Annotated in this window: 94 protein-coding genes, 2 tRNA genes and 2 pseudogenes (2 of these 98 only partly in view); 54 read left to right on the top strand and 44 right to left on the bottom strand. The window is 71.6% G+C overall.

Annotation, left to right across the window (positions count from 1 at the left end):
• A protein-coding gene (locus ACIBK6_RS01525; RefSeq protein ID WP_399047785.1) for a valine--tRNA ligase crosses the window boundary here: on the top strand, positions 1–425 show its 3' portion. 2,200 nt of this gene lie to the left of the window's left edge; only the last 425 of its 2,625 coding nucleotides appear in the window; the start codon falls outside the window, past its left edge; the stop codon is at positions 423–425.
• A gap of 60 nt (positions 426–485) precedes the next feature.
• On the opposite strand, the gene ACIBK6_RS01520 is transcribed toward ACIBK6_RS01525, so the two are convergent.
• Positions 486–623 (bottom strand): hypothetical protein, encoded by a 138-nt coding sequence (locus ACIBK6_RS01520; RefSeq protein ID WP_399047783.1) that lies wholly within the window; start codon positions 621–623, stop codon positions 486–488.
• A 63-nt stretch (positions 624–686) separates the two neighbouring features.
• Here ACIBK6_RS01520 and ACIBK6_RS01515 point away from each other — a divergent pair, with 63 nt between their 5' ends.
• Positions 687–1,862: a sensor histidine kinase gene (locus ACIBK6_RS01515; RefSeq protein ID WP_399047782.1), complete on the top strand. Its 1,176-nt coding sequence runs from the start codon at positions 687–689 to the stop codon at positions 1,860–1,862.
• A 32-nt stretch (positions 1,863–1,894) separates the two neighbouring features.
• Here the strand turns inward: ACIBK6_RS01515 and ACIBK6_RS01510 are convergent, their stop codons facing one another.
• The gene (locus tag ACIBK6_RS01510; protein ID WP_399047781.1) at positions 1,895–2,902 is read right to left on the bottom strand and encodes a rod shape-determining protein; all 1,008 of its coding nucleotides are present in this window, start codon (positions 2,900–2,902) and stop codon (positions 1,895–1,897) included.
• A 101-nt stretch (positions 2,903–3,003) separates the two neighbouring features.
• On the opposite strand from ACIBK6_RS01510, the gene ACIBK6_RS01505 reads away from it, so the two are divergent.
• The 18 genes from ACIBK6_RS01505 to galE all read left to right on the top strand — a co-directional run bounded on the left by ACIBK6_RS01505 (position 3,004) and on the right by galE (position 27,216).
• Positions 3,004–4,548 (top strand): bifunctional folylpolyglutamate synthase/dihydrofolate synthase, encoded by a 1,545-nt coding sequence (locus ACIBK6_RS01505; RefSeq protein WP_399047779.1) that lies wholly within the window; start codon positions 3,004–3,006, stop codon positions 4,546–4,548.
• A 5-nt stretch (positions 4,549–4,553) separates the two neighbouring features.
• Positions 4,554–4,904, top strand: coding sequence for a DUF4233 domain-containing protein (locus ACIBK6_RS01500; RefSeq protein ID WP_399047777.1), 351 nt, complete (start codon positions 4,554–4,556; stop codon positions 4,902–4,904).
• A gap of 112 nt (positions 4,905–5,016) precedes the next feature.
• Positions 5,017–5,430, top strand: coding sequence for a nucleoside-diphosphate kinase (ndk, locus tag ACIBK6_RS01495; RefSeq protein WP_399047775.1), 414 nt, complete (start codon positions 5,017–5,019; stop codon positions 5,428–5,430).
• A gap of 267 nt (positions 5,431–5,697) precedes the next feature.
• Positions 5,698–6,717 carry a rod shape-determining protein gene (locus ACIBK6_RS01490; RefSeq protein WP_399047774.1) on the top strand — a complete coding sequence of 340 codons (1,020 nt, stop codon included), beginning with the start codon at positions 5,698–5,700 and terminating at the stop codon, positions 6,715–6,717.
• Positions 6,718–6,837: 120 nt separating this feature from the next.
• Positions 6,838–7,911, top strand: a complete 1,074-nt coding sequence (mreC, locus tag ACIBK6_RS01485) for a rod shape-determining protein MreC (protein WP_399047773.1) — start codon at positions 6,838–6,840, stop codon at positions 7,909–7,911.
• A gap of 12 nt (positions 7,912–7,923) precedes the next feature.
• Positions 7,924–8,598, top strand: coding sequence for a rod shape-determining protein MreD (gene mreD, locus ACIBK6_RS01480; protein WP_399047772.1), 675 nt, complete (start codon positions 7,924–7,926; stop codon positions 8,596–8,598).
• 19 nt (positions 8,599–8,617) lie between these two features.
• On the top strand, positions 8,618–10,864 hold the full coding sequence (gene mrdA, locus ACIBK6_RS01475; RefSeq protein ID WP_399047770.1) for a penicillin-binding protein 2: 2,247 nt from the start codon (positions 8,618–8,620) through the stop codon (positions 10,862–10,864).
• Between the two features lie 4 nt (positions 10,865–10,868).
• A complete protein-coding gene (gene rodA / locus ACIBK6_RS01470; protein WP_399047768.1) occupies positions 10,869–12,059 on the top strand; it encodes a rod shape-determining protein RodA in 1,191 nt (396 codons plus the stop codon).
• A gap of 81 nt (positions 12,060–12,140) precedes the next feature.
• Positions 12,141–13,685, top strand: a complete 1,545-nt coding sequence (locus ACIBK6_RS01465; protein ID WP_399047766.1) for a CHAD domain-containing protein — start codon at positions 12,141–12,143, stop codon at positions 13,683–13,685.
• An 85-nt stretch (positions 13,686–13,770) separates the two neighbouring features.
• The gene (locus tag ACIBK6_RS01460; RefSeq protein WP_399047765.1) at positions 13,771–15,696 is read left to right on the top strand and encodes a TIGR03960 family B12-binding radical SAM protein; all 1,926 of its coding nucleotides are present in this window, start codon (positions 13,771–13,773) and stop codon (positions 15,694–15,696) included.
• A 347-nt stretch (positions 15,697–16,043) separates the two neighbouring features.
• A complete protein-coding gene (locus ACIBK6_RS01455) occupies positions 16,044–16,856 on the top strand; it encodes a TIGR03936 family radical SAM-associated protein (protein ID WP_399047764.1) in 813 nt (270 codons plus the stop codon).
• A gap of 238 nt (positions 16,857–17,094) precedes the next feature.
• Complete coding sequence (locus tag ACIBK6_RS01450; protein WP_399047762.1) at positions 17,095–21,186, top strand: ribonuclease E/G; 4,092 nt, start codon at positions 17,095–17,097, stop codon at positions 21,184–21,186.
• A gap of 120 nt (positions 21,187–21,306) precedes the next feature.
• A complete protein-coding gene (galU, locus tag ACIBK6_RS01445) occupies positions 21,307–22,179 on the top strand; it encodes a UTP--glucose-1-phosphate uridylyltransferase GalU (RefSeq protein ID WP_399047761.1) in 873 nt (290 codons plus the stop codon).
• 170 nt (positions 22,180–22,349) lie between these two features.
• Positions 22,350–22,670, top strand: a complete 321-nt coding sequence (gene rplU, locus ACIBK6_RS01440; RefSeq protein WP_399047760.1) for a 50S ribosomal protein L21 — start codon at positions 22,350–22,352, stop codon at positions 22,668–22,670.
• 14 nt (positions 22,671–22,684) lie between these two features.
• Entirely contained in the window at positions 22,685–22,939 is a 255-nt protein-coding gene (rpmA, locus tag ACIBK6_RS01435) for a 50S ribosomal protein L27 (RefSeq protein WP_399047759.1), read from the top strand.
• A gap of 143 nt (positions 22,940–23,082) precedes the next feature.
• Positions 23,083–24,522: a GTPase ObgE gene (gene obgE, locus ACIBK6_RS01430; protein WP_399047758.1), complete on the top strand. Its 1,440-nt coding sequence runs from the start codon at positions 23,083–23,085 to the stop codon at positions 24,520–24,522.
• A gap of 62 nt (positions 24,523–24,584) precedes the next feature.
• Positions 24,585–26,219 (top strand): glycosyltransferase family 2 protein, encoded by a 1,635-nt coding sequence (locus ACIBK6_RS01425; RefSeq protein WP_399047757.1) that lies wholly within the window; start codon positions 24,585–24,587, stop codon positions 26,217–26,219.
• Positions 26,220–26,235: 16 nt separating this feature from the next.
• Positions 26,236–27,216, top strand: coding sequence for a UDP-glucose 4-epimerase GalE (gene galE / locus ACIBK6_RS01420; RefSeq protein WP_399048443.1), 981 nt, complete (start codon positions 26,236–26,238; stop codon positions 27,214–27,216).
• A 72-nt stretch (positions 27,217–27,288) separates the two neighbouring features.
• Here the strand turns inward: galE and ACIBK6_RS01415 are convergent, their stop codons facing one another.
• From ACIBK6_RS01415 to ACIBK6_RS01405, 3 genes are all read right to left on the bottom strand, one after another.
• A complete protein-coding gene (locus ACIBK6_RS01415) occupies positions 27,289–29,163 on the bottom strand; it encodes a glycosyltransferase family 2 protein (RefSeq protein ID WP_399047755.1) in 1,875 nt (624 codons plus the stop codon).
• A gap of 254 nt (positions 29,164–29,417) precedes the next feature.
• Positions 29,418–30,584, bottom strand: coding sequence for a glycosyltransferase (locus ACIBK6_RS01410; RefSeq protein ID WP_399047753.1), 1,167 nt, complete (start codon positions 30,582–30,584; stop codon positions 29,418–29,420).
• Positions 30,581–33,451 carry a CDP-glycerol glycerophosphotransferase family protein gene (locus tag ACIBK6_RS01405; RefSeq protein WP_399047751.1) on the bottom strand — a complete coding sequence of 957 codons (2,871 nt, stop codon included), beginning with the start codon at positions 33,449–33,451 and terminating at the stop codon, positions 30,581–30,583. Before ACIBK6_RS01405 ends, ACIBK6_RS01410 begins: the two co-directional genes overlap by 4 nt.
• A 310-nt stretch (positions 33,452–33,761) precedes the next feature.
• Here ACIBK6_RS01405 and ACIBK6_RS01400 point away from each other — a divergent pair, with 310 nt between their 5' ends.
• The 3 genes from ACIBK6_RS01400 to ACIBK6_RS01390 are packed head-to-tail and all read left to right on the top strand — an operon-like array spanning position 33,762 to position 37,773.
• The gene (locus ACIBK6_RS01400; RefSeq protein ID WP_399047750.1) at positions 33,762–36,350 is read left to right on the top strand and encodes a YfhO family protein; all 2,589 of its coding nucleotides are present in this window, start codon (positions 33,762–33,764) and stop codon (positions 36,348–36,350) included.
• 2 nt (positions 36,351–36,352) lie between these two features.
• Positions 36,353–37,345, top strand: a complete 993-nt coding sequence (locus ACIBK6_RS01395) for a glycosyltransferase family 2 protein (protein ID WP_399048442.1) — start codon at positions 36,353–36,355, stop codon at positions 37,343–37,345.
• Positions 37,345–37,773, top strand: coding sequence for a GtrA family protein (locus ACIBK6_RS01390; protein ID WP_399047748.1), 429 nt, complete (start codon positions 37,345–37,347; stop codon positions 37,771–37,773). The genes ACIBK6_RS01395 and ACIBK6_RS01390 overlap by 1 nt, the downstream gene beginning before the upstream one ends.
• A gap of 74 nt (positions 37,774–37,847) precedes the next feature.
• Here the strand turns inward: ACIBK6_RS01390 and ACIBK6_RS01385 are convergent, their stop codons facing one another.
• A complete protein-coding gene (locus tag ACIBK6_RS01385; protein ID WP_399047747.1) occupies positions 37,848–40,019 on the bottom strand; it encodes a PIG-L family deacetylase in 2,172 nt (723 codons plus the stop codon).
• 332 nt (positions 40,020–40,351) lie between these two features.
• Between ACIBK6_RS01385 and proB the strand changes: the two genes are divergently transcribed.
• The 5 genes and pseudogenes from proB to ACIBK6_RS01360 all read left to right on the top strand — a co-directional run bounded on the left by proB (position 40,352) and on the right by ACIBK6_RS01360 (position 45,642).
• Entirely contained in the window at positions 40,352–41,479 is a 1,128-nt protein-coding gene (gene proB, locus ACIBK6_RS01380; RefSeq protein WP_399047746.1) for a glutamate 5-kinase, read from the top strand.
• A gap of 151 nt (positions 41,480–41,630) precedes the next feature.
• Positions 41,631–42,089 carry a hypothetical protein gene (locus ACIBK6_RS01375; RefSeq protein ID WP_399047745.1) on the top strand — a complete coding sequence of 153 codons (459 nt, stop codon included), beginning with the start codon at positions 41,631–41,633 and terminating at the stop codon, positions 42,087–42,089.
• 78 nt (positions 42,090–42,167) lie between these two features.
• Positions 42,168–43,484, top strand: coding sequence for a glutamate-5-semialdehyde dehydrogenase (locus ACIBK6_RS01370; protein WP_399047743.1), 1,317 nt, complete (start codon positions 42,168–42,170; stop codon positions 43,482–43,484).
• 169 nt (positions 43,485–43,653) lie between these two features.
• Positions 43,654–44,232, top strand: a pseudogene (locus tag ACIBK6_RS01365) (hypothetical protein); the annotation flags it as partial.
• A 330-nt stretch (positions 44,233–44,562) separates the two neighbouring features.
• The gene (locus ACIBK6_RS01360) at positions 44,563–45,642 is read left to right on the top strand and encodes a hypothetical protein (RefSeq protein ID WP_399047742.1); all 1,080 of its coding nucleotides are present in this window, start codon (positions 44,563–44,565) and stop codon (positions 45,640–45,642) included.
• 183 nt (positions 45,643–45,825) lie between these two features.
• On the opposite strand, the gene ACIBK6_RS01355 is transcribed toward ACIBK6_RS01360, so the two are convergent.
• Complete coding sequence (locus ACIBK6_RS01355) at positions 45,826–46,977, bottom strand: M48 family metallopeptidase (protein ID WP_399047740.1); 1,152 nt, start codon at positions 46,975–46,977, stop codon at positions 45,826–45,828.
• A 111-nt stretch (positions 46,978–47,088) separates the two neighbouring features.
• Between ACIBK6_RS01355 and ACIBK6_RS01350 the strand changes: the two genes are divergently transcribed.
• The 9 genes from ACIBK6_RS01350 (at position 47,089) to ACIBK6_RS01310 (ending at position 51,936) form a co-directional block, all read left to right on the top strand.
• Positions 47,089–47,253: a hypothetical protein gene (locus tag ACIBK6_RS01350; protein WP_399047738.1), complete on the top strand. Its 165-nt coding sequence runs from the start codon at positions 47,089–47,091 to the stop codon at positions 47,251–47,253.
• An 81-nt stretch (positions 47,254–47,334) separates the two neighbouring features.
• A complete protein-coding gene (locus ACIBK6_RS01345; RefSeq protein ID WP_399047736.1) occupies positions 47,335–47,499 on the top strand; it encodes a hypothetical protein in 165 nt (54 codons plus the stop codon).
• A 37-nt stretch (positions 47,500–47,536) separates the two neighbouring features.
• The gene (gene nadD / locus ACIBK6_RS01340; protein WP_399047735.1) at positions 47,537–48,154 is read left to right on the top strand and encodes a nicotinate-nucleotide adenylyltransferase; all 618 of its coding nucleotides are present in this window, start codon (positions 47,537–47,539) and stop codon (positions 48,152–48,154) included.
• A 46-nt stretch (positions 48,155–48,200) separates the two neighbouring features.
• Positions 48,201–49,865: an LCP family protein gene (locus tag ACIBK6_RS01335; protein WP_399047732.1), complete on the top strand. Its 1,665-nt coding sequence runs from the start codon at positions 48,201–48,203 to the stop codon at positions 49,863–49,865.
• Between the two features lie 151 nt (positions 49,866–50,016).
• A complete protein-coding gene (gene rsfS, locus ACIBK6_RS01330; RefSeq protein ID WP_100578254.1) occupies positions 50,017–50,454 on the top strand; it encodes a ribosome silencing factor in 438 nt (145 codons plus the stop codon).
• The gene (locus ACIBK6_RS01325; RefSeq protein ID WP_399048440.1) at positions 50,451–51,107 is read left to right on the top strand and encodes a histidine phosphatase family protein; all 657 of its coding nucleotides are present in this window, start codon (positions 50,451–50,453) and stop codon (positions 51,105–51,107) included. Before rsfS ends, ACIBK6_RS01325 begins: the two co-directional genes overlap by 4 nt.
• 104 nt (positions 51,108–51,211) lie before the next feature.
• Positions 51,212–51,284: transfer RNA gene (locus tag ACIBK6_RS01320), tRNA-Ala, on the top strand.
• Positions 51,285–51,529: 245 nt separating this feature from the next.
• Positions 51,530–51,700: a hypothetical protein gene (locus ACIBK6_RS01315; protein WP_399047729.1), complete on the top strand. Its 171-nt coding sequence runs from the start codon at positions 51,530–51,532 to the stop codon at positions 51,698–51,700.
• 2 nt (positions 51,701–51,702) lie between these two features.
• Entirely contained in the window at positions 51,703–51,936 is a 234-nt protein-coding gene (locus tag ACIBK6_RS01310; RefSeq protein ID WP_053726163.1) for a hypothetical protein, read from the top strand.
• On the opposite strand, the pseudogene ACIBK6_RS01305 reads toward ACIBK6_RS01310, so the two are convergent.
• Positions 51,830–53,104: pseudogene (locus ACIBK6_RS01305) on the bottom strand (glycosyltransferase 87 family protein); the annotation flags it as partial. The gene ACIBK6_RS01310 and the pseudogene ACIBK6_RS01305 sit on opposite strands and share 107 nt — an antisense overlap.
• Positions 53,105–53,220: 116 nt before the next feature.
• On the opposite strand from ACIBK6_RS01305, the gene ACIBK6_RS01300 reads away from it, so the two are divergent.
• A tRNA-Ala gene (locus tag ACIBK6_RS01300) sits at positions 53,221–53,293 on the top strand.
• Between the two features lie 96 nt (positions 53,294–53,389).
• On the opposite strand, the gene ACIBK6_RS01295 is transcribed toward ACIBK6_RS01300, so the two are convergent.
• Positions 53,390–54,949 carry an NADH-ubiquinone oxidoreductase-F iron-sulfur binding region domain-containing protein gene (locus ACIBK6_RS01295; RefSeq protein ID WP_399047727.1) on the bottom strand — a complete coding sequence of 520 codons (1,560 nt, stop codon included), beginning with the start codon at positions 54,947–54,949 and terminating at the stop codon, positions 53,390–53,392.
• 28 nt (positions 54,950–54,977) lie between these two features.
• A complete protein-coding gene (locus ACIBK6_RS01290) occupies positions 54,978–56,165 on the bottom strand; it encodes a hypothetical protein (protein WP_399047725.1) in 1,188 nt (395 codons plus the stop codon).
• Between the two features lie 372 nt (positions 56,166–56,537).
• On the opposite strand from ACIBK6_RS01290, the gene leuS reads away from it, so the two are divergent.
• From leuS to ACIBK6_RS01260, 6 genes are all read left to right on the top strand, one after another.
• Complete coding sequence (gene leuS / locus ACIBK6_RS01285; protein WP_399047724.1) at positions 56,538–59,411, top strand: leucine--tRNA ligase; 2,874 nt, start codon at positions 56,538–56,540, stop codon at positions 59,409–59,411.
• Positions 59,412–59,531: 120 nt separating this feature from the next.
• Positions 59,532–60,275: a hypothetical protein gene (locus tag ACIBK6_RS01280; protein ID WP_399047723.1), complete on the top strand. Its 744-nt coding sequence runs from the start codon at positions 59,532–59,534 to the stop codon at positions 60,273–60,275.
• Positions 60,276–60,413: 138 nt separating this feature from the next.
• Positions 60,414–61,259: a DegV family protein gene (locus ACIBK6_RS01275; RefSeq protein WP_399047721.1), complete on the top strand. Its 846-nt coding sequence runs from the start codon at positions 60,414–60,416 to the stop codon at positions 61,257–61,259.
• Between the two features lie 465 nt (positions 61,260–61,724).
• Positions 61,725–62,480, top strand: coding sequence for a helix-hairpin-helix domain-containing protein (locus ACIBK6_RS01270; protein WP_399047720.1), 756 nt, complete (start codon positions 61,725–61,727; stop codon positions 62,478–62,480).
• A gap of 431 nt (positions 62,481–62,911) precedes the next feature.
• On the top strand, positions 62,912–65,380 hold the full coding sequence (locus tag ACIBK6_RS01265; RefSeq protein ID WP_399048439.1) for a ComEC/Rec2 family competence protein: 2,469 nt from the start codon (positions 62,912–62,914) through the stop codon (positions 65,378–65,380).
• A 444-nt stretch (positions 65,381–65,824) separates the two neighbouring features.
• Positions 65,825–66,709, top strand: a complete 885-nt coding sequence (locus ACIBK6_RS01260) for a YceI family protein (protein ID WP_399047719.1) — start codon at positions 65,825–65,827, stop codon at positions 66,707–66,709.
• A gap of 70 nt (positions 66,710–66,779) precedes the next feature.
• Here the strand turns inward: ACIBK6_RS01260 and ACIBK6_RS01255 are convergent, their stop codons facing one another.
• Positions 66,780–67,028, bottom strand: coding sequence for a hypothetical protein (locus ACIBK6_RS01255; protein ID WP_399047717.1), 249 nt, complete (start codon positions 67,026–67,028; stop codon positions 66,780–66,782).
• 79 nt (positions 67,029–67,107) lie between these two features.
• Here ACIBK6_RS01255 and holA point away from each other — a divergent pair, with 79 nt between their 5' ends.
• Positions 67,108–68,094, top strand: a complete 987-nt coding sequence (gene holA, locus ACIBK6_RS01250; RefSeq protein WP_399047715.1) for a DNA polymerase III subunit delta — start codon at positions 67,108–67,110, stop codon at positions 68,092–68,094.
• Positions 68,095–68,472: 378 nt separating this feature from the next.
• On the opposite strand, the gene ACIBK6_RS01245 is transcribed toward holA, so the two are convergent.
• From ACIBK6_RS01245 to ACIBK6_RS01220, 6 genes are read right to left on the bottom strand one after another with little or no spacing between them, the layout of a single operon-like run.
• The gene (locus ACIBK6_RS01245) at positions 68,473–68,658 is read right to left on the bottom strand and encodes an acyl-CoA carboxylase subunit epsilon (RefSeq protein WP_399047714.1); all 186 of its coding nucleotides are present in this window, start codon (positions 68,656–68,658) and stop codon (positions 68,473–68,475) included.
• Positions 68,659–68,667: 9 nt separating this feature from the next.
• Complete coding sequence (locus tag ACIBK6_RS01240) at positions 68,668–70,242, bottom strand: acyl-CoA carboxylase subunit beta (protein WP_399048437.1); 1,575 nt, start codon at positions 70,240–70,242, stop codon at positions 68,668–68,670.
• Complete coding sequence (locus tag ACIBK6_RS01235; protein ID WP_399047712.1) at positions 70,235–71,341, bottom strand: Gfo/Idh/MocA family protein; 1,107 nt, start codon at positions 71,339–71,341, stop codon at positions 70,235–70,237. Before ACIBK6_RS01235 ends, ACIBK6_RS01240 begins: the two co-directional genes overlap by 8 nt.
• Complete coding sequence (locus ACIBK6_RS01230) at positions 71,334–72,791, bottom strand: NDP-hexose 2,3-dehydratase family protein (protein ID WP_399047710.1); 1,458 nt, start codon at positions 72,789–72,791, stop codon at positions 71,334–71,336. Before ACIBK6_RS01230 ends, ACIBK6_RS01235 begins: the two co-directional genes overlap by 8 nt.
• Before the next feature lie 52 nt (positions 72,792–72,843).
• Positions 72,844–74,145, bottom strand: coding sequence for a lipopolysaccharide biosynthesis protein RfbH (gene rfbH / locus ACIBK6_RS01225; RefSeq protein WP_399047709.1), 1,302 nt, complete (start codon positions 74,143–74,145; stop codon positions 72,844–72,846).
• A 39-nt stretch (positions 74,146–74,184) separates the two neighbouring features.
• Entirely contained in the window at positions 74,185–75,216 is a 1,032-nt protein-coding gene (locus tag ACIBK6_RS01220) for an NAD-dependent epimerase/dehydratase family protein (protein WP_399047707.1), read from the bottom strand.
• Positions 75,217–75,338: 122 nt separating this feature from the next.
• On the opposite strand from ACIBK6_RS01220, the gene ACIBK6_RS01215 reads away from it, so the two are divergent.
• Positions 75,339–75,956, top strand: a complete 618-nt coding sequence (locus ACIBK6_RS01215; RefSeq protein ID WP_399047705.1) for a dTDP-4-dehydrorhamnose 3,5-epimerase family protein — start codon at positions 75,339–75,341, stop codon at positions 75,954–75,956.
• 103 nt (positions 75,957–76,059) lie between these two features.
• Here the strand turns inward: ACIBK6_RS01215 and ACIBK6_RS01210 are convergent, their stop codons facing one another.
• From ACIBK6_RS01210 to ACIBK6_RS01190, 5 genes are all read right to left on the bottom strand, one after another.
• Complete coding sequence (locus ACIBK6_RS01210; RefSeq protein ID WP_399047703.1) at positions 76,060–77,667, bottom strand: FAD-dependent oxidoreductase; 1,608 nt, start codon at positions 77,665–77,667, stop codon at positions 76,060–76,062.
• Positions 77,664–78,692 carry a dTDP-glucose 4,6-dehydratase gene (rfbB, locus tag ACIBK6_RS01205; RefSeq protein WP_399047702.1) on the bottom strand — a complete coding sequence of 343 codons (1,029 nt, stop codon included), beginning with the start codon at positions 78,690–78,692 and terminating at the stop codon, positions 77,664–77,666. The genes ACIBK6_RS01210 and rfbB overlap by 4 nt, the downstream gene beginning before the upstream one ends.
• Positions 78,689–79,756, bottom strand: coding sequence for a glucose-1-phosphate thymidylyltransferase (locus ACIBK6_RS01200; RefSeq protein ID WP_399047701.1), 1,068 nt, complete (start codon positions 79,754–79,756; stop codon positions 78,689–78,691). Before ACIBK6_RS01200 ends, rfbB begins: the two co-directional genes overlap by 4 nt.
• A gap of 135 nt (positions 79,757–79,891) precedes the next feature.
• Complete coding sequence (gene ssuE / locus ACIBK6_RS01195) at positions 79,892–80,467, bottom strand: NADPH-dependent FMN reductase (RefSeq protein ID WP_399047699.1); 576 nt, start codon at positions 80,465–80,467, stop codon at positions 79,892–79,894.
• Between the two features lie 73 nt (positions 80,468–80,540).
• A complete protein-coding gene (locus tag ACIBK6_RS01190; protein WP_399047697.1) occupies positions 80,541–81,683 on the bottom strand; it encodes a MupA/Atu3671 family FMN-dependent luciferase-like monooxygenase in 1,143 nt (380 codons plus the stop codon).
• A 395-nt stretch (positions 81,684–82,078) separates the two neighbouring features.
• Here ACIBK6_RS01190 and ACIBK6_RS01185 point away from each other — a divergent pair, with 395 nt between their 5' ends.
• Together ACIBK6_RS01185 and ACIBK6_RS01180 are read left to right on the top strand one after the other, a co-directional pair.
• Positions 82,079–83,599, top strand: a complete 1,521-nt coding sequence (locus tag ACIBK6_RS01185; protein ID WP_399047695.1) for a class I adenylate-forming enzyme family protein — start codon at positions 82,079–82,081, stop codon at positions 83,597–83,599.
• Between the two features lie 56 nt (positions 83,600–83,655).
• Positions 83,656–83,925 carry a phosphopantetheine-binding protein gene (locus ACIBK6_RS01180; RefSeq protein WP_399047694.1) on the top strand — a complete coding sequence of 90 codons (270 nt, stop codon included), beginning with the start codon at positions 83,656–83,658 and terminating at the stop codon, positions 83,923–83,925.
• A gap of 297 nt (positions 83,926–84,222) precedes the next feature.
• Here ACIBK6_RS01180 and ACIBK6_RS01175 read toward each other — a convergent pair whose 3' ends face one another.
• From ACIBK6_RS01175 to ACIBK6_RS01130, 10 genes are all read right to left on the bottom strand, one after another.
• Entirely contained in the window at positions 84,223–85,389 is a 1,167-nt protein-coding gene (locus ACIBK6_RS01175) for a nucleotide disphospho-sugar-binding domain-containing protein (protein ID WP_399047693.1), read from the bottom strand.
• Positions 85,277–86,977 carry an MFS transporter gene (locus ACIBK6_RS01170; protein WP_399047690.1) on the bottom strand — a complete coding sequence of 567 codons (1,701 nt, stop codon included), beginning with the start codon at positions 86,975–86,977 and terminating at the stop codon, positions 85,277–85,279. The genes ACIBK6_RS01175 and ACIBK6_RS01170 overlap by 113 nt, the downstream gene beginning before the upstream one ends.
• A complete protein-coding gene (locus tag ACIBK6_RS01165; protein WP_399047688.1) occupies positions 86,974–88,146 on the bottom strand; it encodes a nucleotide disphospho-sugar-binding domain-containing protein in 1,173 nt (390 codons plus the stop codon). Before ACIBK6_RS01165 ends, ACIBK6_RS01170 begins: the two co-directional genes overlap by 4 nt.
• Positions 88,134–89,300: a nucleotide disphospho-sugar-binding domain-containing protein gene (locus tag ACIBK6_RS01160; RefSeq protein WP_399047686.1), complete on the bottom strand. Its 1,167-nt coding sequence runs from the start codon at positions 89,298–89,300 to the stop codon at positions 88,134–88,136. The genes ACIBK6_RS01165 and ACIBK6_RS01160 overlap by 13 nt, the downstream gene beginning before the upstream one ends.
• On the bottom strand, positions 89,288–92,440 hold the full coding sequence (locus ACIBK6_RS01155) for an AMP-binding protein (protein ID WP_399047684.1): 3,153 nt from the start codon (positions 92,438–92,440) through the stop codon (positions 89,288–89,290). Before ACIBK6_RS01155 ends, ACIBK6_RS01160 begins: the two co-directional genes overlap by 13 nt.
• Positions 92,437–93,639, bottom strand: coding sequence for a nucleotide disphospho-sugar-binding domain-containing protein (locus ACIBK6_RS01150; RefSeq protein ID WP_399047683.1), 1,203 nt, complete (start codon positions 93,637–93,639; stop codon positions 92,437–92,439). Before ACIBK6_RS01150 ends, ACIBK6_RS01155 begins: the two co-directional genes overlap by 4 nt.
• A 151-nt stretch (positions 93,640–93,790) precedes the next feature.
• Positions 93,791–94,504: an ABC transporter permease gene (locus ACIBK6_RS01145; RefSeq protein ID WP_399047682.1), complete on the bottom strand. Its 714-nt coding sequence runs from the start codon at positions 94,502–94,504 to the stop codon at positions 93,791–93,793.
• Positions 94,504–95,436, bottom strand: a complete 933-nt coding sequence (locus ACIBK6_RS01140) for an ABC transporter ATP-binding protein (protein WP_399047681.1) — start codon at positions 95,434–95,436, stop codon at positions 94,504–94,506. The genes ACIBK6_RS01145 and ACIBK6_RS01140 overlap by 1 nt, the downstream gene beginning before the upstream one ends.
• Positions 95,437–95,479: 43 nt before the next feature.
• Complete coding sequence (locus tag ACIBK6_RS01135; protein WP_399047680.1) at positions 95,480–96,646, bottom strand: nucleotide disphospho-sugar-binding domain-containing protein; 1,167 nt, start codon at positions 96,644–96,646, stop codon at positions 95,480–95,482.
• Positions 96,631–97,890: a glycosyltransferase gene (locus ACIBK6_RS01130; RefSeq protein WP_399047679.1), complete on the bottom strand. Its 1,260-nt coding sequence runs from the start codon at positions 97,888–97,890 to the stop codon at positions 96,631–96,633. The genes ACIBK6_RS01135 and ACIBK6_RS01130 overlap by 16 nt, the downstream gene beginning before the upstream one ends.
• 160 nt (positions 97,891–98,050) lie before the next feature.
• Between ACIBK6_RS01130 and ACIBK6_RS01125 the strand changes: the two genes are divergently transcribed.
• Genes ACIBK6_RS01125 through ACIBK6_RS01115 form a run of 3 tightly spaced genes read left to right on the top strand, consistent with a single transcriptional unit; the run spans position 98,051 to position 100,619 of the window.
• Positions 98,051–99,118 (top strand): ketoacyl-ACP synthase III family protein, encoded by a 1,068-nt coding sequence (locus ACIBK6_RS01125; RefSeq protein ID WP_399047678.1) that lies wholly within the window; start codon positions 98,051–98,053, stop codon positions 99,116–99,118.
• A 34-nt stretch (positions 99,119–99,152) separates the two neighbouring features.
• Positions 99,153–99,914 carry an NAD-dependent epimerase/dehydratase family protein gene (locus tag ACIBK6_RS01120; protein ID WP_399047676.1) on the top strand — a complete coding sequence of 254 codons (762 nt, stop codon included), beginning with the start codon at positions 99,153–99,155 and terminating at the stop codon, positions 99,912–99,914.
• A 33-nt stretch (positions 99,915–99,947) separates the two neighbouring features.
• Positions 99,948–100,619: an antibiotic biosynthesis monooxygenase gene (locus ACIBK6_RS01115; protein WP_399047674.1), complete on the top strand. Its 672-nt coding sequence runs from the start codon at positions 99,948–99,950 to the stop codon at positions 100,617–100,619.
• 73 nt (positions 100,620–100,692) lie between these two features.
• On the opposite strand, the gene ACIBK6_RS01110 is transcribed toward ACIBK6_RS01115, so the two are convergent.
• The 6 genes from ACIBK6_RS01110 to ACIBK6_RS01085 all read right to left on the bottom strand — a co-directional run bounded on the left by ACIBK6_RS01110 (position 100,693) and on the right by ACIBK6_RS01085 (position 107,185).
• Positions 100,693–101,952 (bottom strand): FAD-dependent monooxygenase, encoded by a 1,260-nt coding sequence (locus ACIBK6_RS01110; protein ID WP_399047671.1) that lies wholly within the window; start codon positions 101,950–101,952, stop codon positions 100,693–100,695.
• Positions 101,949–102,785, bottom strand: a complete 837-nt coding sequence (locus ACIBK6_RS01105; protein ID WP_399047670.1) for an aromatase/cyclase — start codon at positions 102,783–102,785, stop codon at positions 101,949–101,951. The genes ACIBK6_RS01110 and ACIBK6_RS01105 overlap by 4 nt, the downstream gene beginning before the upstream one ends.
• A gap of 10 nt (positions 102,786–102,795) precedes the next feature.
• Positions 102,796–103,818 (bottom strand): aldo/keto reductase, encoded by a 1,023-nt coding sequence (locus ACIBK6_RS01100; RefSeq protein ID WP_399047668.1) that lies wholly within the window; start codon positions 103,816–103,818, stop codon positions 102,796–102,798.
• A 40-nt stretch (positions 103,819–103,858) separates the two neighbouring features.
• The gene (locus ACIBK6_RS01095) at positions 103,859–105,382 is read right to left on the bottom strand and encodes a class I adenylate-forming enzyme family protein (RefSeq protein WP_399047667.1); all 1,524 of its coding nucleotides are present in this window, start codon (positions 105,380–105,382) and stop codon (positions 103,859–103,861) included.
• On the bottom strand, positions 105,375–106,325 hold the full coding sequence (locus tag ACIBK6_RS01090; protein ID WP_399047665.1) for an aromatase/cyclase: 951 nt from the start codon (positions 106,323–106,325) through the stop codon (positions 105,375–105,377). The genes ACIBK6_RS01095 and ACIBK6_RS01090 overlap by 8 nt, the downstream gene beginning before the upstream one ends.
• 62 nt (positions 106,326–106,387) lie before the next feature.
• Complete coding sequence (locus ACIBK6_RS01085; protein WP_399047664.1) at positions 106,388–107,185, bottom strand: SDR family NAD(P)-dependent oxidoreductase; 798 nt, start codon at positions 107,183–107,185, stop codon at positions 106,388–106,390.
• Positions 107,186–107,350: 165 nt separating this feature from the next.
• On the opposite strand from ACIBK6_RS01085, the gene ACIBK6_RS01080 reads away from it, so the two are divergent.
• Positions 107,351–107,794 carry a nuclear transport factor 2 family protein gene (locus ACIBK6_RS01080; RefSeq protein ID WP_399047662.1) on the top strand — a complete coding sequence of 148 codons (444 nt, stop codon included), beginning with the start codon at positions 107,351–107,353 and terminating at the stop codon, positions 107,792–107,794.
• A gap of 241 nt (positions 107,795–108,035) precedes the next feature.
• On the opposite strand, the gene ACIBK6_RS01075 is transcribed toward ACIBK6_RS01080, so the two are convergent.
• From ACIBK6_RS01075 to ACIBK6_RS01050, 6 genes are all read right to left on the bottom strand, one after another.
• Positions 108,036–108,290 (bottom strand): acyl carrier protein, encoded by a 255-nt coding sequence (locus ACIBK6_RS01075; protein WP_388435542.1) that lies wholly within the window; start codon positions 108,288–108,290, stop codon positions 108,036–108,038.
• 31 nt (positions 108,291–108,321) lie between these two features.
• Positions 108,322–109,569, bottom strand: coding sequence for a ketosynthase chain-length factor (locus tag ACIBK6_RS01070; RefSeq protein WP_399047659.1), 1,248 nt, complete (start codon positions 109,567–109,569; stop codon positions 108,322–108,324).
• Complete coding sequence (locus ACIBK6_RS01065) at positions 109,566–110,837, bottom strand: beta-ketoacyl-[acyl-carrier-protein] synthase family protein (protein WP_399047658.1); 1,272 nt, start codon at positions 110,835–110,837, stop codon at positions 109,566–109,568. The genes ACIBK6_RS01070 and ACIBK6_RS01065 overlap by 4 nt, the downstream gene beginning before the upstream one ends.
• Before the next feature lie 60 nt (positions 110,838–110,897).
• The gene (locus ACIBK6_RS01060; protein ID WP_399047657.1) at positions 110,898–111,725 is read right to left on the bottom strand and encodes a thioesterase II family protein; all 828 of its coding nucleotides are present in this window, start codon (positions 111,723–111,725) and stop codon (positions 110,898–110,900) included.
• Positions 111,722–112,492: a cyclase family protein gene (locus ACIBK6_RS01055; RefSeq protein WP_399047655.1), complete on the bottom strand. Its 771-nt coding sequence runs from the start codon at positions 112,490–112,492 to the stop codon at positions 111,722–111,724. Before ACIBK6_RS01055 ends, ACIBK6_RS01060 begins: the two co-directional genes overlap by 4 nt.
• 156 nt (positions 112,493–112,648) lie before the next feature.
• The gene (locus ACIBK6_RS01050; RefSeq protein WP_399047653.1) at positions 112,649–113,467 is read right to left on the bottom strand and encodes a BTAD domain-containing putative transcriptional regulator; all 819 of its coding nucleotides are present in this window, start codon (positions 113,465–113,467) and stop codon (positions 112,649–112,651) included.
• 286 nt (positions 113,468–113,753) lie between these two features.
• Between ACIBK6_RS01050 and ACIBK6_RS01045 the strand changes: the two genes are divergently transcribed.
• Both ACIBK6_RS01045 and ACIBK6_RS01040 read left to right on the top strand, forming a co-directional pair.
• A complete protein-coding gene (locus ACIBK6_RS01045; protein WP_399047652.1) occupies positions 113,754–113,915 on the top strand; it encodes a hypothetical protein in 162 nt (53 codons plus the stop codon).
• Positions 113,915–115,343, top strand: partial view of a TOMM precursor leader peptide-binding protein gene (locus ACIBK6_RS01040; protein ID WP_399047651.1) — the 5' portion only. The gene runs 866 nt beyond the window's last position; 1,429 of the gene's 2,295 nt are visible here — the first part of the coding sequence; its start codon is at positions 113,915–113,917; its stop codon lies off the right edge, out of view. The genes ACIBK6_RS01045 and ACIBK6_RS01040 overlap by 1 nt, the downstream gene beginning before the upstream one ends.

The following is a 115,343-nucleotide window of genomic DNA, read 5'->3' as shown; positions in this document are numbered from 1 at the left end:
AGGTCGTCACCGAGGTCCGCCGGTTCCGTTCCGACCAGGGTCTCCAGCCCGGCCAGAAGGTCCCGGCCGAGCTCACCCTGACCGGCACCGCGCTGGCCCCGCACGAGGCGGCCATCCGCCAGCTGCTGCGGCTCCAGCCGGCCGGCGAGGGCTTCCACGCCACCGCCTCGCTGCCGGTCGCGGGCGCCACGGTCGCCCTCGACCTGTCCGGCACCATCGACGTCGAGGCCGAGCGCAAGCGCCTGACCAAGGATCTCGGCGCGGCCGAGAAGGAGAAGGCGGACGCGAACAAGAAGCTCGGCAACGAGGCCTTCCTCGCGAAGGCCCCGGACAACGTGGTCGACAAGATCCGTACGCGGCTCGCCAAGGCGGAGGCCGACATCGAGCGGATCACCCACCAGATCGCCGCCCTGCCGCAGGGCTGAGTCGGCCGGCACGAAGACGAAGGCCCCCGGGAACCCCGGGGGCCTTCGTCGTGTGTACGTTCACAGCAGCCGGTCGCCGGACTCCGCCCACACCAGCGCCGCCACCACCGCGTACATCCCGAGCGGCACCAGCCAGTGCGGCACCCGGCGGACCCGGGAGCCGGGGAGGGCCGAACGGTCCCGGGCCGCGTGCGACATATCACTAAATGTGGGCCGTTCGGCCGGGGTGTTCGGGCCGAAAGACCTTGGATGATGGAGGGCATGCACCTCACGTCCGCCACCTCCGCGCCGCGCCGCGCGCTGGCGGCGGTCCGCGCCCTCAGCGCGCGCTGGGTGGGCGAGGAACGCGCCCTGGACGTGCTGATCGCGCTGAGCTGCTTCGGCCTGATGATCCTGGACGTGCCCGGCCTCGCCAAGGCCGACAACTCCCTCAACAGCTACACCGCGCCCCCGGTCCTCGCGCTGGGAGCCGCCACCCTGCTCTTCCGGCGCCGCTGGCCGTGGCTGCCGTTCCTGGTCGCGCTGGGCTACCTGGGCTGGCTGCACCAGCTGAACCTGGTGCAGTTCGCGCTGTACTCGCTCGGCCGCTTCCGGGGCCGGCGAACGGCGGTGCTCGCCACCGCCGGGTACATCGCGCTCGCGTACGTCCTGTTCAACCTGCCGGGCTGGCCCGACAGCCGGGGCGAGACGCTCAGTTCGTTCCTGGCGATCGTGGTGCCGGTGGGTGTGCTCGCCTCCGGGGTCGGCATCTCGGCCTACCGGCACGACCTCGTACGCGAACTGGAGGCCCAGCGGGCCGAGACCGCGGCTCTCCAGGCGGTGCAGGCCGAGCGGGTCTCGGTGGCCAGGGACGTGCACGACATGGTGGGCCGGGAGCTGACGATGCTCGCGGTGCGTTCCGAGGTGCTCGCCCTGCGGGCCAGGAACGAGCCGCACCACAAGGACTTCGAGGAGCTCGCCGACACCGCGCGCCGGGCCCACCTGATGCTGAACGAGATCATCGTCCGCCGGGCCGACCGGCGCACCGCCACGCCCGGCCTGGACGGTCTGGACGCGCTGGCCGAGGAGAGCCGCGGCGCGGGCACCCCGGTCGGTCTCGACATCGCCGAGGCCGCGTACCGGCTGTCCCCGCTGCGCCAGGCCGCGGTCTACCGGGTGGTCCAGGAGTGCCTGACCAACGCGGTCAAGCACGCCCAGGGCGAGCCGGTCGCGGTGACGATCCGGCTCGCGGACGGGAACCTCGTCGTCACGGCGGAGAATCCGCTGCCCCGCTCGGCGCCCGTGAAGGACCCGGTGTCCACGGGGACCGGGACCTTCTCGATGCGGGAGCGGGTGGAGTCCATGGGCGGCACCCTCACGACGACCCGTACCGACACCACGTACGAGGTGAGGGCCACCCTTCCGGCGGGGACGACCGGCGCGGGGGACACCCCCTAGGGGTGTCCGGTCGGGCCTGGCCGGAATCGCCTTTATGCGCTGGCCAGCAGCCGCTGCAACTGGTCGAAGTCCTCCACGCACTTGCCCGAGCCGAGCGCCACGCAGTCCAGCGGGTTCTCCGCGACGAACACCGGGATGCCCGTCGCCGAGGCCATCCGCAGGTCGAGGCCCGGCAGCAGGGCGCCGCCGCCGGTCAGCACGATGCCGTGCTCCATCACATCGCCGGACAGCTCGGGCGGGCACTCCTCAAGGGTCACCCGGACCGCCGCGATGATCGCCTCGACCGGCTCGTCGAGCGCGGCCCGCACCTCGCGCGCGGTGACGGAGAGCGTCTTGGGCAGGCCGCCCACCTTCTCGCGGCCCCGGACGGTGAAGGTCCGCTCCTCCAACTCCGCGTTGCCCGGCACCGGCCACGCCGACCCGATCGCGCACTTGACGTCCTCGGCGGTGCGCTCGCCTATGAGCAGCGAGTGCTCCTTGCGTACGTAATCGGTGATCGCGGTGTCCAGGCGGTCGCCGCCCACCCGCAGGGACTGCGAGGTCACGATGCCGCCCAGCGAGATCACCGCGACCTCGGAGGTGCCGCCGCCGATGTCCACCACCATCGAACCGCGCGGCTCCGACACCGGGAGCCCGGCGCCGATCGCCGCCGCCATCGGCTCCTCGATGAGGTGCACGGCCTTCGCGCCGGCCCGCTGCGCGGCGTGCACGATCGCGCGCCGCTCCACCGGGGTCACCCCGCTCGGCACGCACACCACCATGCGGGTACGGGGGCGGCGTCCCGGCACCGCCTTCTTCACGAAGTGGCGGATCATTTCCTCCGCCGCCTCGTAGTCGCTGATCACGCCGTCCCGCAGCGGGCGGATCGCGGTGATCGAGCCGGGTGTGCGGCCGATGGTCTCCTTGGCCTCCGTGCCGACGGCGAGGGCCGTGCGACCGCCCTCCTTCATCGCCACCACGGACGGCTCGTTGAGCACGATGCCCTGCCCCCTGGCGTACAGAAGCGTGTTGGCGGTCCCGAGGTCGATCCCTATGTCCATGATCGCCAAGTTTGCCGGGAGAGTCGGTGTACGCCGGGGGCCGAACGTCCCGATAGGGGCGGGTCCAAGGTCCTGTCGGTGCCCCTCCGTAGACTGGCCTTGTGACCGAGCAGCCCGACCGCAGTGAAGCCGATGCATTCGACGGAATCGTCGAAGCCGAGACCGACCTTCCCCAAGATCTCGAATCCGCTCGATCAGGGGAGACCCCAACCCCCGACCTGGCGGTGATCGAGGCGGGCAGCCGCACCCTGCGTGCCCATGGCGGCCTGCCCCAGGGTGAAGCCGTGCCCGCCCGGCCCGCCGACCCCGAGGTGGACGCGGCGCTGCGCGCGGTGGAGACGGAGCTGGCGGGCCGCTGGGGCGAGACCAAGCTGGAGCCGTCGGTCACCCGGATCGCCGCGCTGATGGACGTCCTCGGCGAGCCGCAGCGCGCCTACCCGACGATTCACATCACCGGCACCAACGGCAAGACGTCCACCGCCCGCATGATCGAGGCCCTGCTCGGCGCCTTCGAGCTCCGCACCGGCCGCTACACCTCGCCGCACGTCCAGTCGATCACCGAGCGGATCACCCTGGACGGCCTGCCGATCCCCGCCGAGCGCTTCATCGAGACGTACGAGGACATCAAGCCGTACGTCGAGATGGTGGACGCGAAGGAGGAGTTCCGGCTCTCCTTCTTCGAGGTCCTCACCGGCATGGCGTACGCGGCCTTCGCGGACGCCCCGGTCGACGTGGCCGTCGTGGAGGTGGGCATGGGCGGCTCCTGGGACGCGACGAACGTCATCGACGCGGGCGTCGCCGTCGTCACCCCCATCGACCTCGACCACACCGACCGGCTCGGCAACACGCCCGCCGAGATCGCCGTCGAGAAGTCCGGGATCATCAAGCAGGGCGCGACCGTGATCCTCGCCCAGCAGCCCGTCGGCGCGGCCCAGGTCATGCTGAAGAAGGCCGTCGAGGCCGATGCGACCGTGGCCCGCGAGGGCATGGAGTTCGGCATCGTCGGCCGCGAAGTCGCCGTCGGCGGCCAGCTCCTGACGCTGCGCGGGCTCGGCGGCGAGTACGAGGAGGTCTTCCTCCCGCTGTACGGGGCCCACCAGGCGCACAACGCGGCGGTGGCGCTGGCCGCGGTCGAGGCCTTCTTCGGCGTCGGCTCGCAGCACGCCCGGCCGCTGGACATCGACACCGTCCGCAAGGCGTTCGCCTCCGTGGTCTCGCCCGGCCGCCTGGAGGTCGTGCGCCGCTCGCCGACCGTCGTCCTGGACGCGGCGCACAACCCGGCGGGCGCGCGGGCCACCGCGGACGGTCTTACCGAGGCCTTCGGCTTCTCGCGCCTGATCGGTGTGGTCGCGGCCAGCGCCGACAAGGACGTGAAGGGCCTGCTCGAAGCCTTCGAGCCGGTCTTCGCGGAAGTCGTGGTGACCGCCAACACCTCCATGCGCTCCATGGACGTGGACGAGCTGGCCGCGCTCGCCGTCGAGGTGTTCGGCGACGAGCGGGTCGTGGTCGAGCCGCGCCTGGACGACGCCATCGAAGCGGCGATCACCCTGGCCGAGGAGGAGGACGAGTACGCGGGCGCGGGCGTCCTGGTCACCGGCTCCGTGTTCACGGTCGGCGACGCCCGGCTGCTGCTGAAGAGGGGCTGAAGCCGATGCGTACGCTCTGCGCGTCCACCCTGATCGGTGAATTCTTCGTCATCGCCTTCGCGGGGCTCGTCGCCATGAAGGACCCGGACCTCACGTCCGCCACGGTGTGGACGGTGTGCGGTATCGGCATGCTGCTCTCGGTGCTGCTGTGCGGGATGCTGGGCCGGCGCGGCGGCGTCGAGCTGGGCTGGGCGCTCCAGATCGCCCTGATCGCGAGCGGCTTCGTCGTCCCGCTGATGTTCTTCATGGGCCTGATGTTCGCGGTGCTGTGGTGGGCCTCGGTGCACTTCGGCCGCAAGATCGACGAGGCGAAGGCGAGATTCGCGGCGGCAGAGCCGGAGGCTCAGCCGCAGTAGGGGTGCTGTCGGTGCCGGGTGCTCGACCCGGGCCCGGCACCCAGGTGCCGTCCGTTCAACTACACCCGGTAATCTCGGCGGACCGCACACGTTTGCCAAGGAGCCGCACACCATGACGCAGCGCACCCTCGTCCTCCTCAAGCCGGACGCCGTCCGCCGCTCGCTGGTCGGCGAGATCATCGGCCGCATCGAGCGCAAGGCCGAATGGCGGATCACCGAGCTGGAGATGCGCACGCTGGACCGTGCCACCCTGGAGACGCACTACGCCGAGCACGTGGGCCGCCCCTTCTACGAGCCGCTGGTCGCCTTCATGTCGTCCGGTCCGGTCGTCGCCCTGGTGGTCGAGGGTGAGCGCGTCATCGAGGGCGTACGCCAGTTGGCGGGTCCCACCGACCCGATCGCGGCGGCCCCCGGTTCGATCCGCGGCGACTTCGGCACCATCGTCCGGGAGAACCTCATCCACGCCTCGGACTCCGAGGAGTCCGCGGAGCGAGAACTGAAGATCTTCTTCCCGGGCCGCGGCTGAGCATTTCCTGACGCAGTGTCAGCCATATAGCGCTCATGACCTGGGGCGACCGAAGGAATTTCGGTCGCCCTGCGGCATATGCGGGCCGACTTCGGGAACGCATCGCCCCGACACGACGTCACCATTACTGAGGTGGACCAACGCGCCGTGTCCGTGCAGGCCGGACTACGATGGGGCCTCACGCTCACAGCACCCACCTCGCCGACCTGAGAAGCCGTCAACGCTCGATTAGGGAAGGCCGGACGCATCCTCATGGGGAGCAACAAAATGTCGTTCATCGGCCGTGACATGGCTGTCGACCTCGGGACCGCCAACACGCTGGTGTACGTCAGGGGCCGCGGAATCGTCCTGAACGAGCCGTCCGTGGTCGCCATCAACACCAACACCGGCGGCATCCTGGCGGTCGGCGCCGAAGCCAAGAAGATGATCGGCCGTACGCCGGGCAACATCGTTGCCGTACGGCCGCTGAAGGATGGCGTGATCGCCGACTTCGAGATCACCGAGCGGATGCTCCGCTACTTCATCCTGAAGATCCACAAGCGCCGCTACCTGGCCCGCCCGCGCGTCGTGGTCTGTGTGCCCTCCGGCATCACCGGAGTCGAGCGCCGCGCCGTCATCGAGGCCTCGACGCAGGCCGGTGCCCGTCAGGTGCACATCATCGAGGAGCCCATGGCCGCGGCCATCGGCTCGGGCCTGCCGGTCCACGAGGCCACCGGCAACATGGTGGTCGACATCGGCGGCGGCACCACCGAGGTCGCCGTGATCTCGCTCGGCGGAATCGTCACCGCGCAGTCGATCCGGGTGGCCGGCGACGAGCTCGACAACGCGATCATCCAGCACATCAAGAAGGAGTACTCGCTCCTCCTCGGTGAGCGGACCGCGGAGCAGATCAAGATCACGATCGGTTCGGCGTACGACTTCGACAAGGACGAGCACACCGAGATCCGCGGCCGCGACCTCGTCTCCGGACTGCCGAAGACGGTCGTGATCTCCGCCGCCGAGGTGCGCAAGGCGATCGAGGAGCCCGTCAACGCCATCGTCGACGCCGTGAAGACCACCCTGGACAAGTGCCCGCCGGAGCTCTCCGGCGACATCATGGACCGCGGCATCGTCCTCACCGGCGGCGGCGCCCTGCTGCGCGGCCTCGACGAGCGGCTGCGCCGCGAGACCGGCATGCCGATCCACATCGCCGAGGACCCGCTGGACTCCGTGGCCCTCGGATCGGGCAAGTGCGTCGAGGAGTTCGAGGCCCTCCAGCAGGTCCTCGACGCCCAGCCGCGCAGATAGTTCCGGGCCCACGTCCGCCGTACGGGTCACTGCCAACCCGTACGGCGGATCGTTGATATACAGATCGAAGAGATCTTGTAGATCACCCACATTCCTACGAGGAAGGCACGGCCGCCGCACGTGAGGGACACACGAGAGAGCCGGCTGCTCCTGGTGCTGCTGATCGCCGTCGCATTCGCGCTGATCACGGTCGATATCAGAGGCGGGGAGAACTCACCGGTAGCCGGCGTCCGGCAGGCCGCCGCCACTGTCTTCGGGCCGGTGGAGAACGGTGTCGCGGGCGCCGTCGACCCGATCGGCAACGCGATCGGCGCGGTACGCGACTCGGACAAGCGGCACAACAAGATCTCCGCCCTCCAGGCCGAGAACGAGATGCTCCGGCAGAAGCTCGGCAGCGACGCCCGCAACAAGAGCCGCCTGAACCAGCTCGACTCGATGCTGAAGACCGCGGGCGAGGGCCAGTACGGCATCAAGGCCGCCCAGGTCGTCGCCATAGGAGCGGCCCAGGGCTTCTCCTGGACCATCACCATCGACGCCGGTTCCAACGACGGCATCAAGCGCGACATGACCGTGCTCAACGGCGAGGGCCTGGTCGGCCGGGTCACCACCGTCGGCCCCTCCACCTCGACCGTCCTGCTCGCCAACGACCCCGACTTCACCGTCGGCACCCGTATGGAGAACAGCGACGAACTCGGCTTCGCCACCGGCCACGGCGACCGGCCGCTGTCGGTGCAACTGCTCAACGGCAAGGCCAAGGTCAACCCGGGCGACCGCCTGGTGACCTTCGGATCGCAGGCCGACAAGCCGTTCGTGCCGGGTGTCCCGGTCGGCGAGGTCGTCAAGGTCGACCCCTCGGGCGGCGCCCTGACCCGCACCATCTACGTACGCCCGTTCGTCGGCTTCACCAAGCTCGACATCGTCGGCATCGTCATCCAGGCCCCGCGCACCGACCCCCGCGACCAGGTGCTGCCCGCCAAGCCGCAGCCGACCCCGACGCCCACGGTCACCGTCACGGCCAGCCCGCCCGTGAGCCCCAACGCGAGCGCGAACCCCAATCAGAACGCCAACGCCAACGCGAACCCCAACGCCAACGCGAACCCCAATCAGAACGCGAACGCGAACGGGAACGCCAATCCGCCTCCGAACCCCAACGGTGATCCGAACGGCAACGCCAACGCCAACGGCGAGCAGTAGGAGCTGATCCAGATGCGTCTCAACAGGGTCATCCTCTCCGCCGCCCTGATCGTCATCGCCCTCGTCATCCAGGTGAGCGTCCTCGCCCGCCTCCAACTCCCCGGCGCCGTACCGGACTTGATGCTCCTCACCGTCCTCGGTCTGGCCCTCGTGTACGGCCATGTCGGGGGCGCCTTCGTCGGATTCGGCGCGGGGCTGCTCGCCGACCTCGCGCCGCCCGCCGACCACGCCGCCGGGCGCTACGCCCTCGTCCTGTGCGTGATCGGCTACCTCGCCGGGCTCGCCAAGCCCGACCACGGCCGGCTGCGCTCGGCCACCGGGCCGATGCTGGTGGTGGTCGGCGCGGCCATCGGCTCGACGCTGCTGTACGCCCTGGTCGGCGGGCTCGTCGGGGACACCGCGGCCCGCCATGTCGGGCTGCCCAGCCTGCTGTTCACGGCCGCCGTGTACGACCTGCTGCTCGCGCCGTTCACCGTGCCGCTGATCATGGCGATCGCCCGGCGGGCCGAGAACGACCCGCTCGGCGACACCAACGCCAACGGCAACCCCAAGAACAACATCACCTCCGGCTGGCTCTCCGGCGGGACCGGACTGCGCATCGGCGGCCAGCGCGGCGGACTGCGCATCAAGGCCGCCAAGAACCGGGCCGCCCGAGCCGGCCGCATCAAGGGCGTCAAGCGACTGTGAACCAGGGGGTCGTCAAGGCATGAGCAACATTCCCGAGACCGGCCGCACCCCCCGGGTGCAGATCCGGCTCGTCATCATCCAGGTCCTGGTCTTCTCGCTCCTGTTCACGCTGGGCGGACGCCTGTGGTACCTGCAGATCCGCAACGGCAAGGAATACACGGACGAGGCCAAGAACAACCACGTCCAGCAGGTCGTCCAGCCCGCCGTGCGCGGCTCGATCCTGGACGCCCGCGGGGTGGCGCTCGCCGACAACGAGACCCGCCTGGTGGTCTCCGCCTCGCGCACCGACCTGATGAAGATGCACGACAAGGGCAGGGCCGTCCTCACCCGGCTCGCCGCGGTACTCGGTTTGAAGCCGCAGGACGTCATCGACAAGGTCAGGCTCTGCGACGCCAAGACCCCCAAGCCCTGCTGGAACGGCTCCCCCTACCAGCCGATCCCCGTCACCGACCAGGCCACCACCCAGCAGGCCCTGCAGATCCGCGAACGCTCCGAGGACTTCCCCGGCATCACCGCGGACCCCACCGCCGTACGCCGCTACCCCGCGCCCGGCAAGTCCAACACCGCCCAGGTGCTCGGCTACCTCTCGCCCGTCACCGACGACGAGATCACCAAGGCGAGGAACAGCGACTCGCCCTACCTGCGCTCCGACCAGGTCGGCCGCTCCGGCCTGGAGCGCACCTACGACAAGCAGCTGCGCGGCAAGGCCGGTATCACCCGGTACGAGGTGGACAACCTCGGGCGGGTCATCGGGCAGGCGGAGAGCGACAAGGCGCAGCCCGGCTCCAACGTCGTCACATCGATAGACGCACGCGTGCAGGCGGTCGCCGAGTACGAGCTGGACAACGCGATGAAGGCCGCCCGCCAGCAGTACGACAAGATCACCAACGAGAACTACAAGGCGGACTCCGGCGCGGTCATCGTGATGGAGGCCAAGACCGGCCGGATCGTCGCCATGGCATCGGCACCGACGTACGACCCGAACGTCTGGGTCGGCGGCATCTCCGCCAAGGACTACCAGCAGCTCACCGGCAAGGACAGCGACTACCCGCTGCTGAACCGGGCCATACAGGGTCAGGCCGCGCCCGGCTCGACCTTCAAGGTGGTCTCCACGGCCGCCGCGGTCGAGGCCGGCTACCAGTGGGACGGGGGCTACCCGTGCACCAGCTCCTACTCCGTGGGCTCGCAGGTCTTCAAGAACTTCGAGGGGGAGAGCTTCGGCCCCATCTCCCTCGGCCGCGCCCTGGAGGTCTCCTGCGACACCGTCTTCTACGGACTCGCCGACAACGAGTGGAAGAAGGACGGCGGGATCAACCCGAAGAAGGGTGAGCCCAAGGACTACTTCTACAAGGCCGCCCACCAGTTCGGCCTCGGCAAGGTCACCGGCGTGGACCTGCCCAACGAGGTCACCGGCCGCGTCCCGGACCGCCAGTGGAAGGAGGGCTTCTTCAACGCCAACAAGGACTCCTGGTGCAAGACCGGTAAGAAGGACGGCAGTTACGTCGAGAAGATCGCGTACGAGAACTGCCTCGAAGGCAACAAGATGCGCGAGGGCGACTCGATCAACTACGCCATCGGCCAGGGCGACACCCTCGTCACCCCGATCCAGGAAGCCATGATCTACGGGGCGCTCGCCAACGGCGGCACCGTGCACACGCCGACCATCGGCAAGGCCATCGTCAGCGCCGACGGCAAGACCGTCCAGGAGATCAAGCCGAAGGTCAGCGGCAGGCTGCCGATCAACCAGGCCACGGTCGAAGGCATCGACAAGGCCCTCGCGGGCGTCGTCACCAGCGGTACCGCCGCCTGGAAGTTCCAGGGCTGGCCGCAGGACAAGATCGAGCTGCACGCCAAGACCGGTACCGCCGAGGTCTACGGCAAGCAGACCACGTCCTGGCTCGCCACGTACTCCAAGGACTACACGGTCGTCATGACGATCGCCCAGGCCGGTACGGGTTCCGGCGCCTCCGGTGAGGCCGTGCGCAACATCTACTCGGCGATGTACGGCATCGACTCCGCCGGACACCAGGACCTCAAGCGCGCCATGCTGCCGCAGCCCGAGCAGTCCCTGCCCAAGGTCCAGGCCGACGGCTCCATCGAGGCGCCGACGGTCACCGCGTACGACCCGAACGCCTACAAGGCGAAGCAGCCCGACGGCACCCCGCAGCAGCCCGGCGGTCAGCCGCAGCAGCCGGCCGGCCAGCCCCAGGACAACACGGCGGCCACCAACACCAGCACCGACAACCGCAACCCACGGAGGGACTAGCGCCATGGCCGGCTTCTCCGTCCAGCGGTACGCCCCCGAGCGCGGCGCGCTCGCCAAGCTCACCGCACGCGACTCGGTGCTGCGCAGACTCGACTGGCCGCTGCTGCTCTCGGCCCTCGCGCTCTGCCTCATCGGCTCGCTCCTGGTGTGGTCCGCCACCCGCAACCGCACCAACATCAACCAGGGCGACCCGTACTTCTTCCTGATCCGGCACATCGTGAACGCCGGCATCGGGCTCTGCCTGATGGTCGGCACGATCTGGCTCGGCCACCGCACCCTGCGCGGCGCCGTGCCCGTCCTGTACGGGCTCGCCATCCTGCTGCTGCTCGCCGTGCTCTCGCCGCTCGGCGCCACCGTCAACGGCGCGCACTCCTGGATCGTGCTCGGCGGCGGATTCTCCCTCCAGCCCTCCGAGTTCGCCAAGATCGCGATCATCCTGTGCATGGCGATGCTGCTCGCGGCCCGGGTGGACGCCGGCGACCAACTCCACCCGGACCACCGCACGGTGGTCAAGGCGCTCGTCCTCGCGATGATCCCGATCGGCTGCATCCTGCTGATGCCCGACCTCGGCTCGACCATGGTCATCGTGGTGATAATCCTCGGCGTGCTGCTCGCCTCCGGCGCCTCCAACCGCTGGATCTTCGGACTGCTCGTCTCCGGAGTGATCGGGGCGGTCCTGGTCGCGACCCTCGGGATACTCGACAAGTACCAGATCAACCGCTTCGCCGCGTTCGCCAACCCCAACCTCGACCCGGCCGGTGTCGGCTACAACACCAGCCAGGCGAGGATCGCCATCGGCTCCGGCGGGCTGACCGGCACCGGGCTCTTCAAGGGCTCCCAGACCACCGGCCAGTTCGTCCCCGAACAGCAGACGGACTTCGTCTTCACGGTCGCCGGGGAAGAACTCGGCTTCGTCGGCGCGGGCCTGATCATCGTCCTGATCGGCATCGTCCTGTGGCGCGCCTGCCGCATCGCCCGCGAGACGACCGAGCTGTACGGCACCATCGTGGCGGCCGGCATCATCGCCTGGTTCGCCTTCCAGTCCTTCGAGAACATCGGCATGACGCTCGGCATCATGCCGGTGGCGGGCATCCCGCTGCCCTTCGTCTCGTACGGAGGCTCCTCCATGTTCGCGGTGTGGGTGGCCATAGGGCTGCTCCAGTCGATCCGGGTGCAGCGCCCGATAACGGCATAGGCGACAGCACGCCGGACCCGCCGGGGAATTGGCTGGTCCGGCGTGCTGCCGCCGACCGCCGATCGCGTCTAGATTCTGGCCATGGCGGACACACAGCGCGAGATCGAGCGGAAATTCGAGTTCACAGAAGCCGACGGGGACAAGACCCGGCTTCCCGATCTGACCCGGGTACCGGGCATCGACGCGGTGGTCGACCAGGGCGTGGTCGACCTCGACGCCGTCTACTACGACACCGAAGACCTGCGCCTGGACGCCGACTCCGTCACCCTGCGCCGCAGAACCGGCGGATCCGACGCCGGCTGGCACCTGAAGTTCCCCGTCGCCCTCGGCATCCGCGACGAGATCCGCGCCCCCCTCTCCGACCGTCTCCCGCGCACCCTGTCCGCCCTGCTGCGCTCCCGCGTCCGCGCCGGCCAACTCGTCCCCGTGGTACGGCTGTTGTCCTCCCGCGACGTACGCCACCTGCTGGCCGAGGACGGCTCACTGCTCGCCGAAGTCAGCATCGACACCGTCCGCGCCGAAGGACTGCGCGCGGGCTCCTCCTCGACCGCCTGGACCGAGATCGAGGTCGAACTGGCCGACGGCGTCGAGGACGAGAGCATCCTGGACCGGGTGGAGAAACGGCTCCGCAAGGCGGGCATCCGCCCCGCGACCAGCCCCTCCAAGGTCGCCCGCGCCCTGCACGAGACGGCCCCGCCGAAGCCGGACGAGCCGCCCGCGCGGAAAACCGAACCCGCCGACGGCACCGCGGGCGCCCATGTACTCGGCTTCCTGCGCACCCAGCGCGACGCACTCGTCGCGCTCGACCCCGCCGTCCGCCGCGAACTGCCCGACTCCGTGCACCAGATGCGCGTCGCCACCCGCCGGCTGCGCAGCGCGTTCAAGACGTACGCCAGAGTCCTCGACCGGGCCGCCACCGACCCCGTCGGCGACGAGCTCCAATGGCTCGCCGCCGAACTCGGCGTGGACCGCGACCAGGAAGTCCTCACCGAACGCCTCAAGGCCCGCATCGCCGCGCTGCCCCGCACCCTGCTGCTCGGCCCGGTCCGCGGCCGGCTGCGCATCTGGAGCACGGCGCGCCGCAGCGGCTCCCGGCGCACGACCATCGCCGTCCTCGACAGCAAGCGCTACCTCGCCCTCCTCGACGCACTCGACGCGCTGCTCGCGGCCCCGCCGCTGCTCCCCGACGCCGGCCGGCCCGTCGGCGACGTACTCGTCAAGGCCGTCCTCAAGGACTACGACCGGCTCGCGGGGCGCGTCCGCACCGCGCTCGGCCTCGCCCCCGGGCACGAGCGGGACCTCGCCCTGCACCAGGCCCGCAAGGCCGCCAAGCGCGCCCGGTACGCCGCCGAGGCCGCCGCCCCCGCACTCGGCAAGCCCGCGGAGAAGTTCGCCAAAAGGATGAAGGGCGTGCAGAACGTGCTCGGCGACCACCAGGACAGCGTGGTCGCCCGCGACGCCCTGCGGACCCTGGCCGCCCAGGCCCACGCGGCCGGCGAGTCCGCGTTCACCTGGGGACTGCTGTACGGACGGGAGGAGGCGGCGGCGGCCGACCGCGAGCGCGAGCTCCCCGAGGTCTGGGCCCGGGCCGCCGAGGCGAGGCTCAAGCGGCGGCCGGGGGCCTGACCGGGGCCGTTCGGCGGGCAGGGGGCGGCTCCCGCTCGGGTTACGCTTGAGAGTCGCCCCCCTGCCCAGCCACGAAGGTCCGGAGATGTCTGCCGAATCGGTCTTCCCACAGCTCGAAGCTCTGCTCCCGCATGTGCAGAAGCCCATCCAGTACGTCGGCGGTGAGCTGAACTCCACCGTCAAGGACTGGGACAGCACGGACGTCCGCTGGGCGCTCATGTACCCGGACGCGTACGAGGTGGGGCTGCCCAACCAGGGCGTCATGATCCTCTACGAGGTACTGAACGAGCGCGAGGGCGTCCTCGCCGAGCGCACGTACAGCGTGTGGCCGGACATGGAAGCGCTCATGCGCGAGCACCGGGTGCCCCAGTTCACGGTGGACTCGCACCGCCCGCTGAAGGCGTTCGACGTCTTCGGGCTCAGCTTCTCCACCGAGCTCGGCTACACCAACATGCTCACGGCGCTCGACCTCGCGGGCATCCCGCTGGAGTCGAAGGACCGCAGCGTCGAGGACCCGATCGTCCTCGCGGGCGGCCACGCGGCCTTCAACCCCGAGCCGATCGCGGACTTCATCGACTGCGCCGTCATCGGCGACGGCGAGCAGGCCGTCCTCGACATGACCCAGATCATCCGCGGCTGGAAGGCCGAGGGGTGCCCCGGTGGCCGCGAGGAGGTGCTGTTCCGCCTCGCCAGGACGGGCAGCGTCTACGTCCCCGGCTTCTACGACGTCGAGTACCTGCCGGACGGCCGCATCGCCCGGGTCGTACCGAACAAGTCGGGCGTGCCGTGGCGGGTGTCCAAGCACACCGTCATGGACCTGGACGAGTGGCCCTACCCCAAGCAGCCCCTGGTCCCGCTCGCCGAGACCGTCCACGAGCGGATGTCCGTGGAGATCTTCCGCGGCTGCACCCGCGGCTGCCGCTTCTGCCAGGCCGGCATGATCACGCGCCCCGTGCGGGAGCGAAGCATCACCGGCATCGGCGAGATGGTGGAGAAGGGCCTGAAGGCGACCGGCTTCGAAGAGGTGGGCCTGCTCTCCCTCTCCTCCGCCGACCACTCCGAGATCGGCGACATCGCCAAGGGGCTCGCGGACCGCTACACCGAGGACAAGATCGGTCTGTCCCTGCCCTCCACCCGCGTGGACGCCTTCAACGTCGACCTCGCCAACGAGCTGACCAGGAACGGCCGTCGCTCGGGTCTCACCTTCGCCCCCGAGGGCGGCTCCGAGCGCATGCGCAAGGTCATCAACAAGATGGTCTCGGAAGAGGACCTGATCCGTACCGTCGCGACCGCGTACGGCAACGGCTGGCGCCAGGTGAAGCTGTACTTCATGTGCGGCCTGCCCACCGAGACCGACGACGACGTCCTCCAGATCGCCGACATGGCGATGAACGTGATCCAGAAGGGCCGCGAGGTCTCCGGCCAGAACGACATCCGCTGCACGGTCTCGATCGGCGGATTCGTCCCGAAGCCGCACACCCCGTTCCAGTGGGCCCCGCAGCTGAGCGCCGAGGACACCGACGCCCGCCTCACCAAGCTGCGCGACAAGATCCGCGGCGACAAGAAGTACGGCCGCTCGATCGGCTTCCGCTACCACGACGGCAAGCCCGGCATCGTGGAGGGCCTGCTCTCGCGCGGTGACCGCCGCATCGGCTCCGTCATCCGCGCCGTCTACGAGGACGGCGGCCGCTTCGACGGCTGGCGCGAGCACTTCTCGTACGACCGCTGGATGGCCTGCGCCGAGAAGACACTGCCCGCCTTCGGCGTGGACGTCGACTGGTACACCACCCGCGAGCGCACCTACGAGGAGGTCCTGCCCTGGGACCACCTCGACTCGGGCCTCGACAAGGACTGGCTGTGGGAGGACTGGCAGGACTCGCTCGACGAGACCGAGGTCGAGGACTGCCGGTGGACGCCCTGCTTCGACTGCGGGGTGTGTCCCCAGATGGACACCCACATCCAGATCGGCCCGACCGGCAAGAAGTTGCTGCCGCTGACGGTCGTCAAGTAGCCGCTTGATCGCGAAGGGCCCCTGCCGACGGCGGGGGCCCTTCGCGCGTACGCCCCCCGGCCGGGTGGTTTCGATCTTGGCTGACGCCGCTGGTGGGGGCCCGTGGGGCGGGCCGGGAACCGGGGTGGCGGTGGGCGCGTACTCTGGGTAGTACAACTACTGCCTCCGGCGCGGTGCCCGCCCCCGAGATCTCCTTGCGTACGACGGAGGGATGAGCCGGGTGGTGGACGGGCCGCGACCGGAGGGGCCCCACAGGACGGTGGGCGGCGCCGACCGCGCCCGCCCCGCACCGAGGAGAAGAACCACTGGGCAAGCGACAGCCCGAAGGCCCGCCGCCCGCACCTGCGGTGCAGCGCATCCGACTGCGCTATACCAAGCGCGGCCGCCTCCGGTTCACCAGCCACCGTGACTTCCAGCGCGCCTTCGAGCGGGCCCTGCGCCGCGCCGAGGTGCCCATGGCGTACTCGGCCGGCTTCACCCCGCACCCCAAGGTGTCGTACGCGAACGCCGCACCCACCGGCGTCGGCTCCGAGGCCGAATACCTGGAGATCGCGCTCACCGCGCAGCGCGACCCCGAGAAACTGCGGGCGCTGCTCGACGAGTCGCTGCCCACCGGGCTCGACATCGTGGACGCCGTCGAGGTCCGCACCTCCGGGCTCGCCGACCGGCTGACCGCCTCCGTGTGGGAGCTGCGGCTGGACGGGGTGAGCGTCGAGACCGCCGAGAAGGCCGTCGCGACGTTCCTCGCCGCCGAGACGGTCGAGGTCCAGCGCAAGACCAAGAACGGCATGCGCACCTTCGACACCCGGGGCGCCGTCGCCGAACTCCAGGCGCTTGCTCCCCGGGCCGCCGAAGCCGCCGACCCCGCCGCGACGCCGGTCGATAGGCCGGTGGGCGACGCCTGTGCGATACTGCGGCTGGTAGTGCGGCACCTGACACCTGCCGTGCGACCCGACGACGTCCTGTCCGGTCTCCAAGCTGTGGCCGACCTGGCGCCGCCGGTCCCCGCAGCGGTGACCAGGCTGGCGCAGGGGCTCTTCGACGAGGAGTCCGGCACGGTGACCGACCCGCTCGCGCCCGACCGCGAGGCAGCCCCGGCCGCTCCACAAACGGCCGCCGGGACCGTCTCTGCGACGGCGCCGGAAGGTCCCGCCGCGTAAGGGCGGTCGTTGTAGCGCAGCCCTGGCACTCGGGAGCCACCTGGGTCGGGCCGCGCACTGACCTAAAAGACTTTCGCCAGGCCGTGCGCACCTCGTGCAGGGAACCGGCGAGCCAGACATAACAGCTCCCGTGCGGCGCCCGCGCCCCGGACGGCGGCACCCGCGCACATCACGCGGTACGTGCCGCCGGACCGGAAACAGGCGCGGCGCCCGGGAGCGTGACGGGAGCTACGCCCGCATGCTTGAGCAGAACGAACCCGGTACGGCCGGGGACAACACCGACAACGATCAGAACAGCCCCAGCGACACGCTGCCGCCGCGCCGCAGGCGCCGTGCGGCCTCGCGTCCCGCGGGCCCGCCGGTGGGCGCGCAGAACGCGGAGTCCACCGAGCAGAGCGCGGCGCAGACCGCCGAAACGGCCGCGCCGGTGGCCGTCGAGTCCGCCGCTGCGGACGAGGCTCCGGCGCCGCGTACCCGTCGCCGTGCGACGCGTAAGGCGACCGCTCCGGCCGGTGCGCCGCAGGGCGTGGAAGCCGCCGAGGGCGCGAAGGCCGCAGAGGCTGTTGAGGCGCCTGCTTCCGTCTCCGTCGAGTCCGCCGCTGCGGACGAGGCTCCGGCGCCGCGTACCCGCCGTCGTGCGACGCGTAAGGCGACCGCTCCGGCCGGTGCGCCGCAGGCCGTCGAATCGGCTGAGGCCGTCGAGACGCCCGCCCCGGTCGAATCCGCTGCCGCGGCCTCCGAGGACAGCGACGAGGCCGCTCCGGCCCCGCGCGTCCGGCGCCGTGCCACCCGCAAGGTGACCGCTCCGGCCGGTGCGCCCAAGGCTGCCGAAGCCGCCGAAGACGTGGTCGAGGCCGCCCCGGCCCCGGTCGTCGCCGCGGCGCCCGAGAGCGCCGAGGAAGCCGCAGCCGAGGAGTCCGCCGCCCCCGCGCCGCGTACCCGCCGCCGTGCGACCCGTAAGGCGACCGCCCCGCAGACCACGGTCGCGGCCCCGGCCGTCGCCGAGGTGACCGAACCCGAAGAGGCCGAAGAGGTCGAAGAGGCAGAGGAAGCCGAAGAGATCGCCGCCGTCGAGGCCCCGGCCGTCGCCGAGGACGAGGCGCCGGCGCCGCGTACCCGCCGTCGTGCCACCCGTCAGGTGACCGCCCCCGCCGGTGCGCCGCGGGCCGCCGCCGAGGAGCCGGCCGAGGCCGCGAGCCCGGCCGCCGAGGACGAGGCGCCGCGCGGCGGCCGGACCCGCCGCCGGGCCGCCCGGCCCGCTTCTACCCCGCAGTTCACCCCGGTCGAGCCGACGCCGCAGGCCGCGCCCGAGGCAGAGGCCGAGGAGCCCACCGGCGGGCGGTCCCGCCGTCGCGCCGAGCGCCCCGCCGTGGCCGTGTTCCAGGCGCCGGTCTTCACCGAGCCGATGTTCCAGACCCCGGAGACGGCCGCGGCCGCCGCTGCCGCCGCCCGTGTCGAGGAGCCCGCCGAGGCCGAGGAGGCCGCCGTCGAGGCCGCCGAGCCGGTTGCCGCCGAGCCGCAGGGCCGCTCGCGCCGTCGCCGCCGCCGTGGCGAGCCCGCCGAGCCGGTGCTCGACAAGGCCGCGGAGGAGCCGGTCGAGGAGCACGTGGCGGAGGCCGCCGAGGCCGAGGCCGAAGCGGAGTCCGAGGACGCCGACGACGACCGCCCCTCGCGCCGCCGTCGCCGTGGCGGCCGTCGCCGTCGCCGCGGCGAGTCCGCCGAGGCGGAGGACGCCGCGGAGGAGCAGGCCTACGAGCCGGCCGAGCAGACGGAGCTCGGGGGAGCCGAGTCCGACGAAGAGGACGAGGAGCACGAGGACGAGGACGGCACCCCGTCCGCGGCCGGCACCAGCAGCAGCCGCCGCCGGCGCCGCCGCCGTCGCCGCACCGGCGACGCGGGCCCCGAGGGCGAGCCGGGCTCCGACGACCCGGAGCGTACGGTCGTCAAGGTCCGTGAACCGCGCCCGGCCCGCGAGCGCGCGGAGTCCACCTCCTCCGACGAGGTCCAGTCCATCAAGGGCTCGACCCGCCTGGAGGCGAAGAAGCAGCGCCGCCGCGAGGGCCGCGAGCAGGGCCGCCGCCGCGTCCCGATCATCACCGAGGCGGAGTTCCTGGCCCGCCGCGAGGCCGTCGAGCGCGTCATGGTCGTCCGCCAGCACGGCGAGCGCACCCAGATCGGCGTCCTGGAAGACAACGTGCTGGTCGAGCACTACGTCAACAAGGAGCAGGCCACCTCGTACGTCGGCAACGTCTACCTGGGCAAGGTCCAGAACGTACTGCCGTCCATGGAGGCCGCGTTCGTCGACATCGGCAAGGGCCGCAACGCCGTCCTGTACGCCGGTGAGGTCAACTTCGAGTCGCTCGGCATGGGCAACGGCCCGCGCCGCATCGAGGCCGCCCTCAAGTCCGGCCAGTCGGTGCTCGTCCAGGTGACGAAGGACCCGATCGGCCACAAGGGCGCCCGCCTGACCAGCCAGGTCTCGCTGCCCGGCCGCTACCTGGTGTACGTGCCCGAGGGCTCGATGACCGGCATCAGCCGCAAGCTCCCCGACACCGAGCGCGCGCGTCTGAAGACCATCCTCAAGAAGATCGTCCCCGAGGACGCGGGCGTCATCGTGCGCACCGCCGCCGAAGGCGCGAGCGAGGACGAGCTGCGCCGTGACGTCGAGCGGCTGCAGGCGCAGTGGGCCGACATCCAGCAGAAGGCCGGCCAGATCTCGACCTCCTCGCCGTCGCTGCTCTACGGCGAGCCGGACATGACCGTCCGGGTCGTCCGCGACATCTTCAACGAGGACTTCACGAAGGTCATCGTCAGCGGTGACGAGGCCTGGGAGACCATCCACGGGTACGTCTCGCACGTCGCGCCCGACCTGGCCGACCGGCTGTCCCGGTGGACCAGCGAGGTCGACGTCTTCGCGACGTACCGGATCGACGAGCAGCTGGCGAAGGCTCTGGACCGCAAGGTCTGGCTGCCGTCCGGCGGCTCGCTGGTGATCGACAAGACCGAGGCGATGATCGTCGTCGACGTCAACACCGGCAAGTTCACCGGGCAGGGCGGCAACCTCGAAGAGACCGTGACGAGGAACAACCTCGAAGCGGCCGAGGAGATCGTGCGCCAGCTGCGGCTGCGCGACCTGGGCGGCATCGTCGTCATCGACTTCATCGACATGGTCCTGGAGTCCAACCGCGACCTGGTCCTGCGCCGTCTGCTCGAATGCCTGGGCCGCGACCGCACCAAGCACCAGGTGGCCGAGGTCACGTCGCTGGGTCTGGTCCAGATGACCCGCAAGCGGGTCGGCCAGGGCCTGCTTGAGTCGTTCTCCGAGACCTGCGTCCACTGCAACGGGCGCGGTGTGATCGTGCACATGGAGCAGCCGACCAGTGCCGGTGGCGGCGCGGGCAAGCGTCCGAAGAAGCGCGGCCGCGGCGGCGCCGAGCACGACCAGCACATCCACGAGCACGAGGCCGTCGACATCGCGGCCGACGTCGACCACGAAGCCGTCGAGTCCGAGGCCGAGGTCGCCGCGGAGATCGCGGCCCCGGTGGCTCTCGCCGAGCCGGAGTTCGTGCCCGACGAGGAGCTGTACAGCAGCGTCGCCGAGGCGGAGGCCGCGGCTCGTGGCGGAAGGTCGCGCCGCCGGGCCACCCGCAGGGCCTCGGCCCCGGCCGGTGCGCCCCGCGCGGCGGCTGCCGAGACCCCGGCCGCTCCGGCCGAGGAGCCGGAGGCCCCGCAGGCGGTGACGGTCGCGTCGTTCATCGAGGACGAGGCGCCGCGTGGCCTCTCCCGAGGCTTTAAGGGCCAGGGAGGTGCCCCCGTCCGCCGCCGCGCCACCCGCAAGGTGTCGGCCCCGGCGGGCGCGCCGAAGCCGGCCGCCGCCGAGCCGGTGGTGGTCGTGACGGAGCCCGAGCCGAAGGCCGAAGCGCCCCAGGCGGAGGAGCCGGTGGCCGCGCAGGCCGAGCCCGTCGTCGAGGAGGCGCCTGTCGCCGCCCCGCCGCGGGCCCGCCGCCGGGCGACCCGCAAGGCGACGGCCCCGGCCGGTTCGCCGTCGGGCGCCGAGGACGCGGCGATCGTCGTGGTGGCCGCCGCCCCGGCAGCCGAGCCGGAGACCCCGGCCGCGGAGTCGGCGGAGTCCGCCGAGGCGGCCGCTCCGGCGAAGAAGGCGGCCCGCAAGACCGCCAAGAAGGCCACCGCGAAGAAGGCCGCCACCAAGAAGACGGCGGCCAAGAAGACCGTGGCGAAGAAGACGACCGCCAAGAAGGCCGCGGCCAAGAAGACGACGGCGGCGGCCGAGCAGCAGCAGTCCGGGGTGTCGGCGTCGACCGACAGCTGACGGACAGCCCCCGCTCAGCCGGCGTACACCAAGCGGTAGTTGGCTGATGCAAGGCCCCAAGAGCCCGTCCCCGGAACGCCGGGGGCGGGCTCTGTCGTACGAAGGAGAGTCCGCCCCCGCATGAGTGCGATCAGCAAAGCCGTCATCCCCGCCGCCGGGCTCGGCACCCGGTTCCTTCCGGCCACCAAGGCCACGCCGAAGGAGATGCTGCCGGTGGTTGACAAGCCGGCCATCCAGTACGTGGTGGAGGAGGCAGTGGCGGCGGGCCTGTCGGACGTGTTGATGGTGACCGGACGCAACAAGCGCGCCTTGGAGGACCACTTCGACCGCAATCACGAGCTGGAGTCGGCGCTGACCCGCAAGGGCGACGCCGACCGGCTCGCGAAGGTCCGGGAGTCCAGCGATCTGGCGTCCGTCCACTACGTGCGCCAGGGCGATCCGAAGGGGCTGGGCCACGCCGTGCTGTGTGCGGCTCCGCACGTCGGCGACGAGCCCTTCGCGGTGCTCCTCGGCGACGACCTGATCGACGCGCGGGACGACTTGCTGTCGCGGATGGTGGAGGTCCAGGAACGCCAGGGTGGCAGTGTGATCGCGTTGATGGAGGTCGATCCGGAGCAGATCCACCTCTATGGCTGCGCGGCCGTCGAAACCACCGCCGAGAGTGATGTCGTACGCGTCACCGGACTCGTCGAGAAGCCCGAGGCGTCCGAGGCGCCCTCCAACCTCGCCATCATCGGCCGCTACGTCCTGGACCCGGCCGTCTTCGACGTACTGCGCACCACCGCACCCGGCCGGGGCGGCGAGATCCAGCTCACCGACGCCCTCAACCGGCTCGACACCGTGCACGGCGTGGTGTTCAAGGGGCGCCGGTACGACACCGGGGACCGGGCGGACTATCTGCGGTCCATCGTGCGCCTGGCCAGCGAGCGCGCGGACCTGGGCCCGGACTTCCGGGCGTGGCTGCGTGGTTTCGTCGCCGAGGAGTGCGGGTAATGGCGCTGGTTTGACCCACCACGCCCGGCCCCGTAGCCTTGACCTTCGGCGTGTTTATATACGCGCCTGCCCCTGAGCACCTCACCTCCCGGTCCGCCGGGGGAGGCCCCCTGCTTTCCTGCGGGAGGGCTGGCTTCAAGGGTTCCGTATCGAGCGAGAGAGAGATCCGCGTGTACGCCATCGTGCGCAGCGGTGGTCGCCAGCACAAGGTTGCTGTCGGCGACATCGTTGAGGTTGACAAGATTTCCACTGCCAAGGTTGGCGACACGGTCGAGCTCTCGACCCTGCTCGTTGTCGACGGCGACGCTGTGACCAGCGACCCGTGGGTGCTGGCCGGTATCAAGGTCACCGCCGAGGTCGTGGACCACCACAAGGGTGTCAAGATCGACATCCTTCGGTACAAGAACAAGACCGGCTACCGCCGTCGCCAGGGCCACCGCCAGCAGTACACGGCGATCAAGGTCACCGGCATCCCCACGGCTGCGAAGTAAGGGACTGAGGAGACATGGCACACAAGAAGGGCGCATCGTCCACTCGGAACGGTCGCGACTCCAACGCTCAGCGGCTCGGCGTGAAGCGCTTCGGCGGTCAGGTCGTGCTCGCCGGTGAGATCCTGGTCCGCCAGCGCGGCACCCACTTCCACCCGGGTGCGGGCGTCGGTCGCGGTGGCGACGACACCCTGTTCGCGCTGCAGGCCGGTGCGGTGCAGTTCGGCACCCACCGTGGCCGCAAGGTCGTGAACATCGTTCCGGCTGCCTGATCACTTAGGCACCCGTAGAGCGGTTTCAGCGGAGGCGGACCTCACTTCCCCCACGGGAAGCGGGTCCGCCTTTCGCGTGTTACTAGATAGACATTCCCGTACACTCCCGACTCCGGTCGGGGGGACCCTCAGGAGGCACACCCATGACCACCTTCGTGGACCGCGTCGAGCTGCACGTCGCCGCGGGTAACGGAGGCCACGGCTGCGCCTCCGTTCACCGTGAGAAGTTCAAGCCGCTCGGCGGCCCGGACGGCGGCAACGGCGGCCGTGGCGGCGACGTCATCCTGGTCGTGGACCAGTCCGTGACGACACTCCTCGAATACCACCACTCGCCGCACCGCAAGGCCACCAACGGCAAGCCCGGCGAGGGCGGCAACCGGTCCGGCAAGGACGGCCAGGACCTCGTCCTGCCCGTGCCGGACGGCACCGTCGTGCTCGACAAGAACGGCAACGTGCTGGCCGACATGGTCGGCGAGGGCACCACCTACATCGCCGCCGAGGGCGGCCGCGGCGGCCTCGGCAACGCGGCGCTCGCCTCCGCCCGCCGCAAGGCCCCCGGCTTCGCGCTGCTCGGCGTGCCGGGCACGGACGGCGACATCGTCCTGGAGCTCAAGACCGTCGCCGACGTCGCCCTGGTGGGCTACCCGAGCGCCGGAAAGTCCTCGCTGATCTCCGTCCTCTCGGCGGCCAAGCCGAAGATCGCGGACTACCCGTTCACCACGCTGGTCCCGAACCTGGGCGTGGTCACGGCCGGTTCGACCGTCTACACCATCGCGGACGTCCCCGGCCTCATCCCCGGCGCCAGCCAGGGCAAGGGCCTGGGCCTTGAGTTCCTGCGGCACGTCGAGCGCTGCTCGGTCCTCGTGCACGTACTGGACACCGCGACGCTGGAGTCGGAGCGCGACCCGGTCTCCGACCTCGACACCATCGAGGAGGAGCTGAAGCAGTACGGCGGCCTGGACGACCGCCCGCGCATCGTCGTCCTCAACAAGATCGACATCCCGGACGGCAAGGACCTGGCGGACATGATCCGCCCGGAGCTGGAGGAGCGCGGCTACCAGGTCTTCGAGGCCTCCGCCGTCGCCCGTACGGGCCTGAAGGAGCTGTCCTTCGCGCTCGCCGGGATCGTCGCCGAGGCGCGCGCGGCCAAGCCGAAGGAGGAGGCGACCCGCATCGTCATCCGCCCGAAGGCCGTTGACGACGCGGGCTTCACCGTCGCCTTCGACGAGGCGAACGAGGTCTACCGGGTGCGCGGCGAGAAGCCGGAGCGCTGGGTGCGCCAGACCGACTTCAACATCGACGAGGCCGTCGGCTACCTCGCCGACCGCCTCAGCCGCCTCGGTGTCGAGGAGGCCCTGCTGAAGGCCGGTGCCCACGCGGGTGACGGCGTGGCGATCGGCCCCGAGGACAACGCGGTCGTCTTCGACTGGGAGCCGACGATGATGGCCGGCGCCGAGATGCTGGGCCGCCGGGGCGAGGACCACCGCTTCGAGGCGCCGCGTCCCGCCGCCCAGCGCCGCCGGGACCGCGACGCGGAGCAGGACGAGGCGGACAAGGAGTTCAAGGAGTTCGGGCCGTTCTAGCCCGTCTCCGGCCCGCCGAGTGTGCGGGGTGGGTGGTTTCGGGGCTCCCGTAGGATTCCCGGGTGAGCCAGAGTCCCACCACCCCGCACGGCCCGGCCGGTGTCAGTGTCGTCGTCATCGCCTACAACGACGCCGAGCTGGTCGGCGACGCCGTCCGGTCGGCCCTCGCGCAGGGGCCGGCCGTCGCCGAGGTCGTAGCGGTCGACGACTGCTCCAGCGACGAAACCGCGGCCGTCCTGGACCGGATGGCCGCCACCGAGCCCCGGCTGCGGGTGGTGCGCCGCGCGGACAACAGCGGCGGCTGCGGAACGCCCCGCAACGACGGCATCGCCGCCGCCACCGCCCCGTACGTCATGTTCCTGGACAGCGACGACGTGCTGCCACCCGGAGCCGTCCCGGCGCTCCTGTCCGCCGCCGAGAAGCACGGCACCGAGGTGACCGTGGGCCGGGCCGTGCGCCGCGAGCTGCCCGGCGGCCGCGAGGTGCGCTGGCAGCCCGGCCTGTACCGGGAGGCGGCCGTGTACGAGTCGCCCGAGGCCGAGCCGAAGCTGCTCCACGACACCCTCTGCGTCAACAAGCTCTACCGGCGCGACTTCCTGAATGACCGTCAACTGCGGTTCCCCGACGGCAAGTTCGTGTACGAGGACTTCGTCTTCACGGCCCGCGTGTACGCCGCGGCGCCGCGCGTCGCCGTGGTGCCCGAGCTCGTCTACGTATGGCACGTGCGCCGCGCCGCCGCCCAGGTTTCCATCTCGCTGGCCCGCAAGGACGTCGCCAACTGGCAGGCGCGGATCGCCGCCCACACCCAGGCCGTCAAGGCGTTCCGGGCGGCCGGTCGGAGGGAGCTCGCGGCCGCCTGCCGCACCAAGTTCATCGACTACGACCTGTGCCTGTACGTACGCGAGCTGCGGGTGCGCGACGCCGGGTACCAGGCGGACTGGTGGCGGCTGACCCGGGCCCACCTCGCCGCCTTCGAGGCCGGGGAGCGGGGAGCGGCCGCCGCGCCGGCCCGCTGGATCGCCCAGGTGGTGCTCGCCGCCGAGACGCCCCGCGACCTGGACCGGCTCTCCGAGCTCGCCGCCGACCCGGCCCGGCTGACCCCGCCGTACGCGAGTGCCGGGCCCGGCCCGGTGTGGGCCGACGATCTGGCGGACGTAGCGCTCGACGGACTCGACGAGCTGCCCGCGGGCCTGCTGCCGGTCACCGTCGACGCCACCTTGCTGGCCGGCCGGCGCGGCATCCTCAAGCTGCGCGTGCACGAGCTGTACGGGCGGGTCGCGGCGACCGGCGCCCCGGCGAGCGCCGACATCGAGTTCGTGCCGAGGGACGGCGGCGAACCCGCCCTGACCCTCACCGCGCCGCTGCGCGCGACGGAGGGAGGCTGGAGCGGGCAGGTGCCCGTGGCGCTCGCGCGGCTGGCCGGGGCGGGCGGCCGCGGCACCCAGATCTGGGACCTGAAGGTCCGGCTGAACACCCCGGCGGGCCCGGGCCCGCGCACCACGCTCCGGGCGCAGCCGTCCGGACTGCGGCGCACGGCGGTCCCCGGCAGCCGGTACGGTGTTCTGCTGGTGCAGCCTTACCGGACGGCGAGCGGTTCGCTCGCGGTGCGGCTCGCACCCGGAGTGCAGGGGGCCTTCGGGGTGGTCGGCGGGAAGCTGCGCCGGCTGACCCGGACGGCCCGGTCAAGGCGACGATGAGGACGTGGACACGCAAATGACTTTTCTGATCACTGGCGGCGCCGGATACATCGGCTCCCATGTCGTGCGGGCCATGACGTCGGCGGGGGAGCAGGTCGTCGTTCTGGACGACCTGTCCACGGGCGATGCGGCCCGCCTGCCGCAGGGTGTGCCTCTGGTGGTCGGCTCCGTCCTGGACCGCGAGCTGCTCGACCGCACCTTCGCCGAGCACGCGATCACCGGAGTGGTGCACCTCGCGGGCAAGAAGCAGGTCGGCGAGTCCGTCGAGATCCCGCTGCACTACTACCGGGAGAACGTGTTCGGCCTGACCGTGCTCCTGGAAGCGGTCGCCGACGCGGGCGTGCGCACCTTCCTGTTCTCCTCGTCCGCATCCGTGTACGGCATGCCCGACGTCGACCTGGTCACCGAGGACACCCCGTGCCTGCCGATGAGCCCGTACGGCGAGACCAAGCTGGCCGGTGAGTGGCTGGTCCGCGCGGCGGGCAAGGCGCACGGCATCTCCACGGGCTGCCTGCGCTACTTCAACGTGGCGGGCGCCGCCGTCCCCGAGCTCGCCGACACCGGCATCTTCAACCTGGTGCCGATGGTCTTCGAGAAGCTGGAGGACGGCGAGCCGCCGCGCATCTTCGGCGACGACTACGAGACCCCCGACGGCACCTGCGTGCGCGACTACATCCACGTCGAGGACCTCGCCGACGCCCACCTGGTCGCGGCCCGCAAGCTCGCCGAGTCGGCCCAGGCCGGTGACTACCGGGACCTGACCGTCAACATCGGCCGCGGCGAAGGCGTTTCGGTCCGCGAGATGGTCGACCTGATCAACGAGATCACCGGCCGGGGCATCGCCCCCGAGGTCCACCCGCGGCGCGCGGGCGACCCGGCGCGCGTGGTCGCCTCGGCCGACCGCATCGCCGAGGAGCTGGGCTGGAAGGCCCACCATGACGTACGTTCCATGATCAGCTCGGCGTGGTCCGGCTGGCGCCGGCACCGGGACGGCTGAGCCCGTCCCGTACGCACGCGAGTGCCCCGCCACCCGGGAAGGGCGGCGGGGCACTCGTGCGAGGCCGGGTGCTCAGCGTCCGCGCAGCACCTGGCCCGCCTTGCGGCGCACCTGGCGGGCCAGCGGCACCGGAACCGTCAGGCGCAGCGGGGCGCCGGACGCGTCGGTCACCGGCATGTCCCGGCTGAACCCGCCTGCCACGAGCCGGAGTTGGAGCTCCCAGGTGCCCGGGGCGACCCCGTTGGCGGTGGCCCGCGCCGAGACGCGGCCGTGAGCGTCGACCTCGGCGGTGGTGGGCGCGGTCAGCGCCTGCCCGCCGGATACCAGGAGCAGCCGGACCTCGCCCCGGTCGGGAAGCCAGCCCGGCACGGTGACGCGGGCGGTGGCCTCGACCCGGCCGAAACGGGTGCGCGTCGCGGTGCCCCTGGCCGAGGTCGCGAGCAGCCTGCGGGTGTCGCCGATGTCGAGGTTCAGGTGCTGGTGGGCTGCCGAGTGGAAGAGCGCGGCGGCGCCGGGCCCGGCCTCGCCCCGGTCGACGATGCGGGGCTCCGGCGAGACGTCGTAGCGGCTGCCCGCCGGGCGCGCCAGCCAGGCCTCCTTGCTCAGCTCGCCCGAGGTGACGGCGATGCGCATGGTCCACACGCCGTCGGGCAGCGGCCCGCCGTCGGCGGCCCGGCCGATGTCGACGCACAGCGTGTACGTGCCGTCGTCGGCGGCCTCGGCGGGCACCCAGTACGTGTATCCCTGGCGCCGCAGCAGCGCGCCGACCTGCCGGTTCGCCGGGTCGAGCTCGCTGAGCCGGGCCGAGCCCGCGAGCCGCAGCACCGGCCCGTCCCACTCGTACGAATCGACCTGCTGGACCAGCCGGATCCGGGAGGTGATGTCGTAACAGGAGTCGGGGATCGCCCGCTCCTCGTCACGGAAGTAGGGGTACGCCGCGTACGCGCGGTCGCCGTCCAGGTGCGCGGGGCCCAGGGCGTTCTCGGTGTCGGCGCGGACGATCTCGGTGAGCTCGTCCACCAGGCCCTGGCGCAGGCAGTGCACCCGAAGGCGCAGCCGGGGCGGCAGCGCCTCCATGATCCGGTCGGTGGTCCACTCGTCGAGCAGGACCCGGGCGGCCGCCGCCATCTCCTTACGGCCGGTCTCGTCGCGGGCCAGGTACGGCTCGGCGAACATGCCGAGGATCTCGCCGTGGAAGTGACGTTCCATCAGCTTGTCGCGCTCGCGGCCGGCCGGCACCAGCTCGCCGACGGTGCGCAGGATGCCGCCCACATAGGCGAGTTGGTCGACCCAGTCGACGTCCTGGCGGCTGGCGTTGGTGCCGTCGCCGCGGCCCTCCAGGAAGTAGCAGTCGTGGTCGGCGACCACCGAGATCTTCTTGGCGCGCAGCAGCGCGGGGACGGCGAACGGCACGTCCTCGCCGAGCAGCCGGTGCTCCACGAACCGCAGCCCGTGGTCCTCGATCAGCGAGCGGCGCCACAGCTTGTACGCGGCGAGCGTCCAGTACACCGGCGAGTCGAAGAGGGAGACCTCGGGGCTGGTGGTGCGGAAGTCGACCGGGGCGGCCCGGTCGATGCCGACGATCCGGCCGTACACCACGTCCGACTGCTCCTGGTCGGCCATCCTGACCAGCCGCTTCAGGGCGTCCGGGCCGAGGTAGTCGTCGGAGTCCAGGAAGAAGAGGTAGGTGCCGCGGGCCCGCTCGATGCCCACGTTGCGGGGCTTTCCGGCGCCGCCCGAGGCCTCCTGGTGGACCACCTGGACGTTGTCGCGGCCGCGCGCCCACGCATCCAGCCAGTCGCCGCTGGCGTCCGTGGAGCCGTCGTTGACCGCGATCACTTCGAGCTTGCGCTGCCCGATGGTCTGGGCGTCGACGGACCCGAAGCAGCGCTCCAGGTATCTCAGAGTGTTGTGCACCGGGACGATCACGGTAACAACGGGGTCCATCGGCACACATCCTCGAATGGGGTCACGGCTGCGGTGTCGTCGGAGCCTCGGCTCACGCGCCTGCGGACGCTAGCACAGCTTTTACTACTTATTGGAGGCCGTTGGCGGAGCAGTGTCAAAGGGTGTTGGTATGCGAAGTCTGTGCGGTTCCTGTGCTGGTCGGACGGGGTCCAAAGGCCCCGGCACACGCTCCGTGCCAGGGCCTTCCACCCGTACTTCCCGCCCTGCGACCGCACCGCGGGAAGCGGCGCGGGTCAGCGCTCCAGGAACGCGAAGAGCTCCTCCCAGCGGCGGACGATCTCCTCGGTCCGGTACCGCTGGATGTTCGTGCGGGCCGCGTCGCCGAGCCGGTCGCGCAGCTCCTGGTCGGCCAGCAGGCTGTCCAGGCGGCGCGCGAAGGCGAGCGTGTTGCCGGGCGGCGCGAGCAGACCGTCCTCGCCGTCCCGGATGATCTCGCGGATGCCCGGGGCGACATCGAAGGCGACACACGGCACCGCCGTCGCCATGGCTTCGAGCAGCGACAGCGGGAAGCCCTCGCCGCGCGAGGCCAGCGTGAAGACCGAGCCGTCGCGCAGCGCGCCCGCCGGGTCGTCGGTGCGGCCCATCCACTCCACCGAGCCGTCCAGACCGAGCTCGGTGCACTGGCGGCGCAGCGCCTCCTCGTCGGAGCCGGAACCGTATATCCGCAGCGTCCAGCCGGGGTGCAGCGGAGCCACCTCGGACCAGGCGTCCAGGAGCAGGTCGGTGCCCTTCTCCTCGTGCAGCCGACCGATGCTCACCACGTGCTTCCCGGTGCGCTGCGACGGCGTCTCGGGCAGGAACGGCAGCGGGTTGGGCATGAAGTCGACGTTGTCGAGCTTCTGCTGGGCCCACAGGTCGGCGTCCTCGCGGGTCAGCGCGAGCAGCCGGTCGACGTTCTTGTAGTAGCGCTTGACGCGCCCGAACCGGGAGGACTTGCGGCAGGTCTCGAACGACTCGTGGGTCATGCCGATGACCGTCAGACCGGACGTGTCGGCGAGCGCCACCCACTCCATCGCCCACACCTGGGTGACGATGACGACAGAGCCGGGACGGGCCCGCCGAAACAGCCGGGTCAGCTTGGCCGCCTGCTCGTGCATGCCCGCGGTGCGGGCGGCGCGGCGGCGGTGGTCGGCCAGGTTCAGCTTGCCCTTGATGCCGTGCGGGCCGGGGACCGACGGCGGGTGGACGCCGTACAGCGTGGTCGTCTCGTACGGGAGGTCGTCGCCCAGCTCGAAGGGGTGGCTGGGCGGAGTGATGCCGACGACGTGCACCCGGTTGCCGCGGGCCGCGAACAGCCGGGCCATCTGGTGCGACCAGGTGGCGACGCCGCCCAGCTCGTTGACGGCGTTGGAGACGAAGAAGATGTCACGGCCGCCGGCACTGGCGGACTGCTCGGTCACTTACCGCTCCCGGAGGTGAAGAACTTGGCAACGATCTGCTGGGCCGCGGTGCCCTTGTCGTACTCGCCGAACTCGGCCGCGAAACGCTCCCGCGCCCCGGCGTACTCGGTGTCCGCCGACTTGAGCCCCTCCACCGCCGCGAACAGCTCGGCCTCGGTGGCGACCAGCGGACCGGGCGCCTTCTGGCGCAGGTCGAAGTAGGTGCCGCGGGTCTCGTCCGCGTACTCCTCGTAGTCGTACGTGAAGAAGACCATCGGGCGGTCCAGGAGCGTGTAGTCGAACATCAGCGACGAATAGTCGGTGATCAGACCGTCGGCGAGGACGAGCAGCGGGGAGATGTCGTAGCCGCTGGAGACGTCGATCACCTTGCCGCGCACCGACGGCGGCAGCACGACCTGGTTGAGGTAGTGCGAGCGGATCAGCAGCGTGTACTCGTCACCGAAGCGCTCCGCGAACGCCTCGACGTCGAAGGGCAGCTCGAAGCGGCGGACCGAGCCCTGCGGCGTGGCCCGGAACGTCGGCGCGTACAGCAGGACCTTCTTCGCCGGGTCGATCTTCAGGGCGGCGGCGATCGGACCGCGCTCGCGCGAACCGGACTCGGCCTCCTTCTCGCGGGCCCTGACCAGCTCGTCGTTGCGCGGGTAGCCGGTGCGAAGCAGCCGCTCCTCACGCAGCCGGAAGCCCTTGGCGAGGGTGCGCACATCGTGCTCGGAGCGGACCAGGAAGTGGTCGAAGCGGTCCAGGCCCTTCTGGTGCCGATCCCGCTCCGGGCGGCCGAGCACCTTCATCTGCGGCAGGTCGAAACCCATCCGTTTGAGCGCGCTGCCGTGCCAGGTCTGGATGTACGTGGTGCCGGACCTCTTGCTCAGGGACGCCGGGAAGCCCTGGTTGTCGATCCAGAACTCGGCCTGCGCCAGCGCCCGCAGATAGGCGTAGCTCCACCGCCTGACCAGCGTCGCGTCCTTCGGGAAGCCGGTCGGCTTGGCGCCCTCGTAGGACCAGACGGCCTCGAAGTCCACGCCCTGGCGGCGCATCTCGTCGTAGATCGCCTTCGGGCTGTCGCTGAACTGCTTGCCCATGTGGCTCTCGAAGACCACCAGGCCCTTGCGGACGGGCAGCTTGCAGAGCACGTCGTGGTAGATCCGGACCTTGGTCTCGCCCGAGTTGAGGTCCTTCTTCGCCCGGCGGGCCTTGCGCAGGCCCTTCTTGGCGATGCCGGCGGCCTTGCTCTGCAGGGCCTCCTCGATCAGCCCCTGGGTGCGCACGGTCGCCGCGCCCGCCGCCGTCAGGACGTAGGACAGATTGCCCTTCTTGGAGACCGACGGCTCGATGCGGTCGGAGACCAGCCGGGTCAGCCGGGGGCGGATACGCAGCGGATGCCCGGAGTTCACGTCGATGCTGCCGGCCGAGACCCGCGTGGAGACCGCGTCGCCGTCGACGTCCAGGTTGAGCCAGACGTCCCAGACCACGTCGATGATGCCCAGCGGGCGCAGCTTGCGGGCGATGTCCGCCTCGGCCTTCCAGTCCAGCGTGCGCCCCGCGTGGGTCAGCGAGGTGAGGGGGAAGCGGAAGGACTGCAGGCTGGTGCGGCGGGCCCGGAACTCCAGGGTGCCGCTCAGCTCGGCACCGGGCTTGATCCGGCCCAGCGGGTTCACCACCGAGCCGCCGAGCCGCACCTTGCCGCGCCCGTCGTCGGCGTACGAGGTGAGGCGGTTGCCCAGGGAGAGCTTGGTCAGCGGGCGGGTGTGGTAGCCGGCCTCGGTGACGTCGAGGATGCGGGCGCCGTCGGGGTCGTCCAGGTGCTCCGCACACCAGTAGATCCGGCCGTCCTTCTCCACCAGCGGCGCGGCGAGCTTGCCCGGGCTGATGAGGGCGTCGGCCGCCGGCATCAGGTTCTGCCAGTCCTCCTGGCCGAGCAGATAGGCGCAGATCGCCTGGATGGGCTGGACCTCGGCGTACGCCTGCGGGGAGATGGTCGCCAGGTAGCTGTTGGCGAGCTCGGCGAAGTCGTGGCGGTACTCGTTGTCGAGCAGCGGCAGGTCCCGCAGATGGAGGACGAGGTCGTGCTTGAGGAACTTGACGTCCTTGCGGAACTTGAGGTCGTCGTAGCCCTTCGATTCGAGCAGCTCGTCGACGCGCCGGTGGATCTCCATGCGGTGGACGAAGTTGGCGATCTCGTGGCGCCGGTTGCTGATCGACTTCGCCGAGGAGTTCTCGGCCACGTTCCAGAAGTAGACCTGGTTGGGGATCAGGGCGATCCGGCGCGCGGCGACGTACGCCTGCGCGGAGAACAGCAGGTCCTCGTAGTGGATGCCGACCGGGAAGGTCAGGCCCTGCTCAAGGAGGAAGTCACGCCGGTAGCACTTGTTGGTGGAGAGGGTGTCGAAGACCAGCAGGTCCGGCATCTCGGTGATCGACTCAAGGGTCCGGCTCGCCGAGTAGATCCACGGGTACCACTCGACGGTCTTGCCGTGCCGGCTGTCGACGTGGACCCGGACGCACATGCCGGAGACGAGGTCGGCGCCGGTCCGCTCGGCCGCGGCGACCATGTTCCGGCAGGCGTTCGCCTCCAGGACGTCGTCGCTGTCGAGGAATATCACGTACGTGCCGAGCGCCTCGGAGATGCCGTGGTTGCGAGGTGCGCCGCAGCCGCCGCTGTTCTGCGGCAGCTGGAATGCCCGCACCCGTCCCGGGTTGGCGGCCTGGAGCTCCTGCGCGACCGCGAAGGAGCGGTCCTTGCTGCAGTCGTCGACGATCAGGACCTCGACGCTCTTGTGGGTCTGGTCCAAGACAGACTGGACGGCCGTCGGCAGTCGATCGGCATCGTTGTAGACGATGACGATCACGGAGACGTCAGGCACTGGCACCTCAATCCATTTGTGCTAATGGCATGCGCTTCAACGCTACCTGGTATTCACCCGCCCCTCGGCAGCCGCCCGGGGCGCCCCATCACCCGTCCGGGGCCGGGCGCCACGGCACGTCCGGGCCGTTCGTTACGCAACCGTGAGAAACGACCGGACAACCAACGGCCCGCCCCGGCCATCTCCCGATGAGGCGATGCCACGGGCGGTCGCCCGTCGGGAACGTCATACTTCTCCTCGAACCATGTCCATCGCCACCACCACGGCAGGACGCTGCGGACGAAGCAGACACAGAGCGAGTGAACGAGAAGGCACGGTGCTGAAAACCTCCCCTCCGGGACCGGCGACGACCGAAGAGGCCGGCAGCCGCCCCGGCCGGAAGATCCTCGGGGCGCAGACGCTTGCCGCGACCCTGTCGGCCGTGATCTCCATGGGCGCCTACTGCCTGGCGATGGCCGTGCACGGTACGTATCCCTTCGGATCCCGTTCGCGGGCCGTCAACGACCTCGGCAACCAGTTCGTGCCGTTCCACGCACACCTGTGGGACCTCATGCACGGGACCAGCTCCGGAGACCTGGTCTTCAACTGGGGCAGCGGCTTCGGCGTCCCCTTCCTCGGTGACTTCTTCACCTACCTCATGAACCCCTTCTCCTGGCTCGTCGGGCTCTTCCCGCGCGACCAGGTGGAGATACCGGTCTTCCTGGTCACCCTGTTCAGCGTCGGCCTCGCCGCGTTCCTCATGACCGTCCTGCTCGGCCGGCTGCGCCCCGGCTCGCCGTGGCTGCGCGGACTGCTCTCGGTCGGCTACGCGGTCAGCGCCTGGATGATCTCCGACGGCTTCTCCGACCCCATGTGGATGTGGGGACTGGTCGCGTTCCCGATGCTCGGCATCGCCTCCGACTGGTGCCTGCGCGGCCGCCACTGGATCCCCGGCACCCTCCTCGTCTTCGCCTCCTGGGCCGGTAACTTCTACATCGCCGCCATGGCCACCATCGGCATGGGCCTGGTCCTCGCCGTCCGGCTGATCCTTGAGGACACCCCCGTCAGGCAGCGCCTGAACGTCCTGGTCCGGGCCGGCACGATGACCGTCACCGGTGTGCTGCTCGCCGCGCCCGTCCTGACCGTCAGCCTCAAGGCCAGCAAGCTCTCGCAGCCCGCCCCCGACGCCACGTACAAGGGCGCGCCCAGCCCCGGCGACTACCTGGCGCACCTGCTGCCCGGCGGACTGCTCACCTCCGCGCCGCAGATCTCGGTGGGCCTGCTCCCGCTGCTCCTCGTCTTCTCCTTCCCGTTCATCCGGCGGGTGCCCGGCAAGGAGCGGATCGCCTGGTGCGTGCTGCTCGTGCTGGTCGCCCTCTCCTACATCTGGACGCCGACGATCCTGCTCTGGCACGGCCTGGCCATGCCCAACGGCAGCCCGTACCGCGCCTCCATCGCGCTGACCGCGATGCTCGTGATCGTCGCCTGGCTGGCGCTGGCCCGCCGCCCGCGCCCCAAGGAGCTCCTGTACGGGGCCGGGGTGACCGCCGTCGTGCTGGCCCTCGCCGCCCGCAGCCCCTACGTCTCGCGCGGCACCTGGATCCTCACCGTCGGCGGCGGACTGCTCGTCCTGGCGCTGCTGGTCCTGCTGTACCGGTTCCGCGGCGACCGCAGGCTGCGGATCGCGGTGCTCGGCGGGCTCGCCTGCACCGTGTTCCTGTCCACCGCGTACACCGTGTTCTCGGTCACCGCGATCCGCGACAGCACCGCGTGGTGGCAGCCCAAGCGGACCCTCGACTCGAAGTCGCTCGCCGCGTACGACGCCGTCCGCGCCCACGACGACTGGCCCGCCACCCGCAGCGACCCCGGCCCGCACGAGTTCGCCAACAACGACCCGCTGCTGCTCGGCGGCGAAGGCGGCTCGTACTACAGCAGCTACGTCCCGGCGAAGACCGCCGAGGCCCTCCACGCCCTCGGCGCCGGCTGGTACATACAGGGCCGCCACACCCTGAGCTTCACCGATCCCGTCGGCCGCGCGATCATGGGCATCGGCGGCTACCTGGACTGGGCCAAGAACCCCAACGGGTTCGCGCAGAAATCCGCCGCGGCCCCGCCCGTGGTCACCCTGCGGCCCGGCACCGCCACCGACGCCAAGACCCATGACGCCTCGGTCTTCGCCCGCCAGGAGCGGGTGCTCGGCGCCTCCGTCTACGACGTGCCCGCCCTCGCCCCGGGCGCCGGGCCGACGCCCACCACCAAGCCCAACGGCGACTGGCACCTGCCCGGCAACGCCAAGGGCGGCAAGTGGACGTCGTTCACCGCCAGCTGCACCCCCGGCACCGAGGCCTTCTGGTACGCGCCCTGGTACACGGGCAACATCCAGGCGCTCGGCGGGAAATCCGCGCAGGAGGGCCGCTACAACATGACCAGCAACACCCTGCTGTCGCTCGGCACCGTCCCGGCCGGCGGCAAGTTCACCGTCGCGCTGGGCACCCGCAAGGCCCAGGACATCCCGAAGTTCCCGGTCGGGTGCCTGGACCGTGCCAAGCTCGGCGCCGCGGTCGGGCAGCTCAAGACCACCGCACCCCTGGAGGTCACGGCCGGCGGTCACTCCATCGCCGCCACCTTCCGCAAGGGCACCAAGGGAACCGCCGTGATCTCCACGCCCGCCGTCACCGGCTGGCAGTGCTCGGTCGACGGCGGCGCGTCCCGCACCCCCGGTACTCTGGGCGGGCTGATTGCCGTGAGTCTCGGCGACGGCGGATCGCGGGTCTCCTGCTCGTACCAGACCCCGGGGCTCAAGCCCGGACTCCTGGCGAGCGGCCTGGCCCTGGTGGCCCTGCTCGCCGTCGGGGCCTTCGGTGTGGTCCGTACCCGGTCGTCCCGTTTCTCCTCCTCCACTTCTTCTTCCAACGGAAAGCACTGATGATGAAGCTGTCGGTCGTCGTCCCCTGTTACAACGAAGAAGCGGTCATCGACCAATTCGACGCCAAGACCCGCAGCGTGCTCGACACCCTCGCGATCGAGTACGAGATCTGCTACGTGGACGACGGCAGCCGCGACAAGACGCTCATGCACCTGCGGGACCTGGCCGAAAAGCACCCCGACGCCACCCGCTACGTCTCCTTCAGCCGCAACTTCGGCAAGGAGGCCGGCATGCTCGCCGGGCTGCGCGAGGCCACCGGCGACGCCGTGGTCATCATGGACGCCGACCTCCAGCACCCGCCGGAGCTCATCGAGCGGATGCTCGACCTCTACCAGCTCGGCCACGACCAGATCATCGCCCGCCGCACCCGCGAAGGCGACAAGAAGGTCCGCTCCGCCCTGAGCCGCCTCTACTACCACGCGGTCAACAAGTGGGTCGACGTCGAACTCACCGACGGCGTCGGCGACTTCCGCATGCTGTCGCGGCCCGCCGTGGACGCACTGCTGTCGCTCGGCGAGTACAACCGCTTCTCCAAGGGCCTGTTCTCCTGGATCGGCTTCGACACCATCACCTTCGACTACCAGAACGCCCAGCGCGAGGCCGGCGAGACCAAGTGGAAGTTCGGCTCCCTGCTGAACTACGGCATGGACGGCCTGATCTCCTTCAACAACCGGCCGCTGCGCATCGCGATCTGGCTCGGCATCCTGCTCGCCGGAGTCGGCGCGGCCTACGCCCTGTGGATCACCGTCGCCGCCATCGCCTACGGCGTCAGCACCCCCGGTTACGTCACCCTCGTCGCCATCATCGTCGGCCTCGGCGGCGTGCAGATGGTGATGCTGGGCCTGATCGGCGAGTACATCGGCCGCATCTACTACGAGACCAAGCGCCGCCCCCACTTCCTGGTCAAGGAGTCCCACGGCTTCCCCGGCGAGCCCGAGGGCATCCAGCGGCGCGAAGTGCGGCGCGGCAACGACCAGCAGCACAAGGTGATCTGATGCCCAGTCAGCTCGGGCAGGTGATCCGGTTCGGCTTCGTCGGCGGAGTCAACACCTGCACCTTCTACGCCTTCTACTGGCCGCTGCTCCACCTGGCGAAACTGCCGTACTTCGTCGCGTACACCATCGCCTTCCTGCTCAGCATGGTCGGCTCGTTCTTCCTGAACACCTACTTCACCTACCGCACCAGGCCGACCTGGAAGAAGTTCCTGCTCTTCCCGCTCACCAACGTCACCAACTTCGTGGTGCAGAGCGCCGGCCTGTTCGCGCTGGTGCACTGGGTCGGGATGAACAAGACGATCGCGCCGCTGGTCGCCGCCGTGGTGGCGATCCCGTTCACCTATGTGCTGTCCCGCCGGATCCTGGTGCCGAAGCACCACGAGACGAGCGAGCCGGAAACGGTCGAGCCCAAGATCCCGGTGAAGTAATCCCGGTGACGTGAGACGACGACGGCGGAAGGGGCGGACACCCTGAGGTGTCCGCCCCTTCCGCCGTACCACGGCTAGACCCGGCTGCCGCCGCTCTCCTTCTCCGCCTGCGCCCACCCGCCGAACCGGGCGCCCGGCCCGGTCTGGCGCGCCGCGTACAGCTGGCCGTCCGTGCCGATCACCGCGAGCACGGCCCGGCCGGAGGAGTCCTGCGCCGCACCCGGTATGCCCGTGAACTGCACACCCGGACTCTCCCAGGCGGCCGACTCGTCCGAGGACGGCACCACCCGGCCCTGATCGTCCCTGGCCGCCAGAACCAGGGCCGTGCTCTTGCCGGTCAGCCGGTACGAGGACACCCGCCCATAGCCGCCCATCGGGGTGCGCTTGGCCACCGACCACGGCGCACCGGAAGCGGCCGGGGAGCCCACGATCACCTGCGCGGTGCCCGCCCCCCGGTAGACGACCGACGCGCCGCCCTTGCCGTCCGCGACCAGGCTCACCGCGCTGCCCGACGCCGCCAGACCGGTCGGCGCCGACAGCTTCGGCAGCGCACCGGGCGACGGCGACACCCAGTACAGGACGCTCTTGGCGATCGGAGCCGCCACATGGATCCGCCCGGTCGCATCCACCAGGGCGTCCATCCCCTCCACCACCAGCGGGTGCGGAGGCTGCTTGCCCGGCGGGCTGTCCAGGAGCTGCCAGGGCCCCCAGTCCTTGCCGTCCTTGCCGCTGCGCATGTTGATCTCGCCCGCCCAGTTCCGCACCAGCACGTGCACCGTGCCGTCCGGGGCGACCGCCATCGCCGGATACCCCGTCTCCAGCGACTTCTCCGGAGCCGCGTCAGGCGTGCCGAGCGACGTCCACGCACCGAACTTCGGCACCCCATCGGCGCCGACCCCGGTCTGCAGGACGCACACCAGCTCCTTGTGGTGCTTCTGCCCCTTGAACGGCAGCACCGTACGCGTCCCGAACAACTGGAGCGTGCCGTCCGGCAGCCGCACGACCTCCACCTGGGGGTCGAGCGGGCCGCCCGCGCTCCCCACCGCGTCGAACGGGCCCACCCACGGGCCCTTGCCCGCCGCCCGCTCCACCCAGCAGCGCACCGCGCCGTTCAGCACCGAGAACGCCGCCAGCCGCCCGTCCTTCAGCGGCGCGATCCAGCGCGGGGTGCCCGGCGCGCGGGTGCGGGTGCCGCGCGCCCAGCCGGCCCCGCCCCCCTTCAGCCCGTTCGGCCCCACCTTGAGGTCACCGCAGCCCGAAGAGTCCCCGCAGTCCCGGTGGTCCGCCCAGCCGTACGCGTTGAGCAGCTGCGAGGTCCGCTTGGTCGTCGCCGCGTCCAGGGACGGCGGGGTGTAGTTCGTCGGATAGCCGAAATAGCTGGTCACCGACGCCGGACGGCCCTTGCCCGCACCCCAGTAGCGCTCCATCGCGGCCTGCATGAAATGGGCCGACGCGGTGTGGTCCTGGTGGTCCAGATAGCTCAGGCCGCGCAGTATCGTCGGCGCGCTCATCATCGCCACCGTCTCCCGCGGCGCATGCAGGGGAGTGGGGTCCAGAGTCCGTATCACCGTCGGATTGACCCGCGCGATCGCCGCCACCAGCGCGTCGGTCAGCTGGTCACGCGTATAGGCGCGCGGCATCCGCACCGTGCTGCCCGTACCCGGCAGCGTCGGCAGCTGCGGGATGGCGCCCAGCCACAGCCCGCGCATGCTCACCGGACGCGGCACGCTCACATAGCGCGCCTCGCACAGCCCCATGTAGATCAGCTGGACGTTCGGGGCCGCCTCCAAGTAGTGCAGCTCGGAGCGGAACCCGGGCAGCAGCTCCACCGGCTCCACCGTCCACGGGCTGTTGTCGTCGCCCGTCGCCATCAGCGCGTGGGCGGCCCGCAGCCCGTTGATCCTGGCCCGGGCGAAACCCGGCCGGTCCGTCGGCATCGTCTTGAACTCCGGCGTCTTGGCCGGCGCGTTGCGCCCGTCCGACTCGCCGCTGGTCATGCACACCGTCACCGAGAGGGCGCCACTGCGGATCGACTGCTCCTGATCCGGGTTCATGAAGTAGATGCCGTCGTCGGCATGCGCGAGCACATGCAGATACGCCTGATTGGCCGCGTCCGAAGCGGGCTTCCCCGTCGTCGTGCCCGAGGAGGAGCCCTGCATCCCGGACCCGCCCTGCGGGGCCAGCCACTGCCATCCCCCGTAGGCGAGAGGCGCTGCCACAAGGCCGCCGCCGGCGACCTGCAACACACGTCTACGAGATGGTGACGAAGGCATCCGGCACGCTCCTTGTTGCATCCATGCGCCCCGAGTCCCCCGGGCGGCCGTCATGGAGTTGTTCGACCAGTCATCAGGAGGGAGGGCCAAGCGGCTCCGGAGGTTTCACTTCTGCCGCTAAATTTGCCCGGCTGGTATGAAACCGCACGGTACGGCCGTGTGGCCTTCAGCACTCTCCCAGGACGCCACCTCCTTACTTTTCGTACATTTTCGAACTTTACGGCTCTCTGTGCGGTCCCTGTGAGGTTGTCCGCCGATTGGAACTTCCAAGCACCCACCACCGGTCCTGACATAGATTTCACCGTGTGACAGTGGCAAGGCAGCAGGTGGCACAGGCCCGCAGAATCGTCGTCAAGATCGGTTCCTCCTCACTCACCACCGCCTCCGGCGGCCTCGACGCGGACCGGGTCGACGCCCTCGTCGACGTGCTCGCCAAGGCGCGCAGCGGCGGAGAGAAGGAAATCGTCCTCGTATCCTCCGGCGCCATCGCCGCCGGACTCGCCCCCCTGGGCCTGCGCCGCCGCCCCACGGACCTCGCCCGCCAACAAGCCGCCGCCAGCGTCGGCCAAGGCCTCCTCGTCGCCCGCTACACCGCCTCCTTCGCCCGCTACGGCGTACGCGTCGGACAAGTCCTGCTCACCACCGACGACACCAGCCGCCGCGCCCACTACCGCAACGCCTACCGCACCCTGGACCAGCTCCTCGCCATGGGCGCCCTCCCCGTCGTCAACGAGAACGACACCGTCGCCACCGACGAGATCCGCTTCGGCGACAACGACCGCCTCGCAGCCCTCGTCGCCCACCTCGTCCGCGCCGACCTGCTCGTCCTCCTCTCCGACGTCGACGGCCTCTACGACGGCGACCCGGCCAAACCCGGCACCACCCGCATAGACGAAGTGCGCGGCCAGGACGACATCGCCCACGTCCAGATCGGCAGCGCCGGCAAGGCCGGAGTCGGCACCGGAGGCATGGTCACCAAGGTCGAGGCCGCCCGCATCGCCGCCGCCGCCGGCATCCCCGTCGTCCTCACCTCCGCCAGCCACGCCGCCGACGCCCTCGCCGGCCGCGCCACCGGCACCCACTTCCACCGCACCGGCCGCCGCTCCGCCGACCGGCTCCTGTGGCTCGCCCACGCCTCCACCCCCCAAGGCGCCCTCATCCTCGACGACGGAGCCGTACGCGCCATCGTCGAAGGCCACAAATCCCTGCTGCCCGCCGGAATCGCCGCCGTCGAGGGCGACTTCGCCGCCGGCGACCCCGTCGAACTCCGCGACCCCCAGGGCCGAGCCGTGGCCCGCGGCCTCGTCAACTTCGACGCCAAGGAAATCCCCCAGCTCCTCGGCCGCTCCACCCGCGACCTTGCCAAGGAACTCGGCCCCGGCTACGAGCGCGAAGTCGTACACAGGGACGATCTGGTCGTCCTGCACCCCTGAAACGGCTGAAAGTCCAGCCATAAGACAGACACCTTCAGGAAAACCGCCCCGCGCCCCGCCTCGGGCTGGTCAACTTTGAAGTGGGGTACACGCGGACGGCAAGCCGCGCGGAACCGCACCGCATCGCACACAGCAGCACAGGAGGCCGCCGGTGAGACGAGCGCGCCCGGGGGCGGCGCCCCGAGGGACGACGGCTGAGCGGACCCTGACCAGTGTGGGGACGGGGGCCGACATCGAGCAGAGAGAGGTACCCGAAGAGCCCGGGGACACCCCCAGGCTCTGGCACATCACACTCAGCGTCTCGGGAACCGAGACCCCGCTGAAAGAGGTCCGCCGCGGCCTCGAACAGCTCGCCCACGACCACCCGTTCCTGCTGACCAGCAGATACGCCAACGACCACGCCGAAATCCGCTACTGGGAAGAAGCCCGCGACCTCCACGACGCCGCCGCCGTCGCGCTGCGCCTGTGGGGCGAACACCGCTCCACCGCCAAACTGCCGCCCTGGGAGATCGTCGGCCTCGAAGTCATCGACCGCGAGACCTACCACCAGCGGCTCGCCGAAGGGTACGGCCCGCCACCGGCCGCACCCGTAGGCGTCCACCCGTTCTGACCCCCGGCACGCCTCGGGGGAGTCTCGGGGAGTGGAATACGGGCGGAATGCCCGCCCGCCGCGCATTACCCTGCGGACATGGCCTCGCTCTCCTCGCCCTCGTCCCCGTCCTCGTCCACGGACTCCCCGGACGACACCATGTCCCCGGTCACCCGGACCGCCCACCGGGCGCGCTCCGCCGCCGCCGAGATCGCGCCACTTCCGCGCGCGGCCAAGGACGCCGCGCTGCTCGCCATCGCGGACGCGCTCGAAGCACGGACCGGCGAAATCGTCGAGGCCAACGCGCTCGACGTCGCCAAGGCCCGCGAGGCCGGAACCAGCGAAACCGTCATCGACCGCCTCACCCTCACCCCCGAGCGGATCCGCGCCATCGCCTCCGACGTACGACACGTGGCGGCCCTGCCCGACCCGGTCGGCGAAGTCGTCCGCGGCTCCACCCTGCCCAACGGCATCGACCTGCGCCAGGTCCGCGTCCCGCTCGGCGTCGTCGGCATCATCTACGAAGCCCGCCCCAACGTCACCGTGGACGCGGCCGCGCTCTGCCTCAAGTCCGGCAACGCGGTCCTGCTGCGTGGCTCGTCCTCGGCGTACGCCTCCAACACCGCCCTCGTGCGCGTGCTGCGCGACGCCGTCGAAGGGACCGGCCTGCCCGCTGACGCCGTCCAGCTCGTACCCGGCGAATCCCGCGACTCCGTACGGGAGTTGATGCGCGCCCGCGGCCTGGTGGACGTCCTCATCCCGCGCGGCGGCGCCTCCCTGATCCGCACCGTTGTCGAGGAATCCACCGTCCCCGTCATCGAGACCGGCACCGGCAACTGCCACGTGTACGTCGACGCCGAGGCAGACCTCGACATGGCCGTGGCCATCCTCATCAACTCCAAGGCGCAGCGCCCCTCGGTCTGCAACTCCGCCGAGACCCTCCTCGTCCACCAGGACATCGCCGACGCGTTCCTGCCGCGCGCCCTGGACGCGCTGGCCGAGGCCGGCGTCACCGTCCACGCCGACGAGCGGGTGCGGTCCTATGCCGGCGCCTCCAAGGCCACCGTCGTCGAGGCGACCCCCGAGGACTGGGAGACCGAGTACCTCTCGTACGACATCGCAGCCGCCGTGGTCGACTCCCTGGACGCGGCGGTCGCCCACATCCGGCGGTGGACCTCCGGGCACACCGAGGCCATCGTCACCACCTCCCAGGCCGCGGCCCGCCGCTTCACCCAATTGGTCGATTCCACGACCGTCGCCGTCAACGCCTCCACCCGCTTCACCGACGGCGGCCAGTTCGGATTCGGCGCGGAGATCGGCATCTCCACCCAGAAGCTGCACGCCCGGGGCCCCATGGGCCTGCCGGAACTGACCTCGACCAAGTACATCGTGACGGGCGACGGTCATGTCCGGTGAGCGACGGATGCGGCCGGTAGGCATCAGTCACGCTTGGTAGTCACCTGTCGCGCCCGGTAGATGTCCATTACGCTCGGTGAGTGCGCGGGACTGTCGGTAACTCTCCGATGAGGAGGGCGAGTTCGGCCACTCGCTGCCCAAAACGACCGACCGGGGCTACCCTGAACGCGTGCCGGACGACGTAGGGGGCGAGCCGTTCCCGGACGGTTGGGAGCCCCACGACGACCGCGGAGGCGCGGACGAAGACTTCGCCTCCGTGGTGTTCGACGAGGACTTCGTACGGGCCGCCGCGATCCACGAACCCAGTGCCGTGGAGCGACTGCTCGCCGCCGCACAGGCCCGCGCCGAAGCCGAGGCCGCCCGCGCCCGAGCCGGCGCCGGAGCCCCCGACGACGAGCCCTACGACGACGGATACGGCGCCTACCACCCCGGCCGCGACTCCGGCGCGGTCTACGGCCCCGGACTGTGCGCCGGCGCCGAGGCGGGGCCCTACGGCCGGCACGGCGGCGTCCTGCGCCCCTACCGGGGCCGCGCCCGCTGGCACCGCCCCATCGCCTGGCTCCTCGCCGTCCTGATGGGCATCGGCATGGTCGCCCTCGCCTTCTCGGCCGTCTACCGGGGCGCCTCGTCCAGCCGCGACGAGAAGGCCCCGTCCCCGGCCACCAGCAACGTCGACACGGGCGGCCCGATCAGCCCTGGCGGGCCGGCTGGCGCGAGCGGGACCAGTGGGCCGAGCAGGTCGCCTCGGGCGGGGGAGCCCGGTGGGCCGAGTGGGGCGCAGGCCAGGGCGAGCGGGCCCGGTGGGCGGAGCGGGCCCAGTGGTAGTGGGCCTGGCGGTCCGAGCGGGCCTGGCGGGCCTTCGGCTTCGGCGGATTATGAGGCGCCGGCGGTTTCGGCTGCGCCGCGGATGCCTTAGGGGGGCCTCCCCCCCCCGCCCCCCCGGCCCCCCTCCCCACCCACCCCCTCGCAGTCCCCGAGCGGCCCCCGAGCAGCCCCTTGAACGGCGGCGTCGGAACTCGTCAGAACTTGTCGTGTACCAGCGCGTTTACCTTTCCCTCACCAGACCTACCCTGAAGGTATGGCAGGGCGTGGAGAGCCACCCGAGGGGACACCGGAGGGCCTCCCCGGCGGCGGTGAGGACGAGTACCGGTCCGTCGTCTTCGACGAATCGTTCGTCCGTGCTGCCCGCCTCCAGGAGTTCTCCGCCCAGGAGCGCATGCGCGAGCACGCGCGGGCTGTGCGTTCCCGTCCGGGCTGGTCCCTCAGAGCCACCTCCAAACCGGCCATCGCGTTGGTACTGCTACTTCTCATAGCCTTCAGCACCGCCATCTTCATGGGCATCCGGCACCCGTACCAGCCGCCGTCCACCAGCCACCCGGAGCCGGTGCGGATGACCGTGATCCCGCTGGCTCCGCAGGGCCCGGTGCCGGGCGGCGACGCCGAGCAGCTCTTCGCGCGCAGCCCGGCCGCCCAGTTCCGCATCGGCGGCTCCGGGATCAACCTGCCGTCGGCCACGAAGACCACCCACTTCTCCGAGGCCCAGGTGATGACGGCCCTGTCCATCGCCAAGGACTACCTCGTCACGTCGTCCCTGGACCCCGATGTCCTCACCGGCGGCGCGGTCCGCCAGGTGCGGGTGCTGCTCGACCCCGACCTGATGGCCCAGTTCGACCAGAGCGTGGCCACACCGGCCGACGACGGCCGGCACTCCGCCACCGGCTGGCTGGTGCGCTTCGACCCGGCCAAGGTGGCCCTGGCCGACTCCCGGATACGGGTCCAGGGTTCGATGAGCTACACGGAGCCCGGATCGGAAGCACTCGAAGTCACCGCGGACTATGTCTTCGTGTACGCCCTGCACCCGGCGGGGAACGGCCCGCACACCACCGACGCCTCGCTGTTCACGGTCCGCCGCGAGCTGCACTTCCGCCTCGACCGCGAGGACCTGCGGCTGAACCGGACGGAGCTGCAGGTCAGCTCCGTAGAGGCCGGTCCGCAGGCCTGCTCGGCCGATGTCTCGGCCCAGCTGCGGCCGCTCCTCGCGGGGGAGCGGGCCAGCACACAGGCTCCGGCCGGGACCGACCCGTACGCGACCGGTCCCGCCCCCGAGGCCCTGTGCGGCACCCTCGCCGCGAACGCCCAGCCCTCGCCCGCCCACTGACCCGGCGGACAGACCTCCACGCTGCCCCCACGCTGCCACCGACCGACGTCGGCCTTCACCAGCCCCCGCTCAGCTCTCCTCAGCTCCCCGCTCAGCTTTCCTGAGCCCCTTCCGGCCCTCTCAGGTTCTCCTCAGCCGCCCTCGCCCTCCTCGGCAGGTTCTCTCTCCTCAGGCCGTCCTCGTTCAGTCCCCCTCGCGGCCGTTCTGCTCCGGCTTGCCATCCGAGGGCCCGGCTTCCGGGCCGGACGGCTTGCCCCCCGACGCCTTGCCCTCCGACGCCTTGTCCCCGGACGGCTTGTCCGCCGGGCGGGTGCTCTTGCCCGTGAATGTGTCGCGCAGCTTGCCGCCCAGGTCCGCGGTGCCGCCGGCGATGTCGCCGACCAGCTTCATCAGCGGATCCTTGCTGCTCTTGACCGATTCCGCGTACGAAGCCGCCGACTCCCGGAAGGAGTCGCTGACCGAGGTGTCCTTGTCCTCGTCGCGGCGCGGGTAGTGACCGTCCATGATCCGCTGGTAGTCGCGGGTCTCGGCCCACTTGTTCAGCTCGGCGGCGCGCACCGTGGTGAAGGGGTGGGAGCGGGGCAGCACGTTGAGGATCTTCAGCACGGAGTCGCGCAGGTCACCGCCGCTTTCGTACTCCTTGGCCTGCTCCAGGAACGCGTCCACGTTCATCTCGTGCAGATGGTTGCCACCGGCTATCTTCATCAGCCCCCGCATCGAGGCTTGCAGATCCTGGCCCACCAGGAGTCCGGCCCGGTCCGCGGACAGCTCCGACTTGCGGAACCATTCGCGCAGCGCCGTGACGATCGCCATGATCGCGACGTTGCCCAGCGGGATCCAGGCGACCTTCAGGGCGAGGTTGGTGAGGAAGAGCAGGATCGTGCGGTACACGGAGTGACCGGACAGGGCGTGGCCCACCTCGTGGCCGACGACCGCGCGCATCTCCTCTTCGTCGAGCAGCTCGACGAGACCGGTCGTCACCACGATGATCGGCTCGTCGAGGCCGATGCACATGGCGTTCGGCTGCGGGTTCTGGGTGACGTACATCGGCGGGACCTTCTCCAGGTCCAGGATGTAACAGGCGTCCCGCAGCATGGCGTTGAGGTGTGCGAACTGGGCGTCGCTCACCCGCACGGAGTCCGAGAGGAACAGCAGCCTGAGGCTGCGCTCGGGCAGCAGTCCGCTCAGTGCCTTGAAGACGGTGTCGAAGCCGGACAGCTTGCGCAGCGCGACCAGCGCCGAGCGGTCTGCGGGGTGTTCGTAGGCCCGGGAGGAGATCCCGGGGAACCGGCGCCGCTGCCTGCTCGGCACGTGGTCGTTGATGTCTTCGGTCATGGGTGCCCCCTGTCGTTCGAGTCGTCGGCCCGTCCCCCTGACGACATCCACACTAGGCGGTGGGGCTACCGTGGCCCGGGGGCCTGTGGATAACTTTCGAGGAGACCTGCCATGCCGGACGTCGTCACTGCTCTCGCTGCCGCCTCCGACCAGCAAGGACCGGGCAGTCTGCTGCGGATCGTGCTGCTCGGCTCGATGGCCGGAGCGGCCTTGCTGGCCTGGTTGCTGCTGCGCGGATACCGCTCGAACGGCGACGACGACAGCAACAACGACTGAGTCGGCGTGAGCGTGCCCGGGCGGCCCGCATACGATGTCCGCGAAGTGCCCGCCCCGACTCCCGGATAGGTCCTGCCGAAGATGAGCCTCCACAGCACCGCCGCCAACCTGGTCTCGCTCGCCGAAGGCGCCGAGCAGGGTGGCGGCAACCATGAAAGCCTGCAGCCCTGGATGACCGGCGGCGGCGCGCTGTTCATCCTGCTGCTCCTGCTCTGGATCACCACCCGCTTCAACCGCGACCGCTGAGCAGGGGCCGCCAGCCGGGCCAGTAGGCTCTGCACGCATGGGAGAGCAGGAAGTGCCTACCGGTCCGGTCAAGCGACGCATCGGCGTGATGGGCGGAACGTTTGACCCGATCCATCACGGACACCTCGTGGCCGCCAGTGAGGTGGCCTCGCAGTTCCATTTGGACGAGGTCGTCTTTGTACCGACCGGGCAGCCGTGGCAGAAGAGCCACAAGTTGGTTTCCCCGGCCGAGGACCGCTATCTGATGACGGTCATCGCCACCGCGTCCAACCCGCAGTTCTCGGTCAGCCGCATCGACATCGACCGCGGCGGGGCGACGTACACCATCGACACCCTGCGCGAGCTGCGCGACCGCAACAGCGACGCGGATCTCTTCTTCATCACCGGCGCGGACGCGCTCGCCCAGATCCTCACCTGGCGGGACGCCGAAGAACTGTTCTCGCTGGCCCACTTCATCGGCGTGACCCGGCCCGGCCACGTGCTGACGGACGACGGGCTGCCCGAGGGCGGTGTCTCACTGGTGGAGGTGCCGGCGCTGGCGATCTCGTCGACGGATTGCCGGGCAAGGGTCGCGCAGGGCGACCCCGTCTGGTATCTGGTTCCGGACGGTGTGGTGCGCTACATCGACAAGCGCCAGCTGTATCGCGGCGAGTGAGACCAGCTGTACCGCCTGTACCTCGGCGAGTGAGAGAAGGCCACCGGTGAACGACCGCCAGTACGACCCGTATGCGCCCCAGGTGCAGCTGGTCGGGTACGACGAGTACGGCCGGCCGGTGTACCAGCAGGTGCAGCCGCAGCAGCAGACGTACGACCCCTACGCGCAGCCCCAGGAACCCCAACAGCCTCAGCAGCCTCAGCAGCAACAGGGGTACGGATACGACGCGCCGTACGTCCCGCAGCAGTCGACGTACGACCCCTATGCACAGCAACAACCCCAGCAGCCCCAGCAGTTTCCGCAGCAGGACTACGGATACGACCACGGCGCCGCCCAGCAGCCGGCCGTCCAGGCGCCGTCCGTGCCGGAACCCGCCGTGGCGCCCGAGGCTTCTCCCGTGGTGCCCCACCAGCGGCGGGACGAACACGGTGAAAGCGGCGAACGGGACTACCGCACCGAGCAGTTCTCGTTCATCGAGGAGCCCGACGAGGACTCCGAAGACGTCATCGACTGGCTGAAGTTCAGCGAGAGCCGCAGCGAGCGGCGCGAAGAGGCCAAGCGGCGCGGCCGCAACCGGGTCGTCGCCCTCGTGGTGGCGCTCGCCCTGGTGGCGGTGGGCGGCGTCGGATACCTCTGGTACGCGGGAAAACTGCCCTTCCTCTCGTCCTCCTCGGACACGAAGAAGGGCGCGACCGCCACCGGTCCGCAAAAGCGCGACGTGATCGAAATCGATCTGCACAACACCAAGGCGGGCGGCACCTCCACGGCGCTGCTCGTCAACAACGCGACCACTCAGCAGGGCACCACCGTCCTGCTGCCCAACTCGCTCTCCGTCCCCAACGACGACGGCAGCCGCACCACCCTGGGCAAGTCCGTGGGCGCGGACGGCTCCCAGGGCACCCGGGACTCGCTCTCCAGCCTGCTCGGCGCCAAGATCACCGGCACCTGGCGCCTGGACACCCCGTACCTGGAAAACCTCGTCGACCTCGTCGGCAACATCGACATCAGTACGGATGCCGAGGTGCCCGCCGCCAAGCAGGGCGGCGATCCGGTGGTGAAGAAGGGCGACGACCAGACCCTGTCCGGCCCGATGGCCGTGGCCTACGCCACCTACAAGGGTCCCGGCGAGGCGGAGACCAAGCAGCTGCAGCGGTTCGGCGCGGTGATGTACGGGGTGCTGCGGAAGATCTCCGACGATCCCAAGGCAGCCACCGTCACCATCCAGACGCTCGCGCAGATCCTCGACCCCTCACTGCCCGACAGCGACCTCGGCGCCTCCCTGGCCAAGCTCGCCGAGCACGCCAAGACCGGCGCGTACAAGACGGCGCTCCTTCCCGTGCAGCCCGACGGCACGCTCAGCCAGCAGGCGAGCGACAGTGTGGTCAAGGACGTCCTGGGCGGCCGGATCGGCGGCGGCGCCGACAAGGGCACGTCGGTGCAGGTCGGTGTCAAGAACGCCAGCGGCAACGCCAAGGCCACCGAATCCGCCCGGGTCGCCCTGGTCAACGGCGGCTATGCGTTCATCGACGCCGGAAACTCCGCCGCGGAGGCGACTTCTCAGGTTCTGTACGCCGACCCGGCGCAGAAGGCGAAGGCCGTCGAGGTCGCCAAGACCCTGGGGCTGCCGGACAGTGCGGTCACACAGGGCAAGGCGGCTGCCAACGCCGATGTGTCGGTCGTCATCGGCAAGGACTACAAGGTCGCGCAGTAGGGACGCCGAGCTGCGGCAGTAAGGACGGCGCGGTGAGGACGGCGCGCTCCCGCAGTGAGGGCCCCGGCGGTCATGCCGTCGGGGCTGTCGGTGGTCCGTGAGATCCTGGAAATCGATCTGATCCGATCTGACCGCCGACGAAAGCCTGCTTGTGACCGCCACGGACCGTTCCATCGAGCTCATCACTGCCGCCGCTCAGGCGGCCGCCGACCGGCTCGCGCACGACATCATCGCGTACGACGTCAGTGATGTGCTGTCGATCACCGACGCCTTCCTGCTCGCCTCCGCGCCCAACGACCGCCAGGTCAAGTCGATCGTCGACGAGATCGAGGAGCGGCTGAACAAGGAGCTCGGCGCCAAGCCGGTGCGCCGCGAGGGCGACCGCGACGCCCGCTGGATCCTGCTCGACTACGTCGACATCGTCGTGCACGTCCAGCACAGCGAGGAGCGCGTCTTCTACGCCCTGGAGCGCCTGTGGAAGGACTGCCCCGAGCTGCCGCTGCCCGACGACGCCATGAAGACCCGCGGCAAGGCCGCCGAGCACGCCGCGCTGACCGGCGCCGACGAGACGGACGGTGAGCTGAGCTGAACGGCACCACCAAGGGCGGCCGGGGCCGCCGCATAGTCCTGTGGCGGCACGGCCAGACGGCCTGGAATCTGGAGCGCCGCTTCCAGGGCTCCACCGACATCGAGCTGACCGAGACCGGCGTCGGCCAGGCGCATCGGGCGGCGCGGCTGCTCGCCGCGCTGCGGCCCGACGCGATCGTCTCCTCCGACCTCCAGCGGGCCGCCACCACCGCCGCCCAGCTGGCAGCCGTCACCGGCCTGCCGGTCGAGCACGACTCGTGCCTGCGCGAGACGTACGCGGGCGCCTGGCAGGGGCTCACGCACGAGGAGATCGTCGCCCAGTACGGCGAGCAGTACGCCGCGTGGAAGCGCGGCGAGCCGGTGCGCCGGGGCGGCGGCGAGCTGGAGACCGAGGTCGCCGACCGGGCCGCCCCGGTCGTGCTGCGGCACGCCGACAAGCTGCCCGACGGCGGCACCCTCGTCGTGGTCAGCCACGGCGGCACCATCCGCACCACCATCGGCCGGCTGCTCGGCCTGGAGGCGCACCACTGGGAGGGCCTTGGCGGGCTCACCAACTGCTGCTGGTCCGTCCTCGGCGAGGGCGCGCGCGGCTGGCGCCTGCTTGAGCACAACGCCGGCACGCTCCCCGAGCCGGTCCTCGGCGACGACGTCTAGCCGCTGCTCAGAGGCGGTGCCGACCGGATTTCACTTTCCGGCAGGTCACAGGCTAAAGTTCTTCTTGTTCGCGGCGCACAAGCGCGGGAAACAAAGCGAACAGCGGGGCTATAGCTCAGTTGGTAGAGCGCCTGCATGGCATGCAGGAGGTCAGGAGTTCAATTCTCCTTAGCTCCACAATCGGATCCCGTCCCCTCGTGGGGGCGGGATCTTCTTGTTGTCGCCGTACCGGTCGTTGCCGCCGTGATGGGGCGCACGTGTCTGCCGGTGCGCTGGGGCGGGCTCCCTCGCGCCGACCGGGTGGCGGCGTAGTCGGCGTAGTGGCCGGTCTCGTACGGCGACAGCACTGACCCTCTTGCGAGGGCATGGCAGAATCGGGACGGCCGGAGGGGGACGACGGACCGAACGGGAGGGAGTGCGCGATGCCCGCGAGTCGCGAAGAATTCCCGGAACCGCCCGACGGGCCGAAGGCTGCGAAGCCCAGCGCCCGCCTGAGCTGTCCCTCCTGCGGTTCCTCCCACGTCGCGCAGATGCTCGGCGACAACGGCGGAGTGTCCTACGTGTGCACGGCCTGCGGCCACAGCTGGAGCTGAACATGGGTGCACACAGGCGGAAATGTGACTGGTGCGGCAGCGGTACGCCCATCGTCAGGGACATGGATCCGGTCAACACCGACTACCAGTACTGGTGCGAGGAATGCGCGCGGGCGCTGATCATAAAGGGCGACCCGATCGAGACGTACCGGGAACTCGAAGGGGAGCCGATCTACGGCCGTCTCCTGGAGGCGCACTGCACGCTGAAGCGGTTCTACTCGTTCGCCACGGCCTGAGCGCGGCGAGCACCAGGAAGACCGTCCCGGCCAGCGGATAGAGCGCCGAGAGCGCCATCTGCCCGCCGCTCTGGGCGAGTTCGGGCCGGGCCGGACCGTGCGGGACCCACCACAGGGCGTACGAACAGAAGACGCCTGCGAGCAGTGCCCAGCGCGAGCGGTCCGCGGCGAGCAGCACCACCACCGGCACACACCACACCCAGTGGTGCGACCAGGAGACCGGGCTCACCAGCAGCGCCGTCACCGCACACGCCATGGCCGCCCAGGCCCGCTCCCCGCGCAGTTCGGCGCGTACGGCGACGGCGAGGCCCAGGGAAGCGGTGGCGGCCGCGACCGCAGTCCACCACAGGCCCGGGTCGCCGGTGTGCAGCAGCCGGGCGAGCACCCCGCGCAGCGACTGGTTCGCGGCGTCCTCGGCATGGCCCACCCGGCCCGCCTCGAACACCATCGACGTCCAGAAGCGCAGAGAGTCGTACGGGAGCACCACGGCGGCCGTCGCTGTGGCGGCGCAGAACACCGCGGCGGCCTTAATGGTCATGCCGAGCGGAAAGTTCCCCGCGCCGCTCCTGATGCGCGCGATCGCGGTGATCAGCAGGAACAGGGCGAACAGGGCGGGCGTGAGCTTCAGCGCGGCCGCGAGGCCGATGCCGGTGCCCGCCCAGCGGTGGCCCGGTCTGCGGGTGAGGTCCCAGAGCACCGCGACGGCGAGCAGCAGATTGATCTGGCCGTAGCGAAGCGTGGTCCACACCGGCTCGCACCAGACGGCGAGCGCGGCGATCCACAGCGCGGCCCCGGGGAGGTATGAACCCGCGAGCCGCAGCGACAGCTGGGCCAGGGCGATGAGCAGCGCGAGGTTGGCGGCGGTCGCGAGCGTCCGCATCTCGGGGACGCCGAGCAGGGTGAGCGGGGTGAACAGCAGCGCCGCGAACGGCGGGTAGGTGGTGGGCAGCTGGGCCGCGGTCGCGCGCATCGCATAGAGGTCGGCGCCGGCCTGTACGGTCTGGCCCTCGGCCCGGTAGACCATCAGGTCGATCATCGAGACCCCGGCGGCCCGCTGGGCGGCCCAGAACACCGCGAAGGAGAGCAGGCAGACCGCGGCGGCGAGCGGTACGGGACGGCGGGCAGAGCCGAAGCGGGCAGCGGTGTGCGAGAGCACCTTCACGGTCACGAAGACGGACGTTACCGTCCTTCTTCGGACAGAACGGAAACCGATTTGGTGAAGCACCGGGGTGACCGTGTAATGTTCTCGATGTCGCCGGGGGAAACCGGGCGGCGGGAAAGCAAGGGGCTATAGCTCAGTTGGTAGAGCGCCTGCATGGCATGCAGGAGGTCAGGAGTTCAATTCTCCTTAGCTCCACAGTAAAGAAGGCGGGTCATCCTCACCGGATGGCCCGCCTTCTTCTTGTCCCGCCCTTTGCGCCTCCCTCTATGCCGCCGTAATGATCAGAACCGATCAACTCCGGCCGCTGCCAAGGGCCTTGCGGCTGATCTCAGGAAGCGCGGCCGGAGCCTGTTCGATCCGGAGCGCGAGTGCGGGACAGCGGCGCACCGCCCGTTGCGCGCGCCCCCGCAGATGCATCGGCACGGTGGCGTCCGCGACCAGGGGGTAGCCGTCGGGGCCCAGCCGGATCAGCTCGGGCACGATGTCCGCGCACAGCCCGTGGCCCTCGCACAGCGTCCAGTCGACCAGCACCTTCTCGCCGCTCGGTACGCCCTCGTCCCGGTAGCCGGGGCCGGGCAGCGGCAGCACGCCCAGGGTCGGCCGACCGCAGCCGCCGGCCAGCACATGGGCCGCCAGATCGTCCGTGAACGCCGCCAGTGTCGAGGCGAGGAACCGGGCCGAGCCGTCCGGATGCTTGCAGGCACCCCGGCCCTTCACCGCCCGCGTCACCTCGCGCAGCGCCTCAAGTGCCGCAGGGCCGCCGCCGTTCAGCACGTCCGCGAGGCCTCCGGCGGCGGCCGGCAGACCCAGTCGGCACGGGCCGCACTGGCCGGCTGTCTCGGCCGCCAGCCAGTTCGCGACCCGCAGCGCTTCCCCGAGCGCGCAGGTCTCCGGGCCGATCGGCAGGATCGCGCCCGCACCCAGGGCCCCGCCGAGCGCGGACAGCGAGGCGCGCGAGACCGCCGCGTCGTGGGAGGCCACCGAATCCAGCCAACTGCCGTGATAGCCACCGGTCAGTACGCCCTGCGGCAGCGAGGGCGCCCCGGCCAGCTGGAGGACGTACCGCAGCGGCACCCCCGTGGGGACCTCGACGACCATCGGGCGGGCGACCGCCCCCGACAGCGTGAGCAGCACGGTGCCGGGCTCTGTGGACGCGCCGGTGTGGCAGAAGCGGCGCGGGCCCAGCCGGGCGGCCACCGCGAGTTGGGCGTACGTCTCGGCGTTGGACAGCAGCGTCGGGGCGCCGCCGACACCCGACTCGGCGGCCCGCTCGCGGCGGCCCGGAGGGAGCGCGGGGCCGCCGTCCGCGGCCCGGATGACCGCGGACGCCTCGCCGGAGACCATGCGCTCGGGAGTGCGGACCACGCGGGCGCGCAGCGGGGAGCTGCGCTTGTCGGTGAGTCCGCGTTCGGCGAAGGCCGCGCGCACGGAGGCCTCCGTGGAGTCGCGGGTGACGGCGACGACCAGGGTGCGGGCGCCGAGCGCCTCGGCGGCGAGCAGCGCGCCGTCCAGGACGAGGTGCGGGGCCCGGCACACCAGGACGGTGTCCTTGCGGCAGGCGGGCTCGCCTTCGCTCGCGTTGACGACGACGACCGGGCGTATGCCGCGTCTGATCGCGGCGGAGGCGACCGCGCGCAGTTTGCGGCCGAAGGGGAAACCGGCGCCGCCGCGTCCGTTGAGGGCGATGTCGTCGGCGAGTTGGGCAAGACGTTCGCCGTTGATGGCCTCCAGTGGGCCGTGCACCTTGAGGTGCATCGGCAGGGCGAGGCGCTCGACGAGATCGAAGCCCGAGGTCAGATGGGGCAGGCCGACGACGCGGACCTCGGGAACGTCGGGGAGGGGCGTGTTCATGGTCGTACTCCTGCTGGTGCGGGCGCCGTCACGGGCGTTCTTCGGAGGCGGGGCCCGGCACGGAGTGCCAGGGCTCACCGGCCGCCGGCGGCTGATAGGGCGCGGGCTGCACGGGGGCGGGCAGCGATTCAGGAGGGCTCGGTGAGGGCGCGGGCCAGCGGGGCGCCGGGGGAGCGGCAGGGGCGAGGGAGACCGCGCGGTAGGCCGCCGAAATGCCGGTAGCCGCGTCCGCCCGAACCTCCTGCGCGGGGGCGCGGTAGCGGGGCAGCGCCTCGTGCGGGGGCTCGTACAGCGCGGGCGTCTCGCGCAACGGCGGCGCCTCTTCGAGGACTTCGTACGGGGGCTGCCGGGGGGCTTCGTGGGGAGGCCGCACGCCACGTAGTGGTTGCGTCGGCTGCGCCTCATAAGAGGGCTGTGCCCCGTAAGACGGCTCCGCCTCATAGGAGGGCGGTGCGGAAGGCCGCGGAGGCACGGGCTGAGGCTCGGCCGGCTCGCTTGCCGGGCGCGGCCGGAAGGGGGCGAGGCGCGCGGTGATCCGGCGCTTCACCGGCCGGGGCAGCGCGCGTACGGTGAGCGCGCCCGCCACGCCCGCCAGACACAGGCAGTACATCGCGACCACCCAGCCGGCCGGCGGGCGACCCGCGTACAGGCCGTGCACCAGCGCCGAGCACCAGGCCGGATAGGCGAGCATGTGGACCGCGCGCCAGCGCCCGGCGACCCGGCCCGGAGTGGTGAACGCGCTGCGCATGGCGCCCGTCGCGGCCGCGACGACCATCAGGATCCCGGCGAGCGATCCGAAGCCGATCAGGCCGGACGTGCCGGTGATGCCCAGCCCGAAGGGGACTACGGCGCCGAGCAGGCTCACATGGCCGAGCGCGATCTTGACGGTGACGTGCAGCAGGAGGAAGCCGATCGAGGCGACGGCGGTCGCGCGGTGGACGGCCTGCGCCATGAGGCGGTGACGCGGAGCGAGGAGCAGCCGGTCGGTGGCGAGCAGGCCCCAGGCGACGGAGGCGGTCAGCGAGACCAGTGACAGCACGCCCGTCGTGAAGTCCATCGCGGCGCGCAATCCGGTGGACGAGACGAGCGCGAGGGGCGGTATGAGCAGTGCGGCGAGGCCGAGCGCGGCGGCGGAAAGACCGCCTTTGCGGGGTGGGCGGCCCCGGGCGGAGCTCTGGGGAGGATGGTGCGGGTTGAGCGGATTGCGAGGTTTCATGGTGGGGCGACTCCGAATGGTTCGGCAAAGCGGTCCCGTGGCGGCATGCTAGGTCGCCCCATACCGGCCGGTACGGGGTTTGAGTTGTTGCCCCAGAAGAGGGCGGTACGCGGAGTAACCTCGCCCCGGCACCGCCAGCCGGTACTCCGTGCGGGGCTTGCGGGGCCTGCGGTACCCTGACGCCATGCGTGCCGTACGCCTTCTGCTTAGCGAGCCGCGCTGAACACTCCCGACCGATGAAGAGATCCGGTCGGACTCGGCGCGGCGTCCCCTCCTGTGCGAGGGGTTTTTTCGTTTGGCGATTCGATGGGCGAGTCGACGGGCGAACGCTCGAAACCGCTGGCAGAGACGATCGATGGAGCTTTGAGGATCATGAGCGAGACGAATACCGCTGCCGCCGCAGAGACGGTCGCGCCGCACCGCTACACGGCGGCCATGGCCGCCGACATCGAGGCACGCTGGCAGGACTTCTGGGACGCCGACGGCACCTACGCGGCGCCGAACCCGACGGGCGACCTGGCCGGTGACCCGGCGGTCGTCGCCCGGCCCAAGAAGTTCATCATGGACATGTTCCCGTACCCCTCGGGCGCGGGACTGCACGTCGGCCACCCGCTGGGCTACATCGCCACCGACGTCTACGCCCGCCACCAGCGCATGACCGGCCACAACGTGCTGCACACGCTGGGCTTCGACGCCTTCGGCCTGCCCGCCGAGCAGTACGCGGTGCAGACCGGCACCCACCCGCGGGCCTCCACCGAGGCCAACATGGCGAACATGAAGGCGCAGCTGCGCCGGCTGGGCCTGGGGCACGACAAGCGCCGCTCCTTCGCGACGATCGACCCCGAGTACTACAAGTGGACCCAGTGGATCTTCCTGCAGATCTTCAACTCCTGGTACGACGCCGAGGCGACGAAGGCCCGCCCGATCTCCGAGCTGGTCGCCGAGTTCGAGAACGGCACCCGTGAGGTCCCCGGCGACCGCGACTGGGCCGCGCTGAGCGCCGCCGAGCGCTCCGACGTGCTGGGCGAGTACCGCCTGGCGTACGCCTCGGACGCGCCCGTCAACTGGTGCCCCGGCCTGGGCACCGTGCTGGCCAACGAGGAGGTCACCGCCGACGGCCGTTCCGAGCGCGGCAACTTCCCCGTGTTCAAGGCCAAGCTGCGCCAGTGGAACATGCGGATCACCGCCTACGCGGACCGCCTCCTTGACGACCTGGACGCGCTGGACTGGCCCGAGGCCATCAAGCTGCAGCAGCGCAACTGGATCGGCCGCTCCGAGGGTGCCCGCGTCGACTTCACGGTCGGCGACCGCGACGCGATCACCGTCTTCACGACCCGTCAGGACACCCTGTTCGGCGCGACCTACATGGTGCTGGCGCCCGAGCACGAGCTGGTCGACACCATCGTCCCGGCCGCCTGGCCCGAGGGCACCCACGATGTGTGGACCGAGGGCCACGCCACCCCGGCCGAGGCCGTCGCCAAGTACCGCGCGTTCGCCGCGTCCAAGTCGGACGTGGAGCGCCAGGCCGACGCCAAGGAGAAGACCGGCGTCTTCACCGGTGCGTACGCCCTCAATCCCGTCAGCGGCGAAAAAGTTCCCGTCTTCATCGCCGACTATGTGCTGATGGGCTACGGCACCGGCGCGATCATGGCCGTACCGGCGCACGACAGCCGTGACTTCGCGTTCGCGCGCGCCTTCGAGCTGCCCATGCGCTGCGTCGTGCAGCCCTCGGACGACCGCGGCACCGACGCGTCGACGTGGGAGGACGCGTTCGCCTCCTATGAGGCGAAGCTGGTCAACTCCGCCAACGACGCGATCTCCCTGGACGGCCTGGGCGTCGTCGACGCCAAGGCGAAGATCACCGACTGGCTGGCCGAGCGCGGCATGGGCGAGGGCACCGTCAACTTCCGGCTGCGGGACTGGCTGTTCAGCCGCCAGCGCTACTGGGGCGAGCCCTTCCCGATCGTCTACGACGAGGACGGCATCGCCCACTCGCTGCCCGAGTCGATGCTGCCCCTGGAGCTGCCGGAGGTGGACGACTACTCGCCGCGCACCTTCGACCCGGACGACGCCGACACCTCGCCGGAGACCCCGCTGTCCCGCAACGAGGACTGGGTCAACGTCGAGCTGGACCTGGGCGACGGCGTCAAGAAGTACCGCCGCGAGACCAACACCATGCCCAACTGGGCCGGTTCCTGCTGGTACGAGCTGCGCTACCTGGACCCGCACAACAGCGACAAGCTGGTCGACCCGGCCATCGAGCAGTACTGGATGGGCCCGCGCGAGGGGCAGCCGACGGGCGGCGTCGACCTGTACGTCGGCGGCGCCGAGCACGCCGTGCTGCACCTGCTGTACGCGCGCTTCTGGTCCAAGGTCCTGTTCGACCTGGGCCACATCTCCTCGGCCGAGCCGTTCCACAAGCTGTACAACCAGGGCATGATCCAGGCGTACGTCTACCGGGACAGCCGCGGCTTCCCGGTGCCCGCCGCCGAGGTCGAGGAGCGCGACGGCAAGTTCTTCTTCGAGGACGAGCCGGTCAAGCGCGAGCTGGGCAAGATGGGCAAGTCCCTGAAGAACGCGGTGACTCCGGACGAGATCTGCACCGAGTACGGCGCCGACACCCTGCGCCTGTACGAGATGGCGATGGGTCCGCTGGACGTATCGCGTCCCTGGGACACGCGTGCGGTGGTCGGCCAGTACCGGCTGCTGCAGCGGCTGTGGCGCAACATCGTCGACGAGACGACGGGCGAGGTCACCGTTACCGACGCCGTGCCCGACGAGGCCACCCTGCGCGCGCTGCACAAGGCGATCGACGGGGCCGGCGGCGACCTGGCGGGGCTGCGTTTCAACACCGCCATCGCCAAGATCACCGAGCTGAACAACCACCTGACCAAGGCGGGCGGCCCGCTGTCGCGTCCGGTCGCCGAACAACTGGTGCTGCTGATCGCCCCGCTGGCCCCGCACATCGCCGAGGAACTGTGGCGCAAGCTGGGCCACACCGACTCGGTCGTGCACCGCGACTTCCCGGTCGCCGACCCGGCGTACGTCGTGGACGAGGCCGTGACCTGCGTCGTTCAGATCAAGGGCAAGGTCAAGGCGCGCCTGGAGGTGCCGCCGGCCATCTCCGAGACGGAGCTGGAGAAGCTGGCGCTGGCCGACGAGGCCGTCGTCGCGGCGCTGGGCGGCGCGGGCATCCGCAAGGTGATCGTGCGGGCGCCGAAGCTGGTGAACATCGTCCCCGAGTAGGGGCCGAATAGGCACTGAGGGCTTTCCCCTACGGGCAGGTTGGGGGTTCCGATGGAACCCACGGCCTGCCCGCTGCGTTTACGGTGGAGGGGACGATGCCGACTGACCGAGGGGACGTTCATGGAAGCCGCGATCCTGATCCTGGCGCTGCTGTTCGTCGCCTTCGTGGTGCTCGGCGTGTACGTGACGGTCAAGGTGGTCGGCGCCGCCAAGCGCGGAGTGGAGCGTACGGTCACACAGGCCCGCAGAACCGTCGAGGACACCACGCTGCGCGCCAAGAGCGTGGGGCAGACGGGCGTGGCCAGTGAGCTCGCCCAGCTGCGCCTGTCGCTGCGGACCTCGATGCGGGCCACGCAGGACGCGCTGCACGCGCGCGTGGCCGAGGACGAGTCCCTGAAGGAGTCGCTGGCCTTGTTCGAGCGGCTCAGCGGGCACGGCCACGAGCTGGACGACGAGCTCAAGCGCCTGGAGCGGGAGCCGGACAAGCGGCGGATCGCGGAGCGGATGCCGGAGCTCCGCGAGCGCACCGAGCGGATCACGCACTCGGCGGACTCACTGCGCTGGGCGGCGCGGGACCGGGCCCAGCAGTTCGCCGACGACGAGCTCGCCTCGCTGAGCGAGCAGATCGAGATGGAGTCGGGGGCCCTGCGTCACTGGTCGACCGAGGGGCCGACGACAGGCGTCCCGACGGCCGGCTCCGCTTCCTGGACCGACCCTTCGGGCAGCCCGCGGCAGCCGACCCAGGAGAGCGCGGCACAGCCCCGGCCGGAGCCGTCCGTCGAGACCCCTCGGCCATTGGGCGCGGCCGAGCCGCCGGTGGCGTACCCGTGGCAGAAGAACCCGCGCCCTGAGACGACGACCTGAGGCGATGACGACCTGAGGCGACGGCAGGAGGGAGAACGGCAGGAGGGCGCCGACCCGAGGCGACCATCTGAGACCCGAACTGATCATTCCATCGGGCCGGACTGCCGTACGGCGGCGTCGGCGGGTAACCTCCCGCTCATGTCCCGCCATGTCGCGATCGTCACCGATTCAACGGCCTACCTGCCGCCGCAGACGATGGAGCGGCACAGCATCACCGCGGTGCCGCTGACCGTCGTCTTCGGAGACCAGGCGCTGGAGGAGGGCACCGAGATCTCGGCCCGCTCGCTGGCGCTGGCCCTGCAGAAACGACGCCCCGTCACCACCTCCCGGCCCAGCCCGGAGGTATTCGCGGCCACCTACCGCTCGGTCGCCGACGCGGGTGCGACTGGCATCGTCTCGCTGCATCTGTCCTCCGAGCTGTCCGGCACCTACGACGCGGCCGTGCTCGCGGCGAAGGACGCCCCCGTGCCGGTGCGGGTGGTCGACACCGGGATGGTCGCGATGGCGCTGGGCTTCTGCGCGCTGGCCGCCGCCCAGGTCGCCGACGCGGGCGGCACGCTGGACGAGGCGGTGGCGGCGGCGGAGAAGCGGGCCGGCGAGACCTCCGCCTTCTTCTACGTCGACACCCTGGACTATCTGCGGCGCGGCGGCCGCATCGGTGCCGCGCAGGCACTGCTCGGCTCGGCCCTGGCGGTCAAGCCGCTGCTCCAGCTCGACGGCGGCCGGATCGAAATGCTGGAGAAGGTACGCACCGCCTCGAAGGCCATCGCCCGCCTCGAGGAGATCGTGGTCGACCGGGCCGGGAGCAGCCCGGTCGACATCGCGGTCCACCATCTCGCGGCCCCGGAACGCGCCGCCGCCCTCGCCGAACGGCTGCGGGAGCGGGTGCCGGGGCTGGTCGATCTGCACATGAGCGAGGTCGGAGCGGTGATCGGGGCGCATACCGGGCCGGGACTGCTCGGAGCCATCGTGTCGCCGCGCTGAGAGGGCGGTCGCGGCAGCGCTCAGCCCGCCCGAGCTCACTCCCACGAGTGACCGGGTTGTCCACAACCAGCCTGTTGTCCACCGGAATTGGGCCTGCTCAGCGGGTTCGGGCGGATGTGCCTAACGTCTCGTGGCATGGCTATCCGATCACCACGCACCGCCACGAGCGGACCCGGCCGAACCCCCGGCTCGGACGGCCGTGCCCGCAAAGGTCACGCCCGCCGCCGCCGCGATGTCCAGGCCCCCGTCCCCGTACTCACCGCACGCAGGCGCGCGGACGCGCTGTTCCGCCCGCTGCCGACGGGCGTCCGTCCACCGCCGACGGGCAGGGCGGCCCCGACGCACGTACCAGCCTCCCCGACCGCCTGGGTTCTCGGGCAGTCGGCGCCGGCGCCGCCGCCCGTACCTGAGCCGCGCGAGCCACAAGCCGCCGCCCCCACCCCATCGGAGGCTTCTCCTCCAGGGATGCGTGAGCGGGCGTGGGCGGCGGTGCGCGAACGGCTGCCGCTCTGGGCGCAGTCGAGGTTCGGTCTCGCGCCGCGGAGCCTGGCCGCGCTCTGCGTGGTCCTGGTCGTCGCCGCGGGATTCGCCGTGCACCACTTCTGGGCCGGTCGTCCGCAGTCCGTACGAGCCCCCGATCTGGTCGACGGTCCGGCGCAGCCGCCTCCGACGACGAGTCGGGGCAGCGGCTCGGGACGGGGCACGAGAGCAGGGGAGGCAACACCCCGGCCGGTGGCCAACGCGACGCCTTCGCCGGCCGGAGTGCTTGTGGTGGACGTCGGCGGAAAAGTGTTGCGGCCGGGGGTCTATCGGCTGCCCGCCGGATCGCGCGTCACCGATGCGCTGGCGGCGGCCGGGGGTGTGCGCGAGGGCGCGGACCTGACGGGGCTCAACCGGGCGCGACTGCTCACGGACGGCGAGCAGGTGCTGGTCGGAGCGCCCGGAGCGGCGGCACCCTCCGGGCCCGGAGCCGGAGCCGGATCCGCTTCGGGTTCCGGTTCTGGTTCTGGTTCGGGGCGGGGATCGAGCGGGCCGGTCAGTCTCAACTCCGCCTCGGTGGAGCAACTGGACGGGCTGCCGGGCGTCGGCCCCGTGCTGGCGCAGCGCATCGTCGACTACCGCGCCCAGCACGGGGGCTTCCGCTCGGTCGGTGAGCTGCGACAGGTCAACGGCATCGGCGACCGCAGGTTCAACGACCTGCAACCACTGGTGCGGCTGTGAACCGGTTTCGGGTCCGTGCTGGTGAGGTTGGGGACCGTATGGAGGTCCGTGCCACGCCCTCTGGTGCGGTTGCGGACCGCGTGGAGGTCCATGCGGCCTCCGGCCACCGGCTGGGTGCGGCCAACCCGTACCGGGAGGGGCCGACCGACCTGCGCCTGGTCGGCCCGGCCCTCGGCGCCTGGGGCGGCACGGCCGCCGCGTTGAACGTATCGGCGGATTGGGCGAGTTGGGGCGTCGTGGTGTGCCTCGCCGTGGCGGCCGTACTGGTGGCGCCGGTGGCCCGGCGGGCGTTGGTGGAGTGGCTCTCGGGCGTACGGGGGAGGCGGGGCGCGCGGACCGGGGATGGTACGGGGACAAATCTGGCCGATGCGGAGGGAGTTGGGGCTGTCGGGGCCGGTGGGGTCTGGAGGTATCGGGGTGCGGTGGCCGGGGTGTTGGTCTGCGCGGCGGCCGGGGTGGTGGCCGGGGGTCTGCACGCGGCCGAAGCGCGCCGCGGGCCTCTACCGGGTCTCGCGCGGGAGTCCGCGCAAGCCACCGTTGAGCTGGTGATCAGCACCGATCCGCGGGCGACCCGCCTGGGCTGGGGCGGCGCCTCGGTGGCAATGGACGCGGAGGTCGAGCGGGTCCTGGCGGCGGGCGGAGGCGCCGAGCGGGGCCGCGCCCAGGGTGTTGGGGCCGGTGGGAGTGCTGAACGGGTCCCGATGCGGGTCGTCGGGTCGGGTGGCGAGCGGGGCCGTGCGCCGGTTGTCGGGGCTGGTGGGAGTGCCGAGCGGGGCGGCGCGCAGGCCTTCGGGCCGGACGGAAGGGGCGAGCGGATTCGTACGCCGGCTCTCGGGCCGGACGGAAGGGGTGAGCAGGTTCGTACGCCGGCTCTCGGGCCGGACGGAAGGGGTGAGCAGGTTCGTACGCCGGCTCTCGGGCCGGGCGGAATGGGTGAGCGGGTTCAAACGCCGGTTCTCGTGATCGCGCCCGCGAGCTGGCAGGGGCTGCTGCCCTCCACCCGGGTGCGGGTGACCGGGCGGCTCTCGCCAGGTGACGGGCGGGTCGCCGCCGTTCTGAAGGCGCCGAGCGGGCCGCCCCGGATCATCGGGCCACCAACTGCCGTACAGCGCAGGGCCGGTGGGCTGCGGGACGGACTGCGGGAGGCAAGCACAGGGCTCGCCCCGGATGCGCGGGCGCTGCTGCCGGGCCTGGTCGTCGGAGACACGTCCCGGGTCACGCCCGAGCTGCGCGCGGCCTTCGAGGCGACCGACCTCATGCACCTCATGGCCGTGTCCGGTAGCAATCTGGCGATCATTCTCGCCCTCTTGATCGGACCGCCGGGACGCGCCCTGCTGGCCGAGCGGGGTGGACTCGCGCCGCGCCTCGGGATCTCGCTGCGGGCCACCGCACTGCTCGGCGGGATCCTCACGCTCGCCTTCGTCCTGGTGTGCAGGCCGGAACCGAGCGTGCTGCGGGCCGCCGCCTGCGGGCTCGTCACGCTGCTCGCCATCGGCACCGGCCGACGCAGATCGCTGCTCCCCGCACTGGCCGCCGCCGTACTGCTTCTGGTGCTGTACGCGCCGGAGCTGGCCCGCAGTTACGGATTTCTGCTCTCGGTCCTTGCCACCGGGGCGCTGCTCACCATCGCGCCGGGATGGAGCGCGGCGCTGCACCGGCGCGGGGTACCGGCCCGGCTCGCCGAGGTGCTGGGCGCGGCGGCAGCGGCGCAGGCGGTGTGCGCGCCGGTGGTGGCCGTGTTCGCGGCGCGGATCAGTCTCGTCGCCGTGCCGTGCAATCTGCTGGCCGAGCCGGCGGTGGCGCTGGCGACGGTCGCGGGCTTCGCCGCGCTGGCCGCGGCCCCGGTCGCGATGCCCGCCGCCGAATTCCTTGCCTGGTGCGCGGGTTGGCCCACGGGCTGGATCGCCGCGGTGGCCCGCACGGGAGCGGCCCTGCCCGGCGCGGAGTCGGGGTGGCCGGGCGGCTGGCGCGGGGGAGCGCTGCTCGCCGCGGCCACCGCGGTGGTGGTGCTCGTGGCACGGCGGCTGCCGCGATACCCGTGGGTGGCCGCGGCGCTCGTCCTGCTCCTGCTGCTCGTCGTGCTGCGGCCCGCACCGCTCACCAGGATCGTCACCGGCTGGCCGCCGCCGGGCTGGTCGTACGCCATGTGCGATGTGGGGCAGGGCGATGCCACGGTGCTGGCCGCGGGCGCGGGGGCGGCGGTGGTGATCGATGCCGGGCCCGAGCCGCAGCCGGTCGACCGCTGTCTGCATGAGCTCGGGGTGACCCGGATTCCGCTGCTCCTGCTCACCCACTTCCATGCCGACCATGTGGGCGGTCTGGCAGGGGTGCTGCGGGGGCGGTCCGTCGGGGTGATCGAGACGACGGGGTTCGCGGAACCACCCGATCAGGCGGCGTTCGTGCGGCGGACCGCGGCGGCGGACGGGGTGCCGGTGGTCCCGGCCGGGTACGGGGAGCGGCGGGCCGTGGGCGGTCTCTCCTGGCAGGTGCTGTGGCCGCCGCCCGCACCGGAGCCGGTACCGGACGGGCCGAACGACGCGAGCGTCACGCTGCTCGTCCGCACCGCCGGCGGGTTGACCCTGCTGCTGCCGGGCGACCTCGAACCACCGGCCCAGCAAGGCCTGTTGAGGAACAACCCGGGGCTGGCGCGGGTGGACGTACTGAAGGTCGCCCACCACGGCTCGGCACACCAGGACCCCGCGCTGCTCGCCACCGTACGCCCGAGGCTGGCGCTGATCTCGGTGGGCCGGGGCAACCGGTACGGCCACCCGGCGCCGGGCACGGTCGCCGTACTGCGAGCCCAGGGCGCGGCGGTCCTGCGAACGGATACGGACGGGGCGATCGCCGTCACGGGGGCGGGCAGTGGCCTGCGGGCGGTGCCGCGGGGGCGGGGTCCGTGAGGTGCGCCGCCCGTGTCGGCGTACCGACCCCCGTCGGCCTACCGACGCGCGTCGACGTGGCGACCGGCGTAGGCGTACTGGTCGGCGTCGGCGTGGCGACCCTGGTCATGGCTGAGCGGAGGCTCGCTGTCGTCATGTCCCGTTACGCTGGCGGGGGTTGGGGGTCGGGCGCCCCGAGTGGCGGGCGAGGATCTCGCGGGGGAGGGGCGGGGCGGCGGGAGCGGGACGCGGGTCGGTCGGGGCGGGTAAGCGGAATGGCCAATTCGGGCCTCTGGTGACAGGTGCCTCAACAGCGCACACGCACCGCGTTTGCCTCGAACGGCACAACAGTGATCGAATGCGTCTTCGTCAAGGGGCCGCAGACCTACTGTGGCGAGGACGGACGAGGGTGTCTGCCCCCTGCGCGGCCCGGCAGATTCTTCTTCGCACGGGGGTGCGTGCACAGTGTTCAGCCGCTGGTTCGGCAAGAGCTCGACCGGTTCTCCGCTCCGTACCGGGCCGTTGGCCGGGCTGGCGGTGCCGCCGACCGCAGGCGTGCTCAGCTGCCGGGTACTCGACCCGGTCAGCGAGCCCGTCCAGCAGGCCGAGTTCGTGGTCAGCGATGCCTCGGGCCGGAAGGTCGTGGGCGGCGAGACGGACCCGTTCGGGACGGTGGTCACGACGGTTCCGGCGGGGGAGTACCGGCTGGCCGTCACGGCCGAGGGGTATACGCCCTTCCACGGCAACGCCACGGTCGCCGCGAGCGGGCTCGCCGCGCTCGGCGATGTCACGCTCCAGGTCGCCGCCCCGCCGGCGCTGCCGGACGCGGGCGAGTGGGAGCTCGACCCGACGCACTCTCAGATCGGCTTCACCGCACGCCACATCGGACTGGCCCGGATCCACGGCCGGTTCAACACTTTCGCGGGAGCCATCCGGATCGGTGAGCGCATGGAGGGGTCCGCCATGCACGTCATCATCGACACCGCCTCCATCGACACGGGCGTCCAGATGCGCGACGACCACCTGCGGTCCGGCGACTTCCTGGACGTCGGGAACTATCCGACGATGGAGTTCTACAGCGACCGGTTCGTGCACCGGGGCGGCAGCCGGTGGGCGATCATCGGCGGGCTCACCCTGCACGGCGTGAGCCGTACGGTGACGCTGGACACGCAGTACCTGGGCCTGGGCACCGGGCTCGGCGGCGAGACCCGGGGCGCCTGCCGGGCCAGTACCGAACTGCACCGCGAGGACTTCACGCTCACCTGGCAGACCATGCTGGCCCGGGGGATCGCGGCGATCGGGTCCTCGATCTCGATCGACCTGGACATCCAAGTCGTGCCGAAGGGCTGAGCAGGTCGTACCGGAGCGCTGACCCAGGTCATGCCGAAGAGCTGACGGCGCGGGGGAGCGGTCGCGCGGGTCAGGGGGCTTCCAGCCAGCCGTCGTGTCCGGCGGCCAGACCGTCCAGGGCCGTCGGGTCCAGGCGGGCGTCCGGGTCCTCCAGCACGACCAGCCACTGGGCGTCCTCGGCGTCGTCCTCGCCGGCCAGTGCGTCGCGCACGAGCTGGGGCTCCTCGGCCAGGCCGAAGAGATCGGCCAGCTCGGTGGCCACCTCCTCGGCGGCGTCGCGGTCCGGGAGTACGAGTACGTGTCGGGTCACATCGTTCACCTGCCCATTCTCCAGGACGGGGGCGGTGGGGCAGGGAGCGGGCCGGGACTGTCAGTGGCCCGTGGGATGCTGGAAGGCGATGGCCACCAGGAAGAATTCCACCGACGATCCGCTCGCCCCCGTCACACTCGCCGTGGGCCAGGAGGACCTGCTGCTCGACCGCGCCGTGCAGCAGGTGGTGGCGGCCGCCCGGGCCGCCGACTCCGACACCGACGTACGTGACCTGACCTCCGACCAGTTGCAGCCCGGCACGCTGGCCGAGCTGACCAGCCCGTCGCTCTTCGCCGAGCGGAAGGTCGTGGTCGTACGCAACGCACAGGACCTGTCCGCGGACACGGTCAAGGACGTGAAGGCGTACCTCGACGCGCCTGCCGAAGAGATCACCCTGGTGCTGCTGCATGCCGGCGGCGCCAAGGGCAAGGGGCTGCTGGACGCGGCGCGGAAGGCGGGGGCGCGGGAAGTCGCCTGCCCCAAGACCACGAAGCCGGCCGAGCGGCTCACGTTCGTACGGCAGGAGTTCCGGGCGCTCGGGCGGTCGGCCACGCCCGAGGCCTGCCAGGCGCTGGTCGACTCCATCGGCAGCGATCTGCGCGAGCTGGCCTCCGCGGTGTCCCAGCTCTGCGCGGACGTGGAGGGGACGATCGACGAGGCGGTCGTCGGGCGGTACTACACGGGGCGGGCCGAGGCCTCCAGCTTCACGGTCGCGGACCGGGCGGTGGAGGGGCGGGCCGCGGAAGCCCTCGAAGCGCTGCGGTGGTCGCTGTCGACCGGGGTCGCACCCGTCATGATCACCAGCGCGCTTGCGCAGGGGGTGCGGGCGATCGGAAAGCTGTCCTCCGCGCGGGGTGGGCGGCCGGCCGATCTCGCGCGGGAGCTGGGGATGCCGCCGTGGAAGATCGACCGGGTGCGGCAGCAGATGCGGGGGTGGACGCCGGACGGGGTTTCCTTGGCCCTGCGGGCCGTGGCCGAGGCGGATGCGGGGGTCAAGGGTGGGGGGGATGACCCTGAGTACGCCCTGGAGAAGGCCGTCGTTACGATTGCCCGTGCGGCGCGGTTCGGGCGCTAGCACCCTGAGCCCGTGCGGCGCGGTCCGGGCGCTAGCACCCTGAGCTGCGCCCCGGCCCGCTTCGGGGGCTGACGATTGCGCCCTGGCCCGCTTCGGGGGCCGACCGGGGCCACGCTAGGGCCTCGCCCGGGCCTCCTCGGGTTGTCGGCTGCGGGCCGAGTGTGGCTGGTCGCGCAGTTCCCCGCGCCCCTGACAGGCCTGGGCTGCGCCCGGCCCCCAGGCGACCGAGGCGAGCGGGCCCCACACCCGCAGCCGAACACCGCGAGAGGCCCCCCGTGGCCGACCGGAACGGGACGCTCGCCCCCACACTCCGCGGCCGACCGAAGCGAGAGGCTCCGCCCCCCGTGGTCGACCGGAACGGGACGCTCGCCCCCCACCTCAAGCCGCTCGTTGCCAGCTCACTGGGGGGTGGTAGGGCTGGCGGTGCCAGGCGGGCAGGGGTTCTACTGGGGCCAGTTGGGTGGGGGGTTCGGCCCTCAGGGACAGGAGGGCCACTGTCAGGGCGGCCAGTTCGGCGTCCGTGGGGGCGCCTTTCACGACGCGGAACAGCGCTTCAGACGTCACTCTCGCTCCTCACTGCGGGGGGTTGCCGTGTTTGCGGGACGGCAGGTCGGCGTGCTTCGTGCGCAGCATCGCGAGGGCGGCGGCGAGCACGGCACGGGTCTCGGCCGGGTCGATGACGTCGTCCACCAGACCCCGCTCGGCCGCGTAGTACGGGTGCATCAGTTCTGATGTGTACGCCGCGATCTTCTCGGCCCGGACCGCCTCCGGGTCGTCCGAACTCGCTATCTCCCGGCGGAAGATGACGTTGGCCGCGCCTTCCGCGCCCATCACCGCGATCTCGTTGGTGGGCCAGGCGTAGGTGAGGTCGGCGCCGATGGACTGGGAGTCCATGACGATGTACGCGCCGCCGTAGGCCTTGCGCAGGATCAGCGAGATGCGGGGGACCGTCGCGTTGCAGTACGCGTAGAGCAGCTTCGCGCCGTGGCGGATGATGCCGCCGTGCTCCTGGGAGACGCCGGGCAGGAAGCCCGGGACGTCGACCAGGGTCAGCAGGGGAATGTTGAAGGCGTCGCAGAGCTGGACGAAGCGGGCCGCCTTCTCGGAGGCCTCGATGTCCAGCACCCCGGCCAGGAACTGCGGCTGGTTGGCCAGGATGCCCACCACTCGGCCGTCGATCCGGGCCAGCGCGCAGATGATGTTGCGGGCCCACTGCTCGTGGACTTCGAGCAGGTCGCCGTGGTCGACGAGTTCCTCCAGGACCTTGCGCATGTCGTACGGCCGGTTGCCGTCCGAGGGCACCAGGTCCAGGAGCACGTCGTTGCGGCGGTCGGCCGGGTCGTCGCCGGGCGGCAGCGCCGGAGGCGTCTCCCGGTTGTTCGACGGCAGCAGCGAGATCAGATAGCGGACCTCGGCCAGGCAGGTCTCCTCGTCGTCGTGGACGAAGTGGGCCACGCCCGAGACCCCGGCGTGCACGTCCGCGCCGCCGAGCCCGTTCTGGGTGATCTCCTCACCCGTCACCGCCTGCACCACGTCCGGCCCGGTGATGAACATCTGCGAGGTGTCGCGGACCATGAACACGAAGTCCGTCAGGGCGGGGGAGTAGGCGGCGCCGCCCGCGCACGGGCCCAGCATCACGGAGATCTGCGGGATCACCCCGGACGCCCGCGTATTGCGCTGGAAGATGCCGCCGTAGCCCGCGAGTGCGCTGACGCCCTCCTGGATACGCGCGCCCGCACCGTCGTTCAGCGACACCAGCGGCGCACCCGCCGCGATCGCCATGTCCATGATCTTGTGGATCTTCGTGGCGTGGGCCTCGCCCAGGGCGCCGCCGAAGATGCGGAAGTCATGGGCGTATACGAAGACCGTGCGGCCCTCCACCGTGCCCCAGCCGGTGATCACACCGTCCGTGTACGGCCTCTTCGCCTCCAGGCCGAAGCCGGTCGCGCGGTGCCGGCGCAGCTGCTCCACCTCACGGAACGACTCCGGATCGAGCAGCAGCTCAATACGCTCGCGCGCGGTCAGCTTGCCCTTCGCGTGCTGCGCCTCGGTCGCACGGTCGCTCGGCCCGAGCCTGGCCTGCTCGCGCAGGACGTGCAGTTCGGCGACCCGCACGGCCGCGGTCCGCGGCGCCGGCTGTTCAGTCACGGTCACGGTCGGTCCCCTCGTCTTGCAAGGTCTCGTCTCGCAAGGCCTCGTGCCGCGCGGTCTCGTCTCGCGCGGTCTCGTGTCGCGCAGTGTCGTGTCGCGCAGTGTCGTGATGCGCGGCATGCGTCGCCCGCGCCCCCGCCCGTACCGCGTCGAGCAGGCTCGCCTGCTCCAGGCACTCTCCGGCGTCCGGCGACTGCGCGGCCCCGGAGCGGACCGCGCGGACGAACGCCCGTACAGTCGCGGCGACTTGGTCGTGCGGGGCCAGTGTCAGTTCGCGCGGCCCGTGCGCGTCCGTGATCCACACCGCCGGTTTGTGGTCGGCGGGCGGAGTGAACGCCGGCTCGACGCGGATCCGCCCCTCGCTGCCCCACAGTTCGTACGCCGAGCGGTACGCGTGCTCCATGCCGAAGGCCAGCTGGCCGAGGACCCCGGAGCGGGAGCGTACGAGCACCGCGCCCGACGTCTCCACCGCCGAGCCCCGAGAGTGCTCCAGCGCGGCGCCGACGATCTGCAGGCCCGCGCCGAGGAAGTACAGCGCGGCGCGCACCGGGTAGTAGCCCACGTCGAGCAGGGCGCCGCCACCGAGTTCGGGGCGGTGCCTGATGTTCCCCGCGGGCAGCGCCGGGATGGCGAACGCGGCGCTGAACGCCCGGAGTTCACCGATGGCGCCGCTCGCCACCAGCTCCCGTACCACCGAGTGCTGGGGGTGGTGGACGAACATCACGTTCTCCATCAGCACCAGGCCCGAGGCGCGGGCGAGGCCGAGCAGCGCCTCGGTGGTCGGCCGGTCGGCGGTGAGCGGCTTCTCGGCGAGCACGTGCTTGCCCGCGCGCAGCGCCCGGCCCGCCCATTCGGCGTGCAGCGAGACGGGCAGCGGGACGTACACGGCGTCCACGTCGTCCCGTTCAAGCACCGCGTCGTACGACTCGACCGGCGCGCAGCCGAACCGGGCCGCGACCTCCCGAGCGCGGCCGCCGTCCCGGCTCGCCACCGCCGTCAGCTCGATGTCCGGGTCCGCCGCCATGGCGGGCAGCACCCGTCGGCGGGCGATGTCGGCGGTGCCGAGGACGGCGATGCGCAGGGGTCGTTCAGTCATCCGTCAGATGTCCCATGGCGTTGAGGCAGGCAAGGAGCGTCCTGGCCTGCACATTGACGTAGTGTCCGTGTTTGATCAGCGCCGTGAGCTGACTGATCGTTACCCACTGATAGCCGGTCGGTGGCTCAATCGGTGCGTCGTCCTCGTCGGCCTCGATGACCAGATAGCGGTTCTCGGCATACAGGAACCGGCCGCCCTCCTCCGAGTGGATGGCGTCGTAGCGGATGCGTTCGGGCGCCGCATCGAGGACCAGGTCCAGGAACGCCGGGCGGACCTGGAGGCCCTCGAAGTTGTCCGGGGAGCACTGCACGGTGGGGGCCAGCTCGACCGTGTCGAGGAAGCCGCCCTCGACCTTGGCGTTGGCCAGGACGTGCAGCACGCCGTCGAACGAACGGGCCAGGAAGGCCGCGATGCCCCGGCTGCACGGCTCGATCAGGGGCTGGGTCCAGCTGGTCACCTCGCGGTTGCCGGCCTGCACCTCGACCGCGACGACGTTGAACCAGCGGCCGTCGTCCTTGCCGATGCGCGCCTCGTCGCGGGTCCAGCCGGGCACGTCGTCCAGCGGTATGCGCTCGGCCTGCACGTCGTAGCGCGAACGCTCGCAGGTGAACCAGGACAGCAGGTCCACGTCGGTGAGCAGGGCGCCCGCCCGGGGGTCGCGGGAGCGGGCCAGGGACTGGCTGAAATCATCCCCTGCGGGGGCGCCCGCACTGTACGCGGGCAGACAGGCCAGAACCGTGCGCGAGTCCATGTTGACCAGGTTGTCCTGGTGTAGGAGCTCGGATATCTGACCCAGTGTCAGCCAGCAGAAGTCCTCGTCGAGCGGCACCTCGCCGTCCACCTCGACGATCATGTTGCGGTTGCTCTTGTGGTAGAACCACGAGCCGTGCTCGGACTGGAGCACATCGGCGAGGATCCGGCCGCGCTCCGCACCCGTGAAGTACTCGATGTACTTCACGTCGGTGCCCTGGTGGACCTTGGTGTAGTTGCTGCGGGTTGCCTGCACGGTGGGGGAGAGCTGGAGCAGATTGCGGTTGCCCGGCTCCATCTTGGCCTGCATCAGGAAGTGGAGTACGCCGTCGAACTCCTTCACCAGGATGCCGAGGATGCCCACCTCCGGCTGCTTGATGATCGGCTGGAACCACTCCTTGTGCGGGCCGTCGTCGGTGGTGACGTGCAGCCCCTCCACGCTGAAGAAGCGCCCGCTGGAGTGCACCAGGTTCCCGCTGTCCGGCTCGAAGGACCAGCCGCGCAGCTTGGCGAACGGGATGCGCTCGATGCTGAAGCGGCCCGCCTTCCTGCGCCCGGCGAACCAGTGGTGGAACTCCCCGGTGGTCAGGAGCCCGCCGGTGGTGGCCGCGGACGCCGCGATCCGGTCGGCGACCGACACCGGCTCACGGGGCTGGACCACCGGCTGAAGCTCAGTCAGCTCCGCAAGTGTCGACGACATGTACGCTCTCTCCTCGTCAAGGGGCCTGTGATGGCGGGAAGTTGTGGGTCCGTCACCAGCCGGCGACGAAGTCCCGGATCGAGGCCGTCATGAAGTCGGTGTGCTCGTCGGTGAGCCCCGGGTAGACGCCGATCCAGAAGGTCTGCTCGGTGATGATGTCGGAGTTGGTGAGGTCGCCCACGATCCGGTGCGGGGCGTCCACATAGGCGGGCTGACGGGTGAGGTTGCCGGCGAACAGGTTGCGGGTGCCGATCTTCCGCTCCTCCAGGAAGTTCACCAACTCCTTGCGCCGGAACGGCGCGTCGGGGTCGACGGTGATGACGAAGCCGAACCAGCTGGGCTCACTGCCGAGGGTGGCCTCCGGCAGGATCAGATGCGGCACGCCTTCCAGGCCCTCCCGCAGGCGCTGCCAGTTGCGGCGGCGGGCGCTGGTGAACTCGTCCACCTTGGCCAGCTGGGTCAGGCCGAGCGCGGCCTGCAGGTCGGTGGCCTTCAGGTTGTAGCCGATGTGCGAGTAGATGTACTTGTGGTCGTAGCCGGCCGGCAGGGTGCCCAGCTGGTACTCGAAGCGCTTGAAGCAGCGGTCGCTCTCGCCCGGCTCGCACCAGCAGTCCCGGCCCCAGTCGCGCAGCGACTCCACGATGCGGGCGAGCGCCAGGTTCGAGGTCAGCACGCAGCCGCCCTCGCCCATCGTCAGGTGGTGCGCCGGGTAGAAGCTGACCGTCGTCAAGTCGCCGAACGTGCCGGTGAGTTGACCGTTGTAGAGGGAGCCGACCGCGTCGCAGTTGTCCTCGATGAGGAAGAGGTCGTTCTCCTCGGCGATCTGCGCGACCTCGGCTACCTCGAACGGGTTGCCGAGCGCGTGGGCGACCATGATGGCGCGGGTCTTGGGGCCGACGGCGGCCTTGATGCGCTCGGCGGTCGTGTTGTACGTCTTCAGCTCGACATCCACGAAGACCGGGATGAGGCCGTTCTGGAGGATCGGGTTGACGGTGGTGGGGAAGCCCGCGGCCACCGTGATGACCTCGTCGCCCGGCTTGAGGCGGCGGTCCTCCAGGTGCGGCGAGGTGAGCGCCGACATGGCGAGCAGGTTGGCCGAGGAACCGGAGTTCACCAGGTGGGCCTTGCGCCGCTTCATGTAGCGGGCGAACCGGGACTCGAACTTGCGCGAGCTGGTGCCGGCGGCTATCCGCATGTCGAGCGCGGCCTCCACCAGTGCCACCCGGTCCTCGGGCTCCAGCACCGCTCCGGACGGCCAGATCTCGCTGACCCCCGGCACGAACTCGCGGGACGGCTCCTTCTCCAGGTGGTACTCCCGTACCCGATCGAGAATCCGTGCCTTGGTCTCACTCATCTTGGCTGCCTCCACGGTCGTCAGTTCGGTACGAAGTCCTCAGCGGTGACCCGACGCGGTCATCGTTGAGGGAGCGACTTGAAGGGCACTGGACAACGACTCGCGGTCCGCGGCGTCGCGGGCGTGGGCGAGCAGATCGCGCAGCGAATCGTCCAGCGTGCGCCGCGGCCGCCAGCCGAGCAGGGTCCGCGCGAGCTGGATGTCCATGCGCTGCCACTCGGCCTCCGGCGGTCGGCCTCCGGTGACCGGCGCCTCCACGATCCCGGCGGACGCCCCGGCGAGCTCGGTCAGTCTGGCCACCAGCGCCCGTACCGAAGTCGCCTGCCCCCCGCCGATGTTGACGACCCGTCCGGACACCTGGGAGCCGCGGGCCGCGGCGAGTGCCGCGTCCGCCACATCCCGTACGTCCACGAAGTCGCGGTGGGCGAGCAGCGGGGCGAGCCGCAGCGGATCGGGGGCGGCCGTCGCGAGATGGTGCGCCACCATGCCGAGCAGGCTCGCCCGGGGGGTGCCGGGCCCCGACACGTTCGAGATGCGCAGCACCAGGCCCGCCGCCTCGCCCGCCGCGACCGCGTCGAGCAGCGCACGGGCGCCCGCCAGCTTGGATCGGCCGTACGGAGTGACCGGCGCGGTCGGCACGTCCTCGGTGATGCCGGTACGCGGCACCGGGCCGTACTCGTGCACCGAGCCGAGCTGGACGAGCCGGGGCCGCGCGTCGAGCAGCGAGACCGCGGACAGCAGCCGCTCCACGAGACCGGCGTTGGCGAGGTTCATCTCGTCCTCGGTGGCCTGCCACACCGCGCCCGCCGCGTTCACCACCGCGCCCGCGTCGCGCTGCGCGAGCAGCTCGGCGATCCGGCCGGGTTCGGTCCGGACCACATCAAGTGGGATGTTTTCGTACGGAGTTGCCGGATCGGCGGCGGTGTTGCGTGCGACACCGGTCACCGTCCACCCGGCGGCGGCGAACACCTCGCAGACGTGCCGGCCCACGAACCCGGTGGCGCCGAGCACCACCACCGATCCGGCCGCGCCGCCGCCTTCGCCGTCTGTTCTTCGGTCGATCACCGACACCGTTGCTACCTCCTGTTTGCGCGGTTTGAGCGGCACTGTGGCGCGGGCCGCTCGGGGGCCGCTGGACAGGTGGTCATGCGGCGCTACCGGGACTTGAGTCGGGGCGCCTACCGTCCGGGGGCATGAGGATCGAAGAGACCGCCGTACCGGACGCGTACCGCATCATGCCGAAGCTGCTGACGGACCCCCGCGGCAGTTTCCACGAGTCGTACAGATACGACCTGCTGGCCGCCGAGACCGGGCACCACTTCGTCCCGCGCCAGGTCAACTACTCGGCTTCCGCGCGCAATACGGTGCGCGGGCTGCACGGCGTGGCCATCCCGCCGGGGCAGGCCAAACTGGTCAGCTGCGTGCGCGGGGCGCTGCTCGACGTGGTCGTGGACGTACGGGTGGGTTCCCCCACGTTCGGGCAGCACGCGACCACGGTTCTCGACGCCCGGGGCGGGCGGGCCGTGTTCGTCGCGGAGGGGCTCGCGCACGGGTTCGTGGCGCTGACCGATGACACGTGCATCAGCTATCTCTGCTCGACGGAGTACGTGCCGGGTACGCAGCTCGATCTGCGGGCGTTCGACCCGGAGTTGGCCCTGCCATGGGGGCGGTGGCTCACGGGGGAGCCGGTGCTGTCGTCGAAGGACGCGGTGGCTCCTACGGTCGCCGAGGCTGCGGAGCTCGGGTTGCTGCCCACGTATGAGCAGTGCGTTTCCCTGTACGGCCGTCGGGTGGCCCAGAACGCCGCCTAGATACCGGGGGCTCCGCCCCCGGACCCCCGCTCCCCAATTTCCCCCAAGAGGCTCAATTTTTTGGGCCCGCCCCCAATATCCGGGGCGGGCCCAATGTGCGTTCTCAGTAGGTCAGTTGACGGGAATCGGCGGACGGGTGGATGCCCAGGGCGGTCAGTGCTGTCGACGGGGACTCCTTCCCCGTGCCCCTCGCGGCCAGGTAGCCGTCGGGGCGGATCAGGAGCCAGGTGCCGGGTGGGGCGCCCAGGGCGGTGGTCAGGTGGGTGGCCGGGTCGGACAGGGTGTCCGGGCCGGGGGTGTTGACCGTGCGGATGCGTACCGAGGGACCGTAGCCGTCCTCGGGGGCCTCGCCGAAGGTGAGCAGCAGCCATTCCGGGCGCTGGAGTTCGGCGATCAGTTCCTGCCAGCCGGAGCTGGTGGCCAGGGTGGGAGCGGTTACGCGGGCCACTCGTTCGCCCGGCCGGATGCCGCCCGGGGCGGAGGCCGGGTGGCTGAGCGGGCCCGCCCCGTAACCGAGGCCCAGTGCCGACATGCCGCCCATGATCTTGCGCTGGATGCGGCCCTTGAGCGGCGGCAGCGAACGCAGCACCGTGAAGGCCGCGCGCAGAGCGGCCGCCGCCCTGCGGCTGCGGAGCTGGACCAGCATCGTCGCCATCCGGGTGGTGCGCAGCAACTCCGCGCCCACCGGCACCCGTTCGGCGCTGTAGGTGTCCAGGAGGGAGTCCGGGGCCTCGCCGCGGAGCACCGTGGCGAGCTTCCAGGAGAGGTTCACCGCGTCCTGGACGCCGGTGTTCATGCCCTGGCCGGAAGCGGGGCTGTGGACGTGCGCGGCGTCTCCCGCGAGGAGCACGCGGCCCGAGCGCATCTGGCCGATCATGCGCTGCTGGATCGTGAACACCGAGACCCAGGACGGCGATTCGACCACCGCCGGCTTTCCCGTACCCGTGCTGATCTTCGCCGAGAAGCGCCGGGCCACCATCGCGTCGTCGCCGCCGTAGGACGTCTCGGCGGTGTCGAGCAGCCGCCACTTGCCGGGCTCGGGGAACGGCACCATCATCACCGTGCCGGTGGGCGTGCGCATCCAGTGGATGCTGTCCTTCGGCAGGTCGCAGTGGACGGTCGCGTCCGCGATGAGCCAGGTCTCGCTCGATTCCCCTTCGAGTTTCAGGCCCAGCTGCTTGCGGATGGTGCTGTGGCCGCCGTCCGCGCCGACCAGCCAGTCGGCCGCCACGGTCTCGGTCCGGCCGTCGAGGTGGGTCAGGCGGGCCCGTACGCCGTCCGTGCCGTGGTCCTCGAACTCCGTGAGCCGGACGCCCCATTCGACCTCGACGCCCCGGCGGGACACCGCGTTCCGCAGCACCTCCTCGGTGATGACCTGGTCGACCATCAGCGTGAACGGGAAGCGGGTGGACAGCCGGCTGTAGTCCGTGTCGAAGCGGATCAGGCGGCGGCCGTTCTGGTGGAGCGTGAAGTGCTCCACCCGCTGGCCGCGCGGCAGGAGTTCGTCCAGGACGCCCATCTGGTCGTACGTCTCCAGCGTGCGGGCGTGCGTGGCGAGCGCCCGGCTGGTGGTGGCCGGGCCGGCCGCCGCGTCCACGAGCCGGACCCGCACACCGTGCCGGGCCAGCTCGTGGGCGGCGCTCAGCCCGACCGGCCCGGCGCCAGCGACCAGCACCTGCGGCGTGGGCGCCGATTCGCTGAGCAGCGTCACTTCTGGTCCTCCTGCGGCGCGTGCTTGACCGCCTTCCACCAGCCCGGGTTGTCGCGGTACCAGGCGGCGGTCTCGGCGAGGCCCTGCTCGAAGGAGATGCGCGGCGCGTAGCCGAGCTCCTCGGCGATCTTGGCCTCGCTGAGCGAGTAGCGCAGGTCGTGGCCCTTGCGGTCGGCGACCCGGACCACCTTGGACCAGTCGTTGCCGGTCAACTCAAGGAGCCGCTCGGTGATTTGGCGGTTCGTCTGCTCGTTTCCGCCGCCCACGTTGTAGATCTCGCCCGCCCTGCCCTTGGTCAGGACCAGCTGGATCGCGCGGCAGTGGTCGGCCACGTGCAGCCACTCGCGGATGTTGGCGCCCTCGCCGTACAGCGGGACCGTCTCGCCCTCCAGGAGGTTGGTCACGAAGCGCGGGATCAGCTTCTCGGGGTGCTGGTAGGGCCCGTAGTTGTTGGAGCAGCGGGTGACGGAGACGTTCAGGCCGTGGGTGCGCCAGTAGGCGCGGGTGATCAGGTCCGAGCCCGCCTTGGACGCGGCGTACGGGGAGTTGGGGAGCAGCGGCCACTCCTCGGTCCAGGAGCCCTCGTCGATGGAGCCGTACACCTCGTCGGTGGAGACGTGCACGACGCGCCGGACACCGGAGCGCAGCGCGGCCTCCATGACGTTCTGGGTGCCGCCGACGTTGGTGGTGACGAACTCTGCGGCCGACTCAAGCGAGCGGTCCACGTGGGACTCGGCCGCGAAGTGGACCACCGCGTCGTGGCCCGGGAACAGCTCCAGGAGCAGCGGCAGGTCGCAGATGTCGCCCTGGACGAAGGTGAGCCGGGGGTGGGCGGCGGGCAGGTTCTCGCGGTTGCCCGCGTAGGTCAGCTTGTCGAGGACGGTGACCTCGGCGTTCTCGTACCCCTCGTAGCCGCCCTCCAGGAGGGTGCGTACGTAGTGCGAGCCGATGAAGCCCGCGCCGCCGGTGACCAGGATCTTGTTCATGCCGTCCTTCTCCGTGCTCTTAGCGCCGGTGTTCGTCATGCCGCGACCTCCACGCGGGTGTGGTCGCCGACCACCAGGCGGTGGTGGCGGCTGGCCAGGTCGATGCCGGTGACCGCGGCGGACCGGCCGAGCAGGGAGCCGTGCAGGCCCCGTACCGCGGAGATCGTCGCGCCGTCCAGGGCGATCGAGTAGTCGAGGTGGGTGCCGGACAGGACGCAGTCCCGGCCGATGGACGTGTGCGGTCCGACGTGGCTGTCCTCCAGGACGGTGCCCGCGCCGATCACGACGGGGCCCTCCACGAAGGAGCGGGTGATCCGCGCGCCGGGCTCCACGACGACCGCGCCGATCAGCACACTCTGGTCGTCCACCTCGCCCTCCACACGGCGCTCGATGCCGTCGAGGAGCATCTGGTTGCACTCCAGTACGTCCTCGACGCGGCCGGTGTCCTTCCAGTACCCCGAGTACTCCTGGGCCCGGACGGTGGCGCCGCTGGTCACCAGCCACTGGATGGCGTCGGTGATCTCCAGCTCGCCGCGCGCGCTCGGCACGATCGAGGCGACGGCCTCGTGGATGGCCGGGGTGAAGAAGTAGACCCCGATGAGCGCCAGGTTGGAGCGGGGCACCGGCGGCTTCTCCACCAGCCGCTCCACCACACCGGTCGCGTCCACCTCGGCGACACCGAACGCGCGCGGGTCCTCGACCTGGGCGACGAGCACCTGGGCGGCCGGGCGCAGCGCGTGGAACTCGGCGGCGGCCTCGGTGATGCCGTCGGGCAGCATGTTGTCGCCGAGGTACATCACGAAGTCGTCGTCGCCGAGGAAGTCCCGGGCGAGTTCGACGCACTGCGCGAGGCCCTTGGGGCTCTCCTGCGGGATGTAGGTGATCTCGACGCCGAGCCGGGAGCCGTCGCCGAGCGCGTCGGCTATCTCCTCGACGTGGTTGCCGACGATGATGCCGATCTCGGTGACACCGAGGTCGCGGATGTTGTCGAGCACCCGTTCCAGGACGGGCTTGTTGGCGATCGGGATGAGCTGCTTGGGCATGGAGTAGCTGAACGGGCGCAGTCGGCTACCCGTACCGCCGCTCAGAACCAGAGCCTTCATGGGGACCTCATCTGTTGTGGGCCAGTCGTGGTCAGTCGTGTTCAGTCTTGTTCGGTTGTGGTTCAGTCTTGTTGAGGCGTGGGCGACGCATCAACAGGCGTATGAACGGGGGGAGTTGCGCAGCGGGAGTTCAGGTCAGGCGGCGGGCACGAGGCGCACGGTCCGGGCGGGGCCGTCGGCGAGGGCCTCCACCAGTTCGGCGAACCTGTCGGTAGCCTCGTGGAGCAGGGCCCCCGTGCCGGGTTCGAGTCCGGCGAAGCCGCCCGGGCCCTGCCGGATGCCGCCGGCGTGCACGAAGAAGCTCTCCGACACGGCCCGGGGCTTCATCGACATCAGGACCGGGCGCAGCCCGTAGTCGAGCGCAAGCACATGGGCGAGCGAGCCGCCGGTGGCCAGCGGCAGCACCACCTTCCCCTCCAGGGCGAACTGCGGCAGTAGGTCGAGGAAGGACTTCAGCAGCCCCGAGCAGCCCGCCTTGTAGACCGGCGTTGCGAGCACGATGGCGTCCGCAGCCGCGAACTGCCGGGCCGCATCGGCGAGTTGGGGGTGGTCCAGGTCGGCCCGGAGGAGTTCGGCCGCGGGCAGGGTGCGCACGGCGAGGCTCTCCACCCGGTGCCCGCGGGCCCCCAGCCGGTCGGCGGCGAGGGTGAGGACCTGGTGTGTGCTGGAGACCGGCGACGGGCTGCCGGAGACGGCGAGGATCGTCGGCATGGACAACCTCCTGGGAACGGATGGGAGATGCTCTTGGTCAAGTCCGGACAACGGGCCGTGGGCCCGGCCGGGGTCAGGCGGCCAACGCCGGCTCGGCCGGGGCCGAGGCCTCGCGGCGCACCGAGGCGAGCCGCTCCAGGGAGCCGAGCACGAGCTCGGGGTCGGCGACGAAGTCCACCAGGCAGGCGATCTCGTCCACCCCGGCCGCGCGGACCCGGCGGGCGGTTTCGGCGCACTCCTGGACCGAACCGATCAGCGAGTTCCCGGACAGGTAGCGGTTGACGCCGAGTTCGGCCAGCTTGCGCTGGGCGCCGGCGGCGGAGAGCACCTCGCGGCCCTGCTTGTCGCCGCTCATCCGGCCGCCGGCCTCGACCGCGAGGGCCTCCAGGTCGATGGCGGAGAGCAGATAGTCGCGCAGGCTGCCGCCGCCCACCCGGCGGGCCTCGGCCGCGTCGTCGGCGACGTAGGTGTGCATCATCACGGTGACCTTGCCGGGCCCCTCCCAGCCGGCCTCGGCGCGGGCCGCCCGGAACAGGGCGATCTTGCCGGAGAGCGATTCGACGTCCTGGTTCTCCAGATGGGTCAGGATGTTGCAGCCGAGCCGACCCGCCTCGCGGAAGGTGCCCTCGCTGCGCGACGCGGTCACCCACACCGACAGGTCGTCCTGCACCGGGCGCGGGAAGACGGGCAGCGTGGTCTGGGCGCCCAGCGGGTTGGGGCCGGTCCAGCGGCCGGTGCGCCAGGCGGTCCGGATGTCCGTCACGTCCTTGATCATCTGCTCGCGCCGGGTCTCGTACTTCTCGGGCGCGATCACGAAGTCGTTGACGTTCCAGCCGGACCCCACCGAGATCGCGACCCGGCCGCCCGAGATGCCGTCCACCATCGCGAAGTCCTCCACGATGCGGGCGGCCGGGTGCAGCGGGGTCACCACGCTGCCGGCCCGGATCTGGATGCGGCTCGTCACCGCGGCGATGGCCGCCGAGGTCACGGCCGGGTTGGGGAAGGCGCCGCCGAAGCGGTGGAAGTGCCGCTCGGGCGTCGATACGAAACCGAAGCCCAGTTCGTCGGCGCGGCGGGCCGCGTCCAGCATCAGCCGGTACGTCTCCTGGGCCCGGTCGCCGACCGCGGCGAAGAAGAAGACACCGAAGTCCAGCGGCCGCTCACCTGCCGAGCCGTCCGCGCCCTGGCTGCCGGTCTGCCGGGAATCCGCGTTCATGTAGCGCTGCCTCCTTCCCCGTCGGACGTCGTCGCGGCGGGGTCGTCACCATGGGGGCTTGCTGCCCGGCGACACCATGGGGCGGCCTCCTCGCAGCCCACTTGAGTCCCGGGCGGGTCAAGAGCGCTCCAGCCCCGCTCAAGTGCCCCGCGAGTCACGCCGGTTGTGATGGATCGAGCGAAATGCGAGGGCGGCTCGAAGCAACCCCCTAGGGGCGCGGGGAACTGCGCGACCAGCCCAAGACGGCCCGCAGTCGAAAACCGCACATCCCGCAGAGCGCTCCGGTGCCGCGCCCGGCCGCAGAGCCTGCATCTACCACCGCTCCAGTCCGGCTCGAAGCCGGTGCCACACGCTCGGGTGACCGACTTCCGTTCCGATGACCACGAGGTTGCTGGATGACGACTCAGACGCTGGTTGCCGCGGACACCGGCACCGATACCGTCCACGGACTGCTCGCGGCGGCCGTGGCCGCCCGGCCCGACGCCCCCGCGGTGCGCGATGCCGCGGGCGTGTGGACCTATGCGGAACTGGACGCCTGGTCACGGGCGTACGCCGACTGGCTCACCGCCCAGGGCGTGGGGCCCGCGGACCGGATCCTGGTCCGCGTCGGCAACACCCGCGAATTCACCGCCCTGATGTTCGGGGCGCTGCGCCGCGGCATCGCCTTCGTACCGGTCAACCCGGCGATGAAGCGGTTCCATCTGAACACCGTGGTGCCGGACTGCGACCCGGTCCTCGTGATCGGTCAGGACGTACAAGACGCCGCGGTACTACGGGAGTTGACGAACCGGCCGGTCTTCGGGCTCGACGAGGTGCGGCGCGGTGCCGAGGCGCTGTACGACGCCTCGCCCGCCGCCGACGAGCGGCCCGTCGCGCCGGACGACCTGGGCCTGCTCATCTACACCTCGGGCTCCACCTCGGCGCCCAAGGCCGTGGTGAGCACCCACGCCCCCATCGTCTTCGCCGCCCGCGCGATCCAGGCCCGGCTGAACTACCGCGAGGACGACGTCGTCCTGGTCGCGGTGCCGGTCTCCTTCGACTACGGGCTCTACCAGATCCTGCTCTCCGTCATCGCGGGCGCCCAAGTGGTGCTCACCTCGCCGGACCGCCACGTGCGGCTGCTCTCCACCCTGCACGAGCACGGTGTCACCGTGGTGCCGCTGGTGCCCTCGCTCGGCGAGATGCTGCTCACGCTGTCGAGGCGGGACCGGCGCGCGGCGCCCCCGGTGCGGCTTTTCACCAACACCGGGGCCGCGCTCACCGCGCCCGTCATCGCCCAGCTGCGAGCCGCGTTCCCGCGCGCCCGGGTGTCCCCGATGTTCGGCACCACCGAGTGCAAGCGCATCACCGTCCTCGAACCGGACGGCGACATCGCACGCCCCGGCTCGGTCGGCCGGGCGCTCGACGGCACCGAGGTGCTGATCCTGGACGACGACGGCCGGCTCCTGCCGCCGGGCACGGTCGGCGAGATCGCCGTGCGCGGACCGCACATCATGACCGGCTACTGGCGCGCCCCCGAGCAGACCGCCCTGCGCTTTCGCCCCGACCCGGTGACCGGCGAGGTCACCCTGCACACCGGCGACTACGGCCACCTGGACGCCGACGGGCACCTCTATTTCGAGGGCCGCCGCGACGACCTGTTCAAGCGCAAGGGCGTCCGCATGGGCACCCTGGAGATCGAGACGGCCGCCCTGGACATCGAGGGCGTCACGGCGGCCGCCGCGCTGGCCCCGGCCGAGGGCCACGACCTCACGCTGTACGCCGTCACCGAGCTGACGGCCGCCAAGGTGCTCGCGCAGCTGGCCGAGCGCCTGGAGGCCGCCAAGGTCCCGGCCGCCTGCCACCTGCTGGGCGAGCTCCCGCTCACCCCGAACGGCAAGACCGACAAGCAGCGGCTGCGCCGCGAACAGAAGTGACCCGCTCCCGAGAGTGACCCGCTCCCGAGTCAGTACCCCTGTGAGGAGAACCCGCCATGACCACCGCTGACGTTCAGTGGGACGCCGACTTCGAGAAGCTGCTGACCTCGGTCCTGCCGCGCAGCACGGGCTCCGGCCCGCTCGACCCGTCGCTCGACCTGAAATCCGTGGGCCTCGACTCGATGGCCACCATCGAACTCCTGGTCCGCCTGGAGGGCGCGTACGACGTGGAGTTCCCGGAGGAGACCCTCACGGGCGCGACCTTCGCGACCCCGTCCGCGCTGTGGGCGGTACTCGACGCCCAGCGCGCCGCCGCCCACGCCTGACCCGCCCCACCACGAGTTTCCACCGCACCATCCAACCCCCCACCCCTACACGTCCTCAGGAGGACACCATGAGCCACCTCATCATCGGTCTCGCCGTCACCGTCGCCGTCATCCTCGTCGCCAAGCTGGCCGGCGACGCCATGAAGAAGCGCCGCGGCTGACCCGCCCGGAAAGTACCGGAGGGGCCCATCGACCACACCGGTCGGTGGGCCCCTCCGTCGTGTCCGTACCCGGGTGCGCGGACACGGATGAGGGCCCTTGCCGTAGCAAGAGCCCTCATCCATACGTCAGTTGGGGTCAGGCGGCGGCCAGACGCTCCAGGTCCTCGACCACGCGGGCCGGGCTCGGCATCTCCGCCATGTCGGCGCGCAGCTCCTGAGCGCACTTGAGGTAGCGGGCGTCGTCCAGGACGTCCCTGATCGCCTCGCGCACCCGGCCGGGATCGTTCTGCGGGGCCGCCTCGCCGAGTACCCGGGCCGCGCCGGCCGCCGCGAGCAGCTCGGCCGAGGCGAACTGGTCGACGATCTGGGGGAGTACGACCTGGGGAAGCCCGAAGGAGCACGACGTGAGGGTGGTGTTGGCGCCGCCGTGGTGGATCACCGCGGCGCAGTCCCGCAGGATCATGTTGAGCGGCACCGGCTCCACCACCCGTACGTTCTCCGGGAGTTGACCGAACCCCTGGTGGAAGGCGGCGTCGGCCGTCACCACCGCCTCGACCCCGTCGAGGCCGTCGAAGGCCGCGATGATCGAGCGGTACAGGCCGGTGCCGTTGAGCACCAGCGTCTGGCGGCCCAGGCACACCACGACCCGGCGCACCCCGTCGGCGGCCGGCCCCCGCAGCCACTCGGGCGCGGTGCCGGTGCCGTTGAACGGTACGTAGCCGATCGGCGCGCCCGGCGCCGCGCTCGGGTGGCGCAGCGCGGGCGGGCACGGGTCGAGCAGCAGAGCGGGGTCGGGCAGGCCGCCGAGCCCGAGCCGCTCGGCCGTCCCGTACAGGAAGTTGCGGGCCGAGGTGCGGGAGGGACCGCTCAGCGGGTCGACGCCCCAGCGGTGCTGCACGGACGGGATGCCGAGCGCGCCCGCGACGAGCTGTCCCGCCAGCTCCATCTGCTCCGAGACGATCAGATCGGGTTTCCAGTCGCGCGCGAACTCCAGATAGGAGCTGAGCAGATAGCGGGCGTGGGTCTCCCACAGCTTGGTCGCGCCCGCCATCTTCTCCGGCGGGGTCGGACCCATCAGCTCCAACGGGCGTACCCCGTCGGGGAGATGGCGCTGGAGGACGTCGAGTCCGTGGAAGCGGTCGCCGATGTCGACGGCCGCGATCCCGGCCGCGCGGGCCGCGTCGGTGACGTCAGGCTGCGCGGCGACCTTCACCTCGTGACCCGCTCCCATCAGCGCCCAGGCCAGCGGCACCATGGGGGTGAAGTGGGTGGGGAAGGGGGTGCTCAGCATCAGTACGCGCATCTTCTTCGTCCTCCTCGGACTCTGGGGCGGCCTCATCGGCGGATACGTCGGCGGGCTCATCGGCGGACGCGGCGTTCACGTCCACGTCCTTCATGAGCAGCGCGGTCAGGAGCGCCAGCAGCAGCAGCCCGGCCGCGGTCAGGAACAGCGTCGAGGTGGCGTGCGCGAACGCGTCCGTCACCAGATGGCGGCGGGCCGGGGCGAGCCCGGCGAGCCGGGCCGCGGCGGCGTCGGGGTCCTTGACTCCCGAGGCCCCGGCGGCCGCCGCGAAGCGCGTGCTCAGGACCGCGCCGAGCACGGTGCCGCCGATGGTGGTGCCCAGCATGGTGGCGAACCGTGAGGTGGTGGTGACCACGCCCAACTGGTCGGCGGGCGCGGCCGACTGGGTCATGAACAGGGCGATCTGGGTGACGCCGCCCAGGCCCACGCCGAGCAGCAGGAGCAGCCCGTCGAGCTGCCAGGCGGCCGCGTCGGCCACGGTCAGGCCGAGCCCGGCCGCCGCCGCGGTCGCCGTGGCGGTGGTGGCGACCAGGACCGCCTTGCACTTCCCGGTACGGGTGATGATCCGGCCCCAGGCGAGGAAGACCACGACCACGCCCACGGCGAGCGGGATCAGGTGCAGCCCGACCGCTTCGAGGCTCACGCCCCGCACGATGTTCAGGTAGTTGATGAGGAACACCGGCAGCGAGAGCAGCGCGAACCCGCCCACGAACTGGAGAATCGCGGCCGACCGGAACACGTTGTCCTTGAACAGCGTGAGCGGCATCAAAGGATCGGCCGCCTTCAACTGGCGTACCGCGAAGAACACGAACATCATCAGGCCGCCGTAGAAGTACGGCACCACAGGGCCCGAGAACGACTGCTGGTCGCCGTACGTCTTGACGCCGAGCAGCAGCGCGCAGGTGGCGGAGGCGACGAGGACCGAGCCGAAGATGTCGACCCGCTGCCGGGTGCCGCGCACCGGGAGCCGCAGCGCCCAGGTCACCCCGGCGAGCGCGAGCCCGGCCAGCGGCACGTTGAGCAGGAAGATCCAGCGCCAGGACAGGCTCTCGCTGATGGGCCCGCCGATCATGGGCCCGGCGATGATGCCGGCCGCGATGAGCGCGCCGCCCGCGTTCGAGCGCCCGGCCCGGGACTTGGGCGGGTACAGGGTGGCGATCACGATCAGCGTCATGCTCATCAGGCCGCCGCCGCCGAGCCCCTGCACCGCGCGGAACAGGATCAGCTGGGTGAGGGTGTGCGCGGTCGCGCACAGCGCGGAGCCCGCCAGGAACGTGGCGAGCGCCGCGAGGTAGATCCGGCGCGGCCCGTAGCTGTCGCTGAGCCTGCCGTACAGCGGCTGGGCGGCCGTGGCCGCGAGCAGGTAGGCGGTGATCAGCCAGGGGAAGCGGTCGATGCCGTGCGCCGGGTCGAGGTCGCGCACGATCGGCAGGACCGCCGAGGAGATGATCGAGCCGTCGAGCAGGGCGAGCGTCATGGTCGCCATCGCACACACGATGAAGACCAGGACCTGGAGGTCGCTCATCCCGTGCGGATGGGGCTTCTTCACTTCCTTGACGCCGTCCTGGGCAGGGGCTTCGGTGCTCATACGGCCGCCACCCCCTGACGCACAGTCAACTGCTCAAATCGGCCGACCACTTCGGCCGCCGTCGGCATGGCCTCGATCTGCTCGCGTATGAGCGCCGCGCCCGCGCGGTGACCGGGCTCGGCGAGCAGCTCTGTGACGGCGGCGGCCAAGTGGCCCTCGTCGTTCTGGAGTTCCGCCGAGTCCAGCGTGATCCCGGCCCCCGCCGCCGCGATCCGGTCGCCCGCGACGAACGCGTCGCCGAGCTGGGGAAGCACCAGCTGGGGAATGCCGAGGGCCGCGGCCCCCAGGGTGGAGCCCGCGCCGCCGTGGTGCACCACCAGGTCGCTGCCCGGGAAGAGCAGGCCGGGCGCGGTCAGTTCGGTGTACGTCATGCCCTCGGGCAGCGCCCCGATCGCCTCGCGGTGCCGGGGCGCCGCGGACACGACCGCCTCGACGCCACCGGTCCGCGCCAGCACGTCCACGACCCGGCGCAGCAGGCGCGCGCCGCCGAGCTCCAGGGTGTGCCCGCCGAGCGCGACGGCCACCCGTCGGCCCGGCGGGGTGCGGTACGCCCACGGGGTGCCGGGCTCCGCGTGCGGGACCGGACGGATCGGGCGGGCGGCCGGGGCCTCGGTGTCGGCGAGGGCGGGCGGCGCCGGGTCGAGCAGCAGATCGGGCACCGGCACCGAGTCCAGGCCGAGCCGGGTGCACAGCGGCCCCTGGTAGAGGCGTACGAAACCGAGCATCGCGGGAGCGGTCGGATTGACGCCCCAGCGCTGCTGCACGGACGGGATGCCGAGCACCGCGCCGATGACCGACCCGGCGAACTCCATGTGCTCGGAGAGCACCAGATCGGCCCGCCACTCGCGGGCGAGCTCCAGATAGTCCGGCAGGAAGTACGGCACGTGGTTGCGCCACACCTGGGCGACCCCGCCGATCTGCTGCCGGTCCGGGCGGCCGGACACCTCGATGGGGCGAAGACCGGCGGGCCGCTTGCCGCCGCGCAGGTCCTCGGAGTGGAAGGCCTCGCCGAAGGTGACCGTGGCGAGCCCGGCCGCCTCGGCGGGCCCGGTGACATCGGGCTGGCCGGTCACCAGGATCTCGTGCCCGGCGTCGGCCAGGGCCCGGATCAGCGGGAGCAGCGGCAGGAAGTGGTTCTCGACGGGGGTGCTGATGACTAGGACGCGCATCGCAGGTTCTCCAGGTCGCGGACGACGGCGGCGGGGCTCGGCATGGCGGCGACGGAACGCGCCAGCTCGGCGGCGCCCTTCACGAAGCGCTCGCCGTCGAGCAGGGTGCTCAGGGCATCGGCGACGATCGCCGGGTCGTTCTGCTCGTCGGCGGTGCCGAGCGAGATGGCGGCATCGGTGGCGGCGAGCAGCTCGCCGCCCGCGAACTGGTCGGCCAGCTGCGGCAGCACCAGCTGCGGAACACCCGCTCCGGTGGCCGTCATCAGGGTGTTGGCGCCGCCGTGGTGCACGATCGCGGCACAGGTGCCGAGGAAGCCGTTGAGCGGCACCGGCGGGGTCAGCCACACGTTCGCCGGGGCCGGACCCAGCGGCTCGATGTACTCGTCCTGGACGGTGAACACCGCCTCGATGTCCGGCAGTTGGCCGAATGCCTCGATCATCGTGCGGAACATCGGGAGCCCGCCGAGCGCGATGGTCTGGCGCCCCATGGACACGACGACCCGGGGCTTGTCCCCGGTCCGGCGCAGCCGCTCGGGGACCGGGCCGGTCCCGTTGTACGGGACGTGGCGGATCGGGGTGGCTTGCGGGGTGCCCGGGTAGAGCAGCTCGGGCGGCGCCGGGTCGAGCACCACATCGGGCAGCGGGAGGCCGCCCTCGATGCCGTAGCGGTCGCAGGTGCCCTGGAGGAACTCGACGGCGGTCTCCCGCATCAGCGGGCTCAGCGGGTCGATGCCCCAGCGGTGCGAGACCACCGGGATCTTCCGGACGCCGCCCACCAGGAGCGCCGCGTAGTCCATCTGCTCGGAGACCACCAGGTCGGGCTTGAACTGGTGGGCCACCTCCAGATAGCGCGGGAAGAGGTAACGGGCGTGCAGCACCCACACCTTGGAGCCGATGGCGATCATCTTCGGCGTGGTGGGGCCCGTCACCTCGATCGGTCGTCGGCCGGGCGGCAGCGGCGGGCTGAGCAGGTCCTTGGCGTGGAACTCGCGGCCCACGGTGACCGTGCACAGGCCGGCCGCGCGGGCCGTCGGCACGATGTCGGGCTGGCCCGCGACCAGCACCTCGTGCCCGGCCCCGCGCAGCGCCCAGGCCAGCGGGACCATCGTCGTGAAGTGGGTGGACTCGGGGGTGCTCAGGATCAGTACGCGCATGAGGGGTCCTCGGGGTGGGCGGCGGCGGGAGCGTCGTCGGCGTTGGCCGGTCCGCGCCGTACCGCTGCGGTGAAGGCGTCCGCGACGGCGTCCGCGACGGTCGCGGGCAGCCGGTCGGTGCGGACCGTGGCGGTCACGTCGGCGCCCGCCCCGCCGATCCGCACGTCGAGCTCCAGCTCGGTGGACATGGCGGGGCTGTCGATCCGCAGCAACTCGGCGTCACAGCCGGGCAGTTGGAGAGCGGGATCGGGGTCGTCCTGCATCAGGAAGGTGGGCATCGAGGGCAGCGCCTCGCTGCCGCCGGACCACACCAGGATGTGGTCGAGGGCCGCGCCGCCGATCTCCTGCGCGGCCAGCGCCGCATCCGTGCTCGCCACCGCGGCGCGCAGCCCGGCACCGTCCCGCCGCCGCCCCGGTGGCCAGAAGCGCAGGTAGATCAGGTCGACGCGGCAGCTGACCGCCGTGGCGAGCACTCCGCTGCCGCGCCGGGCCACCGGCACCTTGACCGTGATGTCGTCCTGCCCGCCCAGCTCGCGCAGTACGGCGCCGAACAGGGCGGCGAGCAGCGCGAACCGGGTGGTGCCGAACTCGCGCGCCCGGGTGTCCCAGCGGGCCAGCTCATCCGGTGAAATCCGGTGTGTGCGGGCGTACTTGGGGCCCGCGGTCGGCTCGCTGTCCGTCCGGCCGGGCAGCCGCAGCGGTTCCGGCTCGTCCAGGAGGTCCTCCCAGAACGCGCGCTGGGCGGCGAGGTCGACCCGGGACAGCGCGCGCCGGCGGTCGGCGGCGACCTCGGCGAGAGTGGCGGCCGGGGCCGGGAAGCGAGGTGCGCGGCCCTCGGCGCGGGCCGCGTAGGCGAAGGACAGGTCGGCGGCGAGCACCGTCTCGGACGCGCCGTCGAAGGCGCAGTGGTGGGCCACCAGACCGAACAGGGTGCGCCCGGTGTCCCGGCTGCGCAGGGTGGCGCACCGCCACACCCGGCCCTCGGCGACGGCGAGCGGGGTGAACGCGGCGGCGAGCCACTGGCCGACGGCGGCCGGCTCGTCGGCCGCGTCCGGGAGATGGCGGAACTCCACCTGGTGCGGACGCTCCGGCAGCACGGCGAGGGCCCGCTGCTCGCGGATCACGTACTGGGCGTGCAGCGCCTGGTGCCTCAAGTGCACGTCGCCCGCGGCCAGTTCGAGGGCGGCCCGGTCGACCGGGCCGGTCAGCCACCAGGTGAGCCGGCAGAGCCCGCCGATGCCGGTGGTGTCGTGGGCGGCGGCCCACAGGAACCCGGCCTGCTGCGGCGCCAGCGCGATCTCGCCGGGGACGGGGTCCGACGGTTCGGCGGCCGCCTCGGCGGCGCCGCGCGCGGTGGCGTCCAGCCACTCGGCGAGCCGCACCACCGTCGGCGTGCGGAAGATCTGCGAGGGCTGCACGGCCGCGCCGAGGACGGCGTCCAGGTGCTGGCAGAGCCGGGCCGCGTCCAGCGAACTGCCGCCGAGCTCGAAGAACGAGGCGTCGGCGGGTACCGGACCGGCGTCGAGCACGGCCCGGAACGCCTCGGCGACCACGGCGGCCGTGCCCTCCAGGGCCGGCGCCCCGGCGTCGCGGCGCGGGTGCTCGGGCTCGGCCCGCGCGGCGAGTTCGCGCCGGTCCAGCTTGCCGTTGGCGAGCAGCGGGAAGCGGTCCAGGAGGTGCACGCGGCGCGGCACCAGATACTCCGGAAGCAGTGCGGCGAGCCGCTCGCGCAGCTCGTCGGGGCCGAGCCCGCCGGCGTCCGCGCGCGTGTAGAAGAGGGCGAGCCCGTGGTAGGAGCCGTCCGGCCTGGGCATCGGCACGACCGCCGCACCCGTGACCGTGGCCACCCGCTCCACGGTCCGCTCCACCTCGGCGGGCTCGATCCGGTGTCCCCGGATCTTGATCTGCCGGTCGCCCCGGCCGGTGTAGTGCAGCACGCCCTCGGCGGTGCGGTGCCCCAAGTCGCCGGTACGGTACAGGCGTTGACCTCCTACGGTCGCGAACACCGACTCCGTGAGCTCCGGGTTGCCGAGGTAGCCGAGCGCGAGTCCGGGACCGCCCAGGCACAGCTCGCCCGTCTCGCCGGGCGCGCAGACCCGGTCGCCGTCCAGGACCAGGATGTCCGTGTGGGCGAGTTCGGCGCCCAGCGGGACGCCCGCCGGGTCGTCGCAGTCCTCGGGGCGGATGTCGTGGGAGGTGACGATCGCCCCGCACTCGACCGGACCGTACACATTGAGCAGCCGGACGGCGGGGTGCTCGGCGAGGAAGCGGCGGATGCGGGTCGGGGCGGCCCGTTCGCCGCCGATGGCCAGCCACTTCATGCCCGCGAAGGCACCCACGTCGGTGGTGACCAGCATGTTGAAGAGCTGGGTCGTCATGAACGCGGCGTTCACCCCGTCCTCGGCGATCAGCGCGCGCAGCGTGCGGGGCACCAGGACCGGCTCGTCGAGCAGCACCGTGGTGCCGCCGGTGAGCAGCATGCTCCAGCAGTCCAGGGTGAAGCCGTCCCAGGTCGGCGGGGCGGTCTGCGGCATCACGGTGCCGGGGCCGAGCTCGGCGAACGTCTCCCGGTCGAAGAGGCGCACCGCGTTCTCGTGGCTGGAGACCACGCCCTTGGGGGCGCCGCTGGTGCCCGAGGTGAAGAACACCGCGCACGGATCGCCGCCGCCCACCGCGACCGGTGTGGGGGTGAGGCCCCGCGCGGCGGTGACGGTCAGGTCCTCGGCGGGCGGCGCCCACACGGGCACCGACCAGTGGCCCGGCCCGTCGGTGACGAGCAGCGGCGCGGCAAGCCGGCCGATCTGGCCCGCCAGGCGCTCGGCCGGCCAGCGGGTGTCGAGCACCGAGTAGGCGGCCCCGCACTTGAACAGCGCGACCAGGACCGCGATCAGCGGGGCGCCGCGCTCCATGAGGACCGGCACCAGATGCCCCGGCCGCACCCCCTGCTCCTGGAGGAGCGCCGCCAGGGTGTCGGACGCGGCGTCCAGCTCGCGATACGAGACCTCGACAGAGCGGTGCCGTACGGCAGTTGCCGCCGGGAAGCGGCGGGCCGCGTCCTGGAACAGGGCGTGCATCGTCCCGCCCCGCGCGAACCGGGGCGCTTCGTCGCCCGGTGCGGGCGCAAGGAGTTGAACGGTCATCGTCTTCCTGCCTCCTTCGGGGTGGGAACTTCCGTGTGACCGGCTCGCACGCACTCTTCGAGGAATCCCACGAGCTGGTCGGGCAGCGGCATCGCGTCGATCTCGCCGCGCAGGGCGCGGGCCCGCTGCCGGTAGGAGGGGCGGGCGAGCAGGTCCTGGACGGCCGCGCCGACCGCGCCCTCGGCGGCGTCGGCGGGCAGCGCCGCGCCGGCGCCGGAGGAGCGCACCAGATCGGACCAGTGCTCCTGGAAGGCGTTCTGCGGGAGCAGCAGCTGCGGCAGGCCGTGGGTGACGGCGATCAGGCCGCTGCCCACCCCGCCGTGGTGCACCAGCGCGTCGCAGTGCGCGAGCAGTACGTCGAGCGGGAAGGACTCCACTGCCCGTACGCCGTCGGGGAGTTGGGGCAGGTTCTCGGCCTGGGCGGCGGTGACCGCGAGGACCACGTCCGCGCCGAGCCCGCGCAGGCTCGCCACCACGTGGTCGCGGACCTCGTCCAGGGCGGCGGTGGTGACCCCGCCGGTCACACACACCAGGGGGCGCTCGGAGTCCCGGTCGCGGCGCAGCCATGATGGCACCGCCGCCGGGCCCGCGAACGGCACGTACCGCATGTCCGCCCGGCGCACCCCGTGCGGCGGGCGCAGGCCCGGCGGGCACGGGTCGATCCACACGGAAGGGCCGATGACCGGGTCGAGGCCGAACCGCTCGAAGAGCCGCGCGTACGAGGGCCGCAGCTCGCTCTCCCGCTCGCAGTGCACCCCGAGCGAGACGCCCCAGGTGTGGCCCACGGCGGGCACTTCGACGGCGGCCGCGGCCACCAGTCCGGCCGCCGCCGCGGTGTCGTGCACCACGATGTCCGGGCGCCAGAACCGCGCGAAGTCCACGAGGTCGTCGGTGAGGGTGTCGGCGACCGCGATCATCTTCTCCGTGAGCGCCTCGCTCAGGTCCGGGTCGAGCACCGCGGCCGACTCGCCCGCGCTCTTCAACCGTCCGGGCCCCAGGCCCAGTTGGCGGGCGGCGACGGCGCCCGTGACGGCGTCGTCGCCCACCGGCACCGCCACCAGGCCGGCCCGGGTCACCGGCGCCACGCACTGGGGCCGCACCGCCACCCGCACCTCGTGGCCCGCCAGCCGACTGGCCCAGGCGAGCGGGATGATCCAGGGGATATGGGCCGGGCCGTGACCCACGAACAACACGCGCATTCAGTCGCCTCACTCCATCGCGTACGGACGCTGGCAGGGCAAGGGTCGGGGCAGCCGCTCGAATGCCGCTCGGGTGCCGTACGAACGCGGAAGTGCCCGCAGGGGAGGGGGTCCCTGCGGGCACTTCCGGGGGTGTCGCGTGGTGTTCGGCTCAGGCGCGGCGGCCGCCCCGGCGGTAGGCGAACGCGGCGAAGGCGGCGAGCAGCGCCGTCCATGCCGCGAGTACGCCGACCCCCGCGAGGGTGGGTGCCGCGCTGTCGGCGGCGTTCCAGGACAGCTGGGCGTACCGGAAGACCGGGGTGGCCCGGGACAGCGACTGGGCCCAGGAAGGGAAGTTGTCGACGGGCAGGAGCAGTCCGCCGAGCAGCGTCAGGGACAGATAGGAGACGGTGCCGGCGATCTGCGCGAGCTGGGCCTTGAAGAGGTAGCCGATGCCGATGCCGAGCATCGCGAGCGGGGCGATGCCGATCCACAGCAGGAAGAACACCGCGAGCCAGGTGCCCGCGCCCAGTTCGACGCCCCGGTAGAAGACGCCGATCAGCGCGATCACGGTGATCGGCAGAATGGCCAGGCAGGTGGCGACGGCGCCGCGGGCCACCACCACCTGCACCGGGGAGAGCGGGGTGAGCCGCAGCTGGCGCAGCCAGCCGAGCGCCCGGTCCTCGGCGATGCCGGTGCCGTTGGTGATGACCACGCCGAGCGCGCCGAACGCGGCCGCGCCCACCATGGACTGGGCGAGCGACTTCTGGTCGGGGCCGCCGCCCGCGAAGGTCACGTACATGCCGACCGGCATGACCAGACTCATCATCAGGTAGCCGCCGTTGCGGACCAGACGCAGGATTTCGAGGCGGATGTAGCCGATCATCAGTGGGTCCGTCCTTCCGGAGCGGTCTCGCGGTGGCGCGCCCGGTGGGTCAGTGCGATGAAGGCCTCCTCCAGGCCGACGCCCGAGACCTCCAGGTCGGTGAAGGCGTCCGCGCGGGACAGTGCGTGCACGGTCAGGTCGGAGTCGGTGGTGCGCAGGTGCACCCGGCCGCCGTGGAACTCCACCGAGCTGACACCGGGGAGCAGTTCGAAGCCGTCGCGGCGGCCGTCGCGGGCCACGAAGCTGACCGTGCGGCCCTCCACCATGCTCTTGATGTGCGAGGTGGTTCCGTCGGCGACGACCTGCCCGGAGGCGATGACCACCACGCGGTCGGCGCTGTCGTCGGCCTCTTCGAGGTAGTGCGTGGAGAACAGGACGGTGTTGCCGCGCTCCGCGTACCGGCTCATCGCCGTCCACAGTTCGCGCCGCGACTCCACGTCGAGGGCCGCGGTCGGCTCGTCCAGGACCACCAGGTCGGGGTCGCCGGCCAGCGCGAGCGCGAAGCGCACCCGCTGGGCCTGGCCGCCGGAGAGCCGGTCCACCTTCTTGTCGGCGATCTTGGTGAGTTCGGCGAGCTGGAGGATCTCGGCGAGCGGCAGCGGCTTGCGGTAGGTGCCGCGTACGAAGTCCACGAGTTCGCGCACCGAGACCCGGGGAATCATCTTTCCCTCCTGGAGCATGGCGCCCAAGTGCCCGGCGCGCATGGCCTGTTCGGGGGTCTTGCCGAACACCTCGATGGTGCCCCGGTCCTGCGGGAACAGGCCGAGCAGCATGCCGATGGCGGTGGACTTGCCGGCTCCGTTGGGGCCGAGCAGGGCGACGGTCTCACCCCGGTTGATGGTCAGGTCGATCCCGTCGACGGCGCGTACGTCTCCGTACGTCTTGACGACACCCTTGAAGACGACCGCGGGCGGGCCGTGCTGTTCTGCCATGGGGGGTGGCACCTGTTCCCTTTCCTGTGTGAGTGGACGCATGTCAGATCAGCCCTTCCAAGGTCTGGACCAGTTCCGTGGGGCCTGGCAGGCATTCGATCTCCGCGCGGACCTCCCGCGCGGCCTTGCGGTGGCGGTCGTCTTCGAGGAGACCGGCGAGGGCCTCCCCGACGAGCCGGGGGTCGTGCTGCTCGGCCTCGGTGGCGAGGCTGAGCCCGGCTCCGGACTCCTGGACGAGTCGGCCGGTGGTCTGGAGGAACGGCTTGTCGCCGGGCAGCACCAGCTGCGGCACCGCCGAGGCGAAGGACGTCATGCTGGTCCCGCTGCCGCCGTGGTGCACGGCGAGCGCCGTGTGGCGCATCACCGGGCCGATGGGGAAGCGGTCCACGACCTTGACCGAGGACGGGATCTGGGCCAGCGCCGGGTGGTACTGGGCGTCGATCGGGAAGAGCACGTCCAGGCCCTGCTCGGTGCAGGCGTCCAGGACGTGCCTGAAGCCCAGCGGCAGTTCGCCGGTCTCCGCGAGCATCCGCCCGTGCCACATGCCCAGGCACAGCAGGGCTCTGGGCCGGTCGGGGCGCCGCACCGCCCAGTCGGGCAGTTCGGCGGTGCCGCAGTAGGGGACGTAACGCGAGAGCAGGCCCGGGGTGTTGTCGCCCTCGGGGAGCAGCGAGGCCGGGCTCGGGTCGATGACGAGGGCCGGGTCGGGGAAGCCGGCCGCCCCGAACTCGGCGCACAGGCCGTGGAGTTGGACCTTGGCCTGGCGCAGCAGCGGGCTGGTGAAGTCGTCGGGGCCCCAGCGGTGGATGACGCCGGGCACGCCGAGCGCGGCGGCGACGACGAGCCCGCCGAACTCCACCGGGTCGGTGACCACCAGGTCGGGTTCCCAGGCGCGGCCGAGACTCACCAGGTCGTCGAGGTAGCCGCCGAGCCGGGTGCGCCAGCGCTCGCCGACCGCGTCCCACTCGGCGTCCGGGCGGCGGTCCATCGCCGCCCGGTCGGGCATCCGCACCGCGCCGGGCCTGGTCAGCCGCTGGCGGGTCTCGCCGCCGCCCACCAGGCGGGTGTCGAGTCCGGCGGCGGACGCGAACGTCACGAGCTCGGCGTCACCGGCCACCAGGACCTGGTGGCCGGCGGCCCGCAGCGCCCAGGTCAGCGGCACCATCGGCACGATGTGGCTGGGCACCAGGGCCGTCACCAGGACACGCATGTCTCCTCCTGAGCCGCGCGGGCGGCGACGAGTTCTTCGAGGTCGGTGACGAGTTGCTCGACCGGCGGGCAGGCGAGGATCTCGCGCCGCACGGCCGCCGCCCGGCGCCGGAACGCCGGCTCGGTGAGCAGCCGGTCCAGGGCTTCGGCGACGCTCTCGCCGGTCGCCCAGTAGCCCGGCACGCTAAGGCCGCTGCCGATCTCGGCGACGCGGTCCGCCGAGTGCGGCTGGTCGTCGTACATCGGCGTGACGAGCATCGGCGTACCGCTGCGCAGGCCTTCGCGGATGCTGCTGTGCCCGCCGTGCGTGACGAACACGTCGGCCGCCTCCAGGAGCACGTCCTGCGGCACCCATTCGGTGATCAGTCGCACATGGTCCGGTACGGGGCCGAAGTCCGCCCGGTCGCGGCCCACGCCGATCGACACGAGCGCCGTGCAGTCGGCGGCCGACACCGCCGCGATCACCGCGTGCAGCACCTCGTCGGACTTCCACGGCATCGAGGGCGCCATCGTGCCGATCGAGGCGTACACCACCGGCTTGTCCTCGGGCAGTTCGGCCAGCCACTCAAGGGCCGCATCGTCGCTGCGGTACGGGATGGCCTGGCGGTAGTGGCGCAGGGTGCGCGGATCCAGGTCGTCGCCGGTGCAGCGGGCCGAGACCCAGCTGACCAGGAGGTGCTTGTAGGCGGTGTGGTCCAACGGGTCGGCGGGCAGGCCGAGTTCGGCCCGCAGACTGTTCAGCCGCTCGTGCGTGACGGCGGGGGTGAGCAGATGGGTGGAGCCGCCGGCCACCGCGACGTGCGGGATGCCGAGCGCCTCGGCGGCGAGGTAGCCGCCCATCTCCTCGCCCTCGCGGACGATCAGATCGGGCTGCCAGTCGGCGGCGATGTCCAGGATGTCGCGGGCCGCGGCCAGCGCGGGCGGCCCGAGCACGCAGTCGACCAGGCCGTCCTCGTACGCCTCCTGGTCGCCCTGGAACAGCGGGAGGGCCATTGCCTCGACGCAGAACGGGTCGGTGGCCCAGTCGCGGCCCGCCGGGAAGAAGTCGAGCCCGTACCTCACGCTCTCCGCCCGCATGGACTCGTCGTCGGCGACGGCGACGGTGTGCCCGGCCCGCACGGCGGCCTGGGCCAGCGGGATCAGCAGACGCAGATGCGACTTGCCCGCATGGGCGGTGAACAGGATGCGCACGGCGGGTCTCCGATCGAGGGGCGGGGCGGCCCGCAGGGGCCGCCCGTCGGTCATGCACCAGAGCGTGACCGCCCCCGCTCGAATCCCCCTTGAGCGGCTCTAGGCCGGGCTTCCCGTGCCGCACTCAAGTCCTATTCGAGAGCCGGTGGCGACCTTGGGCGCATGCCCTATGCCCGAACGACCCGACCGAATCGCAGAACAGGGGAGTAGCCGGATGCGCTGGAACGAGATCTATGTCGCCTCGCTCGGCAGCTGGCTGCCGGAGCCCGTCCCGGTGGCCGAGGCCGTCGCGGCCGGGGAGTGCGGCCAGGAGTGGATCGACGACTTCGGGTACGAGTCCGTGCGGATCGCCCGCGAGAGCGAGGCGGAAGGATGGACGGCGCCGCCGGACATGGCCGTCGCCGCGGGCCGCACCGCCCACGAGCGCTCCGGCCTGCACAAGTCCGCGTACTCCCTGCTGCTGCACGGCAGCACCTGGTTCCAGGGCCTGGACATCTGGCCGGCCGCGTCCTACATCGCCCGGCGGACCGTCGGCGCCTCGGTGCCCGGCCTCGATGTGCAGCAGCGCTGCAACATCGGCATCAGCGGCCTCGACCTGGCCGCCGCCCACCTGAAGGCGGGCTACGGCAGCGGCAGCGCGGTCATGCTCACCACCGCCGACCGCTTCGGCGGGCCCGGCGCCAACCGCTGGCAGCTGCGGCACGGCAACGCCTACGCCGACGGCGCGACCGCCACCGTGCTGTCCACCGAGGGTGGCTTCGCCCGCCTTGTGGCCACCGCGACCGTCGCCGACAACTCGCTGGAGCCGATGGCCCGCGGCGACGAGGAGTTCGGCCCGGTCTCGCGCGCCGCCGGGCGGCAGATCGACCTCACCGCACGCGGCGACGCCCACAAGGCCGTCAGCGACGAGACCCTCACCAACATCCGCTTCGGCAAGGTCATGCAGGAGGCCAAGCAGTCCGTCCTGGACGACGCGGGCCTGGACAGCGACGACCTCGCGTACGTCATCATCCCGTCCACCGGACGCATCCAGGGCCCCTTCCAGATCCACCACCTGCTCGGCGTCGACGAGTCCCGCACCACCTGGGAGTTCGCCCGCCGCAGCGGCCACATCGGCGCCGGCGACTGGGCCGCGGGCCTCGAAGACCTGCTGCTCACCGGCGCGCTGGCGGCCGGCGACCACGTGCTGCTCTACGGCGGCGGAGCGGGCTACACCGTCACCACCGCCGTACTGGAAATCCTGGAGATCCCGGCCTGGGCCGCCGAGCCCGCCGCGGCCTGAACCGGCCGCCCACCACAAGGAGTTGGCACACCCCATGGAGATTGTCGGCAGGGGCTTCCTGGCCGGACACCTGGCAGGCATCGGCGACCACCACCCCGACGTGGTGGCCCTTGCCGCGGGTGTCTCGGCCGCCGGTGACATCCCGCCCGAGCAGTACACCCGGGAGTCCAAGCGCCTGTACGAGGTGCTCAGGCACTGCGAGAAGCACGGCAGACGGCTGGTGTTCTTCTCCACGGCGTCCGCCGGAATGTACTCGGTGCCGGACGCCTCGCCCGGCCGCGAGGACGGCCCGGTCTACCCGGCCACCCCGTACGGCCGCCACAAGCTCGCCCTCGAAGCGGTCGTCAAGTCCTCGGACGTCGAATACCTGATCCTGCGCCTGTCGCACGTCGTCGGCTTCAACCAGCCCGCCCACCAGCTACTGCCCGCGCTGGTACGGCAGTTGGTGGGCGGCAGGCTCCAGGTATACCGGGGCGCGCAGCGCGATCTGATCGACGTCGAGGACGTCATCAAGATCGTGCACACGCTGCTCGTCGACGGCCGCACCCGCGATGTCGTCAACGTCGCCTCGGGGCACGCCCCGCACATCGAGGACGTCGTCACGCACCTGGAGCAGCTGCTCGGCAGCCGCGCCGAGAAGACCTATGTGGAGGCGTCCGGCGCCCAGCCCGTCTCCATCGACAAGCTCTGCCGACTCGTGCCGCCGGTGTACGGGCTCGGCTTCGGACCCGACTACTACCGCACGGTCCTCGACAAGTACGCGCACGCCTACGCGGACCAGCCGGTCGCCGCGTAACCCCACCCATCCCGGAATCGGAAGGCCACACCCATGAGCGAGAACAGCCCCGTCGTCGCCGTCGCCCACTTCGTCCTCAAGGACAAGCACAAGGCGAAGGGCGCCGAGTTCGAGAAGGCGTACCTGAAGTACAAGGAGGCCGTCGCCGCCAAGGACGGTCTGCTGCGCACCGCCCTGCTGCGCGGCATCAAGGAGCCCGACAACTTCGTCATCCTCACCTGGTGGCGGGACGCCGACGCGCACCGCACGGTGGTCGGCGACTGGCAGTTCTTCACCGCCGTCAGCAGCCGCTTCGTCTACCTCGCGGCCATCACCAGCGTGCACGGCCCGGTCCTGGCCGGCGAGAGCGCGGGCGACGGGCTCGGCGAGCTCGCGGTGCCGGCCGCGGACGCGGCGGTCGCGCTGACCACGTTCACCCTGCGCGAGGGCGCCGACCAGCAGGCCTTCGAGGCCTCCTTCCTCGGCCACCTCGCCTTCGTGAAGAACAACGACGGCTTCCTCGGCCACCAGCTGGTGCACTCCAACCGCGAGACCGGTGCCTACGTCAACATCGGCTGGTGGCGCGGCCCGCAGTCCTACCTGCCGGTCCTGCGCAGCCCGGAGATGGCCGCGGACGCCAAGACCATGGCCGTGCACGCCGAGGTCAGGGGCGGCCTCTACCAGGCGGTCGTCGACTCGGCCCGCACCGAGGCCGCGGCGGCCTGAACCACCGCACACGAAAGGCGGGCCGGGTCTTCACGACCCGGCCCGCCTTTCGTGGTGTACGCGTCGTACGCGCTCAGCGGGCGAACAGCTCCTCGGCCACCTCGATCGACGGGTTGCCGAACGCGATGGTGCGCAGCACCTTGCGGTAGATCGGCGTGTGCTTGACGACGGCCGCCAGCTTCGGGCGCACCCGCGTCGCGAAGGTGCCGGTCGACAGCATCGCCTTGGACTGGATGCCCTGGAGCCGCATCATCGTCGCGATGTCGGGCGCCCGCCGCTCCTCGAAACGCGACAGCAGCGCCGCACTCGCGTCGCCCCGCCCGACCGACTCCACGAGCAGCGGGTGCAGCACCACCGCGTCCTGCACGGACAGGTTGATGCCCTGCGCGCCGATCGGGCTGTGGGTGTGCGCCGCGTCGCCGATCAGGACCAGGCCGTCGGCGGCCCAGCGCTCGGCGCGGCCGGAGAACACGTCCAGCAGGCTGAGGTCGCGCAGCGAGGTGATCTGCTCCGCGATCAGGTCCGCATAGCCGGGCACCGCCTTCGCCAGCTGCTCCTTGACGTGGTCGAGCCCCTGCGCGACCACGGCCCGGTAGCCCTGGTGCGGCAGGGTCCAGCCGACCTGGATCCGGTTGGGCCAGGACCCGTACGCGAGCACCGGACTGGTGCCCGCACTCCTGAACACCCTTACGTCATGGGAGACTTCGGGCTCCTTGCGGGTCAGCTTGAACCAGAGCACGTCCTGGTCGAAGGCCTCGCTGCGGCCCGCCTCGATCCCGGCGAGCCGGCGCACCTGGGAGAACCGCCCGTCGGCGCCGACCACGACCTTGCTGTGGAAGACGTGCCCGTCGGCGGCGGCCCCGGTGATCCGGCCCCGCTCGTCCCGAAGCAGCGCGTTGACGCGGCAGCCGTCCACGTACTCGAAATCGGTGAACTCGGCGCAGCGCAGCAGCAGTTCGGTCAGCAGGTGCGACTGGGGGATGGACAGGAGATGGTCGTACGGGGCGGGCAGTGCGCGGTAGTCGATGTCGAGCAGCACCCGGTCCTGCTCCACGAGCCGGAAACGGGAATGCTCGTGGCAGCCGCGCGCGCGGGCCCCGGCGAGCACCCCGAGCCGGTCCAGGACCGTCAGCGCGCCCGGCTGGAGGATCTCGCCGCGGAACTCCCGCTGGTGCGAGCGCGAACGCTCCACCACGGTCACCCGCACCCCGGACTTCAGCAGCAGCAGCGCCAGGGTGAGACCGGCGGGGCCCGCCCCGACGACGCACACGTCACTGCGGTGCTCCTCGGCGGCGCGGGCCCCGGCACGGACCTCTTCGGCGGCCGCGGTCATCGCTGCCCGGCCGTGGCGAGCGCGGAGCGCACGTCCGCGGCGGCCAGTTCGAGCATCCGGTCGCGTCCGGTGGCCGCCACCGCGAGCACGTCCGCCGTTACCAGGACCCCGCCCGGCGCCTCGGCCAGCCGCCACCGCCGCCGGTACAGGTCGGCCGGAGCGGGCGCAGTGAGCGGCTTCTGTACCAGGGTGTGCCCGGCGTGCTCGATCTGCACGGACGGGGTGCCGTCCTGGCTGCCGAACCAGGCGCTCTCGTCGCCGTCGCGCTCCGGCAGCGCGGCCAGGAGCCGGGCGTGCACCGAGGCGACCGAGCCGGGCAGCACCGCGCTGTCCTCGACCCGGATCACGTCGGTGGTGAGCGAACCGGGCTGTTCTGTCTTGGACTTGAGGGTGCGCATCTGGAGACCGCCGTGCCGGTCGAGCTCGCCGGCCGTCTCCTGCGGGTCGGCGTCGGTGGTGAACCAGTGCCCGGACACCACCTGGCAGCCGCCGTCGGGGCGGGGCAGGAAGTCCCAGGTGCCGCCGAGCTCGGTGATCGGGCCCACCGAGCCCTGCTGCACGAAGTCCATGCGCAGCGCCACCGGGTCCAGGGTGCGCCGGGAGGTCCAGACGCGCAGACCCCCCTCGGGTCCCGGGCGCACCGCCCAGAACTTCACCTCGTCGTCGTGGCCGTCCCGGGAGACGACCTCGGTGTGCGCGATCCAGGGGTAGAGCAGCGGCCAGTCGGCGACATCCGTCAGCGCCCGGTAGACCGAGTCCGCCGGGGCGTCGATGTCGATTCCGGCGCGGGTCCGGTGGATCTCCCGGTCGGTGCCGGTCGTGGAAGTGCTCACAGCGGTCCTCTCAGAGGGTGGCGGGGGTGGTGGCGCGGGCGCGGAGCATCCGGCTCAGGGTCAGCCCGGGGTCGGTGACCACGACGGGCCCGAGCGCGGCGTCGATGCGGGCGAGCAACTCCGGGTCGAGCACGGCCTCGGCGGCCGCGAGGTTGCGTGCGATCTGCTCGGGCGCGGAGGCGCCGATGACGGCCGTGGCGACCTGGGCGTTCCGCAGCACCCAGGCCAGGGCGAGTTGAGGCATCGTCAGATCGGTCTCGGCGGCCAGCGCGGCGACCCGGGCGACGGCGGTGAGCACCTCGTCGGACAGGAAGCGGTAGCGCTGGATGGAGACGTCGCCGCCCTTGGCGGCCACCGCCCGCGATCCGGCGGGCGGCTGCTGCCCCGGCCGGTACTTTCCGGTGAGTACGCCGCCGGCCAGCGGCGACCAGACCATCTGCCCGATGCCGAGCGGCGCGCAGGCCGGGACGACCTCGGCCTCGATGACCCGCCACAGCATCGAGTACTGCGGCTGGTTGGAGACCAGCTCGATGCCCAGCTCGCGGGCGAGTGCCGCGGCCCGCTCGATCTCGTCGGCGGCCCACTCCGAGACGCCGATGCAGCGGACCTTGCCCGCGGCCACGGCGTCGGCGAAGGCGCCCATGGTCTCTTTGAGCGGCGTCGAATCGTCGTACAGGTGCGCCTGGTACAGGTCGATGTGCCCGGTGCCGAGGCGGCGCAGCGAGGCGTCCAGGCTCTCGGCGATCCGGGCCGGCGACAGCGCTCCGGGGCCGGGCCCGCCGCCCCTGCCCACCTTGGTGCAGATCACGACGGAGTCCCGGTCGACGCCCGCGAGGGCCCGGCCCAGGTGTTCCTCGGCCCGGCCCTCCGCGTAGGCGTCGGCGGTGTCGAAGGTGGTGATGCCCGCGTCGAGCGCGGCCCGTACGCAGGCGGTGGCGGCCCGGTCGTCCAGCTGGTTGCCCGCGGTCAGCGAGTTCCCGAACGCGACCCGGCTGACCACCGGTCCCGAGGCGCCGAGACGGCGGTACTCCATGGCGAATCCCTTCTGTTCCCCGGGGCGGGCCCGCCCCGGCTCAGCCCGCGACAGGCTGACGTCCGGTCAACTGCTGGGCGAGCAGCCGCCGTTGGATCTTTCCGTTGCCCGAGCGCGGAATGGCGTCGAGGGTCATCGCGTCCCGCACGTGCTGGTAGTACGGCAGCGCGTCATTGGCCTCGGCGACGACGTCCGCGAGGTCGCCCCGGTATGCGCCGTCGAGGACGACGAGGGCGCCCGCGACCGCGCCGTGCGCGACGTCCGCCAGCTCGACCACCACGACATCGGTGACCCGCGGGTCGCGGCGAAGCACCCGCTCCACGTCCGAGGGCGCGACCAGGAAGTTGTCGCATTTGAAGACGTCCCCCAGGCGGTCCACCAGGAACAGCCGGCCGTCCTGGTCGATCCGGCCGACATCGCCGGTGCTCAGCCAGCCGTCCGGCTCCAGACCGGTGCCGTCGGGCCCGCCCGCGTACCCCTGCATCACCTGCGGACCGCGCAGCTGCACCTCGCCGACCCCGCCCACCGCGAGCACCGCCCGCGAGTCGATGTCGACCACCCGGCACTCGGTCCCGGCGACCGGGGTGCCGACCGAGCCGTGCACCGGGTGGTCCGGGTCGTCGCTGTGGGTCAGCGGGGAGGTCTCGGCGAGCCCGTACCCCTGGAAGACCGGGACGCCGAACCGCTTGGACAGGCGGCGGGCGGCCGGCACCGGAAGGCCGGAGCCGCCCGAGGCGATCCGCCGCACCGACGTCATCGACACGGAGTCCAGGTCCGGGTCGGCCGCGAGGCGGGCGAGGCGGACGGGCAGGCTGTAGAGGATGGTGGCGCGGTGCCGGTTGGCGGTCATCAGCGCGGCGTACGGCTCCGGCGCGGCGCACAGCACCTGGGTGGCGCCCGCCGCGATCGCCGAGTTGAGGTGCATCGGGTGGTACGTCGGAAGGTGGTTCAGGCTCACCGTGTCGCCGTCGAGCCGGTGCGCCCGCGCGATCTGCGCCGCGTTGACCGTCACATTGCGGTGGCTGAGCCGGACCGCCTTGGGCCGCCCGGTGGTGCCGCTGGTGAACTGGAGGGCGGCGGTGTCCCGCGGGCCCTTGGGGCGGGCGGCCGGGGGAACGTCGCGGGCGAGCCCGGCCAGACCGGCCGTGCCCGCGCCGATCAGGACGACCTCGCGCAGCTCCGGCAGCCGGTCGCGGACCTGCTCAAGGCGCGCGTTCAGCGCCGGGTCGAGAAGGGCGACGCGCGCCCCGCCGAGACCCAGCACATGCAGCAGGTCGTCCTCGCGCAGCAGCGGGTTGACCACGGCCACGGTGTGCCCGGCCCGCAGCGCCGCGTAGTACGCGACGGCGAAGTCGGGGTGCAGCACGGAGCCCACCGCGACGACCGACGGCTCGGGCGCGAGCGCCTGGAGCCCGGCGGCCACGGCGTCCACCCGGGCGTCCAGCGTGGCGTAGTCCACCTCGATGTCGTCGGTGACGATCGCGCGGCGCTCGGGGTGGGCGGCCGCGGCCCGCGAGAGGAGCTGGTCGAGCCGGTCCGGCAGCTCGGGGAGAGCGTCAGCCACGGAGCGCCTCCGCGTAACTCCGGGCCAGCTTCAGGGTGTTGGTGCTGTTGGTGGACAGCGCCCGGTGCACGTACGCCCGCGCGTCGGCGACGGTCTTGCCCTCGCCCAGGTACTTCTCGATGGTGTCGGTCCGCAGCGTGACCGTGTGCCGGGAAGTGACGTCGACGCCACCCTCGGCCTCGGCGATGGTCCAGCGGCCGGTGTGGGCGGTCATCAGGCCTGGCACGGCGGTCTGCTTGTAGACGATGCGGTCCGGGGCGAAGACGACGCGGATCGACTCGGTGGTGTGCACCGAGCCGTCGGCGGTGCTGGTGTCCATCGCCATCACCTGCACACCCGGCTCGTCCTCGGTGAGGTCCAGGCGCGCCACGTGCGGCAGGCGCTCGGGCCACAGGTCGGCCCGGTTCAGGAAGTCGAAGACGTCGGCGCCGTCGGCCTCCATGTGGACGGTGTCGTCGAAGGTGAAGACCAACTCGTCCAACTGGGCGTGCTGCTCGGCGAGTTCCTTGATGTTGTTCAGCTCGGCGGCGCTGTTGCGGTCCACGGCCGCGTTGATCCAGTCGACCGCCTCGGGGGCGTCGTCCACGGCCTCGAAGTCGTGGTGCAGTTCGAGCAGTGAGGTCCCGGCGTCCACGGCGGAGACCACCCAGGCGCCGCCCATGCCGGCCACCGGCGGCGCCGAGACCTCCTGGCGGAAGTCGACGCGCAGCCGCCCGGCGTCGAAGGTGCGGCGCGAGACCCAGTTCTTGACGGCGCCGTTGGCGGTCGCCCAGATGCGGATGCGCTCCGCATCCGCGTCCTGCGCCAGGTGCTCGACGTGCACGTTGGGGCCGAAGTACTGCGGCCACTTGGTGACATCGGCGACGATCCCGTACACGACCTCGGCGGGGGCGGCGACGGCGACGCTGTGGAGGGTGTGGTGCTTCGTTCCGGTCACGGACACGGGAAATTCCTTATCTGCTGGGGAAGTTGAGGGGATCCGCCGGCTCACCGGGATCCGTCGGCTCAGAAGTTGCCGAGGCCGCCGCAGACGTTGAGGGCCTGCGCGGTGATCGAGGCGGCGGTGTCGGTGGCCAGGCAGCCGACCAGACCGGCGACCTCCTCGGGGGTCGAGTAGCGGCCCAGCGGGATCTTCGAGGTGAACTTGGCGAGGATGGCGTCCTCGGAGGTGTCGTACGCCTCGGCGTAGCCCTGCCGCACGCGCTGCGCCATCGGCGTCTCCACGTAGCCGGGGCAGACCGCGTTGACGGTGATCCCGGTCGGCGCGAGCTCGTTGCCGAGCGCCTTGGTGAAGCCGACCACGCCGTGCTTGGACGCGGAGTACGGGGCGCCGAGCACCACACCCTGCTTGCCCGCGGTGGAGGCGATGTTGATGACCCGGCCCCAGCCGCGCTCGCGCATGCCGCCGGCGTTGAGCACCTCGCGGGTGAGCCGGAACACGCTGTTCAGGTTGGTGTCGATGACGTCGTCCCACAGCTCGTCGGACACCTCGGCGGTGACTCCACCGCCGCTGCGCCCCGCGTTGTTGACCAGCACGTCGACCCGGCCGTACGCGGCGACGGCGGCGGCCACCAGCTCCTTGACGGACTCGGGGCGGCGGACGTCGGCGGTGGCGCCGGAGACCTCCAGACCCTCCTCGCGGAGCTCCTTGACCGTGAGCTCCACGGACTCGGCGCCGCGCGCGCAGATGAACACCGCGAGCCCGGCCCCGCCCAGCGCCCGCGCCGCCGCGAGCCCGATCCCGCTGGTCGCCCCGGTGATGAGCGCGACCCGTCGCTCGCTCGTGTCCTTGGGCTGAGTCATACGAATCTCCTCGAATGAGTTGGTGTACGCGCCCCAACGTGCCGAGCCCCACTCGAACGGGTATCGAGCGGGGCTGGAAGGCCGGCCCCCAGCACGCCACCAGCCGGGTTCGAGTGGCGGGCACGAGGGTGGCGGAGCAGGAAGATCCAGGAGGAGAGGACCCCCATGAGCGTCACCGAGCTGCCGCAGGCCGCCACAACGGCCGGGCTGTACACGGAGATCCAGCAGTTCTACGCGCAGCAGATGCATCTGCTCGACGACGGCCGGGTCGAGGAGTGGGCCCACACCTTCACCACGGACGGCGTGTTCGCCGCCAACGCGCAGCCCGTCCCGGCGGTCGGGCGCGCGGCCATCACCGCGGCCGCGGCGGCGGCCACCGAGGCGTACGCGCAGGCCGGCGTCCAGCGCCGCCACTGGCTGGGCATGGTCTCCGTCGAGGGCGTCACCGACGGCGCGGTGAACGCCCGCTGCTACGCCCTGGTCATCGAGACCCCGCGCGGCGGGCGCCCGGAGATCAAGGCGAGCACGCTGTGCGAGGACCGTCTTGTCCGGGTGGAGGGCGCCTGGCAGATCCAGGACCGCCAGATCACCCGGGACGACCTGATCTGACCCACCCCCAAGGACAAGTGCCCGCACGCAATCCCCTGGCGTGTGGGCACTTCTGCGTGCGGGTGGGGGTGGGTGCGCTTTCGGCTGCGGGCCGTCGGTGCCTGGTCGCGCAGTTCCCCGCGCCCCTGAAGGGGCGCTGTCCGGCGCCCTGTGCGGGCATACCCGGCAACCCCGGGCACGCACAAACGGCCACCGCACCCCGCAGGGGATGGGCAGCCGTTGTGCAGGTGAACCCGGAAACCTACGCCGCCTGCGTCGCAGACATGCAGTCGTTGATGAACTCCAGGAGCAGCCGGGGCGTCGACGCCTCCGCCACCGTGTCGTCCGACAGCTGGATCCGGTAGTCCCGCTCGATGACCCCCGTCACCTGGAGGATCGCCAGCGAGTCGTAGCCCAGGTCGTCGAACGGCACGTCCAGGACGTCCCCGTCCAGATCGATGCCCTCGCCGACTCCGGCGCACTCGCGCAGCAGCGTGGTCAGTTCCTTGAGATTCATGAAGCTCGCCTCTCTCATTCGACAATCGGGTTCAGTTCGCCGCGGTCACGACGGCCGCGGCGTTGAAGCCGCCGGTCCCGCGGGCCAGGACGAGTGCGGTACGGACCGGGCCGCGCCGGGCCCCGGTCACCAGGTCGAGCGCGCCGGCCGCGACCGGGTCGGTGACATGGACGGTCGGCGGGATCACCGCGTCCCGGATGGAGAGCAGCGCCGCCGCGAGGTCGAGCGAGGCGCCGCCCGCCAGGAGCCGGCCCGTCATGGTCTTGGGGGCCGTCACGGGCACCCCGCGGGGGCCGAACAGCGCGGTCAGCGCCGCCTCCTCCTGGCGGTCCAGCTCTGGCACACCGGACGCGTCGGCGAACACGACGTCCACGTCCGACGCGGTCAACCCGGCCTCGGCAAGGGCGAGTTCAGCCGCCCGGCGCAGGCCCGGTTCGCCGTCGCGGCCCGGCGCCGGGTCGAAGGTGGCGGCGTAACCCGAGAGCTGTCCGTAGATCCGGGCGCCGCGTTCGCGGGCCGCCTCGGCGTCCTCCAGTACGAGGATGGCGCCGCCCTCTCCGGCGACGTAACCGCTGGCCGCGCGGTCGAACGGCAGGAACGCGCGCGCCGGGTCGGCGACGTGGCTCATCCGCCCGCCCGCGAGTTGCGCGGTCCAGCCCCAGGGGCAGACCGCGCCGTCCACGCCGCCGGTGACGATGAGCCGGCTGCCCTTGCGCAGCTGGCGGCGGGCCTGGGCGACCGCGTCCAGGCCGCCCGCCTGCTCGGTGACCAGCACGCCGCTGGGTCCGCGAAGTCCGTGCCGGATGGAGATCTGGCCGGTGTTGACGGCGTAGAACCAGGCGTACGACTGGTACGCGGAGACGTACTGGCCGCCCATGCTCCACAGTGCCTGGAGCTCGCGCTGGCCGAACTCGAAGCCGCCCGCGGACGCCGCGGTGACCGCGCCCGCCGAGTACTCGGGCAGCTCGGCCGGGTCGGCACCGGAGTCCTCCAGGGCCTCCTTGGCGGCGGTCAGCGCGAGCCGCGTCATGTGGTCGGTCTGCGGGAGCAGCCGGCTCGGGATGTGCTTTTCGGCATCGAAGCCGGGCACCTCGCCCGCAAGGGTCGCCGGGTAGCCGGAGGCGTCGAAGCGGGAGACCGGGCGGATGCCGCTCTCGCCGGCCAGCGTCGCCCGCCACCAGGCCTCCGTACCCAGGCCGTTGGGGGCGGTGACCCCGATGCCGGTGAACACCGCGGTACCGGAGCGGACCGCCGCCCGTTCAAGGAGCTCGCTCGTCATGCCGTCTTCCTCCGCTCGGGCTTGGTGAGCACGATCGCGCTCTGGAATCCGCCGAAGCCGCTGCCCACGCTCAGGACCGTGCTGATCTCGCGCTGGCGGGCGTGGACCGGCGTGTAGTCGAGGTCGCACTTGGGGTCGGCCTCGTGCAGATTGGCGGTCGGCGGCACCATGCCGTGCTCGATGGCGAGCGCGGACGCTGCGATCTCCAGGGAGCCGATGGCGCCGAGCGAGTGCCCGATCATCGACTTGATGGAGGAGACGGGCGTCTTGTACGCGTGGTCGCCGAGGCTCTTCTTGAACGCGGCCGTCTCGTGCCGGTCGTTCTGCAGGGTGCCCGAGCCGTGCGCGTTGATGTAGTCGATGTCGGTGCCGGGGATGCCGGCCTCCGCCAGGGCCGCGCCGATGGCCTCGGCCATCTCCGCGCCGTCGGCCCGCAGACCCGTCATGTTGTACGCGTTGGAGCGCGAGGCGAACCCGGCGATCTCGGCGTAGATGTGCGCACCCCGGGCCGCCGCCCGCCCGTACTCCTCCAGGACGAACACGGCGCTGCCCTCGCCCAGCACGAAGCCGTTGCGGGACTTGTCGAAGGGCCGCGAGGCGGTCTCCGGCTCGTCGTTGCGGTTCGAGGTGGCCTTGATGGCGTCGAAGCAGGCGACCGAGATCGGTGAGATCGGCGCCTCGGTGGCCCCGGCGATCATGACGTCGGCGCTGTCCTCGCGGATCAGCTCGACGGCGTGGCCGACCGAGTCGAGGCCGGAGGTGCAGCCGGTGGAGACGACGGCCGTGGGACCCTGCGCGCCGAACTCCCAGGCCACCTCGGCCGCGAACGAGCTGGGCACGAAGTAGTCGTACAGGTGCGGCACGGCCCGCTCGTGGTCGACCAGCCACTCGGCGCCGTTGTCGCTGACCGCCGCGTACTCGTAGTCGAGTCCGGTGGTCGCGCCGACCGCGCTGCCGATGGTGACGCCGGTGCGGAACGGGTCGATACCCGCCATGTCCAGCCCGCTGTCGGTGACCGCCTCACGGGCACCCACCAGGGCGAACTGGGCCGCCCGGTCGAGCCGCTTGGACTGCTCCTCGGTGAGCCCCTGGGCGACCGGGTCGAAGTCGACCTCGGCGGCGATCTGGGAGCGGAACGCCGAGGCGTCGAAGAGCGAGACGGCCCTGGTCGCGGTGCGTCCCTCGGTCAGCAGGGACCAGTACTCCTTGGTGCCCACGCCCCCAGGGGCGACCACACCGATTCCGGTGATGACTACGCGTCGGCTCATCTGTCCCCCTCGTTGCGTTGGTCCTGGGGGTGCGCCCCGGGAGAATGCAGCACGGCTGCGTCACCTCTCTTGTAGGTCCGCTGTTGGAAGGAGTCTCGTTCCGCCCTCTTGACGCCCGCTGGACTCGCCGTCGTACTCCGCCTTGAGCGAGGCCCGCAGTTCGAGGGCGACCGTGCGAAGGAGTTCGGGCACGACCTGTTCGCGTACGAAGAAGTGGCCGCCGGGCAGCGTCTGGAGCCGGAAGCGGGTCACCGAGTAGTCGGCCCACTCGGCCATCTCCCACAGCGGCGCGATGGCGTCGTCGCGGCCGGCCAGCGCCAGCAGCGGGGTGCCCACCGCCATGTCGGCGTTGACCTGGCACAGCGCCTCGCCGAGCCGCAGGTCGTCGCGGAGCGCCGGGACCACCTGGCGCTGCCACAGCGAGCGGTCCCGTCCGGCGGCCTCCGGCGGCGCCGCCTCCAAGTCGACCAGCAGGTCGATGAGTTCGTGGTCGGGCAGCCGCGCGCCGCGCAGCAAGGCGTTGCGCAGATGCGGCGGCGGTACGGCGCCGATCACCAGGCGGGCCGGCGGCAGCAGCCCGTCGTCCTCCAGGGTCCGGGTCAGCGCGTGCGCGACGAGACCGCCGAGGCTGTGCCCGTACAGCAGGTACGGGCGGTCGAGCAGCGGGGTGATCAACTCCCGTAGTTCATCCATGAGTTCGGTGGCATCGGTGATCCGGGCCTCCTTGGCGCGCGGACCCCGGCCGGGCAGCAGCACCGGCACCACCTCGGCCGTGTCGCCGAGCACCTGCTGCCACTTGGCGAAGGAGGAGATCCCGGCGCCCGCGTGGTGGAAGCAGAACAGCCAGGGCGTCACGGTGTCCGCGCGGACCTCGCTGTCGGGTCTCATTCGTCGATCAGGGCGACGGCCCGGGTCCAGCCCGCCCCCGCTCCGGCGATCTTCACGGGGAAGCAGGACACCCGGAAGCCGTGCGTGGGCAGGGTGTCGAGCTGGGCGAGCCGCTCCACCTGGCAGTACTCGCGGCGCCGGCCGGCGAAGTGCGCGGGCCACAGGACCGACGTGTCGCCGGTCTCCTGGAAGGTGCGGATCATGTGCCCGAAGGGCGCGTCCAGGCTCCAGGCGTCGGTGCCGATGACGCGGACGCCGAGGTCGAGCAGGAAGTCGGTAGCGGCACCGTCCAGGCCCGCGAAATCGGTGAAGTACCGTGGCGTGCCAGCGTGTTGGGACGCGCCGGTGTGCAGCATGACGATGTCGAGCGGCTGCGGGGTGTAGCCGATCGCGGCGAGCTGCTTCTCGATGCGCTCGACGCCGATCGTGCCGATGCCGACATCATGGACGTCGAGCACCACGGCCGGGCGCAGGAACCAGTCCAGCGGCATCTCGTCGATGTGCCGGGGCCGCCCGTAGTCACCGACCGAGCCGTAGTGCGAGGGCGCGTCCACGTGGGTGCCCGTGTGGCTGGTCAGGGTGAGCGTGTCCAGGGACAGGAGTTCGCCCCCGGGCAGGTCGGCCGGGTCGAAGTCGAGCCCGAAGTGCTCCTTCATCTCCGCCGCCATGTGCGCCGCGCCCTCGGCGGGCGTCATGATCTCGTGGACGATCGGGTCCGGCTCCCAGCCGGCCGCGTCCACGGGCGACGACAGATCGATGACTCGCAAGGTAACCCCCAAGGTCGTTGGCGACGGTCGGGGCACTGTGCGGCCACCGACTGGAGGCCGGATGGAGCCGCGCACGCGTCGGACCCCGCCCTGTGGGGGGAGAGGGCGGGGTCCGGACGCGTTGCCGCCGGGCGGTCGGTGCCGCCCGTGCGCCGCTCAGGCGGCGAAGAGGTCGAGCACCGGGCGGCGCCCGGCCAGGTGCGAGTCGAGCGCCGGGTCACCGGCGAGCACCGCGCGGTGCAGCTGCTGGAGCCGCACCGAGGGGTCCAGGCCCAGCTCGTCGGCGAGCCCGCGCCGCAGGTTCTGGAACACGTCCAGCGCCTGCCACTGCCGGCCGGACCGGTACAGCGCCACCATGCACTGGGCGTGCAGCCCCTCGTGCAGGGGGTGACGTGCCGTCAGAGAGGTGAGTTCGGCGAGGAGTTGCATGTGCCGGCCGAGCCGCAGATCGGAGTCGATCCGCTGCTCCAGAACACCGAGCCGGCTCTCTTCGAGGCGTACGAGCTCGATCTCCAGGAGCGGGCCGAGCCGCACGTCCACCAGCGCCGGTCCGCGCCACATGCCGAGCGCCTCGCGGTAGAGCGCGGCGGCGCTCTCGTCGTCACCGCGCTCGGCGGCGCCGCGTCCGGTGGCCACCAGACGGTCGTACTCGTGCACGTCGACCGCGCCCGGCGTGACGTCGAGGAGGTAGCCGCCGTGCCGGGTGGCCAGGACCTCACGGGCGGTGTAGGGGCTGTCCGGGCCGAGCGCGTTCGCGAGGAGGCGGCGCAGTTGCAGGATGTACGTCTGCAGGGTGGTGAGCGCGCTGCGGGGCATGTCGGCGCCCCAGATCTCCTCCATCAGCGTCGGCACGGGCATGACCTGGTTGGCGTACACCGAGAGCAGCGCCAGTATCTGCCGGGGCTTGCCGGCACTCGGGACGACCGACGTGCCGCCCGATTCGGCCATGAGCGGACCGAGAACCTTGATCTCCACGGGATTCCTCCGGGGTCGGATCTGCCGGATGACCCGATGGATTTCGGACCCGGCTCCAAGCACCCTCAAAAACTGTCATCCCGGCCGGTTTTGCGGCAGTGCCGGTCTCCTGAACCCGGCATGTGCGTGTCCCGGTCACACATATGAAAGTTTCATGGGCATCCCGTGACGGCGGCACTGGGTCGAATTCGGCCGACCCGGCAGAGTTCTGGACGTCGGCCCGACCAGAAGTCGAGCGCCGAGTGACAAGGCCCCTCATCCGACCGCTAGTCAAGGGATGCCCCTCATGAACGCGAACATCAGCCGCCCCGTGTCCGGCAACGACGACCTGGTGATCGAGGAGTTCGGACAGCAGATGTGCGCCAACCTCCTGGCCCCCGCGCTGCCTTGCTGGTTCGCCGCGCAGGGTCAGGTCTCGGCCGTCGACGCCGCTCGCCTCGCTGCCTGATGGGGGCCGCGCGGGCCGCCGCCCCGCTCGTCGGGTTCAAGCCGCACCTGCGGGTCGAGCAGGTGCCCGGTGAGGCGGTGTACCTGATCTCCGACCAGCGGGTGACCGCACTGCACGGCGAGCAGATAGCCCGCCTCGCCCCGCTCCTGGACGGCACCAGACCCCTGGAGCGGATAGCCTCAGACGCCGCGGACGCGCTGCCCGCCGGGCAGGCCGCCCGGCTGGTGTCCCGGCTGACCGGCGCCGGACTGCTCCGGGGCCGCGGCGAACGCCCGCTCGCCCCCAGTGAGTCGGCCGAGCAGGCCTACTGGGAGGCGGCCGGTCTGGACGGCGCCGAAGCGCTCGACTCCCGTACGCACCAGACGGTTTCGGCGCTCGCGGTCGGCGGCGGTGACGCCGCCGAACTGGCCGGGTGCCTGATCGCCGCCGGACTCGCGGCGCCGCCGGCCGGCGCAGAGCGGACGGCCGCCCTCACGGTGGTCCTCTGCGACGACTACCTCGACCCCGCGCTCGCCGTCGTCGACGCCGAGTTCCGGGCGGCCGGACGGCGCTGGCTGCCGGTGAAGACCGAGGGCACCGAGCTGTGGATCGGCCCCTTCTTCGGCGAGGTGGACGGGCCCTGCTGGTCCTGCCTGGCCGAACGCCTGTGGCGGTCGCGCCCGGTGGAGGCCCATGTCCAGCGCATGCTGGGCCGCTCGGGGCCGGTGCCCCGGCCCTCCTGCACGCTGCCCGCGGCCCGGCTCGCCGCCCTCCAGCTGGCCGGCCTCGAAGCCGCCAAGTGGCTCTCCGGCTACCGGCATTCGAGCCAGCGGGCGCTGCGCACGCTCGACGGACTCACCCTCACCGGCGGGCTCCACCCCGTCGTACGCCGCCCGCAGTGCGCCACCTGCGGCGAGCCCGGCATGGCCGCAGCCCAGGTGACGGCGCCGGTGGTGCTGCGCTCCCGTATCAAGCGGGACACCGGCGGCAACGGCCACCGCAGCCTCACCCCGCGCCAACTCCTGGACCGCTTCGGCCACTTGATGGACCCGGTCACCGGCCTGGTACGCGGCATCACCCGCAACGAGTGCGGCCCCGAGTTCTTCAACTCCTTCTCCGCGGGCCTCAACCCGGCCGCGGGCGCCCAGGGCATCGGCGCCATCCGGGGCGGACTGCGCGCCTCCTGCGGCGGCAAGGGCGCCACCGAGATCCAGGCCAGGGTCAGCGCGCTGGCCGAAGCCCTCGAACGCCACTCGGGCCACGTCGAGGGCGGCGAGGCCACCGTCCGCGGCAGCTACCGCGAACTGGCCGCCGACGCCGTCCACCCCGACACCGTCCAGCTCTACGACGAGCGGCAGTTCACCCGTCGCGCCGACTGGAACGCGCACCACGCCCCCTTCCAGCGTGTCGCCGAGCCCTTCGAGGAGGAGACGCCGACCGACTGGACGC

The sequence above is a fragment of the Streptomyces sp. NPDC050485 genome (assembly GCF_044458185.1).
Taxonomy (GTDB): Bacteria; Actinomycetota; Actinomycetes; order Streptomycetales; family Streptomycetaceae; genus Streptomyces.
Note: the sequence above shows the minus strand (reverse complement) of the source record. Positions and strands in the feature narration are given on the sequence as shown.

Coding starts and splice junctions, on each gene's coding strand:
- ACIBK6_RS01520 (WP_399047783.1), bottom strand. CDS start 623: ATGTCGCACGCGGCCCGGGACCGTTCGGCCCTCCCCGGCTCCCGGGTC.
- ACIBK6_RS01515 (WP_399047782.1), top strand. CDS start 687: ATGCACCTCACGTCCGCCACCTCCGCGCCGCGCCGCGCGCTGGCGGCG.
- ACIBK6_RS01510 (WP_399047781.1), bottom strand. CDS start 2,902: ATGGACATAGGGATCGACCTCGGGACCGCCAACACGCTTCTGTACGCC.
- ACIBK6_RS01500 (WP_399047777.1), top strand. CDS start 4,554: ATGCGTACGCTCTGCGCGTCCACCCTGATCGGTGAATTCTTCGTCATC.
- ndk (WP_399047775.1), top strand. CDS start 5,017: ATGACGCAGCGCACCCTCGTCCTCCTCAAGCCGGACGCCGTCCGCCGC.
- ACIBK6_RS01490 (WP_399047774.1), top strand. CDS start 5,698: ATGTCGTTCATCGGCCGTGACATGGCTGTCGACCTCGGGACCGCCAAC.
- mreD (WP_399047772.1), top strand. CDS start 7,924: ATGCGTCTCAACAGGGTCATCCTCTCCGCCGCCCTGATCGTCATCGCC.
- mrdA (WP_399047770.1), top strand. CDS start 8,618: ATGAGCAACATTCCCGAGACCGGCCGCACCCCCCGGGTGCAGATCCGG.
- rodA (WP_399047768.1), top strand. CDS start 10,869: ATGGCCGGCTTCTCCGTCCAGCGGTACGCCCCCGAGCGCGGCGCGCTC.
- ACIBK6_RS01465 (WP_399047766.1), top strand. CDS start 12,141: ATGGCGGACACACAGCGCGAGATCGAGCGGAAATTCGAGTTCACAGAA.
- ACIBK6_RS01460 (WP_399047765.1), top strand. CDS start 13,771: ATGTCTGCCGAATCGGTCTTCCCACAGCTCGAAGCTCTGCTCCCGCAT.
- ACIBK6_RS01450 (WP_399047762.1), top strand. CDS start 17,095: ATGCTTGAGCAGAACGAACCCGGTACGGCCGGGGACAACACCGACAAC.
- galU (WP_399047761.1), top strand. CDS start 21,307: ATGAGTGCGATCAGCAAAGCCGTCATCCCCGCCGCCGGGCTCGGCACC.
- rpmA (WP_399047759.1), top strand. CDS start 22,685: ATGGCACACAAGAAGGGCGCATCGTCCACTCGGAACGGTCGCGACTCC.
- obgE (WP_399047758.1), top strand. CDS start 23,083: ATGACCACCTTCGTGGACCGCGTCGAGCTGCACGTCGCCGCGGGTAAC.
- galE (WP_399048443.1), top strand. CDS start 26,236: ATGACTTTTCTGATCACTGGCGGCGCCGGATACATCGGCTCCCATGTC.
- ACIBK6_RS01415 (WP_399047755.1), bottom strand. CDS start 29,163: ATGGACCCCGTTGTTACCGTGATCGTCCCGGTGCACAACACTCTGAGA.
- ACIBK6_RS01395 (WP_399048442.1), top strand. CDS start 36,353: ATGAAGCTGTCGGTCGTCGTCCCCTGTTACAACGAAGAAGCGGTCATC.
- ACIBK6_RS01390 (WP_399047748.1), top strand. CDS start 37,345: ATGCCCAGTCAGCTCGGGCAGGTGATCCGGTTCGGCTTCGTCGGCGGA.
- ACIBK6_RS01370 (WP_399047743.1), top strand. CDS start 42,168: ATGGCCTCGCTCTCCTCGCCCTCGTCCCCGTCCTCGTCCACGGACTCC.
- ACIBK6_RS01360 (WP_399047742.1), top strand. CDS start 44,563: ATGGCAGGGCGTGGAGAGCCACCCGAGGGGACACCGGAGGGCCTCCCC.
- ACIBK6_RS01355 (WP_399047740.1), bottom strand. CDS start 46,977: ATGACCGAAGACATCAACGACCACGTGCCGAGCAGGCAGCGGCGCCGG.
- ACIBK6_RS01350 (WP_399047738.1), top strand. CDS start 47,089: ATGCCGGACGTCGTCACTGCTCTCGCTGCCGCCTCCGACCAGCAAGGA.
- ACIBK6_RS01345 (WP_399047736.1), top strand. CDS start 47,335: ATGAGCCTCCACAGCACCGCCGCCAACCTGGTCTCGCTCGCCGAAGGC.
- nadD (WP_399047735.1), top strand. CDS start 47,537: ATGGGAGAGCAGGAAGTGCCTACCGGTCCGGTCAAGCGACGCATCGGC.
- ACIBK6_RS01315 (WP_399047729.1), top strand. CDS start 51,530: ATGCCCGCGAGTCGCGAAGAATTCCCGGAACCGCCCGACGGGCCGAAG.
- ACIBK6_RS01310 (WP_053726163.1), top strand. CDS start 51,703: ATGGGTGCACACAGGCGGAAATGTGACTGGTGCGGCAGCGGTACGCCC.
- ACIBK6_RS01295 (WP_399047727.1), bottom strand. CDS start 54,949: ATGAACACGCCCCTCCCCGACGTTCCCGAGGTCCGCGTCGTCGGCCTG.
- ACIBK6_RS01290 (WP_399047725.1), bottom strand. CDS start 56,165: ATGAAACCTCGCAATCCGCTCAACCCGCACCATCCTCCCCAGAGCTCC.
- leuS (WP_399047724.1), top strand. CDS start 56,538: ATGAGCGAGACGAATACCGCTGCCGCCGCAGAGACGGTCGCGCCGCAC.
- ACIBK6_RS01280 (WP_399047723.1), top strand. CDS start 59,532: ATGGAAGCCGCGATCCTGATCCTGGCGCTGCTGTTCGTCGCCTTCGTG.
- ACIBK6_RS01275 (WP_399047721.1), top strand. CDS start 60,414: ATGTCCCGCCATGTCGCGATCGTCACCGATTCAACGGCCTACCTGCCG.
- ACIBK6_RS01270 (WP_399047720.1), top strand. CDS start 61,725: ATGCGTGAGCGGGCGTGGGCGGCGGTGCGCGAACGGCTGCCGCTCTGG.
- holA (WP_399047715.1), top strand. CDS start 67,108: ATGGCCACCAGGAAGAATTCCACCGACGATCCGCTCGCCCCCGTCACA.
- ACIBK6_RS01235 (WP_399047712.1), bottom strand. CDS start 71,341: ATGACTGAACGACCCCTGCGCATCGCCGTCCTCGGCACCGCCGACATC.
- ACIBK6_RS01230 (WP_399047710.1), bottom strand. CDS start 72,791: ATGTCGTCGACACTTGCGGAGCTGACTGAGCTTCAGCCGGTGGTCCAG.
- rfbH (WP_399047709.1), bottom strand. CDS start 74,145: ATGAGTGAGACCAAGGCACGGATTCTCGATCGGGTACGGGAGTACCAC.
- ACIBK6_RS01215 (WP_399047705.1), top strand. CDS start 75,339: ATGAGGATCGAAGAGACCGCCGTACCGGACGCGTACCGCATCATGCCG.
- rfbB (WP_399047702.1), bottom strand. CDS start 78,692: ATGACGAACACCGGCGCTAAGAGCACGGAGAAGGACGGCATGAACAAG.
- ACIBK6_RS01200 (WP_399047701.1), bottom strand. CDS start 79,756: ATGAAGGCTCTGGTTCTGAGCGGCGGTACGGGTAGCCGACTGCGCCCG.
- ssuE (WP_399047699.1), bottom strand. CDS start 80,467: ATGCCGACGATCCTCGCCGTCTCCGGCAGCCCGTCGCCGGTCTCCAGC.
- ACIBK6_RS01190 (WP_399047697.1), bottom strand. CDS start 81,683: ATGAACGCGGATTCCCGGCAGACCGGCAGCCAGGGCGCGGACGGCTCG.
- ACIBK6_RS01185 (WP_399047695.1), top strand. CDS start 82,079: ATGACGACTCAGACGCTGGTTGCCGCGGACACCGGCACCGATACCGTC.
- ACIBK6_RS01180 (WP_399047694.1), top strand. CDS start 83,656: ATGACCACCGCTGACGTTCAGTGGGACGCCGACTTCGAGAAGCTGCTG.
- ACIBK6_RS01175 (WP_399047693.1), bottom strand. CDS start 85,389: ATGCGCGTACTGATGCTGAGCACCCCCTTCCCCACCCACTTCACCCCC.
- ACIBK6_RS01170 (WP_399047690.1), bottom strand. CDS start 86,977: ATGAGCACCGAAGCCCCTGCCCAGGACGGCGTCAAGGAAGTGAAGAAG.
- ACIBK6_RS01165 (WP_399047688.1), bottom strand. CDS start 88,146: ATGCGCGTCCTAGTCATCAGCACCCCCGTCGAGAACCACTTCCTGCCG.
- ACIBK6_RS01160 (WP_399047686.1), bottom strand. CDS start 89,300: ATGCGCGTACTGATCCTGAGCACCCCCGAGTCCACCCACTTCACGACG.
- ACIBK6_RS01155 (WP_399047684.1), bottom strand. CDS start 92,440: ATGACCGTTCAACTCCTTGCGCCCGCACCGGGCGACGAAGCGCCCCGG.
- ACIBK6_RS01150 (WP_399047683.1), bottom strand. CDS start 93,639: ATGCGCGTGTTGTTCGTGGGTCACGGCCCGGCCCATATCCCCTGGATC.
- ACIBK6_RS01145 (WP_399047682.1), bottom strand. CDS start 94,504: ATGATCGGCTACATCCGCCTCGAAATCCTGCGTCTGGTCCGCAACGGC.
- ACIBK6_RS01140 (WP_399047681.1), bottom strand. CDS start 95,436: ATGGCAGAACAGCACGGCCCGCCCGCGGTCGTCTTCAAGGGTGTCGTC.
- ACIBK6_RS01135 (WP_399047680.1), bottom strand. CDS start 96,646: ATGCGTGTCCTGGTGACGGCCCTGGTGCCCAGCCACATCGTGCCGATG.
- ACIBK6_RS01130 (WP_399047679.1), bottom strand. CDS start 97,890: ATGACCGACGGGCGGCCCCTGCGGGCCGCCCCGCCCCTCGATCGGAGA.
- ACIBK6_RS01125 (WP_399047678.1), top strand. CDS start 98,051: ATGCGCTGGAACGAGATCTATGTCGCCTCGCTCGGCAGCTGGCTGCCG.
- ACIBK6_RS01120 (WP_399047676.1), top strand. CDS start 99,153: ATGGAGATTGTCGGCAGGGGCTTCCTGGCCGGACACCTGGCAGGCATC.
- ACIBK6_RS01115 (WP_399047674.1), top strand. CDS start 99,948: ATGAGCGAGAACAGCCCCGTCGTCGCCGTCGCCCACTTCGTCCTCAAG.
- ACIBK6_RS01110 (WP_399047671.1), bottom strand. CDS start 101,952: ATGACCGCGGCCGCCGAAGAGGTCCGTGCCGGGGCCCGCGCCGCCGAG.
- ACIBK6_RS01100 (WP_399047668.1), bottom strand. CDS start 103,818: ATGGAGTACCGCCGTCTCGGCGCCTCGGGACCGGTGGTCAGCCGGGTC.
- ACIBK6_RS01085 (WP_399047664.1), bottom strand. CDS start 107,185: ATGACTCAGCCCAAGGACACGAGCGAGCGACGGGTCGCGCTCATCACC.
- ACIBK6_RS01080 (WP_399047662.1), top strand. CDS start 107,351: ATGAGCGTCACCGAGCTGCCGCAGGCCGCCACAACGGCCGGGCTGTAC.
- ACIBK6_RS01075 (WP_388435542.1), bottom strand. CDS start 108,290: ATGAATCTCAAGGAACTGACCACGCTGCTGCGCGAGTGCGCCGGAGTC.
- ACIBK6_RS01070 (WP_399047659.1), bottom strand. CDS start 109,569: ATGACGAGCGAGCTCCTTGAACGGGCGGCGGTCCGCTCCGGTACCGCG.
- ACIBK6_RS01065 (WP_399047658.1), bottom strand. CDS start 110,837: ATGAGCCGACGCGTAGTCATCACCGGAATCGGTGTGGTCGCCCCTGGG.
- ACIBK6_RS01060 (WP_399047657.1), bottom strand. CDS start 111,725: ATGAGACCCGACAGCGAGGTCCGCGCGGACACCGTGACGCCCTGGCTG.
- ACIBK6_RS01045 (WP_399047652.1), top strand. CDS start 113,754: ATGAACGCGAACATCAGCCGCCCCGTGTCCGGCAACGACGACCTGGTG.